The following is a 115343-nucleotide window of genomic DNA, read 5'->3' as shown; positions in this document are numbered from 1 at the left end:
TGCCGGCGGTGAAACGCAGGCGATCGCCATCGCGGCCGACAAACCGAGATTGCAGGAGATTCATGGTGCCGATGAAGCTCGCCACAAACTTCGTGGCGGGCCGGTCGTAAAGGGTGGCCGGCGGCGCGATCTGCTCGATGCGGCCCTTGTTCATGACGACGATGCGGTCGGAGATCGACAAGGCTTCGGTCTGGTCGTGTGTGACCATGACGAAGGTGGTGCCGAGCCGCGACTGCAGCCGCTTCAGTTCGACCTGCATCTGTTCGCGCAAATGCGCATCGAGCGCCGACAGCGGCTCGTCGAGCAGCAGCACGCGTGGTTCGCAGACGATGGCACGCGCCAGCGCGACACGCTGGCGCTGGCCGCCCGACAGTTCGGAGACGCGGGCGCCAAGCTTGTCGGCAAGACCGACCATATCGAGGGCTTCGCCGGTGCGCTTTGCCTGCTCGGCGCCAGACAGTTTGCGCAGCGACGGGCCGAAGCCGACATTTTCGGCAACATTCATGTGCGGAAACAGCGCGTAATCCTGGAAAACGGTGTTGACCGGCCGGTCGAAGGGGCGAAGGACGGTGATGTCGCGGCCGTCGAGCAACACCTTGCCGCTCGACGGGCTCTCGAAGCCGGCGATGACGCGCAGGCTGGTGGTCTTGCCGCAACCCGACGGCCCGAGCAGCGTGATGAACTCGCCGCTGATAATGTCAAGATCGACGGCGTCGAGCCCGACGATGCCGCCAGGAAAAATCTTCGAGACCGCCTGCAGCCGGACGAGTGGATCAGGCGCCATCGCGAACCTCGGAGGGCTTCGTGGTGTTGACCCAGAGGATCTGGCAGCGCTCGGCGCCCGGATTGCGGAAGGCATGCAAAAGCGTGCTCTTGAACGCAAAACTGTCGCCAGCCTTCAGCACGTATTTTGTCGAATCTACCACCAGTTCGACCTCCCCGGTCAGCACGAAGCCGAATTCATGGCCGGCATGCGCATAGGCCTCGGCCGTGCCGCCGCTGGCTTCCACCGTCACCAGCATGCCGGTCAGCGTCGCGCCCGGCGGTGACAGCAGCGCCTTGGCAATGCCTTCCGATTTGACCGGGATTTGCCGCCGCTTGTCGGCGCGCACGCAATAGAGATCGTTGGCCGCATCGTTGCCGTCGGCAATCAGCGCCGACGGCTCGATGTCGAGGGCAGCGGCGAGCGGCCAGATCACCTTGACGCGCAGCGAGGACATGCCGCGCTCGATCTGGCTCAGTGCCCCGATCGACACGCCGGCCTTTGCCGCAAGATCGGCCAGCGACAGGTTGCGCTCGAGACGCAGCGCCCGCACGCGCCGGCCGACCCGCACATCGGCATCGTCCTTCGGCTTCCCAGCCGGTTCGTCCAGCATGTCCATCCATTCGTCCTCGTCTTGTTCCCTTCTCCCCTTGTGGGGTGAGAAGCGGTCCGCGCAGCGGACGAAAGGCCAATTGCTTGGCTTTTCGAGCTTCGAACGCCCTGGCCCTGCGAAGGGCCGGGCGTGGTTAGTCGATCCACCCTGCCGGGTCCCCGCTGCTTCGCAGCGTCCCGGCGTTCGCCGGCCTTTCATCGTGCCACTGGCACGATGAATTCGCTTACGCGAACCGGCTGCTCACCCCAGAAAGAGAGAAGGGAAGAACCTCAACTCACCCGCCTGCCTTGACCTTTTCGAACATCTTGGCGAGGTCGTCATTCTGTTTCATCGGGCCGGTGAAGATGGTGGTCTTCAGCATCACCTCCGGGTCGGACGGCAGCTGCAATTTCTCCAGCTCCTCCTTCGGCACCGCCGTGAAGGCCGAACTGGTCGAGCTGCCATAGCCGTAGGCCTCGATCAGGTATTTGCCGGAATCCGTCTCCAGCCGGCTGTTGATGAAGTCATAGGCAAGATCGACGTTCTTGGCGTCCTTGAGCATGACGAAGCCGCAGGCCCAGGTCAGCATGCCCTCCTTCGGCTTCATGAACTCGACCGGCACGCCCTGCTTCTTAAGCGAGGTGGCGGACGCGTTCCAGGTCATGGCGGCGACCAGCTGGCCGCTGGCCAGCGCCTGTTCGACAGAGGTCATGTCGGTGGTGTAGTTGGAGAGCAGCGGGCGCTGCTCGCGCAGCTTCTCGGCGACCTTGTCCATTTGCTCCGGCGTCATGTCGAACGGATTGACGCCGGCGAGCAGCGCCGCCACGACAGGCGTGTCATGCACGGCGTCGATCGTCGCCATGCGGCCGGAATACTGCTTGTCCCACAGCAGGTTCCAGCTGGCTTCCGGGTTCTTCACCAGATCGGTGCGGTAGAGGATCGAGGTGTTGCCCCAGTCCCACGGCACCATCCAGACCTTGCCGTCACCGGCCTGCAGGTCGGGCAGATTCCTGAACACCGGGAAAATCGAGTCCCAGTTCTTGATGCGCTTGGTGTCGATCGGCTGCAGCAGGCCTTCCTTGTTCCAGCGCGCCACCTTGTCATAGCAGGGATGCGCGATGTCGGGGCGGAAGCCGGCCTTGACCTTGGTGAAGGCGTCGTCGTCGTCACCGAAGATGGAGGCCTCGACGCCATCGGGATGCGCGGCGAGGAAGCTCTTGTTGAAATCGGGCAGTTCATAGCCCGACCAGGTGAAATATTGCAGCTTGTCGCCGGCGAAAGCGACGGTCGACGACAGCGCCAGCGCGAACGCCGTCAATCCAGCGCAAACAGTCTTTGCAGAGATCGATTTCAGGTCGAATGCCATTGCAGTTCTCCTCTCTTGGTTTGTTTTGGTTGTGATGGATCCGCGGACTTTGGCGCCGTGGCGGACAGGCCGCGATGGCGCAGGATTTCAGCTACTGCAGCGATGACGAAGGACACCGCCAGGATCGACGTGCCCAGAGCCATGACCGTCGGCAACGACTTTGGAAAACGCAGCTGGCTCCAGATGTAGAGCGGCAGCGTCGGCTCGATGCCGGCCAGGAAGAAGACGACGATGAATTCGTCGAAGGAGATCAGGAAGGCCAGCATGAAAGCCGAGACGATGGCCGGAAGACTGAGCGGCAGCATGACCCGCCGGAAGGTCGTCCAGTCGGAGGCACCGAGATCGAGCGCCGCCTCGCGAATGGTTTTCGGGATGGCGGCGAAGCGGCTGCGCATGATCACCACCGTCGTCGGCAGCGCGACCAATATGTGGCCGAGAACGATGGCGATGCGCGATGGACCAAGACCGATGAGATTGATGAGGATCAGCAGCGATATGCCGACGATGACGCCCGGGATCAGGATCGGGAGCCTAGCGATGGCGCTGATGGTGGCGGCCAGCGGCGAGCGGCCATAGAGGTCCATATAGGACACGGTGATGCCGCAAAGCGTTGCGCCAGTGGCGGCAATGACACCGATGACGAGGCTGTTCAAGAGCGCACCGGTCAGCGCCGAATTGCCGAACAAAGTCGCATACCATTGCAAGGTAAAGCCTTGCAGCGGAAACGCTGCCTGGATCGAGTTGTTGAAGGAAAACAGCGGGATCAGCAGCACCGGCAGATAGAGAAAGACCAGATAGGCGACGACGTAGACGCCGAGCCAGCGGCCGCTGTCCTGAGTGCGCGTGCTCATGTGCGGCTGCCAAATCTGCGGTCGGCGAAGCGCGCGACCAGCACCACGCAGAGGATGACCAGCATGACGGCGACGGAGAGTGCTGCGCCAAACGGCCAGTCATTGGCCTTGCCGAATTGCGCCTGGATCAGCGTCCCGATCATCGTGCTCGCCGGGCCGCCGACGAGCGCCGGCGTGACATAGTCGCCGACCGTCGGCACGAAGACGACGAGGGCGGCCGCCAGCACGCCCGGCATCGAATTGGGCAGCACGACACGGCGGAAGGAGGTGAATGGCCGCGCGCCGAGATCGGAAGCGGCCTCGATCAGCGATTTCGGGATCGTGTCCAGCGCCACATAGATCGGCAGGATGGCAAACGGCGCATAGGCGTGCGCCAGCGTGACGACGACGGCGGCCGGCGTGTTGAGAAAGGCCAATGTCGGCTCGGACCAGATGCCGCTTTCGATCAGCGCCGAGTTCAAAACGCCATTGTAGGCGAGCACGATCTTCCAGGCGAAGACGCGCAGGAGATAGCTGGTCCAGAATGGCAGCGTCACCAGGAACAGTAGCAGGCCGCGCCGCCGGCCGGCGTGGAAGGCAAGATAGTAGGCGATGGGATAGGCAGTGACGACCGTGGCCAGCGTGACCAGAGCGGCAATGATCAGCGAGCGTAGCGTCACCGTCCAGTACAGCGGATCGGACACCACGGTGACAAAATTCGCCACGGTGAAGCCGGCGCCGAGAAGCGAACCGTCATTGCCGCGGAAGGCGAGAAAAAGCACCAGGCCGAGAGCAAACAGGATCAGCAGGAAGGTGACCAGCGCGCCCGGCAGCAGCATTGCGAACCGGAAGCCCTGAGATGACCGGGCCTCTGGCGCTGATGTTGCAACTAGGGTCGACATCGACCTGCCTGTTGGAAAATTTGAAATTGTCCTAGACTTTTTCATATTCATGAAACTGTCAAGCACAATCCCCTAACGGAATCCCATGGAGATGAATCGCCTTGTCAGCGCTCCAACGCATCGAGCAGACGATACCAAGCGATAGTCGCGGCGACGCCGATCTGGCGGAAGGCGTGAAACGGGATCGGCCGGATCGGCGAGACCGGGAAAGGCAATTGCCTGGCGTCACCACTTTGGAGATAGCCAGCGATGCGCTCGCCAAGCGCGGTCATCAGGCCGACACCACGACCCTGGCAACCGACCACGGCCAGCAGGCCCTGCTCGGGCTCGTGGATGTGCGGCAGGTGGTCCGGCGTCATCGCCACCCGGCCGAACCAGCGCTTCTCGATGGCGACACCAGCCAGCGAGGGATAGAGCCGTACCAGCGCCCGCTCGAGATGCGCCCAGTCATTGGCGCTCGTCGGCAGCGCCATGCGACCCCGTCCGCCAAGCACCAGCCGGCCGTCGGCGCTCTTGCGGTAGTAGACGAGGATGCGCCGGGAGTCCGACACCGCCTGCCCTTCCGGCAGGATCGTGGCCACCAGATCGGGCGACAGCGGCGCTGTGGCGATCTGAAAGGAATGCAGCGGCACGATCGTCTGGGCGAGACCGGGGATCAGACCGTCCGTATAGGCGTTTGTCGCCAGCACGACCGCCTTCGCCTGCAATTCCAGGCCATTTTCGGTCAAAATACGCCAATCACCGGCGGCTTTGGCGAGCCGCACGACCCTTTGGCGCTCGGCTATCTTCACTCCAGCCGCGGTCGCGACCCGTGCAAGTTCCGACGTATAGGCGAGCGGGTCGATGACTCCAGCGCGGCGGTCGAGCCAGCCGCCGAGATAACCCCGCGCACCGGTCCTGGCTGTGATCTCCGCCGCGCTCAGAAGCTGGACATCGGCGCCGCGCGCGTGCCATTGCCGGTCGCGGTTCGCCGCCGACCTCAGCGCAACCTCGGTGTGCGCCGCCTGGATCCAGCCATTGCGAACGAACGGCACCGCCAGCTTCTCGTCGCGGATCAGTTCGAACACCGCATCGGCGGTCGACGCCGCGAAATTGACAAGCGCCTCGCCGCGCTCCGGGCCAAAATGCTCAAGCAGCCATTCCGGATCGTATTTCAGGCCGGGAATGACCTGGCCGCCATTCAAGCCTGATGCGCCCTGGCCGATCTCGCCGGCGTCCAGCACCCGCACCGACAGGCCAAGCCGGGCGGCATGCAAGGCGGTCGACAAGCCCATGATGCCTCCGCCGACGATGGTGAGATCGACACGCTCGCCATTGGGAAGCGATTGAAACGTGGAAGCTGCCGGCGGCCTTCGCCAGATCGGATCGGAGAATGCTGTCGCCAAGGGTCACCTGAAATGCGCTGCGATTGGTGAAAATCCTAGTCAGAATTTCACAGTTTTGAAAGAGCACCTTGGGCGTTCGTCTGTGGACTGCCGCCGAGCCGATCGGAGACCCAAAGTTCCGATCGCCTGCGACGGGATAGACCTTTGATGGGAATCCGGTGAAAGTGCCGCGCCGATCCGGCCAGACCACATTCTCGATCACTCAGAGGACAGAGCGCTATGACGAACCCGACCCACCTGCCCAGCGAGGGCCTTTTTGTCGGTCGCGCCAGAAGCAGCGATGCCGCATACCCGCTGCTCGTCACGGTCCGCGACGGCACGGTCTTCGACATCACGTCGCGTGCGGCACCGACTGTGCGTGACATCTGCGAGATGCCGGATCCTGTTGGCCATGTGGTATCGGCCGAGGGCAGACCGATCGGATCGCTCGATGACATCGCCGCCAACAGTTTTGAAACCGGGCGCGATCCCGCAAAACCCTACCTGCTCTCCCCGGTCGACCTGCAGGCGGTCAAGGCATCGGGCGTCACCTTCGTCGTCAGCCTGCTGGAACGGGTGATCGAGGAACAGGCGCGCGGTTCGGCTGAAAAAGCCGATGCCATCCGCGCCGACATTGCAGGACTGATCGGCCACGATCTGTCAAAGCTGAAGCCCGGTTCGCCCGAAGCGATGGAGATCAAGGCCAAGCTGATTTCGCGCGGCGCCTGGTCGCAATATCTGGAAGTGGGCATCGGCCCGGATGCCGAGATCTTCACCAAGTGCCAGCCGATGGCCTCGGTGGGCTTCGGCGCCGATGTCGGGCTGCACCCGGTGTCGACCTGGAACAATCCGGAACCCGAGATCGCCATGATCGCCGCCTCCAGCGGCAGGATCGTCGGCGCCACCATCGGCAACGACGTCAATCTGCGCGATGTCGAAGGGCGATCGGCGCTGCTGCTCGGCAAGGCCAAGGACAACAATGCCTCGGCCTCACTCGGCCCCTTCATCCGCCTGTTCGATGACAAATTCTCCATCGATGACGTCAAGCGCGCCGTCGTGCGTCTGAAAGTCGAGGGCGAGGACGGGTTCTCGTTGGAGGGCGCAAGCTCGATGGCCGAGATCAGCCGCTCGCCGGAGGAACTGGTCGCCGCGGCCATGGGGCCGCACCACCAGTATCCGGACGGGCTGGCGCTCTATCTCGGCACCATGTTCGTTCCGTCCAAGGACCGCGGCGAGAAGGGCAAGGGGTTTACCCACAAGGTCGGCGACATCGTCACCATCTCGTCGGAGAAATTCGGTGCGCTGGTCAACCGGGTGCGGCTCTCGCCAGATTGTCCGCACTGGACCTACGGCGCCAGCCATCTGATGCGGGAACTGGCCAGAGCCGATCTGATCTAGCAACTGGTATCGTCGACGCCCAGCCAGGGTTGCTCCGGACCTGGTCCCGTGGGCGTAGGATGGTCGCCGGCGTGACACTTGTCGGCGCAGGCCACGTTCGCGCGACCCGAAACGATCACACCAATTATCCGACAGTCGGAAAATCACCTCGACTGATGCAATCTGATGGGACGGCTGATGACGATCCGTCAGGCGCCCACTACACCTGCAGATGGAGGCTTGCCATCCGTCGAAAAAGGGGATGCTCTGACGCATTCAACCGGCGCTGGCAAAAGACGCGGAACAAGGGACGGATTTTGAACTGACCATCTACAAACGGGAGGAAATCAAATGCTGACACGGCTAAGACTCGTTCTATACGGCCTGTTGGTGGCGCTGATGGTGATACCAGCAGCGGCACAGGCCAAGACGTTCTACTGGATTTCGCATGGCGGTCCGGCCGATCCGGTCTGGACCTACTTCCTGGCCGGGGCCAAGCAGTGGGCCAAGGACACCGGAAACACGGTCAACACCTCGTTCCACAACGGCGATGTCGCCTCGCAGCAGGAAGCGGTTCGCGCCGCCCTCTCCGCCAAGGCCGATGGCATCGTCACGACGAGCCCTGATCCGGGCAGCCTGATCGAGATCGTCAAGGAAGCGCGTGCGGCGAAAGTGCCGATCATCAATTTCAACACGCCTGATCCGAAAGCCGACTTCAACGCCTATGTCGGCGGCGACAACGTCACCTTCGGCAAGCACTGGGCGCAGTATCTGGTCGACAAAGGCCTGGTGAAGAAAGGCGACTTCGTCTGGATGCCGGTCGAAATCCCCGGCGCCACCTATGGCGTGCAGGAAGAAGAAGGCATCAAGAGCGTCTTCGAGCCGCTCGGCATCACCTATGAAATCACGGAAGCCACGCTTGATCAGGCTGAAGTGATCAACCGCATGGTCGACTACCTCACCGCCAACAAGGCCAAGGTCAAGGCGATCATCGGCCTGGGCGATCTCGTCACCGGCTCGATCAAGCGGGTGTTCGACCAGGTCGGCATCAAGCCGGGCGAAATCCCGGTCGTCGGCTGGGGCAACTCGCTCGACACCACCCAGGAAGTGCTGAACGGCTACGTCAATGCCGGCCAGTGGCAGGACCCGCAGGCGACCAGCTATGTCGCGCTTTCGCTGGCCAATATGGCCGCCGGCGGCATTCCTCCGGGCTTCAACGTCATCACCGGCGCGCTCTACGAAAAAGACACCGCGCAGATCTACGACGACATCCTGTCCGGCAAGTAACATCCAACCTCGACAGTCGCGGCCGCCCAACGGTCGCGACTGGCTCTCCATTTCGCCGAGCCCTTTGCACGCGATGTGCAACGCTCAGCCTTCCACTCATGTCGCGGATTGCCTGTGGAAAATCATTCGCTCGTCCAACGCCTGATCGCACGGCCGGAATTCGGCCCTTTCGTGCTGCTCGTCGTCGAGATCGCCGTTTTCTGGAGTTTCAACCACGACTTCCTGTCGCCGCAGAACATTTCCAACACGCTGGCCTTCACGGTCGAGCTCGGCCTGATCGCGCTGGCGATGACGCTGTTGATGACATCGGGCGAGTTCGACCTCTCGGTCGGCTCCCTGTTCGGCTTCTCGCCGGTCTTGATGTGGACCCTGTTCAACAGTGGCCTGACCTCGCTCGAGGTCGGCTTTGTCGCCGCACTGCTGGTCGCCGCCTTCATCGGGCTGGTCAATGGCTGGTTCGTGACGCAGCTCAAGATCCCATCCTTCTTGGTGACGCTCGGCATGCTGCTGGTGGTGCGCGGTACCGCTCTTTTCGTCACCGATGGTTTTCCCCAGCGCACCTGGAGCGCGGAAGGCAGCTGGCTGGCGGAAGTGCTGGTCGGCGATTTCTTCATCGGCCCGTTCCGCATCTACATGTCGCTGTTCTGGTTCATCGCCGCGGCGATCGCGCTCGGCTATGTGCTGACGCAAAGCCGCACCGGCAACTGGATCCAGGCGGCCGGCGGCAACCCGAGCGCCGCAAGGGCGCGCGGCGTCAATGTCAGCGGCGTCAAGATCGGCCTGTTCGTGCTGTCGTCGGTCATGGCCTCGCTTGCCGGCGTCATCTCTTCGCTGCGCACTTCCGCCGCCAACCCCAACAGCGGTACCGGCTATGAGTTGGAAGTCATCGCCATGGTGGTTATCGGCGGTACCGCCCTGACCGGCGGGCGCGGCACGATCATCGGCACCGTGCTCGGCATCCTGATCCTGCGCGTGATGCGCAACGGCATCGTGCTGATCGGCGTGCCCGGTCTTGCCTACAACATCTTCATCGGGGCCATCATCCTCGGCATGATGGCCCTGCATTCATGGCTGGAACGCCGGCATCAGGCGGGGACTTGAATCATGGCCGAGCCACTGATCCGCATGACGAACATCCGCAAGTCCTACGGCCGCGTGCAGGCGCTGGAGGATGCCAATTTCCATGTCAATGAACGGGAGATCGTCGGCTTGCTCGGCGACAATGGCGCCGGCAAGTCGACACTGATCAAGGTGCTTTCGGGTGCCGTTCCGCTGACCAGCGGCGATATCTTCATCCGCGGCAAGAAGGTGAGCCTGCGCAGCACCAGCGACGCCATCGCCCACGGCATCGAGACGATCTACCAGGACTCGGCGCTGGTCACGCAACTGTCGATCGCCCGCAATCTGTTCCTCGGACGCGAGCCGATCAAGCCGCCGCGCTTCCTCAACCGGATGGACCAGGACGCCATGAACACGGTTGCCCGCGACTTGCTCAAGCAGGTCGGCATCACCAAGAACATCCCGCCGACGACGCCGATCGGCTCGCTCTCCGGCGGCGAGCGCCAGGCGGTGGCGATCGCGCGCGCCATGCATTTCGACAGCGACCTGATCATCCTCGACGAGCCGACCAACAATCTGGGCGTCGCCGAAACACAGGGCGTGCTGAGTTTCGTGCGCAACGCCCGCGATTCCGGCCATTCCTGCATTTTCATCGCCCACAACATCCACCATGTCTTCCAGGTGGTCGACCGCATCGTCGTCATGCGCCGGGGCAAGGTGGTCGCCGACGACATCGACCCGAAGAAGACCAGCGTGGCAGAGGTCGAACGGATCATCACCGGCATGTCGGACAAGGAAATCCGCGATGCTATCGCCGATGGCAAGCCGTCGCACTGACTTTCGGGTGATTGGCGCCAATCACCCGTAGCCTCAGATCGCATCGCTTGTCTGGCGCGGCATCGCAGGGCGTATAGGGTAGCGGCATGAAAAGCCCCGCAGTGCGGGCTGTGGGTAGCGGCATGAAAGCCACCGTCTCGGACATCGCCCGCAATTGCGGGCTGTCGACCGCAACGGTCGACAGGGTGCTGAATAACCGGCCGGGTGCGAGTGCGGCCAACCGCCAGCGCGTCATGGAGGCGGCCAAGCAACTCGGCTATCTGCCGGTCGCCGATCAGGTGACGCTGCCCTCACGGCCCGCCCATCTCGAATTCCTGCTGCCGATCGGCAGCAATGCCTTCATGCGCGATCTTGCGGGGCATATCGAGGACTACGCCGCGCGTCTGCCGCTTGTCGCCTCGTGCCGGATCCACAGCCTCGCCGGCATCTCGCCGAACGCACTGCAGAGCGCTGTCGAAAACCTGTCGCTCAGGGCCAATGGCGTCGGCGTGATCGCCGTCGATCATCCGCGCACGCGCAACATCCTGCGTGACATCGTCGAAGCCGGCATGCGGCTGGTGACGCTGGTATCCGATGTTCCGGCGGCACCGCGCGCGGCCTATGTCGGCATTGACAACCGGGTGGCGGGACGAACGGCGGCGCTGCTGATGGGACGCTTCCTTGGCGGCCGCACCGGCCATCTGGCGATGGTCGTCGGCTCACGTTCCTATCGCGGCCACGAGGAACGCGAAATGGGTTTCCGCTCGGTGCTCAATGAGGAGTTTCCCAATCTGACCGTCAGCAGCGCCGTCGAGATCAACGACGAGCCCGATGCCAGCTACACCGAGACCATGAAGGCGCTGCACGACGAGCCGGAACTGCTCGGCATCTATTGCGTCGGAGCTGGACATTCGGGCGTTGCAAAGGCGATCCGGGAGGCCAGACCGAACCGCAAGCCGGTGTTCATCTGCCACGACTTGACCAAGGATACGCGCGGTCATCTTGTCGACGACCTGCTCGATGTCGTCATCGATCAGAATGCCAGGCTGATCGCGGAACAGTCGGTGATTCGTCTGCTCGGCTCGATTGCCTCCTCGGCACCCTATCTGACGCGCAAGTTCATCGAACCGCGCTTGATCTTCAGGGAAAACGTCCCGGTGCAGTGAAGCAGGCGGTCTGGCAAAATGCCTGTTGCCGGATTTGTATGATAATTGGCACGGCAAATCTGCACAGCAGCTATGCAAGTTTCTTTGTTGCCGAATCGTTGGGCAACTCGTAGGTTCTGGTTGTCGGCCATCTACTCCTCCCAGATGCGATGCCGACGCTGAATGGGGTGCACCTCCTCCCGCGCCACATTCGAAAATCGAGCCCGCTGCCACCTCCTCCCGGCAGCGGGCTTTTTTCGTTCAGCCCGTCGGAATTCCCATACCGCCAGGGTCAAAAGCGTAGGCGGCCCGTCATAGAACCCGCCAACAAACGTGACGGATATCAAATTGCGGCAGTGCCCCGGAACGAAACGATCAGCCCTTCGGCCATGCGCACGAACTGCGTGCTCGGACCTTCGGTACCCACGGTCTGCACGCTGACACGCGCGCCCTCCAACAGCAGCGACAACGTATCGGCGAGCAGTTCGGCCTGACCAATGCCGGCATCCCGACATAGCGTCACAAGGCGCGCGCGCTGGGCTTCCTTGAGCTCCTTGATCACCAGCCTGGCCGGATGATCCGGCTCGGTCAGCTCAGCGGCGGCGTTAGCCATGTCGCAGCCGCGGCCGTCAGCATTGAGCATGGCAGCCGCCTTGCGAACCCAGGCATGCAACTGGGCAAGCTTGTCACCAGGAAATTCGGCCTCGAATGCATCCCACATAGCGCCGGCCTTGGCCGCATTGGCGCGCAAGCATTCGACGATCAGTTCGTCCTTGGATTCGAAGTGACGATAGAGCGTCATCTTGTTCGTGCCGGCAGCTTCGGTGATGGCGTCGACGCCGACGCCCTTGATGCCATGCTTGTGGAACATGTCGCGTGCCGTCTCCAGGATCCGATCCCGGGGACGAGAGCGCTCCACGATGCCGTCTGTCATCATGATCTCCTTTCGTTTCCAAAAAACCCTCGGCCACCTCTTGACTAGGGTGTTACCGGTCTGTAACTTCCAGAATGTTACTTACTGGTAACACCTATATCGTCCACCGTCAATAACAAGGCCGTGAACTGGCCTTGCCGACGAGAGGGACAAGAAACTGCCAATCATGCGGCCTCGGCCGGTGAAGAGATGAAAACGGTTCGCGAGCACGGGCTGCGAATCGACAGACAAGGAGCCGGCCATGCCACAGCGCCGCGATCTTACCATAGATGAGGCCGTCCGGGATCCGATGATCCGGTTGGTCATGAAAGCCGATGGCGTCGACCCGCGCGCCTTCGAGACGATGCTGCGCTCTCTCGCCGATGCGCAGCGCGGCGAGGTGCCGTTGCTGCGTTCGCGGGACGACCTCGGTGACAAGCGCGGCCAGAGGCTGTCCAGAGTTGCCAGCGCCTTCGGGCGGGCAACAGCAGCCGGAGAGGCGTGCGTGTCGTGGTAAACTTTTTCATTCACCGTCCGATCTTCGCCTCGGCGATCGCCATCATCATGGTGCTCGCGGGGTCGATTTGTTATTTCCTGCTGCCCGTCTCGCAGTTTCCCGACATCACACCGCCGCAGGTCGTGGTCAGCGCCCATTATCCGGGCGCCAGCGCGCAAGTGGTGGCAGACACGGTGACGACGCCGCTGGAGCAGCAGATCAACGGCGTGCAGGGCATGACCTACATGTCGTCGACGAGTTCCAATGACGGCTCCTCGACCATCACCATCACCTTCGATGTCGGCTATTCGCTGAGCACCGCCGCCGTCGACGTGCAGAACCGCGTCTCGCAAGCCGCCTCGTCGCTGCCGGCGATCGTCAATCAGGGCGGCGTGACGATCAAGAAGCAGAACCCGAACTTCGTCCTCATCGTCAACCTGACCTCCCCCGACAGTTCGGTCGATCCGGTGGCGTTGAGCAACCTTGCCTATCTGCAGGTGGTCGATCCGCTGAAGCGGTTGCCAGGTGTCGGCGACGTGCAGATCTTCGGCGAGCGGCGCTATTCGATGCGCGTCTGGCTCGATCCCGACAAGCTCGCCAATCTCGGCATCACTGCGGTTGACGTGCAAAACGCCATCGCCGAACAGAACGTCCAGGTGGCGGCCGGCAAGATCGGCCAGTCGCCGGCACCCGCCGGCACCGCCTTCGAGATGCAGGTCAACGCCGTCGGCCGGTTGAGCGATCCCAAGGAATTCGGCGACATCGTCGTGCGCGCCAACACCAATGCCGGCTCGCTGGTCAGGCTGCGGGACGTCGCCCGCATCGAGCTTGGCGCGCTGCAATATTCGTCGTCGGCTTTCTTCGGCAAGGACCCGACCGTGGTGCTTGCCGTCTACCAGATGCCCGGCTCCAACGCGCTCGATCTGCAGCAGCGCGTCAAGGACAAGATGCAGGAGCTGTCGGGACGCTTCCCGAAGGGCGTGTCCTATGCGATGCACTACGACACCACCCGCTTCGTCTCGGCGTCGATGCATGACGTGCTGATCACGCTCGGCGAAGCGCTGGTGCTGGTCGTCGCCGTGGTGTTCCTCTTCCTGCAGAGCTGGCGCACGACGATCATCCCGACCATCGCCATTCCGGTGTCGCTGGTGGCGACGCTGGTCGTCATGGAGATGCTCGGCTTCTCGCTCAACATGCTCTCCCTGCTCGGCATGGTGCTGGCGATCGGCCTGGTCGTCGACGACGCCATCGTCGTGGTCGAGAATGTCGAACGACAGTTGGAGGCCGGGCTCAAACCGCTTGCAGCGACCAAGGCCGCAATGACCGAGGTCACCGGACCGATCATCGCCACCACCGCCGTGCTGATGGCGGTGTTCGTGCCGGTCGCCTTCATTCCCGGCGTCTCCGGCAAGCTCTACAACCAGTTCGCGCTGACGGTGGCTATCTCCGTCGGCATCTCCGCCTTCAACTCGCTGACGCTGAGCCCCGCGCTCAGCGCTGCCTTCCTGCGGCATCGCGGCGAGACGCAGTTCGCCCCGTTCCGCTGGTTCAACACCGGCTTCGACAGGCTGTCGCATGCCTATGCCAATGGCGTGCGCATCCTCATCCGCTTGCGCTGGATCATGCTCGGCCTGTTCGCGGCCGGACTGGTCGCCACCTACTTCGTCTGGCAGCGCCTGCCCTCGACCTTCCTTCCGGTCGAGGACCAGGGCTATTTCTTCGTCGTCATCCAGTTGCCCGACGGCGCGTCGCTGGAACGCACCGACGCGGTGGCGCAGAAGGCGCGCGACATCCTGCAGGCGACACCCGGCGTCGACATCGTCGGCTCGATCAGCGGCCTGAACTTCCTGACCAGTGCCGCGCAGTCGAATTCGGCGGTCGAATTCGCCATCCTGAAGCCCTGGGAGGAACGCGGTCCCGACCAGAGCGCGTCGAAGCTCGTCGCCGACGTGCGCGGCAAGCTGATGCAGATTCCGGAAGCCTTCGCGCTGAGCTTCGATCCGCCGTCGATCCCTGGTATCGGCACCACGGGCGGCTTCGAATTCGTCGTCGAGGATCTCACCGGCCGTGGCAGTTCAGCCCTCAACGATGCGACGCAAGCCGTGATCGCCGAGGCGCGCAAACAGCCGGAGATCAACCCGCAACAGCTGTTCTCGCCGTTCTCGACCTCGACGCCGCAGTTCAACTACGACCTCGACCGCAGCAAGGCCAAACTGCTCGGCCTCAGCCTGCCTGACGTGTTCAACACACTGCAGATCTATCTCGGCTCGCTTTACGTGAACGACTTCAACCTGTTTGGCCGCACCTTCCGGGTGACCATCCAGGCCGACAAGGATGCACGTGCGGGTGCCGCCGACATTTCGCGGCTCTATGTGCGCAATGCCTCCGGCGGCATGGTGCCGCTCTCGACGCTGGGCAAACTCGTGCCCTTCGTCGGCCCGGAAACCGTGCCGCATTACAACAACAATGCCTCGGCCTCGATCAATGGCGGTGCCGCACCCGGCTTCTCCTCGGGCCAGGCGGTTGCCGCAATGGAACGGGCCGCCGCCACCGCGCTGCCAAGGGATTTCGGTTTCGAATGGACCGGCATCACCTTCCAGGAGCTCAAGGCAGGATCGATCGCGTCCGTCGTCTTCGGCCTCGCCATCGTCTTCGTCTTCCTGATCCTGGCGATGCAGTATGAGAGCTGGGCGATGCCGTTCATGGTGCTGTTGGCGGTGCCACTGGCCCTGTTCGGCGCCTTCGTAGCCTTGTTGCTGCGTGGCATGCAGATCGACGTCTACTCGCAGATCGGCTTCGTCATGCTGATCGGCCTGGCGGCGAAGAATGCGATCCTGATCGTCGAATTCGCAAGGCGACGGCGCGAGGAAGGCCTCAGCATCGTCGATGCGGCGATGGAGGCGGCACGGCTCAGGCTGCGGCCGATCCTGATGACGGCCTTCGCCTTCATCCTCGGCGTGCTGCCGCTGATGTTTGCGACTGGCGCCGGTGCGGCAAGCCGGCAGTCGATCGGCACCACCGTGTTCGGCGGCATGGTCGCGGCGACCATCCTGTCGCTGGTGTTCGTACCGGTGTTCTACGCGGTCATCGAACAGCTGCGTGAACGCCGCGGCAATGACGAGCCCGCCTCTCAAGACAATGAACCAACTGCTGAGCACGCCTTGCCGCCCCTGGCGGAAGCGGCCGAATAAGATTGGAGACTGATCATGCGTAAATGGAAAATTGCGTTGGGTACGGCTGTCGCGCTCGGAGCGATCTCGGTGGCCAGCGTCCACCTGCTCGACATGGGCAATCTCAGCCTCAATGCCGGCACGGCCGCGGCGACGCCTGCACCGGCGGCATTCGTCATGCCGGTGCCGGTGGTCAGTGTCGTCAGGAAGACGATCCCGATCTACCTGGACTATGCCGCGCGCACGGAACCGATCCGCAGCATCACCTTGCAGGCCAGGATTCCTGGCTATCTGCAAGAGCAGACCGCCGACGACGGCGTCGACGTCCGGCAAGGCGATCTTCTCTACAAGATCTCGCCTGACGACTTCCAGGCAGCGCTCGACCAGGCCAAGGCGCAGGTGCAGCGCGATACGGCAACGCTCGATTATGCGCGCTCCAATCTCGGCCGGGGCACCGAGCTTGCCAAGAGCGGCTACCTCGCCAAGGACGGCTTCGACCAGCGCACCAGCACCTTGCGCGAAGCGCAGGCGTCACTGGCGCTGAACCAGGCGGCGGTCCGCACGGCAGAGCTCAATCTGAGTTACGCTGAAATCCGAGCACCGTTTGGCGGGCGCCTCGGCCGCAACCAGGCTTCGGTCGGAACGCTGGTCAGCGTTGCCGGCACCGTGCTCAACACGCTGGTGCAGCTCGACCCGATCTACGTCACCTTCAACCCGAGCGAGACGGATCTGGCCGAGATCGAGCAGGCCCGCGCCAACGGCCCGATCGAAGTGGAGGTCCTGCTCCCCGGCCAGACCGAGGCCAGCCAAAAGGGCGAGCTTACCTTCATCGACAATTCGGTCGACCGCTCGACCGGCACGATCACGGCGCGCGCGACGATCGGCAATGGCAAGTTCACGCTGCTGCCGGGCCAATATGTTCGTGTCCGGCTGCACGTGAGAGAGCAGGCCGACGCGCTGATGGTACCGCAGACGGCGCTGGGCTCGAGCCAGCTCGGCAAATATCTCTATGTCGTCGGCAAGGGCAACACCGTCGACCAGCGGCTGGTTTCGCTCGGACCGACGAGCGGCGATCAGGTCGCCATCCTCAGCGGCGTCGCCGAGGGCGACCAGGTGATCACGGGCAATCTGCAGAAGATCGGACCCGGAGCGCCTGTATCGCCAATCCCGGAAAAGCCGGCCACCTGAACACCCCCGTCAGGATCCGGCTTCAGCGCGGCGCCCCGGCCTTCCCACAGGCCGCGGGCGCCGCTTTCATGAGCAGATCCACCAGACCGGCCACATCGGCGCGGTCGGCCTTGGCCGGCGGCATGAACGCGCAATAGGGGTGCCCGAGGCGGACCGAGACGGAGGAGAGCGCGATCAAGCGGCCGGCCTCCAGATCGGCGCCCGCCATGACCCGCTGGCCAAGGGCGATGCCCAGACCCAGCCTTGCCGAGGCGATCGCCAGGCTGGACAGGCCGACGCGCCGCCCGTGCGACGGATCGGGCGAGCGGCTGCCGCCGGAGGCCGCGAACCAGTCCGCCCAGGTCGGGTGCGAGGCATAGTTCGGCCCCCAATTGGTGTGGATGAACAGGCTCTCATGCAGATCCGTCAGACTGGGATCGCCATCGCCATCGCCGTGCCGGTGCCAGAATTCCGGTGCACAGACCGGCAGGACGTCGTCATGGACGAGACGAACAAGTTTCAGCCCGGGATAGTGATAGTCGCCATAGCTGACGCGCAGATCGATGTTCTGGCGCATTAGATCGACCGGATCGTCCTCGACGCGGACATCGATCGCCATCTGCGGGAAGGCATCAAGAAGCGTGGCCAGCCTCGGCGCCAGCCACAGTTCGGCCAGCGAGAATGGCACGCTGACGACCAGACGCGTCCGCACGCCGCCCTCCAGCATGCGCTGGCCTATGGCCGCGATGTCTCCCAAAGCCTTCGCCGTCTGCGGATAGATGGCGTGGCCCGCATCGGTGAGCGCGATGCGATTGCCGCTGCGCACGAACAATTGCTTGCCGAACCAGTTCTCAAGATTGCGTATCTGCTGGCTGACCGCTGCAGAGGACACGCCGAGTTCAGAGGCGGCCAAGGTGAAGCTGCCGGCACGGGCCGCGACTTCAAAAGCCTTGATCGCATTCAGCGGCGGCAACCGTTCCACAGCAGGCTCCATAAGTTTTTCTTGCCCAGTCCTAATTATTTTCTCTGTTGAGAGAAAGATTTTTTTGCCGTCTTCTTGCTCCGAACCTAGGAGCCTGTGACCATGAAAGACATCCTCGATCTCGACCGCTATCCGCTCGACCGCGAAGGCAGCGCTAAATGGCAGCGCCTCGTCGAACAATCCATTGCCGCGCTCGAAGCCGACGGCATGTTCAATCTCGAAGGGTTTTTGCGGCCCGGCATGGCAGAAAAAGCCGTGCGCGAAATCCAGCCGGTGATGGCCGCGCGATCGCATGTGCACAAGCGCATGCACAACATCTACTTCAAGCCCGATATTCCCGAGCTAGGGCCTGACCATCCGGCGCTGCGCGAGGTTGAGACCATAAGCCATACCGTCTGTGCCGACCAGATTCCGGGCAGTGTCGTGCTCGCCATCTACGAATACGAACCACTGCTGCGTTTCCTGGCGGCAACGATGGGCAAGGCCAGATTGCATGTCATGCAGGATCCCCTGGCCCGAACCAATGTCATGGCCTACCGCGCCGGCGAGGCGCTGAACTGGCATTTCGACCGTTCCGAATTCACGACGACGCTGCTGCTGCAGGCGGCGGAGCGTGGCGGCGACCTCGAATACCGCACCGATCTGCGCTCGGACGACAACCCCAACTATGACGGCGTCGCCAGCTTGCTCGAAGGGCGCGACCCCGACGCAAAGATCCTGCGCATGAAGCCCGGCACGCTGAACGTCTTCCGCGGCAAGAACACCGCGCATCGCGTCACCACCGTCGAAGGCGAGCGCGAGCGCATGATCGCGGTGTTTTCCTACTACGAAAAGCCCGGCGTGATGTTCAGCCCCGAGGAGCGGGTCGGCTTCTACGGCCGTGCCGCCTGAAAGACCGCTTGGAAATTCTACTCTGGCGCCATCTAGCGGCGTTTTCCGCGCTTCCGGTGCTCACGTACCCAAAAGTACGCTCCGCTTCGGTTCTCGAAACCACCACCATATGACTCGCCAGAGCGAATTTCGAAACGGCCTCTGCAGCGTCGCCAATCAGTCCAGAAATAACCTCTTGTTAGATTGTCGACAATCTGCTTGTCTTGAATTCGGTTTCCCTGGGAGTGGCCGAATGGCGAAAGCGGATTTCAGTCCGATCGCGGACACGACGCGACGCGCCGAGATCGTCGCGCTGTTGCGGCGCGCGATCCTGACCGGCCAGCTCGCGCCCGGCCAGAAGCTCAACGAACTCCGTATCTCCGAACAGATGCGCGTCAGCCGCGCGCCGCTGCGCGAGGCGATGCGCGAGTTGGTCCAGGAAGGCATCCTGACCAGCATCCCCTATGCCGGCACCTTTGTCATCGAGGTCACAGCCAAGGACATCGACGATGCCTATTCGTTCAACAAGGTGATGGACGAGCTGGCCATCGAGCGGGCGTGGCCGCTACGCGACCAGCGCTTCTTCGACGAGATCGACCGGCGCCACGAAGCCGTGAAGCAGGCGACCCGCGCGTTGGATACGACGCGCCAAATCGAAACCGCGCTGCAACTGCATGGCCTGATCTACGAATGGGCCGACAATTCGGTGCTGCTGGAAACCTGGCAGCGGCTGACCAGCCGGCTGCAGATGTATTTCGCGCTCCACCAGCATGCCCGCAATGAGCCGGTGCCCGCCGAAGACGTTCACGAAACCTATGTGCGGTTGCTGAAGGGCAAGGACATGCGTGCAGCCCAGCGCCATGCCAAGGAGCACATCGATCTCGATTTCGAGGAGTTGCTTGCCTACGCGCGCGGCCTCGAACAACGCCCGTCGAGGGGCGCCTGACCCGTTCCCAACATCACAGACACCGGACAAGACACGTGCAGATCGAGACCATCAAGGCCTACCATGTCGTGCAGCCCTTCGTGGACGGGCCATACCGCATGTCGAAAGGGCGCGAGGCCGACGCTTTCGACGCGGTGATCGTGTCCATGACATCAAACAGCGGCATCACCGGCTGGGGCGAGATGGCGCCGCTCGGCAATTTCTACTCGGCGGCTTTCCCCGCCGGCACCCGCGCCGGCGTGGTCGAGATCGCGCCGCATCTGATCGGCCACGATCCACGCGGACTGGCCAGCATCGGGCGGCTGATGGACACGGTGTTCAAGGGCCATCCCTACATCAAGTCGGCGCTCGATATGGCCTGCTGGGATCTGGCGGCACGAGCCGCCGACGTGCCGCTGGTCACGCTGCTCGGCGGCAAGGAAAGCGACACCGCGGAACTCTACAAGGTCGTCACGCACGGCAGCGTCGACGCCATGGCCGCGCTGGCCAAGCGCATCGTCAAGGACGGCTTCCGCCGGCTGCAGGTCAAGGTGGGCGGCAACGTCCATGACGACATCGAACGCGTCACCGCGGTCGCCGCCTCGGTGCCGAAAGGCACGGTCATCTTCTGCGACGCCAATGCCGGCTGGACGCCCTACCAGGCGCGCCAGTTCGCCGACGCCACGCGCACCATCGACTACACGTTCGAGCAGCCCTGCACCACGATCGACGAGAACATGTCGGTGCGCCGCATGCTGGACAAGCCGATGGTGCTCGACGAATCCGTCACCTCGCTCGAGGCGATGCTGGAAATCCATCGCCTCGGCGCGGCCGACGGACTGACCCTGAAGATCTCGCGCGTTGGCGGCGTGACCAAGACGCGCCAGATCCGCGACGTCGCCGTCGACCTCGGCTTCATGATCACGGTCGAGGACACGGGCGGTGCCGAGATCGACACGGCGGCGATGGCGCATCTGTCGTTGTCGACGCCGGAGGAGCGCCGGCTGCATGCGATCGCCTTCCATGAATGGGTGACGGTGCGCACGGCGTCGAACATGCCACCGGTCACCGGCAGCCGCATGGGCATTCCAGACGGGCCGGGTCTCGGTATCGACGTCGTTCCCGATCTGCTCGGCGCGCCGTTCTTCGAGGTCGGCCGCTGAGATGAAAATCCGCAGCATCAAAGCCACGCCGATCAATTTGCGCCTCGAAGCGCCCTACGCCTGGGTGTTCGGCGAACTCGACGGATTTTCGCCGACCATCGTCGAAGTCGAGACCGAGGATGGCCTGGTCGGCCTCGGCGAAGCGCCGACGCCGGCGGCGGCCGCGATCATCAACGATGTCCTGGCGCCACGGCTGGTCGGGCGCGATGCCTTCGACATCGCCGGCGCCGAGCATGTCTGCCTGCCCTTTTGGACCGGCGTGCAGTCGATCAACGACCGCACCCGCATCATGGCTTTCGGCGCCATCGAAATGGCCTTGTGGGATCTGCGCGGCAAGGCGTGGAACCAGCCGCTCTACCAGTTGCTTGGCGGCGCCGTGCGCAAGGATATCCCGTTCACCGACTATTTTTCGCTGCGCGGCGACGGACCAAAGGTGAAGGGCGAGAGGACGCCCGAGGAAGTCGCCGACTATTGCGTCGAATTGCACGAGACGCATGGAACGACCTTCTTCGAAGGCAAGTTCTCCACCGATGATCCGAAAATCTCGTTAAAAATGGTCGAGTTGATCCGCCGCAAGCTCGGCGACGATGCCATGATCCGCATCGATTCCAACCAGGCCTATTCACTCAGCACCGCGCGGCGACTGACACGCCCGCTGGAAGAATTGGGCGTGCGCAACTGGGAGGATCCCGTGGCGACCATCGAGGAGATGCGCGAATTGCGGCGCCATTGCTCGATCCCGTTCTCGACCCACAACATCGACATTGCGCGCGCCATGGAAACCAAGGTTCCGGACGCCTTCGTCGGCAACCCGACGACGCATGGCGGCATTGGCCGGCTGTTGCGCTTCGTCGGCGCCTGCGAGCACGCCGGCATCGATTTCTGGTGCTACAGCGGCGACAGCGGCATCGGAAGCGCGGCCTATCTGCATCTGTGCGCGGCACTTGGCTGGATCAGGGAGCCAAACCAGTCGCTGTTTCGCATGCTGCCGATGGATGTCACCGAGGAAGGACCGTTTTCGCCGAAGAACAATGTCGTGCGCGTTCCGGAAGGTCCCGGTCTCGGCGTCACCTTGTCGCGCGAAAACCTCGCTGCCTGTCACAGAGACTTTACCGAGAAGGGACCGTGCAACAAGTATCATGACCCGGCAAAGCCCGGAACCTATCGCCGTTTGCCGCTAAACTAGATGACGGCAAGCGGCCAAGACAAGTGGCCAAGAAACGAGAAGCCGGCCGCCGCGACTTCGGTCGGGAAGGTTGGACAAAGACGGTGGAAGCAGTGCAGCCAGGAAGCCGGCGCGTCCACGCCACGACTGGATGGGCCGGACAAAACCGCATGCTAAAGTTCCGGTCGACAGACCTCTCTGGCGGCCGAAAATGGAGCAATCCACGAAATTTCGTCAACCATAAGAAATAGGGGAAAGGGTAAAAACCCATGAGCAAGAACTACAGCATTCTCGACCTGATCCGGCGCAATCGCACGCCGCTTGAAAATCACCTGATCGATGGCCTCGTCGACGGCCGTGTCAGCCGCCGCGACTTCGTCCGTCACGGCAGCCTGCTCGGCCTGTCGCTGCCGCTGCTGGGCCGCATCGGCATGGCCGCCGGCATCGGCGGCATGCCGTCGCTGGCGCGCGCCCAGGGCGCACCCGGCGCCACCATCCGCGTCGCCAGCAGCGTGCCGGCCGCAGCCATCGACCCGGTCACCATTGCCGACGCCGGCGGCCTGCTGGTCATGCAGCAGGTTGCCGAATTCCTTTGCATCGACGGCCCCGACCTCGTTCTGCAGCCGGCCTTGGCCGAAAGCTGGAAGCCGAACGACAATGGCACGGTGTGGACCTTCAAGCTGCGCAAGGGCGTAAAATTCCACAGCGGCGGCGAGATGAAAGCCGACGACGTCGTGGCCAGCATCGACCGCCTCGCCGATCCGGCAAACTCGTCCAATGCGCTGTCGGTGTTCACCGGCATCCTGCAAAAGGGCGCCTCAAAGAAGGTCGACGACTACACGGTGGAATTCCACCTCGATGCGCCGAACGGCAACTTCCCCTACATGCTGTCGTCCGACAACTACAACGCCGTCATCATCCCGGCGAGCTACAAGGGCGACTACGAAAAGAGCTTCGACGGCACCGGGCCGTTCAAAATAGAGAAATACACGGCAAAGGTCGGTGCGTCCTTCGTCCGCAACGAGGACTATTGGGGGCCGAAGGCATTGCCCGAGCGCACCGAATTCACCTTCTTCACCGACATGCAGCCGCAGATCCTGGCGTTGCAGGGCGGACAGGTCGACATCATCAACCAGATGCCGGTGCTGGCCGGTGTCGCTCTGCTCAACGATCCGAACGTCGACATCATCAGCCTGAAGTCGTCGGCCCATCAGCAACTGCACATGCGCTGCGACGAGGGCCCGTTGAAGGATGCGCGCGTGCGCCGTGCCATTGCGCTCTGCCTCGATCGCGACAAGCTGGCCGCCGGCCTGATGAAGGGACGCTCCGCTCTGGGCAATGACAGCCCGTTCGCCGCCGTCTATCCTTCGACCGATACGAGCGTGCCGCAGCGCAAGCAGGATATCGCCCAGGCCAAGCAGCTCATGGAAGCAGCCGGGCTTGGCCAGGGCTTCAAGATAACGCTGACCACCGAGCGCTATCTGGAAATTCCCGAATACGCCCAGCTCATCCAAAACTGGGTCAAGGAGATCGGTGTCCAACTCGACCTCAACATCCTCGACCAGAGCGGCTATTACGGAGACGCGGTGTTCGGCAAATCGAACTGGCTGGATTCGGTGATGGGCATCACCGACTACGGCCACCGCGGCGTGCCGAACGTCTATCTCGCGGCGCCGCTGAAGAGCGAAGGCACCTGGAATGCTGCGCATTTCAAGAACAAGGACTATGACGCGCTGGCGACCAGCTACATCGCAGCCCTCGACCTCGAGGCGCAGAAGGCCGACGCCGGCAAGATCCAGAAGCTGCTGCTCGAGGAAACGCCTGTCATATTCGGCTATTTCTACGACTATCTGACGGCGACGGCGAAGGGCGTGGCCGGCGTACAGCCGACCGCCATGTCGCAGCTGTTCCTCGACAAGGCATCGAAGGCCTGAACGGACAGAGAAAGCCAATCCTCTAACAGCCAGCTCCCGCATGGGGCTGGCTCCACAAGGAGTCCTAGCCATTCTCTCCTTCCTTGTCCGGCGTGTCTCGCTGTCGCTGGTGACGCTGTTCCTGCTGAGCATCATGGTGTTCCTGGGCGGCCAGGTGCTGCCCGGCAATGTCGGGCGCGCCATATTGGGTCCGTTCGCCGACCAGCGCGCGGTCGATGCGCTCAATCACACGCTCGGCGTCGACCGCCCGCTGCTGACCCAGTACTGGGGCTGGATCTCCAACTTCGTCCAGGGCGACATGGGCACGTCCTACATCTTCCGCTCGCCGGTCGCGCCCTTCGTCATCGATGCGCTGGGCAATTCGATGAAGCTGGCGGCGGTCGCCTTCGTGCTGGTGGTGCCGATCGGCATCCTCGGCGGCGTCGTTGCCGCACTCAATCTCAACCGCCCGCTCGACCGCATCATCAGCCTCGGCGGTCTGTCGGTGACGGTGCTGCCGGAATTCGTCACAGGCATCATCCTGATCCTGATCTTCGGTGTGTGGCTGCGCTGGCTGCCGATATCGGCCGCTTGGCCGCGCAATGCCGGCTTCTTCACCCAGCTCTACTACCTGATCCTGCCTTCACTGCCGCTGTTCCTGGTGCTGTTCGGCTATATCGCTCGCATGGCGCGCTCCGGCATGATCGAAGCGCTCGATTCCGACTACACGCGAACGGCCGTGCTGAAGGGCCTGCCCTGGCGCACGGTGATCTGGCGGCATGTGCTGCGCAATGCGCTGCTGCCGACCATCACCGTTATCGCGACACAGACCGGCTATCTCATCGGCGGCTTGGTCGTCATCGAAACGCTGTTTCGCTACCAGGGCATCGGCTCGCTGATCTTCACTGCCGCGCGCGGCAAGGATTTCCCGATGCTGGAATCCGGCATTCTCACCATCGGCATCGTCTATGCCGTGGCCACCCTTGTCGCCGACTTCCTCTATTCCGTGCTCAATCCGCGCATCCGGCTGGGGTCCGATCAATGAGCGCCGTCCAGACCAGCTCCCCCACACCCGACGACATGCGCCGGCGCGGCCCGCTGGCCGAGGTCTTTTTCTCGCTGCTGCGCTCGCGAACGTTCCTTGTCGGTTTCGCCATCGTGCTGTTCTGGGTTGCCTGCGCGCTGTTCGGCGAGCATTTCGCGCCCTACGATCCGCTCGCCGACGACATCATCAATGCGCTGGCGCCGCCTTCGTCCGAACACTGGTTCGGTACCGACCAGATCGGCCGCGACGTCTTCTCGCGCGTCATCGTCGGTTCGCGCGACATCCTGACCGTCGCACCGCTGGCAACCTTGCTGGCGACGGTGGCCGGCACGGCGCTCGGCCTCGTCACCGGCTATTTTCGCGGCCTCGTCGACGATGTCGTCAGCCGTATCCTCGAAGCCTTCATGGCGATCCCGGTGGTCATCGTCGCGTTGCTGGCGATCGTTGCGCTCGGCACCTCCAAGACGACGGTCATCGTCGTCATTGGCCTCAGCTTCGCACCGATCATCGCGCGCACCGTGCGCTCGGCGGTTCTGGCCGAGCGCGAACTCGACTATGTCGCCGCCGCACAGCTCAGGCACGAAAGCGCTTTGCATACGATGTTCGTCGAGATCCTGCCCAACGTCATCCCGCCGATCCTGGTCGAAACCACCGTGCGGCTTGGCTATGCCATCTTCGCCGTCGCCACGCTCTCCTTCATGGGTTTTGGCATCCAGCCGCCCTCGCCCGACTGGGGGCTCTCGATCTCCAACAATTACGGCATGATCGGCGGCGGCTTCTGGTGGACGGTGCTGTTCGACGCGCTGGCCATTGCTTCACTGGTGATCGGCGTCAATCTGGCGGCCGACGGCGTTCACGGAGCGCTCAATGACTAACTCCGCCATGGCCCGGAACGCTGGGGCCAAAAACGCTCTTGAACTCACCGATCTGTCAGTTGCCTACCGCGTCGCCGGCCGTAATCGCGCCGTGCTGCGCAACCTCAGCCTCACCATCGGCCAGGGCGAAGCCTATGGGCTGGTCGGCGAATCCGGCTGCGGCAAATCCACCGTAGCACTCACCGTCGTGCGCTATCTGCCGAGAAACGGCTCGATCACCGGCGGCGCCATCTCGCTCGACGGCCAGGATGTGATGAAGCTGGACGCCGAAGCACTCAGGCGGGCGCGGGCCGAAAGCGTCTCCATGGTGTATCAGGATCCGGGCAAGGCGCTGAACCCTTCGATCCGCGTCGGCCGTCAGCTGACCGAGATTTTTGAACTCGGCGGCGTCTCGGGACAAGCGGCCACCGACCGGGCGATTGCGATGCTGAACCGCGTGCGCATCTCCGATCCGACAAGCGTCATGCAGCGCTATCCGCACCAGCTTTCCGGCGGCATGCAGCAGCGCGTGGCGATCGCCATGGCGCTGGCCAATGATCCGTCGATGCTGATCCTCGACGAGCCGACCACCGGCCTCGATGCGACGGTGGAAGCCGAAGTGCTCGACCTGATCGCGCAGCTGCGGCAGGAACTGTCGGCCTCGATCCTGTTCATCAGCCACAATCTCGCCGTCGTCTCCAACATGTGCGACCGGGTCGGCGTGCTCTATGCCGGCATGCTGGTCGAGGAAGGGCCGACGGAGGCCGTGTTCAACGATCCGCGCCATCCCTACACGGTCGCCCTGCTGCGCTGCCTGCCGCGCGGTGGCCAACGCAAGGACCAGGGCCGCCTAGATACCATCCCGGGCTTCCTGCCCGGCATTGGGGCCGACATCAAAGGCTGCGCCTTCGCCGACCGCTGCGCGCTCGCCGACGACCGCTGCCGCAGCGAATTGCCGCCGCTCTACGATCTGGGCGACGAGCGGGGGCATAGGCTTTCGCGCTGCTTCCATCATGACAAGGCGCAGGCGTTGCCGCGCGCAACGCCGAGAGATGTTGCGCCGGCACCAAAGGCGGCAGCCGCACCGGTGCTACGGGTCGCCGGGCTGAACAAGACCTATGCCAGCCATGGCCACGCGCTGCGCGCCGTCAAGGACGTGTCACTCGATCTGCGGCCCGGCGAGACGCTCGGGCTGGTCGGCGAATCCGGCAGCGGCAAGACGACCTTCGCCAGGCTGCTGCTCGGCCTGGTGCCGCCGGACGCGGGCGGCACCATCGAGCTCGAGGGCAAGGCCCTGGCGCCCAGGCTGGAGAACCGCAGCGACGACCAGATCAAGGCGATGCAGATCGTCTTCCAGAACCCTGACTCCGCACTCAACCGCTCGCATTCGATCCGCCACCTGATCGGCCGCGCGCTGAAGCGGCTGGCCGGCCTCTCCGGCAAGGCGCTGGAGGCGCGCCTCAACGATCTCGTCCGCTCGGTGCGGCTCACCGACCGCCATCTCGCCGTCAAGCCGCGCCAGCTCTCCGGCGGCCTGAAGCAGCGCGTCGCCATCGCGCGCGCCTTCGCCGGCGACCCGCGCATCGTGGTCTGCGACGAGCCGACCTCGGCGCTCGACGTCTCGGTGCAGGCGGCGATCCTCAATCTGCTCGCCGACCTGCAGTCGAAGGAAGACGTCAGCTACATCTTCATCTCGCATGACCTTGCCGTGGTGCGTTACCTCTCCGACAAGATCGCCGTGCTTTATCTTGGCCGCATCATGGAGCTCGGACCGTCCGAAGACGTCTTTTCCGGGCCGCATCATCCCTACACCGAAGCGCTGCTGTCGGCGGTGCCCAAACTCGACCAGACCGAGACGGCACGCATTCGTCTCGACGGCGAGATCCCCAGCGCCACCAGCCCGCCGTCAGGCTGCGTGTTCCACACCCGCTGCCCGCGCAAGATCGGTCCGATCTGCGAAGAGCAGGAGCCGCCGCTCAGCGAGGGCCAGCCTGGACACTCGATCCGCTGCCACATTCCCTACACCGAACTGGCAAGGCTGCAGAGGGCGGTCGCAACCGAGCCGGCATAGCGGGCGTCACCTTCGCTCGTGTGGCTTGGCCGGTCAGATATGGCCAGCCATGCTGAGAGACCGGTCACCTTCCGAAAAGCCCTGCCCTTCGACCCAGTCTCTGGCCAGCGTGCGCAGCCCAGTCAGCGCGACATCCAGGACATCCGAAGAGACGGGGTTCGAGGGATAGGCGAGGTAGATCGGCCGCTGGAACACCGGTGCGTTGTCGATGCGCCGCATCTCGCCGCGCTCGATATGGCCGCTGACGGCGCTGAGCGGCAGATAGGCGGCGGCCTGCTGCGACAGCACATGCTGCAGGCCGATGAAGACCAGCCCGGCCGATATGGCGGGCTTGACCATGCCGGCAAAGGCGCGGTCGTGCTCGATGCGAAATTCCAGTCCCCAGTCCATCAGGATGTAATTTTCGGTCCAAGGCTTGGTCTGCGCGGCATGCTGGACGAGCACGACCTGATCGACGGCCAGCGTTTCGTAGACGATGCCGGGATGCGGTCGCGGCAGATAGAGGATGCAGATGTCGAGCAGGCCTTCCGCCAGCTGGTCAATCGCCAGATCCGGGAAACTGCCTTCGAGCCGCAGCGCCACGTTCGGCCGCCTGGCGCGCATCCAGGAGACCCATGGCGAGGTGATGCGGTCCCACAGATAGGCAGGGGCGGTGAGCCGCAGCAAGGTCTCGTAGCCATCGGGAACGGCGATGTCCTGTCTGGATTGCTCCCAGGTGCGGGTGATCGACGAGGCATGCGGCAGGAACTGCCGGCCGGCCGGCGTCAGCGTGACGCCATCGCGGTCGCGCACGAAAAGCCGGCGGCCCAACTGCTCCTCCAGCCCCCTGATCCGCGCGCTGACGGTGGACTGGGCGAGGTTGAGCCGGCCAGCCGCGACGGTGAAGCTGCCATGGGTGGCGACTTCGAGAAAGCTGCGCAGATTTTCAGTGTCCATGCCCACCTCTTGCATCGAGAATTTCGATGACCCCTATCAAAAAATATCGCTTTCCGGCGGCAGTCAACGATGAACTAGATGACCGACCCCCAAGACAAGCGAGGAATCCAGCCATGCCCAAGCATTTCCGGATCATCGACAACGCTCGCAGAACGCTCACCGCAATCGAAAATTCCGCTGTGGACGAATTGCTGGCCGGCAGGTTGGGCCGGCGCGACTTCCTGCGCCATGGCAGCGTGCTTGGTCTTTCCTTGCCCTTTCTGGGCAGCCTTGTCGCGGCCGCCGGCCTCGGCACGCAGCAGGCTCGCGCCGAGGGCAAGCCGGGCGGCACGGTGCGCGCCGGCGTGGCGACGCCGGGCGGCGCCATCGATCCCGTCACCTACTATGACAGCGGCAGCTACCAGCTGGTTTTCCAGACCGCCGAGTTTCTCTGCGTCACGCAGCCGGACCTCACCTTGAAGCCGGTGCTGGCGGAGAGCTGGGCGCCGAACGAAGACGGCAGCGTGTGGACCTTCAAGCTGCGCAAAGGCGTGAAATTCCACAATGGCGAGGACTTCAAGGCCGACGACGTCGTCGCCACCTTCGACCGGCTGGCCGATCCCAACGGGGCCTCGAACGCGCTTTCGGTGTTCAAGGGATTGCTGTCGAAGGGCGGCACGCAGAAGGTCGACGATCACACTGTCGCCTTCCACCTCGATGCGCCGAATGGCAGCTTTCCCTATTCGGTGTCGATCGACAATTACAACGCCGTCATCCTGCCGGCGAGCTACAAGGGCGACTACGAAAAGACTTTTGAAGGCACCGGGCCATTCCGGCTGGAGACCTACACGCCAAAGGTCGGTGCGACTTTCATCCGCAATCCCGACTATTGGGGTGAGAAGGCGCTGCCCGACCGGCTCGAATTCAAGTTCTACGGTGACGTGCAGCCGCGTATCCTGGCGCTGCAGGCCGGCGAGGTCGACATTCTCGACGCGGTTCCGCTCGATGTCAGCCAGGTGGTGCTGAACAGTCCTGATATCACCGTCTTGCGCGTCGCTTCGACCGCGCACCGCCAGCTTCACATGCGCTGCGACACCGGCCCCTTCGTCGACAAGCGTGTGCGCCAGGCGCTGGCGCTGTGCATCGACCGCTCCAAGCTGGTCGACGGCCTGTGCCGCGGCATGGCGGCGACCGGCAATGACAGCCCGTTCGCGCCTGCCTTCCCTGCGACCGACAAGACGGTGCCGCAGCGCGTCCAGGACATCGCCAAGGCCAAGCAGTTGCTGGAGGCGGCGGGCCTCGCCAGCGGCTTCGATATCACGCTGACGACGCTGCGCTATTCGGATATTCCCGGCTACGCGCAATTGTTCCAGAATTTCGCCAAGGAAATCGGTGCGCGCATCTCGCTCAACATCGAGGACCAGGACAAATATTACGGCAAGGCGGTGTTCGGCCAGTCGGACTGGCTGGACAGCCCACTCGGTATCACCGATTACGCGCATCGCAGCGTGCCGAACGTCTTCCTCAAGAGCCCGCTGGTCAGCGACGGCCCTTGGAACGCGGCGCATTTCAAGAGTTCGGCCTATGACGGGATGGTTACCAGCTATCTCAAGGCGCTCGATGTCGGCGCGCAGCGCAGTGCCGCCTCCGACATCCAGAAACTGCTGCTCGACGAAACGCCTGTCATCTTCAGCTATTTCCCCGATCTGCTGGTGCCGGTGCGCAAGAATGTCAGCGGACTGCCGCCGATCGCCGCCGGGCTGCTGCTCGATCGCGTGTCATTGAGCTGATCGTGCCCCAGCGCCCGATCACGAAAGAAAAGAACCGGGAGACTACCATTCGCAAGCCCCATCTGCGCGGCCGTGGGCCGCATTTTCCCTTGCTCGACACCATCGTGCAGTACGAATTCGAGCCGGGCTACATTGCCTTCACCATGCCCACGCAGAAGCGCCTGCGTGTGCAGGTCGGGTCAATGACCGTGGCCGATACGACCAACGCCTTGGTGCTCTACGAATCCGATCACCTGCCGGTCTACTATTTCCCGATCGGCGACGTTCGCGAGGAGTTCCTGCTGCCGAGCAAGACCACGACAGAGGATCCATTCAAGGGCACAGCCACCCACTATTCGCTCAACACCGGCATCACGCTGGTCGAGGACGCGGCCTGGCGCTATCTCGATCCGGTGAAGGGCTGTCCGCCAATATCGGACTACATGTCGTTCACCTGGAGCAAGATGGGCCACTGGTTCGAGGAGGACGAGGAGATTTTCGTCCACGCCCGCGATCCGTTCCGCCGCGTCGACTGCCTGCCGTCGTCGCGGCGCGTACAGGTCATCCTCGACGGCGAACAGGTCGCCGATTCACGCCGCGGCGTGTTCCTGTTCGAGACCGGCCATCCGGTGCGCCACTATCTGCCGATCGCCGACACGCGGCTCGATATGTTCGCACCCAGCCGCTACATTTCGCGCTGCCCCTACAAAGGCATCTCCAACTACTATCATGTGACGACCAAGGCCAAGCGCCACGAGAACCTGGTCTGGTATTATCCCGAGCCGGTGCACGAGGCGGAGCGCATCAAGGGGCTGGTCTGTTTCCACCACGAACTGGTCGACAAGATCCTGGTCGATGGCGTCGAAATCCCGAAGGAAGCCACGGCCGCGTCGAGCGGTTATTTCTGAGCATTGACGCCCCTTGAGCCGCGTTCACGTGGGCGCTTGATCGAAGCACGGCTCAGCGCATACGCTCCCTAAGACAGGGGGGGCACTCTATGGATCTTTTCAAGCTGGACGGCGATGTCGCGCTGGTTACCGGCGCCGGCAGCGGCATCGGCCAGGCAATCGCGATCGGGCTGGCCGAGGCAGGCGCCGACGTCGCCTGTTTCGGCCATGCATCGAAGGGTGGGCTGGACGAAACGGCTCACCGGATCACGGCGCTCGGCCGCAAGGCGCTGGTGCTGACCGGCACGGTGACGTCTGAGAGCGATCTCGCGGCGGCAATCGATCGCGTCGAGAGCGAACTCGGTGCGCTGACCGTCGCCGTCAACAATGCCGGCATTGCCGGCTCTGAGCCCGCCGAGACGATGCCGCTGGAAACATGGCAGACGGTGCACGAGGTCAATGTCGCCGGCGTTTTCCTGTCCTGCCAGGCCGAAGCGCGCAAGATGCTGGCGCGGCGCAAGGGCTCGATCATCAACGTCGCCTCGATGTCCGGCACCATCGTCAACCGGGGCCTGACGCAGGCGCACTACAACTCTTCGAAGGCCGCCGTCATCCACATGTCGAAGAGCCTCGCCATGGAGTGGGCCGACCGCGGCCTGCGCGTCAATGTCGTCAGCCCGGGCTACACGCTGACGCCGATGAACAAGCGGCCGGAGGTGGCCGAAGAGGTGAAGATCTTCAAGCGCGACACGCCGATGGGGCGGATGGCGGCGCCGGAGGAGATGGTCGGACCGACAGTGTTCCTGGCCAGCCGCGCCGCGAGCTTCGTCACCGGCCTCGACCTGATTGTCGATGGCGGCTACGTCTGCTGGTAAGGGGTTCGACTTCGTCTGCGGTCTGAATTTATACGTCCCACGAGGCGTTAGCCCGTTGCGCGACATGAACCTTGGTATATATAATTTCATCCTATGAAACGGCCTTGGCTAGATGGGGCTTGCCCGGGTCGACAGCCGAGAACATGGGACCTTGATGGCTCGCACCTTGCAGGGCGCCGCAAGACCGGCAATCGATCCGCGGATGACCGCTCCCGCAGCGATGCGTCGGCAGCCATGATGCCAACACTGCAGTCCTATCCCATCATCACTAGAATTGAGCACCATCTTGCCTGCGCTGGCCAAAGCGGGGCAACAATTTGGCGCCCACGGCCTTGCGCAAAGACCAGCCTTTCCAACACAATCAAGAAAAGCCGCAAGAAGGGAACGAACGATAATTTTCACAGCTTGAAGGAGAACAAGCATGTCACTTCGCAGTGTGATTTCGAACTTAACAATGGGAGCCTTCGCACTCGCCGCGGCGAGTGCACTGATGCCTTCCGCCCAAGCCGCCGCACCCGAATCCAATGACCCGATCAAGATCGCGCTGTTCGACTGGACCAGCGTCAATCTGAACGCCAAGATCCTCGGCGGTATCCTGGAAAAGCTCGGCTATACCGTCGAATATCCGACAGCCGACTACCTCTCCAGCCTGACCACAGGTCTCACCAATGGCGACCTCGATGTCGGTCTGGAATTCTGGGACACGACCGCCGGCGAGGCCATGAAGGCCTCCGACGCCACCGGCCAGACCGAGCGGCTGGGCAAGCTTGGACCGAAGGCCAAGGAAGAATGGTGGTTTCCCGAATACATGAAGGAAAAATGCCCCGGCCTGCCCAACTGGGAAGCGCTGAAGGATCCGAAATGCGCCGAAGCCTTCTCGACGGCGGAGACCGCGCCGAAGGGGCGCTATCTCGGCGGTCCGGTGACATGGGAAGGCTTTGACGACGAGCGCGTCGAGGCGCTGAAACTGCCCTTCACCGTTATCCATGCCGGCACCGACGCGGCGATGTTCGCCGAACTGGACTCGGCCTATCAGCGCAAGGCGCCGATCATGCTGTGGATCTATTCGCCACACTGGGCGCCGGCCAAGTACAAGGGCGAGTGGGTTGAATTCCCCGAATACACGCCCGAGTGCTATAACGACCCGAAATGGGGCACCAATCCCGACGCCAAATATGATTGCGGCAAGCCGCATGGCGAGATCTGGAAATACTCCTGGTCCGGCATGAAGGACAAATGGCCGGTCGCCTACAAGGTGGCCAAGGCCTACACGGTCGACACCGACGAACTCAACAAGATGAGCGGCGAGATCGATCTCGGCGGCAAGACGCCGGAAGACGTTGCCGCAGCCTGGATCGCCGCCCACGAGGCCGACTGGAAAGCCTGGGCGCAGTGATCGTTCCGACTGGAAAAATGGGACCCGGCTGCTGACCAGCCGGGCCTCACTGTTAATGTTCCAGAAGGACGTTTGAATGACGGACAAGACTGAACAGGGGTCCATTGGGGCGGGCACGCCACACGATGTCCGTCCGGTAAAGCTTGCCTGCCGTAATGTCTGGAAGCTGTTCGGATCGAATGCCGCCAGTTTCATCCGCGAACGCGACGGCAAGGCCAGCATGGCCGACATCACTGCTGCCGGGCTGGTCGGCGCGGTGCGCGCGGTCGGTCTCGAAATCCGCCAGGGCGAGATTTTTATCATCATGGGCCTGTCGGGCTCCGGCAAATCGACGCTGGTGCGCTGCATGTCCAGACTGGTCGAACCGACCCACGGCAAGGTCGAATTCGAAGGCAATGACCTCCTGAAAATCTCCGATGCGGCACTCATCGAATTGCGGCGGCACCGCATGGGCATGGTGTTCCAGAATTTTGCGCTCTTGCCGCATCTCAACGTGCTGGAGAACATCGCCTTCCCGCTCAGCATCCAGGGGCAGGACCGGCCGACGCGCGAAGCGCGGGCGCGCGAGGTCATCGAGCTTGTCGGCTTGAGGGGGCGCGAGCATTTCTATCCTCGCGAGCTGTCCGGCGGTCAGCAGCAGCGCGTCGGCATCGCCCGCAGCCTGGCGACCAAACCGGAAATCTGGTTCCTCGACGAGCCGTTCTCGGCGCTCGATCCGCTGATCCGCCGCGAAATGCAGGACGAGCTGATGCGGCTGCAGACCATGCTGCACAAGACCATCGTCTTCATCACCCATGATTTCGACGAGGCTATCCGGCTGGCCGACCGCATTGCCATCATGAAGGATGGCGAGGTCATCCAGATCGGCACGCCGGAGGAGCTTGTGGTCAATCCGGCGACCGACTATGTCGCCGAGTTCACCCGCGACGTCGACCGCGCCAAGGTGATCTCGGCACGCAGCCTGATGCGCGCCTGCGACGGCTCGGAGCATGGCGGCACGGTTGCGCTGGAAGCCAAGATATCGAGCTTTTCCGCCAGCATCGTTTCGGCCAACAAGCCGTTCGCGGTGGTCAACGGCACCGGCAGGCCGATCGGCGAGGTGACACCGCAAGCGGTGATCGATCTGCTGGCCGGCATTGATCGTTCAAGGGCCGGCGCATGACAGTGACGGCAAGCGCCAGCGAGGCAAGGTCACGGCCGGTTCAGGTCTGGCTGCTGGTCTGGGCGGCAGCGCTTGCCGCCGTGCTTGTCGTCTTCCTGCTGCAGGACCGCCTGCCCTGGGCCGTCAACTATCCGGCAAGCGCCGTCGTACCGGTCGCCGACTGGGTCAGCGCGCTGATGCGCTGGATCAAGTCGAACCTATCCTGGCTAACGCGCTCGATCACCGCGGTACTCGGCGTGCCGCTCGACTTCGCGCTCAATCTGCTGGCCAAGAATTTCAAGATCGGCCACGGCGCTGACGCCTATGTCCTGCCACGCCTATCCTGGGTCGGCGTCTGCGCCGCCGCCTTCCTTGCCGGACATGCCGTTGGCGGCAGAAAGCTCAGCCTGCTGGTCGGCGGCTGTTTCCTCTACATCGCCCTGTTCGGCCAATGGACCAGCGCCATGCTGACGCTGGCGCTGATCTCCATCGCGGTGCCGTTCTGCATCGTCACCGGGCTGTTCGCCGGCATCTGGGCGTGGCGCAAGCCATGGGCCGAAAGGCTCATCGTCTCCCCTGCCCTTGACCTGATGCAGACGATCCCGACCTTCGCCTACCTGATCCCAATGCTGCTGCTGTTCGGCAACAGCCCGGTGTCGGCGATGATTGCGACCGCCATCTTCGCCACGCCGCCGATGGTGCGGGCGACGATGCTGGGCCTGTCGCGTGTGCCGTCCGAGATCGACGATTTCAGCGAGATGGCCGGCTGCACGGCGCGGCAGAAACTGTGGCGAGTGCTTTTGCCCTCGGCGCGGCCGACACTGATGGTCGGCGTCAACCAGGTCATCATGCTGGCGCTGAACATGGTCATCATCGCCTCGATGATCGGTGCCGGTGGCCTCGGCTACGATGTGCTTCTGGCACTGCGCGCGCTGAAGGTCGGCGAAGCGATGGAAGCCGGCCTCGCCATCGTGGCACTGGCCATCGCGCTCGACCGACTGAGCCAGGCCATCGCACACAGCCAAGCCAAGGGCCATGTCCATCAGGAAATGAGCCCGAGCCTCTGGCGGCGCTACCCCAACCTGACGCTGGCCATAGCTATTCTCGTCGTGACGACGCTGCTCGGCCTGTTCGTTCCCGCCTTCGCAACGGTGCCGAAAGCGATCACCTTCACCACCGCACCGCTGTGGAAGGCGGCGGTGAATTGGGTGACGATCAACTTCTTCGACACGATCGAAGCGTTCCGCGTGGCGCTGATCCTGAACGTGCTGAACCCGCTGCGCGCCTTTTGCGAAGGCTTTCCATGGCTGGGCGCGGTGTTCCTGCTCGGCCTTGCCGGCTATCAGCTCAGCGGCCTGCGGCTGGCCGTCCTTGTCGCGGCGCTGACCGCTTTCTGCGCCATCACCGGCCTGTGGGAAAAGACCATGGCGACCGTCTATCTCTGCGGTATCTCCGCCTTCATTGCTTGCCTGATCGGCATCCCCATCGGGCTGATGGCTTCGCGTAGCGACCGCTTCGAGAAGATCGTCACGCCGGTCATCGACACGCTGCAGGTGCTGCCATCCTTCTGCTTCATCATTCCGGTGGTGATGCTGTTTCGGGTCGGCGATGTCACAGCGATGATCGCAACGATCGCCTTCGCCGTGGTGCCGGCGATCCGCTACACCAATCACGGCATCAGGCAGGTGCCGCCGGCGCTGATCGAGGCGGCCAAGGTTTCGGGCTGCACGCCGCGCCAGACCTTCTTTCGCGTTCAATTGCCGCTGTCGCTGCCGGAAATCATGCTTGGCGTCAACCAGACGATCCTGATGGCGCTGGCGATGATCATCATCTGCGCCATGGTCGGCACGCGCGATCTTGGCCAGGAAGTGTTCATCGCGCTGTCCAAGGCCGATTCCGGCCGCGGCATCGTCGCGGGCCTGGCAATCGCCTTTATCGGCATCGTCACCGACCGGCTGTTCAGCGCCTGGACGGCGAAGGCCAGGGCAAGGCTGGGATAGCCAGGCGCGCCGCCCCTATTCCGCCGCGACGCCCTTCACCTCGAGATAGCTTTCCATCGAATCGTCCAGCGCCTGCAGCCACGGCGTGTGATGCAGCGGCGCCATGGTGCCGGTCATCAGCGAGCGGTAGGCGTGGTCGCGGAAGCCCATGATGTTCTCCGCCTTGTGATGCTCCCACTCCATGAAGGTCTGGTTGACCGCTTCGACGTCGAAGCCGGGATAGTCGGTCTGGTCCATCAATTCCTTGGTGTAGTCGCCCTGGAACCAGATCATCTGTTCGGCGTCTTCAAGCGTCTCCTCGCGTGCGCGCCATTTCGCGCCGTGCGCGGCCATCGCCTCGGCCGAGGGCAGCTTGATGCGGCCCATGATGACGTCGCGCGCGAACCAGGCCTGCGCGTCGAACATGTTGAAGGTGTAGAACTGGTCCTGCATGCCGATATAGGAGAGCTGCGGGTTCTTCTCCCAGACGACGCCTTCATAGAGGTCGAGCGGCCACATGCGGTTGGCGGTCTTGAGCTTCAGATCGTCGGTCAGGAAGGGGAAGGAATGCAGATAGCCGGTGCACAGGATGATGGCGTCGACATCCTTGGTGGTACCGTCCTTGAAGTGGGCTGTCTTGCCGACGACCTTCTGCAGCAGCGGCACCTCTTTCCAATTCTCAGGCCATTTGAAGCCCATCGGCTTCGAGCGGTAGCTGGAGGTGATCGATTTGGCGCCGTATTTGTAGCACTGCGAGCCGATATCCTCGGCCGAATAGGAGCGGCCGATGATCAGGATGTCCTTGCCTTTGAACTCCATCGCGTCGCGGAAATCATGGCTGTGCAGGATGCGGCCGTTAAAGGTCGAGAAGCCCTCGAAATAGGGCACGTTGGGCACCGAGAAATGGCCGGAAGCGACAACGACGTTGTCGAACTCTTCCGAATAGGTGACATCGTTGGTGCGGTCATGCGCGGTGACAGTGAATCTCTTTGTCGCGTCCGAGAAGGTGACCATCCGCACCGGGCTGTTGAACCGCACCCATTCGCGCAGGCCTGATTTTTCGACGCGGCCCTTGATGTAATCCCACAGCACGGCGCGCGGTGGATAGGAGCCGATCGGCCGGCCAAAATGCTCCTCGAAGGTGTAGTCGGCGAATTCCAGGCATTCCTTCGGTCCGTTCGACCAGAGGTAGCGGTACATCGAGCCGTGCACCGGATCGCCATGCTCGTCGAGGCCAGTGCGCCATGTGTAGTTCCACAGGCCGCCCCAGTCCGACTGCTTTTCGAAGCAGACGATTTCGGGAATGTCGGCGCCCTTGTCAGCCGCCGACTTGAAAGCCCTGAGCTGTGCCAGGCCGGACGGGCCGGCTCCGATGACGGCAACGCGACTTTTCATGGCAGGCCTCCCGATCTGAATTCGACTTTGTGTTGACGCAATCCCGGACGGAAAACCGTTTCACACTTTTCCTGGAATTGCTCTTACGAAACAAATTTCACTCACAGGACAGTGAATTGGCCCTTTCCTGCTGTCAACAGTCCGGTGCTGAAACTGGGTTCCGCGCAGTGGATTTCCTGAGAAAAACCGCACGCGGCCAAACGCCGGATCGTGCGCATGCGCTTTCAGGCGACTTGCCGTCGCAGTTGCGCTCCTGTATCGGCACCTGACATGTTCACCTAGAGTGAAATAAATCCGCAGGAGTGCCGGGGGCGACATGGCGAAGAAGGTTTCCGATTCCAAGGCTGGTCTCGCCGGTGCAACGGCCAAGCCGCTGCCAAAGGTCTCGGCCGACGGCAAGACCATCCGCGCGCCGCTGACGCAGAACCCGCATGCCATTCGCGACACCCGCGAAAAAGTGCTGGAGGTGGCGATCGGCCGCGAGGTGCGGGCCTTCCGCAAGAAGCTCGGCATCACCGTTGCCGACCTGGCGGTCGCCACCGACATTTCGCTGGGCATGCTGTCGAAGATCGAGAACGGCATCACCTCGCCATCGCTGACCACCTTGCAGGCGCTGTCGCGGGCGCTGGGCGTTCCGGTCACCGCCTTCTTCCGCCGCTTTGAGGAAGAGCGCAGCGCCGTCTTCGTCAAGGCCGGCCAAGGCCTCGATGTCGAGCGCCGCGGCACGCGCGCCGGCCACCAGTACAATCTGCTTGGCCATATCGGCTCCAACACCAGCGGCGTCGTCGTCGAGCCCTATCTGATCACGCTGACCGAGGATTCCGATGTGTTTCCGACCTTCCAGCATGAGGGCATGGAGTTCCTCTACATGCTCGAAGGCGAGGTCGTTTACCGGCACGGCAGCAACCTCTACCCGATGAAGCCCGGCGACAGCCTGTTCTTCGATGCCGACGCGCCGCACGGGCCGGAACAGTTGACGAAGCTGCCGATGCGATATTTGTCGATCATCTGCTATCCGCAGAGCGCGGGTTAGTCGGACGCCGCAGCCCCCTCACCCGGATTGCCAAGACCGAATTGCGAAGTGCAATTCGGGGCAATCCGACCTCTCCCCGAGGGGAGGGGAGCTGGCGTTGGCGATCTCTTCTCCCCTCGGGGAGAAGGTGGCCGCGCAGCGGCCGGATGAGGGGGTCTTCAGTCCGGCCCAAACCCCGGTGATGTCGCGCTCCCATCATCCAACTTCGACAGCCACTCGACCAACGCTGGGCGATAGCGTGTCAGACCCTTGTAGTTGGCGAGTTCGTCGGGCAGGTCGCGGATGACGCGGTGCAGGCGCCGGGCCCATTTCGGCTGCGTCACCAGCTCGTCCATCTTGATCAGATAGCAGCGGATCGGAAAGACGATGCCGTTGGAGCGCGGCAGCCGCCAGAAGCTCTGCAGCTCGACCCGCAGATGCACCTTGTCCCCGACATTCTCCGGCGTCACCGTCGCCCGGTCCGGTCCCCATTTGTGGTAGTTTTCCGGGCTGGTGTCGAGGCGCGGATTGATCGTCATCGTCCAGTTCAGGCGCCGCGCCGGCTTGCCTTGCTGGATGTTGGTGAGGAATTTCAGCGCCCTGACGAAAATCCCCTTCTCATGCGCCAGCGGCACCGGCGCGTGCCATTCGAAGAAGTTCATGCCGATGTCGAAGTCGAGCGACCAGTCGGCCTGGGTGGTGACCATGCCGGCATCCATCCATAGATTGCCGTCGCGCTGGTCCAGGATGCAGAAATCGCCCTGGCTCTGCCGGGTGATGTATTCCATGGGCCCATAGGGCAGCGTCGAGGTGTCGCCGAAGGTAAAGGTGTCGTCGATGCCGAGCGGGCGATTGATCCAGCGCCAGCGATCGCCGTCGCGGGTCAGCGTGAAATGCTCGGGATAACCCAGCGCCTGCTGCTCCATCAGCAGTTCGAGCAGGTCCCAGCCGGCCAGCGTCATATGCGGCAGCGACTGGCAGCGCAGCGGATCCTCGGCCAGCACCAGCGCCCGGTCCTGCATCTCGGCGACATAATGCTCGTCGACGTCGATCAGGTTTTCCAGCACGCTACCCTTCGGTCCGACGACATGCGGCTCGATGTTGACCGCATACATGTAGGCGTCTTCGTGGAACGGGAACGGAAAGCGCCTTATGTGCTCCGGGCTGTTCCTGAAGGTGAAGTCGTCGCGGAACGTTTCCTTGCGAAAGGTGATGCCCATGATTTTCTCCTAGCGCTCTAGGACCAGCGACCGGCCTTCGAAGCGCGACACGCACGGCATGATCTTCTTGCCCGAACGGTGCTCTTCCTCACTCAGCCAGTGGTCGTTGTGGATGAACTTGCCGTCGCAAGAGATGACGTTGGTTTCGCACTGGCCGCAGACGCCGCCGCGGCAGAGATAGGGCGGATCGACGCCGGCCGCCTCGATTGCCTCCAGCAGGCTCTGCTGCTCATCGACCCTGATCGACTTGCCGCTGACGGCGAGCGTCACGTCGAACGGCAATCCGGGCTGGGGTGCCGCGAAATGCTCGAAATGCACGGTTTCCGCTGGCCAGCCAAGGCTGGCCGCGCGATCGCGCACCCAGTTGATCATACCCGCCGGGCCGCAGACATAGAGATGCGTGCCGAGCGGCTGCGTCGACAGCAACCGGTCGAGTTCGATGCGCTCGTCAAGGTCGTCATGATAGAGCCTGACCCGACGGTCGTAACGCTCGCGCAGCACATCGGCATAGGTGCCGAGCGATGCGGTGCGGCAGGTGTAGTGCAGTTCGAAATTGCCGCCTTCCGCCGCCAGTTGCGCGGTCTGCGCCATGAACGGCGTGATGCCGATGCCGCCGGCCAGCATCAGATGCTTCCTGGCGCGCAGGTCGAGCGAGAACAGATTGACGGGATAGCTGACCACCATCTCCATGCCGGGCTTGACGTTCCGGTGCATGAACAGCGAGCCGCCACGGCCGAGATCGTCGCGGCGCACCGAGATCGTGTATTCGCGCGTGTCGAGCGGCGAGCCCATCAGCGAATAGGGATTGAGCCGGGTCCGCTCACCATCGCGCATTTCAACGACAACGTGCGCGCCGCCGGAAAAGGTCGGCAAAAGCTCGCCGTCGCGCCGGCGGAAATGGAAGCGGGTGACGAGGTCGTTGACCGGGACGACATCGCTGACGACTACATCGAGTTTTGTTGTTCCGGTGCTCATCGGAAAATCTCCTCCATCGGAGGAATTTCCGAGCGATCTTCCGCATTGATGCAGACGCCCTGGAAGGCGGCGATGCGCCTGGAATAGTGGTCGCGCACCAGAAGCAGCAGGCCGCAATGCGCGCAGGTCGCCGGCTGCGTCGTCACATTCTCGGTGATGCCCTTGCAGTGCACGCATTGCATGCGCCGCGCCAGCGAGCCGCGATGCTCGGTCTGGATCGAGATGTGGTCGATGCCGGCTTCTAGCGCCACCTGCGTCGCCTGGCCGATCAGGCCTTCAGTGCCCGAGAGATAGAGGCGCAGGCCCATATGCGCGTTGGCGAGAGTCTGCCTGAGCCGTGGCAGCAGGCTGGCAAAGGACGGCGCCTGGTGAAACTGCGCCGGCTTCAGCGCTTCGAGCGCGGCGATGTACTTACCGCCCGACCCTGGAATGAAGACGATTTCGGCATCGTCGAAGAAGTCGGCCGGCGCGCTCTCGGCCATCTCCGCTATCGCCAGCGCTCCTTCTGCATCCGCGATAAAAAGATGGTGCTTGCCGGGCTGCGGAGACAGGGTTCCGTAAACGGGCCGGCTGATGATGCTTTTGACTGCCATCTAACTCTTCGTGCCTCGAACCTCTCGCCGTCGACTATGCCTCAACCTTTCGCCGTGCGCTTGGTCTTCTTGGGATCGTCGAATGGCAATGGCTGGGCGGTGGCCTTGATGGCGCCGCTCTTGTTGCGGATTTCGAGCTTGGTGTCCTTGACCGCGCAGTCGACGTCGAGGCGGGCGATGCCCATCGATTTCTCGACCAGTGGCGAATACATGGCGCAGGTCACCACGCCCACCTTTTTGCCGTCGCGGTAGACCGGCGCTCCCTCATCGGCCGGCTCCTTGCCCTCGAGCAGAACACCATAGATCTTGAAGCGTTCCTTGCCTTTCAGGCGGTAATGCTCCTCGGCACCCCGGAAACCCGTCTTGCCGGGGCTGACGGTGAAGTCGAGGCCGAGTTCCCACAGCGTGTCGCCGGGGCCTTCATTCTCGAACGGATATTTCTGCGAATTGTCGTAGGGGTAGAAAAGCAGATAACTTTCGACGCGCAGCATGTCGAGCGTGGTGAAGCGGCACGGAATGATGCCGGCGCTCTTGCCCTCGTCGAGGATCCTGTCCCAGATCGTGCCGGCATCCTGGCCGCGGCAGAAGATCTCGTAGCCGCGCTCGCCGGTATAGCCGGTGCGTGAGACCATCACGGGCAAGCCGAACAGCTGCGTCTGCATGTGATGGAAATAGTTGAGGTCGCGAATGCCCGGCACGTGCTTGGCCAGATAGTCGACAGCTGTCGGCCCCTGCAGCGACAGATCGTGCAGATTGTCGTCGAAGCGCAGCGACACGTCGCGCCCTACCGAAGCACGCTGCAACTCCTCATGGCCGGTGCCCGAACCATGCACGACCATCCAGGCGTTCGGCCCGGTGCGGTAGAGGATGCAATCATCGGTGAATTTTCCCGCCTCGTTCAGCATGCAGGCATAGGCCGACTTGCCAGGGTAGATCTTTTCGACGTCGCGGGTGGTGGCGAGATCGATGAGATGTGAGGCATGCGGCCCGGTGATGTGGACTTTCTTGAGGCCAGAGACGTCCATCAGGCCCGCCTTGGTGCGGATGGCGATGTACTCCTCGTCGGCATCCTTGTCGTAGGTCCAGGCGGTTCCCATGCCGCTCCAGTCTTCGAGCTTCGAACCGAGGGCTCGGTGGCGATCCGCCAGGGTCGAAAATCTCCAGGATGCCGTCATCCGCTCGTCCTCCGTTTCGATAATGCTCTGCTGTTCCCTGCCCCCTGCGCAGCGGCGGGAGCTTTGGCCGAATATTGATCGCAAACGCCAGGGCGCCGCAATACCCATAAGCAATTAATTTCATTGTCAGGCAAAATCCGCTGCGCCAAGCAAACAGTTAATCTCGCGTAAATGGCGCTTGACAATTGCGGGATTCAGACGGAACTTATGAAAAAAATTTCACTCTCTTGAAAGAGGGCAACGTGAGGCCGATTCGGGGCCTGGCGTTGGAAAAAGGGGAAAACCGATGTCAGACATGCAGCAGCGCATCGAAGCGCTGTACCGTTCCGACGTGCGCGGATCCGCGCTCCTGATCGTCTGCCTGTGGGCGACGATCCTCTTCGTCCTCCTGATGACATGGCCCTACATCCCGCACGGCGGCATCAAGGCCGTGGTCGCGATCGCCGCCGCCGCCGTCCTGATCTTCAACACGGCCGCCATCCTGGCGATGGTCAAGCACTACAAGGAAGACAAGGAATTCATCTACGGGCTCGACATCAAGAACGCCGACGCATTCCGCAACCGCAAGTCCTGAGGGGTAGAAGAGATGTCCCGCTATACGCCACCGGAGCAGAACAAGGCCGGGCAGGTTTTCGACATCGCCGTCGTCGTCGTCGCCATTTTCGTGGCGCTGTGGCTGCCGCTCAAGCTGGGCCTCGCCGGTGCGGCGAAATCCATCGACGCGCTCGATGCCAAGACGTGGGAAGCGCTTGGCCAGAATCCGACCATGGCCTCGATCTGGGAAAAGCTCGGCTACACGCCCGAGACTGCGCACGACATCATCCAGAACCGCTTCCACTATGTCATCGACTGGCCGACGCTGATCATCATGGCGGCGGTGCTGATCGGTTATTTCGTCTTCCTGTTTCGCGCATCGGACCGCGAATATCGCGACGTCATCAACGAAAAATTCGACGACAAGTAAAAGTTTCGACGACAAGCAATCGGGGACGCGATCATGTGGGTGGCACTCTCTTACGCATGCTGGGGCATCTCGATCGTGCTCGCTTTGTGGATGCTCTACGACTGGTTCAAGGTCGACACGACCTTCTCCGAAGAGGTGCTGACCTCGTCGCGCGAAGGCGAGCTGGAAGCCACTTCCGAAAAACACCGGATCTGAGTGAGGATGAACAATGACGATCGCGGTTGAACCGGCAGTGCAAGGCGACAGGGTTTCCCTGCTCCGCGTCCTCGGCCCGGCCCATGTCTGGGCGCTCGGCGTCGGCATCGTTCTGGTCGGCGAATTCACCGGCTGGAATTTCTCGGCGGACAAGGGTGGTGCGCTTGCCGCGCTGATCGTCTGCTGGGTCGTCGGACTGCTCTACACCTCGGTCGCGATGATCGATTCCGAGGTGACATCGACCGTCGCCGCCGCCGGCGGCCAGTATGCGCAGGCAAAGCACATCGTCGGACCACTGATGGCGTTCAACGTCGCGCTGTTCCTGGTCTTTGCCTACACCATGCTCGAAGTGTCCGACGCCATCCTGCTCGGCGACACCATCGTCGCCAAGGCGGGGGTCGAAGGGCTCACCCACAATTCCTTCATCGCCGCCACCATCGTCGTGCTGGCGTGGCTGAACTATCGCGGCGTGCTGATGACGCTCAACGTCAACTTCGTCATCACCGCAATCGCCTATATCTCGATCGTCATCCTGTTCTTTTCGGTCAGCCCGTGGACGCAAGGCGCGGTGCTGAAGCTGAACGAACTGGTCACGCCCGGCAATGCGCTCCCCTATGGCTGGATCGGCGTCATCGCCGCCTTCCAGTTCGGCATCTGGTACTATCTCGGCATCGAGGGCACCACCCAGGCCGCCGAGGAAGTGCGCTCGCCGGCGCGTTCGCTGCCCTACGGCACCATGGCCGGCATGATCACGCTTCTGATCGCAGCCGCCATGACCTGGTATGTCTGCGCCTCGATGATGCCGTGGGAGTATCTGGGCATCACCTATTATCCGCTGTGGGACGCGGGCAAGCTGACCGGCAGCCCGTTGCTCGAGAACCTGCTGTTCGTCGCCACGCTGCTTGCCGCACTGGCATCGGCCAATGGCTGCATCAACGATGCGGCGCGCGCCTGGTTCTCGCTCGGCCGTGACCGTTATCTGCCGACATGGTTCTCGGCCGTGCATCCGAAATATCGCACCCCCTATCGCTCGATCCTGTTCCTGCTGCCGATCGCGCTGGCCTTCGCCTTCATCGCCGACCTCAACCAGGCGATCACCTTCTCGATCCTGTCGGGGGTGCTGCAATACACGTTCATGAGCATCAACATCATCATGTTCCGCAAGAAGTGGCCGCTGGGCTCGATCCGCCGCGGCTACACGCACCCCTTCCATCCGATCCCGGCCATCGTGCTGTTTTGCCTGTGCGTGGTGACGTTCTTCGCCATCTTCCTCGGCTTCGGCTCGCAGCTGATCGCCATGGTCGCCTTCTACTTCCTGATCTCGCTGTGGTTCCATTTCTATCGCTACAAATTCGTGCGGCGCGGCGATCAGTTCACCATGCCGTGGCCGAAGCCGCAGGGTTATTGATGGGAGTAGGCCCGTCCGTATCCCGGGCGGGCCTGGCGTGAGAAAATGTCCGAGGTGATATCAGCACTGCTGGCCGGGGCCATTGTCCTGGCTGTCGTTCTCCACCTTGCCTGGCAGGCGCGTGCCAGCCGCAGCAGGGCATCGATGGCGCTCGCCGTCGAGCAAGGCCGCATCCGCACAGTCATCGCCGACGCCGCCAATGTTTCGGACGGCACCGCCGGCGTCGTCACCTGGGAAGGGTCCTGGAACAGCAAACGTGTCCAGGTACGCACCATCGTCGATACGCTGGCGACGCGGAAACTGCCGGCGCGCTGGCTCAGTGTTTCGATCATCGAAGAGGTCGCGGTGCCGGCGACGTTCGACATGATGATGCGGCCGGGCTCGCCGACGACTTTCTCCAATTTCGATCACCTTGAGCATACGCTGCCAAAGGCTCCGGGATTTCCAGCCGAGGCGGTGCTGCGCACCGACCGCAGGGCGGCGCGCTTTCCGCAAGGCCTCATCGCCAGCCATATCGGGATCTTTTCCGAAGGGCGCGCCAAGGAACTGCTGATCATGCCCAAGGGTATACGCATCGTCTGGCTGCTGGCGGAGGCCGAGCGGGCGCGCTATGGCGTGTTCAGGCAGGCCGAATTCGGCGACGCCACGCTCGATCCCGCGCTGATCGAAAGGCTGCTGGTGTCGGCGTCGGCGCTGCGCGACGCGATCAACAAAAGCGAACGGCAGGCCGCATGACCAGTTCCGCCACTGCACCCACCAGTCCCTATCTGGTTCTCGGCGCCGCAATCGTGCTGCCGGCAAGCGGGCACGTCATTCTGGGCGTGCCGGTGCGAGGCCTCCAGTTCCTCTTCTTCATGGTGATCCTGGCATGGGTGACGGCCAAGATCGCGCCGCCGGATGCCAGTTTCATCGGCCGTCATGCCGGCGGGTTTCTCATCTATGCCTTGTCGATCCTCGACGCCTACAAGATTGCGCGCATTCGCACCGCCAAATGGGTTCACAATGCCGGGCGAGACGGCGACAGTGCGCAGAGCGGCATTGGGCCGCATACGTAACTAGAGGAATATTTTTTTCATATGATTGAATTTATGGGACTCATTCGATACATCATCTCTTAGCTGCAAACGATCTCTCCGCTACAGACACTGGGAGGCTGACATGTGTGGAATTGTCGGACTGTTTTTGAAGGACAAGTCGCTGGAACCCCAGCTGGGTGCGATGCTGTCGCAGATGCTGATCTCGCTTAGTGATCGTGGTCCCGACAGCGCCGGCATCGCCATCTATGGCGCGCCCTCCAAAAACGAGGCCAAGATCACCATCCAGTCGGCAAGGCCCGACCGCGATTTCCGCGGCCTCGAAGCCGAACTCGCCAAGGCTATCGGCACACCGGTGACGATCGCCGTGAAATCCACCCATGCGGTCGTCAGGACCACGCCCGCCAAGATCGATGAAGCGCGCGAGACCATCCAGACGCTGCGTCCCGACATCCGCATCATGGGCGCCGGTGACGTGGTCGAGATTTACAAGGAAGTCGGACTGCCCGAGGCGGTCGTCGATCGCTTCGACGTCCGCAAGATGACCGGCACGCATGGCATCGGCCACACCCGCATGGCGACCGAATCGGCAGTGACGACGATGGGCGCGCATCCGTTCTCGACCGGCGCCGACCAGTGCCTGGTGCACAATGGCTCGCTGTCCAACCACAACAATGTCCGCCGCGAGCTGATCCGCGAAGGCATGACCTTCGAGACCGAGAACGACACTGAAGTGGCCGCCGCCTATCTCTCGTCGCAGATGGCGCATGGCAAGAATCTCGGCGAGGCGCTGGAAGGCACGCTCTCCGATCTCGATGGCTTCTTCACCTTCGTCGTCGGCACCAAGAACGGTTTTGGCGTGGTGCGCGACCCGATCGCCTGCAAGCCCGCCGTCATGGCCGAAACCGACCAGTATGTCGCCTTCGGCTCGGAGTATCGCGCGCTGACCAAGCTGCCTGGCATAGACAATGCGAGGGTCTGGGAACCCGAACCCGCAACCGTCTATTTCTGGGAGCATTGAATTCATGCCGGCAACCACGCTTTCAAAGACTGCTGCGCACGACCCTCGGGTCTTCGATCTCGACCAGCTGTCACTGCGCGAGCTCAACCAGGCGCTGCACAATCTGGCTCCCGGCTCGAACGAAACGGCATGGGAAGTGCTGAACCCGAAAGGCAGTCATTCGGTCGCCGTCGGCGTCGACCAGCCTGTTGCCATCGATGTGCGCGGCAGCGTCGGCTATTACTGCGGCGGCATGAATTCCGGCAGCACCATTACCGTGCATGGCTCGGCAGGCCCCGGCGTCGGCGAGAACATGATGTCGGGCTCGATCATCATCAAAGGCGACGCCAGCCAGTATGCCGGCGCCACCGGCAAGGGCGGCCTGCTGGTCATCGAAGGCAACGCCTCGTCGCGCTGCGGCATCTCGATGAAGGGCATCGACATCGTCGTGCACGGCAATATCGGCCACATGTCGGCCTTCATGGCGCAGTCCGGCAATCTGGTGGTGCTGGGCGATGCCGGCGACGCGCTGGGCGATTCCATCTACGAGGCGCGTCTGTTCGTGCGCGGCAAGGTGGACAGCCTCGGCGCCGACTGCATCGCCAAGGAGATGCGGCCCGAGCATCTGGAGTTGCTGCAAGGCCTGCTCGACCGCGCCGGCGTCACCGGCGTCAAGCCGTCGGAGTTCAAGCGCTATGGCTCGGCGCGCACCCTCTACAATTTCAATATCGACAACGCCGACGCGTATTGAGGCAGCATGACCTATCGCAACCCGCCGACGACGCCGCGCAAATCCGCGACCTTCGACGACTACACGCTTTCCGAAATCCGCCGTGCCGCAGCGACCGGCATCTATGACATCCGTGGCGCTGGCGCCAAGCGAAAGCTGCCGCATTTCGACGACCTGTTGTTCCTCGGCGCCTCGATATCGCGGTACCCGCTCGAAGGCTATCGCGAGCGCTGCGACACCAGCGTGGTGCTGGGCTCTCGCCATGCCAAGAAGCCGATCGAGCTGAAGATACCGATCACCATCGCCGGCATGAGCTTCGGCTCACTGTCAGGCCCCGCCAAGGAAGCGCTCGGCCGCGGTGCGACCCTGTCGGGCACCTCGACCACGACGGGCGACGGCGGCATGACCGAGGAAGAGCGCGGCCATTCCAAGCAGCTGGTCTATCAATATCTGCCGTCGCGCTACGGCATGAACCCGCGCGATTTGCGCCGGGCCGATGCGATCGAAGTCGTCGTCGGCCAGGGCGCCAAACCAGGTGGCGGCGGCATGCTGCTTGGCCAGAAGATCTCCGACCGTGTCGCCGAAATGCGCACGCTGCCGAAAGGCATCGACCAGCGCTCGGCCTCGCGTCATCCGGACTGGACCGGACCCGACGATCTCGAGATCAAGATCCTCGAACTGCGCGAAATTACCGACTGGGAAAAGCCGATCTACGTCAAGGTCGGCGGCGCGCGTCCCTATTATGACACGGCCCTTGCCGTGAAGGCCGGCGCCGATGTCGTCGTCGTCGACGGCATGCAGGGCGGCACCGCGGCGACCCAGGAAGTGTTCATCGAAAACGTCGGCATGCCGACGCTTGCCTGCATCAGGCCGGCGGTGCAGGCGCTGCAGGACCTCGGCATGCACCGCAAGGTGCAGCTGATCGTCTCCGGCGGCATCCGCAACGGCGCCGATGTCGCCAAGGCGCTGGCGCTCGGTGTCGACGCGGTCTCGATCGGCACGGCTGCCCTTGTCGCGCTCGGCGACAACGACCCGCGCTGGGAGGCGGACTACAACGAACTCGGCACCACGGCCGGCGCCTATGACGACTGGCACGAGGGCCGCGACCCCGCGGGTATCACCACGCAGGACCCCGAATTGATGAAGCGGGTCGACCCGGTGGCCGCCGGACGCCGGCTGGCGAACTATCTCAAGGTGATGACGCTTGAGGCGCAAACGATCGCCCGCGCGTGCGGCAAGAACAGCCTGCACAATCTCGAACCCGAGGATCTCGTCGCGCTGACGATCGAGGCAGCCGCCATGGCCGGCGTACCGCTGGCCGGCACCAACTGGATACCGGGGAAGAACGGCTTCTGATCAACGAAGGGCCGAAACCACACGCTCTGGGGCCACAATCCACAAAAAAATGGGGAACTTCCGTGACAGTTGATCTTGCAGAATTCGCAAGGGCGAAAAACGTCAAATATTTCATGATTTCCTACACTGACCTGTTCAGTGGTCAGCGTGCCAAGCTGGTGCCGGCGCAGGCCATCGCCGACATGCAGAAGGACGGCGCCGGCTTTGCCGGGTTCGCCACCTGGCTGGACCTGACGCCGGCACATCCCGACATGCTGGCGGTGCCGGATCCGGCTTCGGTGATCCAGCTGCCGTGGAAGCCTGAGGTTGCCTGGGTCGCCGCCAACTGCATCATGGACGACAAGGAGGTCGACCAGGCGCCGCGCAACACGCTGAAGCGGCTGATAGCGGAGGCCGCCAGCGACGGCATGCATGTCAAGACCGGCGTCGAGGCTGAGTTTTTCCTGATCTCGCCCGACGGCAAGACGATCTCCGACGAATACGACACGGCCTCAAAGCCCTGCTACGACCAGCAGGCGGTGATGCGGCGCTACGACGTCATCGCCGAGATCTGCGACCACATGCTGGCACTCGGCTGGGGCGCCTACCAGAACGACCACGAGGACGCCAACGGCCAGTTCGAGATGAACTGGGCCTTCGACGACGCGCTGGCGACCGCCGACAAGCACTCCTTCTTCAAGTTCATGGTCAAGTCGATCGCGGAGAAGCACGGCCTGCGCGCCACCTTCATGCCCAAGCCCTTCCAGGGCCTGACCGGCAATGGCTGCCATGCCCATATCTCGGTCTGGGACAAGGCCGGCAAGACCAACGTCTTCGCCGACAATGCGATGGAGCTTGGCCTGTCGGCCAAGGGCCGGAATTTTCTCGGCGGCATCATGAAGCATGCCTCCGCACTGGCCGCGATCACCAACCCGACGGTCAACTCCTACAAGCGCATCAACGCGCCGCGCACCATTTCGGGCGCGACCTGGGCGCCGAACACGGTGACCTGGACCGGCAACAACCGCACCCACATGGTGCGCGTGCCCGGCCCCGGCCGCTTCGAACTGCGCCTGCCGGATGGTGCCGCCAACCCCTATCTCCTGCAGGCGGTCATCATTGCCGCCGGCCTCGACGGCATCCGCTCGAAGGCGGACCCCGGCAAGCGCTATGACATCGACATGTACCAGCATGGCCATACGGTGAAGGGCGCGCCGAAGCTGCCGCTCAACCTGCTCGACGCCCTGCGCGAGTTCGACAAGGACAAATCGCTCAAGGCGGCGCTGGGTGAGGAATTCTCGTCGGCCTACCTAAAGCTGAAGCACCAGGAATGGAATTCCTATGCCTCGCACTTCACGCAATGGGAGCGCGACCACACGCTGGACATTTAGTCGACCCAGCGGTGCGAGCGACCTCGGAATGAACTGATGAAATATTCTATCCTCTCGCTCGCCCGCGCCGCCCTGTCCGGCCACAAGAACTGGCAACGCACCTGGCGCGATGCCACGCCGAAGGACCGCTACGACGTGGTGATCATCGGCGGCGGCGGCCACGGGCTGGCCACCGCCTGGTTCCTGGCCAGCGAGTACGGCATCAAGAATGTTGCCGTGCTCGAAAAGGGCTGGATCGGCTCCGGCAATGCCGGCCGCAACACCACCATCATCCGCTCCAATTACGGCTTGCCCGGCAACACCGGCTTCTACGAATTGTCGATGAAGCTGTGGGAGCGGATGGAGCAGGACCTCAACTACAACACGATGGTCAGCCAGCGCGGCGTCATCAACCTCTACCACTCCGACGCACAGCGCGACGCCTATGCGCGGCGCGGCAACACCATGCGCATCAATGGCATCGACGCGGAACTGCTCGACCTCGCCGCGGTCAGAAAGATGATCCCGTTCCTGAACTTCGACAATGCGCGCTTTCCCGTGCAAGGCGGGCTGTTGCAGCGGCGCGGCGGCACGGCGCGTCACGATGCGGTGGTCTGGGGCTACGCCCATGCGGCAAGCGCGCTCGGTGTCGACATCATCCAGAACTGCGAAGTCACCGGTTTTGTCAGAGACGCCAATGGCAAGGTGACCGGCGTCGAGACGTCGCGCGGCAAGATCGGCGCCGGCAAGGTCGGCATGGCTGTCGCCGGCAGTTCGTCACGCGTCGCGGCGATGGCCGGCCTGCGCCTGCCGATCGAAAGCCATGTGCTGCAGGCCTTCGTCTCCGAGGCGATCAAGCCGCTCATTCCTGGTGTCATGACCTTCGGCGCCGGCCATTTCTATGTCAGCCAGTCCGACAAGGGCGGGCTGGTCTTCGGCGGCGATATAGACGGCTACAATTCCTACGCCCAGCGCGGCAACATGCCCGTGATGGAGGACGTCTGCGAAGGCGGCATGGCGCTGATGCCGATGATCGGCCGAGTGCGCCTGCTGCGCCAGTGGGGCGGGATCATGGACATGTCGATGGACGGCTCGCCGATCATCGACAAGACGCCGGTCGACGGGCTCTATCTCAACGCCGGTTGGTGCTATGGCGGCTTCAAGGCGACACCAGGCTCGGGCTTTGTCTTTGCCCACCTCCTGGCGCGCGACGAATCCCACAAGGAGGCGGCACGGTTCCGCCTCGACCGGTTCCGGACTGGCGCCATGATCGACGAAAAGGGCCAGGGCGCCCAACCGAACCTGCATTGAAGGCGGTTTAGAAGAAAATGCGGATTGTCTGTCCTTTCTGCGGCGAACGGGAACTCGGCGAGTTCACCTATCTCGGCGACGCCAAGCCTGTGCGGCCCGAAGCCGGCGCCTCGGAAGACGAGGTCTTCGACTATGTCTATCTGCGCGACAATGTCGCCGGCGCGACCAGCGAATACTGGTACCATGGCGGTGGTTGCCGGGCCTGGCTGAAGGTCACCCGCAACACGCTGACGCACGAGATTTCTTCTGTCGAACCGGCGGCGGGCGCCGGCGCTGCGAAGGTTGACGCGTGATGGCCGGCGCGCAGACACACCGGCTCGGTAATGGCGGCCTTGTCGACCGCTCGGCACCACTGAACTTCCGTTTCGACGGCAAGGCTTTCTCCGGTTTCCAGGGCGACACGCTCGCATCGGCGCTGATCGCCAACGGCGTCAAGCTGGTCGGCCGCTCGTTCAAATACCACCGCCCGCGCGGCATTCTGACATCCGGCTCGGAAGAACCCAACGCGCTGGTCGAGTTGCGCACCGGCGCACGGCGCGAGCCGAACACCAAGGCGACGACGGCCGAACTCTATGACGGGCTCGAGGCCGCCAGCCAGAACCGCTGGCCGTCGCTGCGCCATGACGTGATGTCGGTCAACCAGCTGTTCGCGCCGATCTTCGTTGCCGGCTTCTACTACAAGACCTTCATGTGGCCGGCGAAATTCTGGGAAGCGATCTACGAGCCGGCGATCCGCCGTGCCGCCGGCCTTGGCCGTGCCGCCGGCCTTGCCGATCCCGACCACTACGACAAGGCATGGGCACATTGCGATGTGCTGATCGCCGGCTCCGGCCCGGCCGGGCTGGCGGCAGCGCTTGCCGCCGGCCGCGCAGGCGCCCGCGTCATCCTGTGCGAGGAAGATTTCACGCTCGGCGGCCGTCTGCTGTCGGACGGCGGCACCATAGACGGCCTGCCGGCTGCCGCATGGCTTTCGAAGACGTTGGACGAGCTCGCGGCAATGCCTGATGTCCGCATCATGACCCGCACGACGCTGTTCGGCGTCTATGATGGCGGCACCTATGGCGCGATCGAGCGGGTCAACGACCACCTGCCCTCACCGCCCGAGCACCAGGTGCGCCAGCGCCTGTGGCGGATCGTGGCCAAGCGCTGCGTCGTCGCGGCCGGCGCCATCGAACGGCCGATCGTTTTCGCCGGCAACGACACGCCCGGTGTGATGATGGCGTCCGCCATGCGCACCTATGTCGCGCGCTACGCCGCAACGCCGGCCAAACGCATCGCGCTGTTCACCAATAACGAGGATGGCTGGCGCACGGTCGAGACGGCACTCGGTGCCGGCCTGCAGATCGCGGCGGTCATCGATGCACGGCCCGAAGTATCGCCGGCGCATCGTTCGCTGGCCTCCAAGGGCGGCTTCCCGGTGCTGCACGGTTCCGTCAGCGGCGTCGATGGCGGCAAGGATGGCGTCAGGAAAATCGCGGTCTCGCTCACCGGCGGCGCGCGTGCCGAGGTCGAAGCCGACGGCCTCGCCGTCTCCGGCGGCTGGAACCCGGCGGTCGGGCTGACCTCGTATCATCGCGGCCGACCGAAATGGCGTGACGACATTGCCGCCTTCGTGCCCGATGGCGCGCCTCCCGGCATGGTCGCCGCAGGCGCCGCCAATGGCGATTTCGGCCTCGGCGCCTGCCTGAGCCAGGGATTTGCCGCCGGCGCGGCAGCGGCGCATGACACGGGACATAGCGGCGCAGTCGGTACCGCGCCTGCCGCCGACGACGAGGCTTTTTCGCTGACGCCGCTCTGGCATGCCGCCGGCAAGGGCAAGGCTTTTGTCGACTACCAGCATGACGTGACAGCATCAGACATCGAACTCGCCCAGCGCGAGGGCTTTGAATCGGTCGAGCACCTGAAGCGCTACACGACGCTCGGTATGGCCACCGACCAGGGCAAGACCTCGAATGTCGCCGGCCTCGCCATCATGGCTGCGGTCAGCGGCCGTTCGATCCCCGAGACCGGCACGACGATCTATCGGCCTCCTTACGTGCCGGTCGCCATCGGCGCCTTCGCCGGCCATCACCGCGACGAGACTTTCCATGCGACTCGGCTGACGCCGTCGCATCACTGGGCCGTGGAGCAGGGTGCTGTCTTCGTCGACACCGGCCTGTGGAAGCGGGCGCAATGGTACCCGCGCGCCGGCGAGAAGGACTGGCTGGAATCGGTGACCCGCGAGGTCAAGGCGGTGCGCGGCGGCGTCGGTTTCTGCGATGTCTCGACGCTGGGCAAGATCGACGTGCACGGCCCCGATGCCGGCGCCTTCCTCGACCGCGTCTACATCAACACCTTTTCCAGTCTTGCGGTGGGCAAAGCCCGCTACGGGCTGATGCTGCGCGAGGACGGCATCGTCTATGACGACGGCACCACGTCGCGTCTGGCCGAGGACCACTATTTCCTGACCACCACCACGGCCAAGGCCGGACTGGTGATGCAGCATCTCGAATTCTGCCGGCAGGTGCTGTTCCCGGAACTCGACGTGCAGTTGACCTCGGTGTCCGACCAATGGGCGCAGTTCTCGATTGCCGGACCGAAGACGCGGGACCTGCTCAGGGAAATTGTCGACCCCGCCGAAGACCTTTCCAATGAAGGTTTTCCGTTCATGGGCGCACGCGAAGTGACATTGCGCGGCGGCCTCAAGGCGCGGCTGTTCCGCATCTCGTTCTCAGGCGAGATGGCGTTCGAGATTTCGGTACCGGCGCGCTTTGGCGATGCCATGGCGCGCAATCTGATGCTGGCCGGAGCGCCATTCGGCGTGACGCCCTACGGCACCGAGGCGCTCGGCGTCATGCGCGTCGAAAAGGGCCACATCGCCGGACCGGAACTGAGCGGCACGACGACGGCGGCCGATCTCGGCCTCGGCAAGATGATGTCGACCAAGAAGGATTATATCGGCCGCGTCATGGCCGGACGTGAGGCGCTGGTGGCGCCGGATCGCCAGATCGTTGTCGGCATCAAACCGGTCAACAAGGCACGCCGGCTGCGCTCCGGCGCACACATCATCCCGAAGGGGCAGACGCCCGGCCCCGGCAACGACCAGGGCTATGTCACCTCGGTCTGCTTCTCGCCGACACTGGATCAGTGGATCGGGCTCGCGCTTGTCGAACGCGGCCGCGAGCGCATCGGCGAGATCGTCCATGCGCATGATCCATTGCGCGGCGAAGACTACGATGTCGAACTCTGCAATCCCGTCTTCTACGACCCGGATGGAGGGCGCCAGCGTGGTTGATTTTTCCTGGACTCCTCGCAGTCCGCTAGAAAAGGCGCTTGTCACCGGTGCGCATGGTGCACGCGGTATCGAGGCCGGCGTCTCGCTGACCGAGATCCGCAACTTCGATCTCGTCCAGGTGATGGCGCGGCGCGGTAAGGCGGCCGATCTGGCGAAAGCGGCCAAGGCCCGCTTCGGCGTTGCGCCACCGGATGCGCCGACGGCAATCGGCGCGGCGGATGCGACGCTGATCTGGTCGGGAGCGGATCAGTTTTTCGTGCTGTCGAAGGGCGGCAAGCACGCGATGGACACGCTGGCGCCTGCATTGTCCGGGTCTGCCTCGTTGTCGGATCAATCACATGCACGCGCGTTGATCAGCGTCTCCGGAATCCAGGCGCGCGCCATGCTCGCCAAGCTGTCGTCGATCGACCTGCATGCTGCCTCGTTTCCGATTGGTGCCGCCGCTGCGACGTTGATGGATCACACCAGCGTCACGCTCTGGCGCGGCGGCGATCGGCCGGACGGGCAAGTAGTGTTCAACATTCTGGTGTTTGCGACGTTTGCCGAGAGCCTTTGGCATACGATGCTTGATGCGGGTGCCGAATATGGAATTGAGATCGGGCATTCCGAGGAATTGGCATAGCGTCGCGTGCCTTCCCTTCTCCCCTTGCGGGAGAAGGTGGCCTCGCGAAGCGAGGTCGGATGAGGGGTGTTCCAGCTTGGCAAGGACGGTACTCCGTCACGCACCCCTCAACCGTCTCGGCGCTGCGCGCCGATCCACCTTCTCCCACAGGGGGAGAAGGGAAGTAGGGCCTTCGCCTTGCCAAACGCACGCGCACTGCTATTCTTGCAGCTAAAATAATTTCACACACAGGCAAACTTGTTTCTCGAACCGCAAGGCTGAGATGAGCCAGTCGCCCTACCCCGCAATTGCTGCCGGACCGCCCCGGCCGAGCCTCATCCTGAGGCCCGGCCAGATCGCGCTGCCGCCGGGCATGGAGCGTTATACGATCCAGGGCAATGGCGCGGTGCTCATCGATATCGAGGCCGGCGACACGATCACCGTGCGCAATGTCGAGGGTGGCCAGGCCTGCGAGCTGCTGGCCTGGGACAAGACAGGCGCGACCGATCCCGGCATTTTTGGGGAAGCATCGAACAGCAACGCTGCCGGCATCAAGGCGCTGCTCATAGAGAGTGACGACAGCCTCGCATCCCTACGGAGCGGGCTCGCGCGCCGGCAAGTGCAGCTTGACCATGCCAAGGCGGTGCGCGTTTTCGGCGCAGCGACGCCGGCTGGTACCGAGCAGGCTTTCACTGTCGCACGCGACGGCGCGATGCTGATTGCGGCCCCCGGAGGTCCGATGCTGGTCGATGGCCACGATACAGCGACGCCGCTGACCGCCATCGTCCGCCGCGCCACGATCCGTCCGGCGGCGAAATCGCTGTTGGCCGACCCGCTGGCCGACCCGGTGCTCGATTTGCGCGTCCATTCGGCGACGGCGGAGGCCTATTTCGTTAGGGCGGGCGACTATCTGCAGATCATCGATGTCGACGGGCGCCAGTGCACCGATTTCCAGTGCTTTTCGGCGCGTAAGCTGGACAAGGGCCTGGATCATCCACTCGACGTGACGACGACGCGCACGCTGATGGGTGCGAGCTACCCGATGCCCGGCCTGCATTCCAAATACTATGACCAGGACATGGAGCCGCTGGTCGAGGTGGTGCAGGACACATGCGGCCGGCACGACGCCTTCGCGCTCGCCTGCGCGGCCAAATATTACGACGACATCGGCTATCCCGGCCACATCAACTGCTCGGAGAACTTCAACCGTGCGCTGGCGGACAAGGGCGTCACGCCGCGCGCGGGCTGGATGGCGATCAACTTCTTCTTCAACACGGCGATCGACGCGCATGGCGTCATGGTGTCCGATGAGCCATGGTCGCGGCCGGGCGACTATGTGCTGCTCAGGGCGCTCACCGACATCGTCTGCGTTTCCTCCGCCTGCCCCGACGACACGACGCCGGCCAATGGCTGGAACCCGACCGACATCCATGTGCGGACCTATTCCGGCCAGCACAAATTCTCGCGAGCGATCGCTAGACGCATGACGCCCGATTCGGAACCGAAAATGACCCGCGAGACAGCTTTTCATTCGAGCTTTGCCAAGCACACCCGTAACTTCGTCGAGTATAAGGGCTATTGGCTCGCCAATTCCTTCGCCAAGGACGGGCCGATCGCCGAATACTGGGCCTGCCGGCAGGAGGCGGTGATCATGGATCTGTCGCCGCTGCGCAAGTTCGAGGTCACCGGCCCGGATTCCGAGGCGCTGCTGCAATACACGCTGACCCGCGACGTCAAGAAGCTTGGCGTCGGCCAGGTGGTCTACTCGGCCATGTGCTACGAGCACGGCGGCATGATCGATGACGGCACGCTGCTGCGGCTCGGCAGGGACAATTTCCGCTGGGTCGGCGGCGACGATCTGTCCGGCGAGTGGCTGCGCGAAACGGCGGCGAAACTCGGCCTCAACGTGCTGGTGCGTTCCTCCACCGACCAGATGCACAATGTCGCCGTGCAGGGTCCGAAGAGCCGCGACATCCTCAGAGATGTGATCTGGACCTCGCCGCTACAGCCGTCGATCGACGAACTCGAATGGTTCCGCTTCGCCGTCGCCCGCATCGGTGGCGGCAACGGCATCCCGGTCGTCGTCTCGCGCACCGGCTACACCGGCGAGCTCGGCTACGAGATCTGGTGCCATCCGCGCGACGCCGAAAAAGTCTTCGACGCCATCTGGGAGGCCGGCCAGCCGCATGGGCTGAAGCCGATGGGGCTGCAGGCGCTGGACATGGTGCGCATCGAGGCCGGGCTGATCTTTGCCGGCTATGAATTCTCCGACCAGACCGATCCGTTCGAGGCCGGCATCGGCTTCACCGTGCCGCTGAAGAGCAAGACCGACGATTTCATCGGCCGCGAGGCGCTGATCCGCCGCAAGGAGCACCCGCAGACGAAGCTGGTCGGCCTCGACATCGAAGCCAATGTCGACGTCGGCCATGGCGATTGCGTGCATGTCGGCCGCGCCCAGATCGGCGTCGTCACGTCGGGCATGCGCTCGCCCGCGCTGAACAAAACCATTGCCCTGGCCAGGCTCGACGTCACCCATTCGGCCATTGGCACCGAGGTCGAGATCGGCAAACTCGACGGCCATGCCAAGCGGCTGCCGGCGCGCGTCGTCGCCTTCGCCCACTACGATCCGCAAAAGACCAAACCACGTTCCTGACTGCCCTCCTCTCCCAAGACAGTGAGGCCGTGCTGGCAGTCCGTGATAGGAATTTTTTCTTGACCTGCTGAGGGCAGCTATGCTACATATTCGTCCGTGGTGCCGACTTGCGCCGCGACCCGCCTCCGGCGGGTTTTTCGTTTCCAGACCCCTGATCCTTTTCCGAACAATCCCGCCCGCGGCAGTGTGAAGCTGACATGTTTCGCAAGCGTGATGTGCACGGCGCGACAAATCGCTTGACGTGAAAGCGCGCCGGATCAATCTTCACTGTTAAGAAAAAAATACGACTGAGTGGAAACACCGGCAGTCGACAAATGCATGCGTCGATGGTGAAGCCTCGCGAAGCCGCGGCCGTCACGAACGGGGAACATCAAAATGGGGAACAAAGACATATGAGCACGATAGTAACTGCCCTGGAGCCGCTTGCCGAAGGCAAGTTGCACCGAAATATCGACTGGCGCGGCGCCTTCTGGGTGGCGAGCGGCGTGCCTGCCCTCGTCCTGTTCTCGATCGGCGGCATTGCCGGCACGACCGGCACGCTGGCCTTCGCGATCTGGATCTTCTCCATGATCATGGGCTTCCTGCAATCCTTCACCTATGCCGAAATCGCCGGCCTGTTTCCAAACAAGTCGGGCGGCGCGTCGATCTACGGCGCCACCGCCTGGCTGCGCTATTCCAAGTTCATCGCGCCGCTGTCGGTCTGGTGCAACTGGTTCGCCTGGTCGCCGGTGCTGTCGCTCGGCTGCTCGATCGCCGCCGCTTACATTCTCAACGCGCTGGCGCCGGTGCCGCTGTTCACTGACGCCTCGCCGGATGTCGTCGCCTATATCGCGGCGCATGCCGGGACGAGTGCCGCCGACGCCATCACAGCGGTGACCGCCGCGGCGACGCCGGCAATCCGCAACTGGACGCTTTACAGCCACACGCTGGGACCGGTCTCCTTCACCTTCAACGCGACCTTCTTCATCGGCGCGGTGCTGATGCTGATCATCTTCGCCATCCAGCATCGCGGCATCCTCGGCACGGCCAATGTGCAGAAATATATCGGCCTGCTGGTCATCATCCCGATGCTGATCGTCGGCGTGGTGCCGATCGTCACCGGCCAGATCAACTGGGCGAATTTTTCGCCGCTGGTGCCGCTGGCCGCCGCCTATGTGCCCGAGCCCGGTGCCTGGAACATCGCCGGCTGGACGCTGGTGCTTGGCGGCATGTTCATCGCCGCCTGGTCGACCTACGGTTTCGAGACCGCCGTCTGCTATACTTCGGAGTTCAAGAACCCCGGCACCGACACGTTCAAGGCCATCTTCTATTCCGGCCTTTTGTGCATGCTGCTGTTCATCCTGGTGCCGTTCACCTTCCAGGGCGTGCTTGGCCTCAACGGCATGCTGGCGACTCCGATCGTCGACGGCTCCGGTGTCGCCGACGCGCTGGCCGGCATGGTCGGCGGCGGGGCGCTGATCCACAGCCTCTTGGTGATGCTGATGATCCTGGCGCTGGTGCTGTGCATCATGACGGCCATGGCCGGCTCTTCGCGTACGCTCTACCAGGGCTCGGTCGATGGCTGGCTGCCGCGCTATCTCAGCCATGTCAACGAACATGGCGCACCGACACGGGCAATGTGGACCGATCTCGTCTTCAACCTTATCGTGCTGGCCATCGCCTCGGCCGACGCGACGAGCTTCTTCTTCATCCTCGCCGTGTCGAACTGCGGCTACATCATCTTCAATTTCCTCAACCTCAACGCCGGCTGGATCCACCGCATTGACAACGGCCATATCGCACGGCCCTGGAAGGCGCCGAGCTGGCTGCTTGGGCTCGGGGCGATCTTTGCCTATGTCAACGCGATCTTCATGGGCGCGGGCGCCAAGGTGTGGAATCCGATGGCGCTGTGGGCTGGCCTGATCACCGCGGCCTTGATCATCCCGGTGTTCTGCTTCCGCCACTACATCCAGGACAAGGGCAAGTTCCCCGACCACATGCTGGCTGATCTCGGCATGACGGGGGCCGACCTCTCGGTCAAGAAGGCGGGCATGCTGCCCTATCTGACGCTGGTCGCCGGCGTGGTGGTGATGCTGCTCGCCAACTGGTTCTTCGTCATCTGACCTCATAAAAATGTAAAGGATCGGGCGCGCTTCGGCGCGCCCGATCCTTTTTCGACTGGCGTGATCGATCTATTCGGCGGCCAGGGCCAGTTGCGGCTTTTCGGCTTCTTGGCTGAGTTCCAGATCGTCCGTCCGCCCCTCCGCCCCGCGCTTCTTCGGCTCCCGGCCGAAGAACAGGGCGTAACCGGCCGGCAGGACCAGGATGGTCAGCACCGTGGCAACCAAGATGCCGCCCATCATGGCGTAGGCGAGCGGTCCCCAGAAGACGCCGCGCGAGATCGGGATCAGCGCGAGCACCGCCGTCAGCGCCGTCAGCGTGATCGGCCGGAAACGGCGCACGGCCGAACCGATGATCGCCTCGTAGCGGTCCATGCCCGCAGCGATGTCCTGGTCGATCTGGTCGACCAGGATGATCGAGTTGCGCATGATGATGCCGAGCAGCGCGATGACGCCGAGAATGGCGACGAAGCCGAACGGCGCGCCGCTGATCAAGAGTGCCGCGGCAGCACCGATAATGCCAAGCGGACCGGTCGCCAGCACCAGCATCGCCTTGCCGAAGTTCTGCAGTTGGATCATCAGGAGCACGACGATGACGGCCAGCATGATCGGCGCCTTGGCGGCGATGGAAGCCTGGCTTTCCGCCGAATCCTCCGCACCGCCCTGGATCTCGATCTTGTAACCGGGCGCCAATCCGTCACGCAGGCCCTGCATATCCTTGTACAGTTTGGTGACGACGTCATTGGACTGCACGCCGTCAGGCAGCGTCGCACGCACACTGATGGTCGGCAGACGGTCGCGGCGCCACTCGATGCCTTGCTCCAGCACCGGCACCACCTTGGCCACCTGCGACAGCGGCACGAAGCCGCCGAAGTCGGTCGGGATATAGACCGAGTCGACCGAGGACAGCAGGCTGCGGCTGGCATCCGGCTCGCGGGCGACGATGGACACCGTCTCCTCGCCGTCGCGGAAGTCGTCGAGCGGCGCGCCGGACATCGTCGCCTGCAGCATCTGGCGGATGCGCTGCGAGGTGACGCCGAGCGCGCGGGCACGATCCTGGTCGATGACCAGCTTCATCGCCGGAACCGGCTCCAGCCAGTCATCATGCACGGCGCCAAGCAGCGGATCCTCACGGAACTTCGCCTTCACCTGGTCGGCGATGCGGCGCACCTCCTGGCGATCCGGCCCCATGACGCGCATCTGCACCGGCCAGCCGGTCGGCGGGCCGAGGAACAGACGATCGACCTTGGCGCGGATGGACGGGAAGTCTTGCGCCAGGACGGTGCGCAACTTGACGATCAGACGTTCGCGAGCCGGTTCGTCATTGGCCATGACGAGCAGCTGGGCAAAGTTGGGGTTGCTCAGCTGCTGGTCGAGCGGCAGGAAGAAGCGCGGCGCGCCCTCGCCGATATAGGTGGCGATGAAACGCTTGTCCTTGTCGTCCATCATCCTGGTCTCGAGCGCCTTGGCCTGCGCCTCGACTTCCTTGACGCTGGTGCCTTCCGGCAGCCAGAGGTCGACGAGGATTTCCGGCCGCGACGATTGCGGGAAGAAGTTCTGCGGAATGAACTGGAAAGCCCACAGGCTGGTGCCGAAGGTGACCAGCGTCATCACCAGGACGATGATGCGATGGCGCACGGCCCAGCTGACGGTAGCACGAAGCCGGCGGTAGAAACGCGTGTCGAAGACATCGTGATGGCTGCCGGCATGCTTGCGCTGCTTGAGGATCATGTTGCCGAGCCATGGCGTGAAATAGACCGCGACGAACCAGGAGACGATCAGCGCGATGCCAACGACATAGAACAGGGTGCGGACATATTCGCCGGCGGTCGAGGCCGCGAAGCCGACCGGAATGAAGCCAGCCGTGGTGATCAGCGTGCCGGTCAGCATCGGGAAGGCGGTCGAGGAATAGGCGAAGCTCGCCGCCTCGACCTTGACCATCCCCTCCTCCAGCTTGCGCTCCATCATCTCGACGACGATCATCGCGTCGTCGACCAGGAGGCCGAGCGCGATGATCAGCGCGCCGAGCGAGATGCGCTGCAGGTCGATGCCGAGCTCGTACATGATGGCGAAAGTCGCAGCCAGCACCAGCGGGATGGCGATGGCGATGACCAGGCCGGAACGCCAACCGATCGACAGGAACGAGACGACGAGCACGATCAGCAACGCTTCGCCAAGCGCATGCATGAACTCCGCCACCGCATCGGTGACGACGCCCGGCTGGTCGGAGATCTGGTCGACCGAAACGCCGTAGGGCAGCGCCTCCTCGAAGCGCTTGTAGGTGGCCTCGACATCCTTGCCGACGTCGGTAACCTTGAAGCCCTTGGCCATGACGACGCCCAACTGCACGCTGTCGTGACCGTTGAAGCGGTATTTGCGCTGGAACGGATCTTCCAGCCCCGCGGTCACGGTGGCGATGTCGCCCAGCCTTGTGACCTGACCGCCGGCACGCAGGCGCAGGTTCCTGATATCCTCGACCTTGCCGACGTCGCCCTCGACGGAAATGCGCACCGAGTTGGTGCCGGTATCGACGGAGCCGGCCGGGTCGACATTGTTCTGTCCCTTGATCGCATTCTGCAGATCGGTCAGCGTCAGGCCGCGTTCCGCGAGCGCCTTGGACGAAACGTCGACATAGAGCTTTTCCGGCTGGTCGCCGATGATGACGGCCTTCTCGACGCCGGGCGTCGTCAAAAGCATGTCGCGCGCCTGGATAGCGAACTTCTTCAGCTCGGGATAGCTGAAGCCATCGCCGCTGATCGAATGCAGGGTGATGAAGGTGTCGCCGAATTCGTCGTTGAAATACGGGCCGAGCAGGCCCTGCGGCAGGTCGCCCTGGATATCACCGACCTTCTTGCGCACCTGGTAGAAGGCGTCGGTCACCTCGGCGGTGTTGGTGTCGCCCTTGATCTGCACCGTGATGATGGCGCTGCCGGCGCGGGTGAAGGAGCGCACGAAATCGAGATGCGGCGTTTCCTGCAGCTTGCGTTCGATCTTGTTGACGACCTGGTCTTCCATCTCCTTGATCGAGGAGCCCGGCCAGATTGCCTGAACGACCATGACCCGGAAGGTGAAATCGGGATCTTCCTTCTGGCCCATGCGCATCAGGCCGAGCGCGCCGGAAATGATGATCAGGCCGAACAGGAACCGCGCAATGGCGGGATGGCCGATTGCCCAGCGCGACAGGTTGAAGGGCCGCTTCTCTTCCGTGGAATTGGTCATCGATGCTGGTCCATCTATCTAGCGCAAACAAAATCGAGGGTTCGTAGTGGCTTCCGGGCGGCAAGGCTCTCCGAGCGGAGAAGCACTCATCGCGGTGGGACGCGAAATCGATGTGGGGGTTACATCAATCGAGCGTCTCGGTCGGGCGCCTGCCGCCCGGAAACCAGCGACTGCGGGAACGCGCAGCCGGTTGTCTGTCGTCAGCGCACCTGCTTGGCGTCGCCGTCTGCCGCGGATGCCGATTGCAGCGCCGTATCGCCGGCGAGCTTCACTTTCAGGTTTTCGGTCATGAATTGCGTTCCGGCGGCGACCACGACATCGCCGGGTTTCAAACCCTCTGCGACACGCACGCCATCGGCGGCGAACTCGGCAACCTTGATCGGACGGGCATGAACGGTGTCGGCGCCACGATCGACGGTCCAGACGATCGATTGGGTACCTTGCTCGGCCAGTGCGCTCAGCGGGATCGAGACCAGCTGCCGCTCATTGGCCGTCGAGGCTTCGATGCTGGCGGTCATGCCGAGCAGCACACGCGGATCGTTGGGCAGGCTGACACGGACGGCAAAGGTGCGTGACTGCGGATCGGCGCTGCCGGCGACTTCGCGGACCTTTCCATCGAGCGCCAGCGCATCGTCGGACCAGAAGCCCGCCTTGACGGCTTTGCCCGGCTTGAATTCGGCGATTTCCATTTCCGGGACGGCGATCAGCACTTCCTTTTCGCCGTCGACGGCGACAGTGACAACCGGCGTGCCGGAACCGACCACCTGGCCGACGTCGGCGCTGACCGTGGTCACGATGCCATCCCTGTCGGCCTTGAGATCGGTATAACCGACCTGATTCTTCGCCTGAGCAAGTGTCGAGAGGGCGGAATCACGGGTGGCGACGGCTTGGTCATACGTCAAGGTCGCCTGTTCGAGCTGCGATTTCGGGGCAAAATTCTTGGCAAAAAGCTGCTCTGCACGCTTGCGGGCAAGCTCCACGGTCTCGACCTGCCGCTCGGCGGCATCGAGCGCTGCCTGCGCGCTCTTGACCGAAAGATCGTAGTCAATGGGATCGATGCGGGCCAGCACATCGCCCGAGGCCACATGCTGGCCGATATCGACGAGGCGCTCGGTGATCTTGCCATTGACGCGGAACGCCAGAGCGCTCTCGGTGCGGGCCCGCACCGAGCCGGAATAGGAGAGCATGCGGGTGTCATGCGCCTTCGCGATCTCGACAACCTTGACCGGACGGATGATATCCTTGACTTCGGCTTTTTCCTGGCTGCAGCCGGCAAGCCCGAGAGTGGCGGTGACAAGCAGCACCGGGCCTACAGCCGGCAGCCTGCTGATGATTGAACTGAACGAAGACACGCGCGTACTCCCGAAATGGAGATGAATCATTGAACCGGCGCCCGGTGGGCGGAGGCTACTTCAAGGCCTTGATTGCATAGTCGATAAGGTCGTCAGGCATTGCCCGGTTGGTCTTGGCAAGGCACTGCGCCACCATCTGCGGATGACACAGGATGACGGTCGCGGCGCCGAAACAGCGAGACGCGATCACCGGATCCTGTTTTCTGAACTCACCGGCCTCGATGCCATCACGAATGATTTCCGCAAACAGGTCGTGAATGCTGTCGACATGCTTGTCGATCACACCCCAGTCCCGTTCGAGGGCGACGATGACCATCTCGTGGACCTTCTGGTCGTCGAGCATGACCTCCATCGTCATCTTGTATTGCGCATGCACGTAACGCCGGAGGCGCTCCTCGGCGCTGATCGGCAGGCGCGAGATCTCGTAGGCCATCTTGTAGCTGGCACCGAGCATCCGGCCGCAGACGGCTTGGTGGATTTCGACCTTGGAGGCGAAGAAACGGTAGATATTGGCCGGCGACATGCCGAGTTCACGCGCGATGTCGGCGACATTGGTCTTGCCGTAGCCATAGTGCCGGAACAGGCGCTCGGCGCAATCGAGAATGCGCGTTACATTTTCTTGTCGGGCGGCTTCGGCGACTATGGTGGCGGCTTCGGACATGATCCTCTATCGATTTACGAGTGACGAATTTCGATTTTCGTCACCCGTAAATTGAAAAGAGCGACCTGTCAATGCGGATTCAATATACACGTACGAATGGTGACAGATGGTGACAGGGACGGGCGGAGGTCGTCACGCACTTCGTCTTCCTAGAGCGGAGCGACGCGGCGCAGAACTGGGATGACGAATTCGCGGAGGCTTTTTGCTAGCTAATCGCAAAAGTCGTAACTGGAGGAGAGCAGCGACGGGGCCTAAGTCCCCCTCGCCATTTCCCGCAGCCGGAATTTCTGGATCTTGCCGGTCGAGGTCTTCGGGATTTCGGCGAAGATCACCGCCTTCGGCACTTTGAACCGGGCAAGCAGCGCGCGACAGTGCTCGATGATCTCGGCCTCGGTCGCCGCCTTGCCGGGCTTCAGCTCGACATAGGCAACAGGCACCTCGCCCCATTTGTCGTCGGGCCTGGCGACGACGCCGCAAGAGGCAACCGACGGGTGCTTGTAGAGCGCGTCCTCGACCTCGATAGAGGAAATGTTCTCGCCACCGGAGATGATGATGTCCTTGGAGCGGTCCTTGAGCTGGATATAGCCGTCGGGGTGCATGACGCCAAGATCGCCGGAATGGAACCAGCCGCCGGCAAACGCTTCGTCGCTCGCCTTGCGGTTCTTCAGATAACCTTTCATGACGATGTTGCCGCGGAACATGACCTCGCCGATGGTCTCACCATCGGCCGGTGTCGTCCGCATCGTTTCGGGATCCATGACAGTCAGGCCTTCGAGCGCTGCATAGCGCACGCCCTGCCGCGCCTTCCTGGCGCTGCGCTCGCCCTTTTCGAGATCGTCCCACGCGCCATGCCATTCGTTGACGACCGCCGGGCCGTAGGTCTCGGTCAGGCCGTAGAGATGGGTCACTGCAAATCCGGCATCCGCCATCCCGGATAGCACCGCTTCCGGCGGGGGTGCTGCGGCCGTATTGAAAGTGACCGTCTGTGGAAATGCGCGCTTGTCCTCGTCCCTGGCATTGATCAGCACCGACATGACGACCGGCGCGCCGCACAGATGGGTGACGCCGTGATCGGCGATGGCGTCATAGATCGGCTTCGGCCGCACCCAGCGCAGGCAGATATGGGTGCCGGCCTGGACGGCGAGCGTCCAGGGAAAGCACCAGCCATTGCAGTGGAACATCGGCAGCGTCCAGAGATAGACGGCGTGCTTGGCCATGCCCGCATGAATGGTGTTGGTGTAGGCCATCAGCGCGGCACCGCGATGGTGGTAGACGACGCCCTTCGGATTGCCTGTTGTTCCGGAAGTGTAGTTCAGCGAGATGGCGTCCCACTCATCATCGGGCATCGACCAGGCGAAATCCTCGTCGCCGCCAGCGACGAAGTCCTCATAGTCGAGCGAGCCAATCCGCTCGCCTTTCGGATACGGCGCGTCGGCGGCGTATTCCGGATCGTCATAGTCGATGACCAGCGGCTTCACCTTGGCCAGTTCCAGGGCCTGCTTGACGACGCCCGCAAATTCGCGGTCGACGATCAGCACCTTGGTCTCGGCATGATCGAGCTGGAAGGCGACGACCGCGGCATCGAGGCGGGTGTTGAGCGAATGCAGCACCGCCTTGGTCATCGGCACACCGAAATGCGCCTCCAGCATCGGCGGCGTGTTGGACAGCATGACGGTGATGGTGTCGCCCTTGCCGATGCCGCGCCTGTCGAGCGCCGAGGCAAGCTTCAGCGACCGTTGCCAGAAGGTGCGATAGTCGATGCGCTGGCGGCCATGGATGATGGCGATATGGTCGGGATAGGTCTTGGCCGCGCGCTCCAGATAGGTGAGCGGTGTCAGCGGCTGATGGTTGGCCGCGTTCTTGTCGAGATCCTGTTCGTAAGGATTGCCCATCCCATGCTCCCCGCGTTTTCTTTCAGACGTTCTAATCACAGGTTCGGGCCGCGTCACCATCAACGATGCCACGATAGAGCCCATTTGGCACAATGATGATCCAGATTCTCTGGACGCAGGGGGATCGCACACCCTTCCCCAGTTTGACTTTTGTCGAGAGCCGTGAATAATGTCAGCCGAGGAGACGGCATGGCGATCCGACCGGCAGAACAACTCATCCACAAGGCCGCCTGGCTCTACTATGCCCATGGCCTGCGGCAGGATCAGGTGGCGAGCCAGCTTAACATTTCCCGTGCCTCAGTCGCCATGTATCTGCGCAAGGCGCGCGAAACCGGCATCGTCAACATCTCGACCTCGACCCAGCTTTTCACCGACGACGTTCTGGCGCGCAAGCTCGAGGATGCGTTGAGCCTCGACGCCGTCTGGATCGCACCGGAGAATGATCATATTGCCGACCCGTCGACGGAAATCGCCGTGCTGGCGGCGAGCGTCTTTCTCGAACTGGTCAAGAAGGGCGACCGCATCGGCGTCGCCTGGGGCCGCACCGTCTACATGATCGCCGACGTCATGTCCTATGCCGATCTGCAGGATGTCACGGTGGTGCAGCTCTGCGGCAATCTCGGCGCGCCTTATTCCTATCGCCCCGACCAATGCACCATGGAAATCGCGCGGCGGCTCAACGCCAAGGGGCTCAATTTCTACGCGCCGCTGGTGCTGTCTACGGAAGAACTCGCGCGTGCGCTGCGTGCCGAGCCAGTGATCCGGGAACAATTGTCGGGTGTCAGCGAATGCGATCTGGCGCTGTACTCGGTCGGCGCGGTCGACGCCGACAGCCATCTGGTCAAATGCGGCGCGCTGACGCCAAGTGAAATGGCGGATTTGCGCAGCCAAGGTGCTGCCGGCGTGATCGCCGGGCAGATCATAGACGCCGAGGGCAAGGTGCTCGACTGCAGTTATAACAGGCGGGTGATCTCCGCCGAGCTTGCCTCGCTGCGCGCCATCGCCAGGCGGTTGGTGGTGGTGCAGGAGGACAGCAAGTTCGAACCGCTGCTCGCGGCGATCGCCGGCGGCCTTTGCACGCATCTGGTGGTCGGCGCGCGCATGGCGCAGCGGCTCCTGGATCATGCGGCTGCCACGACAGAAAAGGCCTCCTAGGAAATCCCCTCTCCGTCGCTGGCGCATTGTCATCAAAGCGTCGCGGCATTCCTGTTTCACCATCAAAGACAGCAACCGGACGAAGCGAACATGAAGAATTTGTGGAATGACGAAGCAGCCGAAAAACTCGTCGCCGACTACGCGAAAAAAGGTGTCGGCCGCGACCTGGCACTGCGCGTCTACACGACCCGGCTGCTCGGGGGCGAACCACGGCTGGTGCTGCATGGCGGCGGCAACACCTCGTGCAAGACGACGGCAACCGACCTCGTCGGTGACCAGTGGGACGTGCTGTGCGTCAAGGGCAGCGGCTGGGACATGGGCGTCATCGAGCCGCAGGGCCTGCCGGCGGTCAAGCTCAAGCCGCTGCTCAAGGCGCGCGCGCTGAACAGGCTGGCCGACGAGGACATGGTTGCCCTGCAACGCGTCAACCTCATCGATCCGTCCTCGCCCAACCCGTCGGTCGAGACGCTGCTGCATGCCTTCCTGCCGCACAAATTCGTCGACCACACGCACTCGACCGCCATCCTGGCCATCGTCGACCAGGAGGACTCCAAGCCGCTGGTGAAGACGGTTTTCGGCAGCAAGATGGGTTACGTGCCCTACATCATGCCCGGCTTCGATCTCGCCAAGGCGGCGGCCGACATCTTCGATGCCGACCCTGATGTCGAAGGGTTGATCCTCGACAAGCATGGCATCTTCACCTTCGGCGACGACGCCAAACAGGCCTACGACCGGATGATCCACTATGTGAACGTCGCCGAGGACTTCATTGCCGCAAGCGGCAAGCCGAAGGCGGCAAAGGCAGCCTTGCCGGCGAAGCTCGCGACACCGGCGTCCATCGCGCCGATGCTGCGTGGCGCGGTGGCGGTGTCGCGCGGCGAAGGCCGCTTCGACCGCATGATCTCTGACTTCCGCACTTCGAATGCCATCGTCGATTTCATCAATTCCTCCGAGATTGCCGACCTTGCCGGGCGTGGCGTGTCGACGCCCGATCTGTCGATCCGTATCAAGACCGGGCCGATGGCGCTGCCGGCGCCGGATGCCGACAAGGCGGGCGACTACAAGGCGGTGATCAAGAGCCATGTCGACGCCTTCGCCAAGGACTACCGCGCCTATTTCGAGACCAATGATGCGCTCGACGACGTCAAGCGCACCATGCTCGACCAGATGCCGCGGCTGACCCTGGTGCCGGGCCTTGGCATGTTCGGCCACGGCCGCACGCTGAAGGACGCGAGGATCGCGTCTGATGTCGGCGAGATGTGGATCGAGGCGGTGCGCGGCGCCGAGGCGGTCGGCCGTTTCCATCCGCTCTCCAAGGCCGATCTGTTCCCGCTCGAATACTGGTCGCTGGAGCAGGCCAAGCTCGCTTCCAACAAGCCGAAGCCGCTGACCGGCCAGGTGGTGCTGATCACCGGCGGCGCTGGTGCGATCGGCGCGGCGACGGCAAAACTGTTCGCCGACAATGGCGCCCATGCCGTCGTCGTCGATCTCGATGCCGAAAAGGCCACTGACGCCGCGAAGAGGGCCGGCAACAATTCGATCGGCGTCGCCGCCGACATCACCGACCCGGCCCAGGTGCGCGCCGCCTTCGACAAAGCGGTCGCCGTGTTCGGCGGTGTCGACATCCTGGTGTCCAATGCAGGGGCGGCGTGGGAAGGCCGCATCGGCGAGCTCGACGATGCACTTTTGCGCAGGAGTTTCGAGCTCAACTTCTTCGCCCACCAGTCGGTGGCGCAGAATGCCGTGCGCATCATGCTCGAACAGGGCACCGGCGGTGTGCTTTTGTTCAACACCTCCAAGCAGGCGGTCAATCCGGGGCCGAAGTTCGGCGCCTATGGCGTGCCGAAGGCAGCGACGCTGTTCCTGTCCAGGCAATACGCGCTCGATTATGGCGCGCACGGCATCCGTTCGAACGCCGTCAACGCCGACCGCATCCGCTCAGGGCTTCTGACCGACGCCATGATCGCCAGCCGTTCGGGCGCACGCGGCGTGTCGGAAAAGGACTACATGTCCGGCAATCTGCTCGGCCAGGAAGTGACGGCGCAGGACGTGGCGCAGGCCTTCCTGCATCACGCGCTGGCCGACCGCACCACCGCCGACGTAACGACGGTCGATGGCGGCAATATCGCGGCGGCTATGCGGTAGCTTGTTGCCACACCGCTGCCGCGAGACAGCGGGTGGGGCAGGCCCGCGCCTAACAAAGATTGTTAATTCTTGTTAGACATGGTATGAGGCCTGGAATGAAAACCGAGCCTATGCGTACCCTGACGATATCCCTCACCGCGCAGCAGGCCGCTCGCCTGCAAAGCGCCATCGAAGGCGGGGGATATGCTTCCAATAGCGAGATTGTTCGCGATGCCCTTCGTTTATGGGAGCAGCGCGAGGAATTGCGAACCCTGGAACTCGAGCACTTGAAACGGGCTTATGCCGACGGCATGGCCAGCGGCAAGCCAATGGAAATCGAACCCGCTAAATTCCTACGCGGTTTGAAGGCAGAACGTCGCATTCGTGGCTAGATACCGGTTCACACCAGGCGCCTCGCAGGATTTGCGAGACATTTGGCACACCATCGCTGCCGACAATGAAAAGGCAGCGGACAAGTTGCTGATGCGCATTTTTGACAAGGTGGAATTGGCGGCTCAGCACTCCAGGATGGGCGCAGCCCGGCCCGATTTGAGCGCAACTGCCCGTGTGCTTATCGAAGGCCGTTACATCGTCATTTACGAACCGCAGTCGGATGGCGTCCTGGTCGTGGCGATTGTCCACGGGATGCGCGATCCGGAACACTGGCTGTAAGCCCGCGGACGCTGAGAATTTGCGGCAGAGAAGGAGCGGCGCGAGTGCCACTCCTTCTTGTCAGAAGCCAAAATTACTTGGCGTTCGGGTTCGGCATCCAGGCCGGCATCGCGACATCGGCATGGGCGAACTGCGGCAGCTTGGCCGACAGGTCTTCCATGTTCTTGATGTCCTTGTCGATGAGGTCCTTCTGGGTGATCAGCGTCGGCGGCACGACGACGTTGTGGCCGGGGTCTTCACCGGCCAGCAACTGCGCCAGGGCACGCACCGAGACCTGGCCGACGACGGCCGGGTTGGTCGCGGCGGTCGCGGCCCAGGCGCTGTCGGGCTCGCGCATCGCGGCGATATCGGACGTCGAGATATCGGCCGAATAGATCTTGATGCCCTTGTTCAAGCCCGCTTCGTCGACGGCGATCTTCACGCCCTTGGCGAATTCGTCATAGGGAGCGAACATCACCTTGATGTCGGGATGCGCCGTCAGCACCGAACGCGCCTGGTTGGCGACGGAGTTGGCGATCGGATTGTCGAGCGTACCGAACATCGCGACTTCCTTGATGCCGGCATACTTCTTCTTCACGTCGACCCAGGTCTCGTTGCGGCGGTCGAGCGGCGCGATGCCGGCGACATAGACATAGCCGGCGTCCCAGCTCTCGCCATTGTCCTTGACCGCCTGCTCGAGCGCGAGGCGGGCCAGGTCGCGATCGGACTGTTCGATCTGCGGGATCTTGGGGTTTTCGACATTGACGTCGAAAGCCACCACCTTGATGCCGGCGTCGACCGCGCGCTGGGCGGCGTCCTTCATCGATTCCGTCAGGCCGTGCTGGATAATGATGCCCTGCACGCCGAGAGCGATGGCCTGGTCGACCATGTCGGACTGAAGCGCAGCATCCTGGCGGCTGTCGAGCACGCGCAGATCGATGCCGAGCTCCTTCGACTGCGCCTCGACGCCCGAGAGATAGGCCTGGAAGAAGTCGCCGGTCGAGAGATAGCGCACCAGCGCGATCTTGACGCCGGGCTTGTCGAAAGGCGCCGGCTTGTCCGCGGCCAGCGCCGGGAACTGCATCAGCATGGTTGCGCCGGCCAATCCGAGCGCCACCTTCCCCAGAAGTCTTCTTGTAATGCTCACTTTGTTTTCCTCCACTCTTGTTGAACCCAAAATCCTGTTCCGGTCGAAAGTTACCTCCTGCCCCTGCCCGAAAGCGCAAAGGTGAAGACAAGGGCGACGACCAGAACGACGCCCTTGACGAAATCCTGCGTGTAATAGGGCGCGTTCATCATCGTCAGGCCTTGCAGCAAGATGCCGACGAACAGCGCACCGATGGCGGTGCCAAAGGCGTTCGGCTTGGCAGCACCTAGCACCGCGTAGCCGATCAGCGCCGCGGCGACCGCATCGAGCAGCAGATTATTACCCGAGGCGATGTCGCCGCGTCCAAGCCGGGCAGCCAGCAAAATGCCGCCGATCGAGGCAAAAACACCTGAAATAACGTAGGCCCAGATCTTGTATGCCTTGACAGGAGCACCGGCGAGTTCGGCGGCGCGTTCATTGCTGCCGACGGCATACATCATGCGACCGAAGCGGGTGTATTCGAGGAAGAACCAGATCAGCACGGCGAGCACGAGCAAGACCACCACCGACACCGGAATGAGGTTCGGGATAAAGAAGTCGAAGCGGTGGCGGCCGAGCGCCAGGAAGGCGTCGGAGAATTTGCCGTTGGCGACCGAACCGTCGGGCATGGTCATGCCGGTGGCGATCGAGCGGCCTTCGGTCGGAATGCGCTGCAGGCCGACGAGCAGGAACATCATGCCGAGCGTCGCCAGCAGATCGGGCACGCGCATGTAGACGATCAGCCAGCCGTTGATCAGGCCGACAATGGCGCCGATGAGCAGGCAGACGACGACCGCGACAAGGGCGTTCTGCTCCAGCACCACCATCACATAGGCGGCCGCCATCATGGCTGACGTGGCGACCGAGCCGATCGAGAGATCAAAGCCGCCGACGACCAGCGTGGCGGTGACGCCGAGCGCCAGCACGCCGGTGATGGCGACCGACTGGAAGATGAAGACCGCACTTTGCGGCGAAACGAAACCGTCGGCGGCGATCGAGAAATAGGCGACGAGCCCGAACAGGAGCACGATGAAGCCGTAGCGGATGGCGTGGTCACGCAATGTCATTCGGCGCTCCCGCGCGCTGCCGTCTTTAGCCAACCCGAACCCATGCTCTCTCCATTCCAATTCCTATCGCCGCGCTCAGGCGGCGCTGTGCAACGGCCCGCCGGCGACCTCGGCCAGCAGGCGGTCGAGATCAACATCGGCATTGCGGTGCTCGCCGACGATGGTCTGCTCCGACATGACCAGTATGCGATCGGCGGTCTCCAGCGCCTCGTCGAGCTCGGTGACGAACAAAAGCGTGGCGCGTCCGTTGGCACTGGCCCTGAGCTTGGCGGCAATGTCGCGCCGGGCCGAGATATCGACGCCCTGAAACGGCTCATCCAGAATGAACAGCCTTGCCTCCTGCGCCATCCAGCGGGCGACCATCACCTTCTGCTGGTTGCCGCCGGACAGCTCCGACATCTCGTCCTTCTCGGAACGGCAGACGATGCCCAGTTCCTCGATCTGCCGGCGCGCGGTGGCGCGTTCGAGACGGCGCTTGAGAACAGCGAACCGTGACATGCGCTTGTGAAACGGCAGGCTGATATTTTCCTGGATGTTGAAGCCGCCAACGATGCCGTTCTCGCCGCGGTCCTTGGCGACGAGGAACACGCCGGCGGCGATCGCCTCGCCGGCTGTTTCAGGCGCATAAGGCCTGCCGTTCAGCGTCATTGTGCCGGCGAGCGGCCGGCGCACGCCAAACAGCGTCTCGGCAAGCGCCGTCTTGCCGACGCCGACGAGGCCGGTGATGGCAACGACCTCGCCGTCGCCGACCGTCAGCGAGATCGGCCGGGCGCCTGGCGCAATGCGTAGACCCTCGATCGTCAGGACTGCCTTGGCCGAATTTCTGACGACGATCTGGTCGAGATGGATCTTGCGGCCGAGCATGGCGTTGACCGCGCCTTCATAATCGAGCGGCTTCCTATCGAAGATCCCCGAGATGATCCCGTCTCGCATTGAGACGATGCGATCGGCCAACCGCCTGATGTCCGACATGCGATGCGAGATGTAGAGGATCGCCACGCCCTGCTCGCGTAGCCTGTCGATCAGTGCAAACAGCCGATCAGCCTCGGCGCTGGAGAGCGATGACGTCGGCTCGTCGAGGATCAGCACTTTCGGCTTGTGCGCCAGCGCGCGGGCAATCGCCACCATCTGGCGATCGGCCAGCGAAAGATCGCTCACCCGCGCCTTCAAATCGATGGTCAGCCCCATGCGGTCAGCGACCGCCTTGGCCTCTCGCCGCACGCGCATTGGATTGAACAGGGTCGGCGCACCGCTGCCGCTCAGCCGGTCCAGCGTCAGGTTGGTGGCGACGTCGAGATCGGCGACGACACCGTCATTGATGTTCTGGTGCACGGTGACGACGCCGGCGCGGATCGCTTCAGCCGGGGTTTTCGGCGCGAAATCCTGGTCGGCAAGAGCCATCGTCCCACCGCCGCGTTCGTAGACACCGGAAATGATCTTGACGAGGGTGGATTTGCCGGCGCCATTGGCGCCCATCAGCACGGTGACTTCACCGGCATGCAGTTCCAGCGAGACGCCGCCAAGCACCTCGTTATGGCCAAAGGATTTCCTCAGTCCCTCTACGCGGAACACGGCATTGCCGACCATGCGTTCCTCCCTGACATGACGCTATGGGCTGCATAGGCAATTGTCAACACGATTGACAATTGCCAGATCGCTTCCTAGCTTGGCCCGGCCGCCATGCCTCAATTATGTTCGGAGCGCATATGCGGGAGGATGACCATGACTGAAAAATTGCCGTTCGAAGCCCTGTCGGTCGAAACCCTGGCTGCCCGCCTTGGCGGCAACGACGCGCTGTGCGCGAAAATCGGCAAGGACACCGGCGCCTGGAAGGTCCGCGAGGTCGGCGACGGCAATCTCAACCTGGTGTTCATCGTCGAGGGCGTCAGCGGTGCCGCAGTGGTCAAGCAGGCCTTGCCCTATGTTCGCCTGGTCGGCGACAGCTGGCCGCTGCCCTTGAAACGCTCCTTCTTCGAGTATCACGCGCTGACAAGGCAAGAGGCACGCGCGCCGGGCTCGGTGCCGGCGATCCATTATTTCGATGAAGGTCAGGCGCTGATCATCATGGAATATCTTGCGCCGCCGCATATCATCCTGCGCCGTGCGCTGATCGACGGCCGGCAATTGCCTGGTATCGCCCGGGATATCGGCCTGTTCATGGCCCGGACGCTGTTTCGCGGCTCCGACCTGCATATGGCTGCCAAGGACCGCAAGGCCGATCTGGCGCTGTTCGCCGACAATGTCGAGCTTTGCGACATCACCGAGAGCCTGGTGTTTTCCGACCCCTATTTCGACGCCAAGCTGAACCGGCACACCTCGCCGCAGCTCGACGGCCTCGTCGCGGAACTGCGCGCCGACCGCGACCTCAAGGTCGAGGCGCAGCGGCTCAAGCACATCTTCGCCGCCAATGCCGAAACGCTGCTGCATGGCGACCTGCATTCCGGCTCGATCATGGTCACCGATACGGAGACGCGGATGATCGATCCGGAGTTCGCCTTCTACGGCCCGATGGCCTTCGATGTCGGCATGCTGCTTGCCAATTTCTGGATGTCCTTCTTCTCGCAGCGCGGCCACGAGCAGGAGGGAAAGCGCGACGCCATGCGCGCCTATCTGCTCGGGGTGACGACCGAGACCTGGGCGGTGTTCCGCGCCGAATTCTCGCATCTATGGCGAACCGAACGCACCGGCATGCTCTACCAGAGGAGCCTGTTCGAGGATCAGGGCGACATCCTTGCCTCAGAGCAGGCGCTCGACCATGTGCTGCACCAGATGTGGACCGACCTGCTCGGCTTTGCCGGCATCGAGGTTCACCGGCGCATCCTCGGCCTCGCCCACAATGCCGATTTCGAGACCATTGCCGACGAGGATCTGCGCGCCAGTTGTGAAGCAAAGGCGCTGAAATTCGGTCGCCATCTCGCCGTCAACCGGCGCCAGATCCACAGCATCGACGAGGTCAACAAACTGGCCACGCTGATCGAACAGGAGAACAGCATTTGAACGTCGGCGACCGCCACTATCGCACCATCTGGCTGAGCGACGACGGCCGTTCGGTCGATATCATCGACCAGCGCTGGCTGCCGCATGATTTCCGCATCGAGACCATCGGCACGGTTGCCGGCATCGCCACCGCCATCCGCGACATGTGGGTGCGGGGCGCGCCGCTGATCGGCGTCACCGCTGCCTATGGCGTCGCCATGCAGATGGCCGACGATGCGTCGGATGCAGCGCTCGATGCGGTCTGGGAAACACTGCACGAGACGCGCCCCACCGCGATCAATCTGCGTTGGGCGCTCGACGAAATGCGGCGCTTCCTGCGGCCCCTGCCAACGGAACAACGCGCTGAAGCCGCCTATCGGCGCGCTGGCGAGATCGCCGACGAGGATGTCGGCCTCAACCGCGCCATCGGCGAGAACGGTCTTGCCATCATCAAGGCGATCGCGGCGCGAAAGCAGAAGGGCGAGCCGGTCAACATCCTGACCCATTGCAATGCCGGCTGGCTGGCGACAGTCGATTACGGCACGGCGACCGCGCCGATCTACCTGGCGACGGAGGCCGGCATTCCGGTCCACGTCTATGTCGACGAGACACGGCCGCGCAACCAGGGCGCCCAGCTGACCGCCTGGGAGATGGCCGGCCACGGCGTGCCGCACACGCTGATCGTCGACAATGCCGGCGGCCATCTGATGCAGCGCGGCGCGATCGACATGGTCATCGTCGGCACCGACCGCACCACCGCCGACGGCGACGTCTGCAACAAGATCGGCACCTACCTGAAGGCGCTCGCCGCCGCCGACAATGACGTGCCGTTCTATGTTGCGCTGCCGTCGCCGACCATCGACTGGACTGTGCATGACGGACTGGCCGAGATCCCGATCGAGCAGCGCTCGGCCGACGAGGTCTCGCTGGTCTGGGGCAAGACCGCTGCCGGCGAGATTGCCCAGGTGCGCATTTCGCCCGAGACGACGCCTGCGGCCAACCCGGCCTTCGATGTGACGCCGGCGCGGCTGGTGACCGGCCTGATCACCGAACGCGGCGTTGCCAAAGCATCGCGCGAGGGCCTGAAGGCGATGTTTCCCGAGCGAGCGTAGCCGCTCGCTTCTAGAGCAGCTCACCGTTTCACGGAAACGGCTAGCCGCTCCAACTCCTCGTTTTGACGCAACTCCCAAGGGAAAGCGCTGCGCGCTTTTCCCGGGAAAACCGTTTCACACTTTTCCTGGAATTGCTCAGTACAGAGGCTCGGCCATGTGCTTCGGCGTCGGCCATGTCTCGGTAATGCCCGGCTGCACCGGCCGCTCCAGATAGGTCGATAAAACCACATAGCTGCGCGTCGAGGTGACCCCCGGCGTTTCGTACAGGCGCGCCAAAAGACCTTCGAGGGCTCTGGTGTCTTCCGTGCGGACCTTCAGCAGCATGCAGGTATCGCCGGCGACGGTATGGATCTCCTCGACCTCGGGATAGTGCGAGACCGCCATCAGTTCCGGCGTCTTTCCCCAGCCCCTGGTGTCGATATGGACAAAGGCAAGCAAAGGCTTTTTCACTGCCCGGGGATCGATGATGGCGACCGTGTTGCGGATAGCGCCGCTGCGCCGGAGCCGTTTGACCCGCTCATGCGCTGCCGGCGGCGACAAGCCGACGCGATCGCCGAGTTCGGCGTAGCTGATCGTGGCATCATCGACCAGGACACCTAATATTCTTCGGTCTATCGCGTCGAGATCGCGGGCCGCTGGCCTGTTCTGCAGAATGCCATCTGTTTCTTCATCCATGGCGAAATTCCTGGTTCTCCGCTGAATAGAATACGGCCATTATGCTGATATGTCGAACATTGATCAAGTTGCGCAGACGAATGCCCGAGCCCCGATCCCGGCGCTTGCCTATCTGCTGACGGGCTGCATCGCCGTCATCGGCTCGAACTCGCTCGTGCTGGGTCCGATTGCACCGGCTGTCGCCTCGTCGTTCGGAACCAGCGTACAGGCCGTGATGATTGCGGCGGCCGCGTTCGGCCTCGGCACCTCCGCAAGCGCCCTGTTCCTCGCCCGCTACATCGACCGGCTCGGCGCACGCCGGATGCTGCAGGGCGCACTGTCGCTGCTGGCACTGGCGTTGGTGGCGAGTGCCGCCGCACCCACGGTGATCATGCTGGTCTCCGCACAGCTGCTGGCCGGCATCGCTGCCGGCATCGCCATGCCGGCGATCTATGCCAGCGCCGCGGCCATCGCCCCACCGGGCAGAGAGAGCGGCACGATCGGCGTCGTGCTGACCGGATGGACGCTCAGCATGGTCGCCGGCGTTTCGCTTTCGGCCGTGCTTGCCGATCTTGTGCATTGGCGCGCCGTTTTCGCAGCCGTCGCGGTGCTTGCGGCGCTTGCATGGATGGGGCTGACAGTGACGTCGCTTAGCGACATCAGGAAGGCCGGACCGGCGCCAGCCCCGCTGGAAGCGCTTGGCATTCCCGGAATCCTGCCGCTGCTGGTCGCGTGCGCGGCCTTCATGACTTCGTTCTACGGCGTCTATGGCTATCTCGGCGACCATCTTCATGTCGGGCTTGGACAGCCGGTGAGCGCCAATGGCCTGGCGGCGCTTGCCTACGGCATAGGCTTCGGCACGGCTGCTCTGCTCGACGGCGTCATCGACAGACTGGGTGCGCGGCGCGTCATGCCGTTTGCCTATCTTCTGGTCGCCGTCGTCTACGTCGCGATGGCCATGACGAGCGGCAGTTTCGGGCTGACCTTGACCATGGTGGCGATCTGGGGACTGGCCAATCATTTCGGCCTGAATGTCCTGGTGATGCGCCTGTCTGCACTCGATCCGTCGCGGCGCGGCGCGATCATGGGCCTGAACAGCGCGGTGACTTACCTCGCGGTCTTCGTCGGCACAACCAGCTTCGGGCCGCTCTACTCCAGCTTTGGTTTTGCCATTTGCGCAATGGTCGCGGCATTGCTGATGCTGATTGCCGCTTGGGCGGCGGCGTGGCGCACGAGGTAGTCGAACGTGCTTGGCCCAACCTTCTCCTGGTTGACAGCAGCACCCTCCCCTTCCATAAAAACGGCGTTAATGTTCTCAGGGCGGGGTGAAAGTCCCCACCGGCGGTAAGGGTTTCGGCCCAAGCCCGCGAGCGCTTTCCGGTCCACGTATCAACGTGGGGGGAAAGGTCAGCAGATCCGGTGTGATTCCGGAGCCGACGGTTACAGTCCGGATGGAAGAGAACGAAACGGAAGCCGGCCCGCTCTCGCGGGCCTAATCCGTGTCGTGCGTCCTGATTCTGGTTCGAAACGGAAGGATGGACCCATGAATCAGCATTCCCATAAAGACTATGAAACTGTTCGCATCGCCGTCATTCGCGCGCGCTGGCATGCCGACATCGTCGACCAATGCGTGCAGGCCTTCGAGGCGGAACTGGGCGACATCGGAGGCGAGCGCTTCACTGTTGACGTCTTCGATGTGCCGGGCGCCTATGAAATTCCCCTGCACGCCAAGACCTTGGCCGGGACCGGTCGCTATGCCGTGATCCTCGGCGCCGCCTTTGTCGTCAATGGCGGCATCTACCGGCATGAGTTCGTCGCAAGTGCTGTCATCGACGGCATGATGAACGTGCAGCTGTCGACCGGGGTTCCGGTACTGTCGGCGGTGCTCACCCCGCACAACTACCACGACAGCGCCGACCACCACCGCTTCTTCTTCGAGCACTTCACGGTCAAGGGCAAGGAAGCGGCGAACGCCTGCGTGCAACTCCTGGCGGCGCGGGAGTTGATCGCGGCTTAAGTCACCAAAACGGCCGGATTTCAACCCTGCAACAAGAATTGCGATCGAGAAGAGCTCTGAAGGTTGCGGTTCCGTTGAAATCCCGCCAGAAGCATCAAGGGCCGACCGGCAACCGGCCGGCCCGCGACGTTGCGCTTGAAACCAGATACGGGAGACTATTGGGTGGCTCGCATAACACTGAGACAATTGCTCGACCACGCTGCCGAATACGGCTACGGCGTGCCCGCTTTCAACATGAACAACATGGAACAGGGCCTCGCCATCATGGAGGCCGCCGAGGAGACCAAATCGCCGGTCATCCTGCAGGCCAGCCGCGGCGCGCGCGCCTATGCCAATGACGTGGTGCTGGCCAAGCTGATCGACGCGCTGGTCGAAATCCATCCCGACATTCCGGTCTGCATGCATCTCGACCATGGCAACAACGAAGCCACCTGCGTGACGGCTATCCAGTACGGCTTCACCTCGGTCATGATGGACGGGTCGCTGAAGGAAGACGGCAAGACGCCGGCCGACTACGCCTACAATTCCGGCATCACCAAGCGTGTCGTCGACATGGCGCATTGGGGCGGCGTGTCCGTCGAAGGCGAGATCGGCGTGCTCGGCTCGCTGGAGAGCGGCGGCGGCGAACAGGAAGACGGCCACGGCGTCGAAGGCGCCATCAGCCACGACCAGCTTTTGACCGATCCCGAACAGGCGGTCGAATTCGTCAAGGACACCCATGTCGATGCGCTGGCGGTTGCCATGGGCACCAGCCATGGCGCCTACAAATTCTCGCGCAAGCCGGACGGCGCAGTGCTGGCCATGAACGTCATCGAGGAGATCCACCGCCGGCTGCCGAACATGCATCTGGTCATGCACGGCTCATCCTCGGTGCCTGAGGACCTGCAGGAGATTATCAACAAATATGGCGGCCAGATGAAGCCGACCTGGGGCGTGCCGGTCGAGGAGATCCAGCGCGGCATCAAGCACGGTGTGCGCAAGATCAACATCGACACCGACAACCGCATGGCGCTGACCGGCGCGATCCGCAAGGTGCTGACCGAGAATCCGAGCGAGTTCGATCCGCGCAAATACCTGACGCCGGCCATGGCGGCCATGCGCAAGCTCTGCAAGGAGCGTTTTGAACAGTTCGGCACCGCCGGCAACGCGCAGAAGATCAAGCCGCTGCCGGTTGCCGAGATGGCCAAGCGCTACAAGTCAGGCAGCCTCGATCCGAAGTTCGGCTGAACTGAACGCCTGAGGGCAGGAGCGCGACGGCGCCCTGCCCTTTTGTCAGATCCTACTGAAGCGTCCGCGCTGGCGGCTGGCCGGCGTGGTCGCGGGCGATGCCGGCATCGGCATCTTCTGCTCCAAACGCACGATCGAGGCCCGTCGCCACCACCGAGACCCTGAAGCGGCCTTCCATGCCCTTGTCGAAGATGGCGCCAACGATGATATCGGCATCCTCGTAGACCTCTTCGCGGATGCGGGTGGCGGCCTCGTCGACCTCGAACAGGGTCATGTCCCTGCCGCCCGATATCGACACCAGCACGCCCTTGGCCCCTTTCATCGACACTTCGTCGAGCAACGGGTTGGCGATCGCGGCTTCCGCCGCCTTCATCGCCCGACCTTCACCGGACGCCTCGCCGGTGCCCATCATGGCGCGGCCCATGTCGCGCATCACCGATTTCACATCGGCGAAGTCGAGATTGATCAGGCCTTCCTTGACGATGAGGTCGGTAATGCAGCTGACGCCGGCATAGAGCACCCGGTCGGCGATGACGAACGCGTCGGCGAAGGTGGTCTTGGCATCGGCGATCCTGAACAGGTTCTGGTTCGGGATGACGATCACCGTGTCGGCGCTCTCGCGCAGCCGCTCGATGCCCTCATCGGCCATCTGCATGCGGCGCCGGCCTTCAAAGGCGAAAGGCTTGGTGACGACGCCGACAGTCAGGATACCGGCCTTGCGCGCCGCCTGGGCGATGATTGGAGCTGCACCGGTTCCCGTGCCGCCGCCCATTCCGGCGGTGACGAAACACATATGCGTGCCGGCCAGATGGTCCATGATCTCGTCGAGCGATTCCTCGGCCGCGGCGCGGCCGATCTCGGGAAGCGATCCGGCGCCCAATCCTTCGGTGACATGCGCGCCAAGCTGGATCAGCCGCGTTGCCTTGGACATGGTCAGCGCCTGGGCGTCGGTGTTGGCGGCGATGAATTCGGTGCCCTGAAGCTGCTCGGCGATCATGTTGTTGACGGCATTGCCGCCGCCGCCGCCAACGCCGATAACGGTGATCTTGGGTCTCATCTCGGAGATTTCGGGCTTCTTGAACTCGGCCATGCCTGTTTCTCCTTAGTCAATTGCGCGCGCTTCACGACCCACCCGCAGACTGCCTTGGGCATATTGCAATCGAGCGGCATGACGCGAATCAGTCCGTTGCGATGGGTACCCCAAAAAGCCAGACAGCGGCCAGAGGTGCAAGTGCATGCGAGGTCAAGATTTGTGATGACCGTTTTGCACAGCGTGGCAGAGACGCCGCATGCCTGACAATCAAGCGTCAGCTTGGTGCGACGCGTCGGCTTGCCGCGCAACGATCGAAGCGTCTATCATGTACTTGATAATTCGCTGACTTCGGCGTTCTCGCCGGACTCGGCACGCAGAATCCCCAGCGGCGAAACCAGCCGGCCGTACAGATTTCTGAACCGATGAAGCAGCGCCCCGCCAATGGCCGACAAAACACAATTCGGGTTGACCGCCGTTGACACCGTTCCCTTGCATGAAAAAGTCTATCTGGAACTTGTGCGGGCGCTGATGTCCGGCCAGTTCACGCCGGGCCAGAAGCTGACGTCGCGAAAACTCGCAAGGGAACTCGGCACCAGCGACATGCCGGTGCGCAGCGCCTTCATGCGGCTGCAGGCGCTGCGGGCGCTCAGCCCGATGCCGAACGGCAGCGTCGAGGTGCCGGCGATATCGGCCGAACGGTTTTCGCAGTTGACTGCGGTGCGGACGATCCTCGAAGGCTCGGCGACCGAACTGGCGACAGAACGCATCAACGGAAACAATCTGCGCACGATCCGACGCCACGCCACCGACCTGACATTGGCGGCCCGCAAAGGCGATATCGACGACTATCTGCGCAAGAACCACGACTTCAAATTCTCGATCTACCGCCATTGCGGCAACGAGCAGATGATATTCCTGATCGAAACCGTATGGATGCAGGTCGGCCCTTTCCTCAGGAACCTTGCCATGGGTTTCGAGGATAACCTCGCCTCCATCCTCGACATCGATTTTCACGAGGAAGTCGTCGCGGCGATCGAGGCCCAGGATGGGGAGCGCGCCCGCGCGGCCATCGTGCGCGACATCGACGAAGGGGCCTCGCACATACTGCAGCAGGCGAGATTTCCGAAGGCGAGAAACTGATGCGCGTCGCGTTTGTGCGATTTGGGCAACGCCCCTTGGCTTTCCGCCCTCTTCCCTTTATGTTGCGATCGCAGATCGCGCAATTGGTTTTGTAATGCCTCCCGACATCCCAGCTAGTGACTTGAAAAAATAAGGAAAAGCACTTGGCGACAGCCAAGTCTGGTTTCCTAAAACTCACGAGCTATTTTTACCAGGGACGTGCGGCCGGTCAGGCTGCGGCACCTTCAAAAACCAGAGGTTATAAATTGGGCGATGCAATTGCGGACGTTTTGAACTGGCTTGAAAGTAGGACCGACATCCAGAGCCTGAGGGCGGCGGTGTGCGACCTCAACGGCATCATGCGTGGCAAGCGCATTCCCGTCGAGCAGGCAAGGAAGGCGCTGGAAGGCAAGCTGCGCATGCCTTTTTCGCTGATCGGACTGGATGTCTGGGGCGAAGACATCGAAGGCAATAGCCTGGTTTTCTCGACCGGCGATGCCGATGGACTGTGCCAGTGGACAGGACGCGGCATTCTGCCGGTGGCCTGGACGGCGCATCCAACGGCACTTGTCCCGCTCTGGCTTGCCGACGAAAGCGGCGCGCCCTATCTCGGCGACCCGCGACGGGCGCTGGCCCGCATCCTGGATCGCTACAAGGCCTTGGGCCTGACCCCGGTCGCGGCAACGGAACTCGAATTTTATCTCGTCGATCCGCAATCGCAGCGGCCGGTCGGACCTGTCTCGCCGGTGACCGGACGCCGTCTCGATTCCGACGCGGCGCTGTCGATCGACGAGATCGACGATTTCGAATCCTTCATCCATGACGTCTATGAGGCTTGCCGGACGCAAGGCATTCCCGTCGACACCGCCATCGCCGAGAACGGCGTCGGTCAGTTCGAGATCAATCTGAACCATGTCGCGGACGCCTTGCGGGCGGCTGACGATGCGGTGCTGTTCAAGCGCACGGTGAAAGGCATTGCCCGCAAGCACGGCTTTGCCGCCTGCTTCATGGCCAAGCCCTATGGCGACCGCGCCGGCAATGGCTTCCACGTCCATTTCAGCCTGGTCGACGGTGAAGGGCGCAACGTCTTCGACGACGGCACCGACCAGGGCTCAGAGACCATGCGCCATGCGGTCGGAGGCCTGCTCGCGGCAATGGCCGAAAGCACGCTGGTGTTCGCACCACACTTCAATTCGTACCGCAGGCTGCGCCCAAGATCCTATGCGCCAACCGCGGTCGCCTGGGGCTATGAGAACCGCATGGTCGCGATCCGCATTCCGGGCGGGCCGACCGCTGCGCGCCGTATCGAGCATCGCGTTTCGGGAGCCGACGCCAATCCCTATCTGGTGCTTGCGGCCATATTGGGCGCCGCGCTGACGGGCATTGAAAAACAAATATCGCCAGGTGATCCGATCAGCACTGACGGCCAGGGACTTCCGCCGGCAAAGCTGCCGCCGGACTGGGCGTCCGCGATTGCCGCCTTCGAGGGCGGGACGCATGTGGCGGAGATATTCCCCGCAATCCTGCGCGACTCCTTCGTGGCCTGCAAACGCCAGGAGCTGAACACGTTCGCGCTCAATGTCAGCGATTTCGAGATCGAGACATACCTCGAAAGTGTCTAGATCGGCCTAGGCCAGTACGGCCACGCTGGCGCGCATCGGTCGGTCATGTCGTGGCGGCCGCGATACGGTCGGCAACCCTCGGGCTTCCTGCGCACCGAAACCCAATCGCGTCAGGCAGGCGCGCGCCAGGGCCGCATTGCTGTCGATGACGAGCGATCCATTCACGTCCTTGAGGCTGGCCGCCACCACCGACAGTTCGGTGCAGCCGAGCAGGGCGGCATCGGCGCCGGCCGCTTGCGCGATATCCAGCGCGCGCTCGGTTTCGACAGCCGCATCCGCGATCGAACCAGCCTTGACGAGGCTGATCGCGCTGTCGACGCACGCCTGGAACTCGGTGTTCGCGGGAAGGCAGAACTCAAATCCTGCTGCCGACATCCTGTCTTGATAGAAGCCGGAGACCAGCGTGCCCTGGGTGGCGAGAACAGCAACCCGGCCCCGCTCCAGGCTACGACGCGTCTCCGCCACCACGGCGTCGCCGATATGGATGATTTCCGCGCGCGAATTCGCCGCCAGTTGTTCGTACCAATGATGGGCGGTGTTGCATGGCATCGCGATGCAGGCGACGCCGAGCGTATTGAGCGTCGAGACCGCGGCTTTCAAGGGCGCAAGCGGGCCGTCATGACCGGCAAGGATGGCTTCGGTCCTGTCGGGCAGCTGCGGCACGCTGAGGATCACGGCAGGGACATGTTGGTTGTCTCTGAACGCCTGGGTCATCCGGGTCAGCTTGAAGTAGAAGTCAGCCGATGCAAGCGGCCCGAGGCCGCCGATGATGCCGAGTTGGGGACGGATGCTGTCGTCGATCATCTGGCAGGCTCGGCTTCGAGCTGTTCCGAGACGGTTTCAGGCTGTGCCGCCTCCCTGTGGCTGGGAGCGATCATTGCCGTGCTCGCCGCGACCGTGCAGACGCTGGCCAGCGTCATGAACGTGTCGACGGCCGCATCCACCGCGACGAACAGGGCGAACGCCGCCTCGAAGGGAAGCTTCAGGTAGCCGCACACGATGGACATCTGCGACAGGATGAGCAGGCTGCCCATGCCGCCGGTGGTGAGCGCGAGAAGCGCTGAGAGGATGCCGACGAGCAAGAGGTCCGGGACGGCAAGCGGATGGCCGTAGAGCTGAGCGATGAAAAGCGCACCCGAGGTATAGAGCAGCGCCGGGCCAGTGCGCAGCAGTGCCGCCTGCAGCGGCACCAGCAGTTCGACGACCACCAGGTTGAATCGCAGGCGCTCGCCCAACAGGTTGATGACCCATGGAAGCGAGGCGACCGAGGAGCGTGTGGTGATGGCCACCATGAGAAGCGGCTGGCAGGTCTTGATCGTCGTCCAGTAGCTCCGTCGCGACCGGATGGCGATAATTGCAAAGGCCCCGGCAACGAATATAAGGCAGGAAAGACCCATCACCAGCAGGTAGCCGCCCATCAGCGTGAGCGGCTTGGTTCCGGTCGACGCCGTCTGGTCCGCGATCAGGATGAAGGTTGCAAAAGGCAACCCCCAGATGAACCAATTGGTGAGGACCGTGCAGGCCCGGTAGACCGCATTGAGCGCTTGGGTCAGGCTCATCGACGAGGGCTGGGGAATCCTCCCCATGGCGAGACCGAAAAGCAGGCAGAACAGCAAAACCTGAATGGTCTGGCCCGAGGCCAGTGCATTGAAGACGTTGTTCGGCACCAGGTCGAGCAGGATCGAGTGCCCGCCATTGGGATCCCCATTGGAGGGCGGCGGCTGGAACGGGAAGGCGAGATCGGTGGATACGCTGCCTTGCGAATTGATGAACTCGCCAAGCTCGATTCGCGACTGTGGGTTTTCGATCTGACCCGGTTGCAGGATCAGCGACAATGTGCCACTCACCAGCACGCTCAGAAACGATACGACCAGCACGGCCATACCCACCTTGCCGAGGTAGCGGACCGATTTCGGGTCCTGGACCATCGCCGTGATGGAGAAGATGACCGACGAGACCAAATAGGGCAGGACGACCATCTTGAGGAAATTCAGGTAGAGCTGTGCGACAGGGCTGATCGCATGGGCAAAATCTGGATAGTAGAGGCCGCACAGTATCCCTGCAGCAATCATCGCAATCGTCGTCACCGGAGATCGCAAGATACGCCTTGCCGCGAGGCGCCAGTCGAAAGGCAGGGGTCCGGCTACGTCGGAGATGGCCATCGTCAGGCTTTGCTCCCCATGCGATAGCGGGCGATGATCTCGTCCGTGTTGAGAACCTGCTGCCCCCGCGCGAGATCGAGATAGAGATCGACGAAGGCCGCGAGATGCGGATTGTCCGGCCGCACGCCGACTGCGATCGTGTCGACCTTGTCCGTCAGCGTGATCGAGCGCGCGACGACCGTCATCGACGGATCGTCGACCATCAGCTTCTTGATCTCGAAATCATCGCGATAGGCCATGTCGATCGTCCCGTTTCGGATCGCATCGATGATCAGATCCCAGCTTGCCAGGCGGTGGATTTGCGCATGCGGGAAAGTCGTGGCGGCATAGGTGGCGAATGAAGAGCCCTCGATGACGCCAAGATCGCCCGAGAAATCACGGACGATCTGTTCGGGCGGTTTGCCTTGCGCGATACGCGCCAGGTTGAGGCGATTGGCGATCAGCCCTTGCCGCAGCATGGCGTAGGGGCGTGAATAGATGATCGACCGGCCGCGCTGAAGCGTCCGGCTGAGCTTGCCAATCGCCATGTCGGCCTGTCCGGAACTGACCTGTCTGACGATATCGTCGAACGTTGCGGCGGATCGGTCGAACACCGGCTCGACGCCAAGCGCCGCGGCAATGCCGTGGGCCAGTTCCATGTCTATGCCATCGTCCCCCGAGCCGCCGGCCGGGAAGAACGGATTGGAAGCGAAGGCCGGCATTGCGATGCGCAATGCATCTCCGCTCGCGATAGGTTGAGGGGCGTTCTCCGCCTGCTGTCCCGGAGTGCTGGCTGCCCGGGCTTGCGAGATCAGCAACCCGCCGCTCCCGGCCGCAAGCAGTGTACGACGTGTAACCGGCATGCGCGTTCTCAATTAACCCGGGAAAGCCAGCAACATGCACAACCGACGTTAAACAAACGTATATATTACACTGTGTCTTTTTATGTATTGGATAAGCAGCTTAGCGCTAAAAAGTATGAGCATCGCCTAATATACAAGGAATGGCGGAAGGATCGCGTTACTTCCCGCCGGGCGATCAGCTGGCCCTTAGGCGATCATCTGGATTGTCAAAACGTCTCAATCCAGGGTCGTAACTCAAGCTCCGAGCTCCAGGCGCTGCGATGCTGGCGATGGGTTGTGAGATAGGCCTCGGCTATGGCATCCGGCGACAGGCGGCGGTCCGGCCGTTCGGGTTCGGCCACCTGTCCGGGCGGCTCGATCTGGCCGTCGATGATGAAATGGGCGACGTGGATGTTCTGCGGAGCGAGTTCGCGGGCCATGGACTGCGCCAGGCCGCGCAGGCCGAATTTCGGCATGGCAAAGCCGGCCGAACCGGAAAACCCCTTCACACTGGCGGTGGCGCCGGTGAACAGGATCGATCCGGAACCCCGCCCCAGCAGCCGGCGCGCCGCCTGCTGGCCGACCAGGAAGCCGCCATAGGCGCCGACCAGCAATGCCTGTTTGACCGCTTCGGCATCGAGTTCGGCGACCGGGCCGCGGGTGCGCGCGCTGGCGTTGAACACTGCAAGTGCCAGCGAGCCGGCCTTGTCGGCGGTGTCGAACAGTCTGGCAACGGATGCAACGTCGGCGACATCCGTCTCGACGGCCAGCGCGCCGGTCTCGTCGACCAGCGCGCTTAGCTTCTCGACGTTGCGGGCGGCCAGAACCACGCGAAAGCCTTCCCGGGTGAGAAGGCGCGCAAGCGAGGCGCTCAGACCGGCGCCTGCGCCTGCAATAACGGCCACATCGGATGTCATGATTTTTCTCTCCTTGCGGATTTCGGCGGAAGCGTTCGCCAGATCAGGCAAGGTCGCGCCTTCAGGGCTGACAGGCAAGAGGTGGCATCTCGGCGGCTGTTGAGCCAGACGGGCTGCAGAACCGACGTTGCGCGGTCCGGCATCGCCTGTCGCGCCACGAAGGCGCTCGGCCTTCACCACCGGGACCGCCACTTCGACAGTGGCAAGGCTTGGACCTTGCCCGCCAACCGGGTTCACCCGACCGACATTTCGCCGGTAGAATCGTTAGGTTTCGTAAAGCTGTCGGCGATCTCATCAATGGGGACTGGAGCATGGTCCTGAAAAGTGAGAAATGGTTTTCGGAAAAGATCATGCTCAACAAGGAAACGACTATGGAACCAATCTGGGCCGTCGGCCTGATGACCGGCACCGTCCTTGACGGCAACATCGATGTCGCGCTGATCAAGACCGATGGCGAGCGCATCGAGGATTTCGGCACCTATCGGCTGATGCCCTATCCCGCGTCGATCCGCTCCCTGCTGGAAGAGACGCTGACGCAGGCTCGGGCCTGGAATTTTGTCGGGCCGGAGCCGGCGATCTTTCGTACCGCCGAGGAAGCCCTAACGCGCGCGCAGTCGGCGGCCGTCAAGGAGTTGGTCGAAGGCTATGGCATGACGATGGCCGATATCGGCATCGTCGGTTTTCACGGCCAGACCGTTTTGCATCGCGCGCCGCAGGTTGGACGGCTGGGCCAGACCCGGCAGCTCGGCGACGGTGAACTGATGCATGCCATATTGGGCACCAAGGTCGCATACGACTTCCGCTCGGCCGACATACGCGCCGGCGGGCAAGGCGCGCCGCTGGCCGCAGTCTATCACACCGCGCTGATGCGCAGCGCCGGCGCCAACGGCGAGGTCGCCGTACTCAATCTCGGCGGCGTCGCCAACATCACCTGGTGGGACGGCGCCGACAATGTCGTCGCCTTCGACACCGGACCGGCTAACGCGCCGCTGAACGATTTCATCAAGTCGAAAGGGCTCGGCGAAATGGACCGCGACGGCGCGCTTGGCCGTGCAGGTAAGGTGGATGAGGCCCGGCTGGCCAAGCTGCTGCAGCACTCTTATCTGAGCAAAGCCTACCCGAAATCGCTGGACCGTTTCGATTTCGGTGCCGCGATGGCGGACGGCCTGGATGCCGAGGATGGTGCCGCCTTGCTCACCGCATTCACCGCCGGCGCCGTCGGCAAGGCACTCGACCTCTTACCAAGCCGGCCTAAAAAGCTGGTGGTCAGCGGCGGTGGTCGCCATAACCCGACCATGATGGCAATGCTGGCCAGCCGCGCTGGAGTCGAGGTGGTGCTGGCGGAAAGCCTCGGTTGGAGCGGCGATGCGGTCGAGGCGGAGTGCTTTGCCTTTCTCGCGGTTCGCGTGCTGCGCGGCCTGCCGATCAGTTTTCCGAGCACGACCGGCGCACCGCAGCCGATGCGCGGCGGAAAGTTGGCCGGCTGATCAGTCGCCAACCAGCTTCTTCTGCAGGAAGATGCGGCTGCGGCCGACCGGGAAATCGGCGAGCGCGCCAAAAGGCTGATAACCTTGGCGCTGATAGACCTTTGCGGCCTTCGGATTGAAGGTGTCGATCCAAGCGTGTTGACAGCCGCGCGCAACGGCTTCCCGTTCGGCCGCGTCCAGCATCTGGCCTGCCATGTGCTGACCGCGCAGCCGCTCATCGACCCAGAGCCATTGCACGTAAAGCCAGCCCCAGGCGGTGTAGCCCGAAATGCCGGCGACGACCGCGCCCTCCTCGTCGCGCACGAACACCGCAAGCGCCTTCCTTTCGGAAGCGCCGACATCGCCGTCGTTGAACGCTGTCAGCCTTTCGCCGAGAAAGGCGAGTTCTTCCGGCAAGGGATTTGCCGTCGTTTCCAGTGTCGTGTTCATCGCTTTTCCGAGACAGGTTGTGGATCCGGATCACCGCCATTGCGAAATTCGGACGCGGCAATGCCGTAGCGCTTGAGCTTGTCGTAGAACGTCTTGCGCGGCACGCCGAGCGCGTCGATGGCGCCGCGCACGTCGCCGCCATGGTCGCGCAGCGCGTCGCGGATGAGCTGCGCTTCGTATTGGCCGACCCGTTCGGGCAATGCTGCCGCAGGTTCCGGCGCGTGCGCGGAGACCGCCCTCACCTCATCGTCCGGGCCGAGGCCAAGTGCGACGCGATCGGCGAAATGGGCGAGCTCACGCACATTGCCCGGCCAGTCATGCGACTGGAGATGAACGCTGACGGCTGCATTCACCTTAGCGACCGGCCGGCCAAACCGTTCGGCCGCCTTGCCGAGGAAATGCCCGAACAGCATCGGGATATCGCCGCGGCGTTCGCGCAGCGGCGGAATGCGCAGCGTCACCACGTTGAGGCGAAAATACAGATCTTCGCGAAAATCGCCGCGCTGGTCCTGAAGGCCGAGATCGACCTTGGTCGCGGCAACGACCCTGAGGTCGATGCGCCTGATGTCGTTCGAGCCAAGCGGGGTGAGGCTGCGCGTTTCTAGCACCCGCAGCAGCTTGACCTGAAGCGCCGGGGGCATGGATTCGATCTCGTCGAGAAACAGCGTGCCGCCGCTCGAATGCTCGATGCTGCCGATCCGCCGCCGCTGCGCGCCGGTGAACGCGCCCGCCTCGTGGCCGAACAGTTCGCTTTCGATGACGGTCTCCGGCAGGGCGCCGCAATTCAGCGCCACGAAGGGTTTTGCGCGCCGCCGCCCCCATCTGTGCAGGAGGTCCGCCACCACTTCCTTGCCGGTCCCGGTCTCTCCCTCGACCAGCACATCGACATCCATGTCGGCGATCTGGCGCAAGGTCTCGCGCAACCGTTTGATGGCGGGCGCCTCGCCGATCAGAGGCAGGCCGTCGGCGGCCAGTGCCGCGGCTTCGCGCAGCCGCCGGTTCTCCATCACCAGCCGCCGCTTTTCCGATGCCCGTTTCAGCGCCTCGACAAGACGGTCTCCGGCATAGGGTTTCGGGATGAAATCGTAGACGCCGTCCTTGAGCGCGGCCACTGCGAGATCGACGTCGCCATGCCCGGTGACCAGGATCACCGGTATATCCGGATCGATCGCCTTGATGCGATCGAACAGCTGCAAGCCATTCATGCCCGGCATGCGGATGTCGCTGACGACCACGCCTTCAAAGGTCCTGTCGACGACGGCAAGCGCTGCCTCGGCGGCGTCGCGCGCGACCACGGTGAAGCCGGCGAGCTCGAGCAATTGCGTTGTGGCGTGCAGCAGGTCCGCATCGTCGTCGACGAGCGCCACCAGCCCCGATCCCTCAATCATTCAATTCGCCTCAAGTCGATGGTGAAGGATGCGCCGGTGCCGTTGCCGGGATCGAGTTGCAAGGTGCCGCCCAACTCCTGGGCAATCTCCTGCGAGATCACCAGCCCGAGACCGAGCCCCTTCTCTTTGGTGGTCTGGAACGGCATGAACAGATTGCCGGCTGCTTCCGGGCCGAGGCCGGGACCATTGTCACGCACCGAAATCAGCACCCTGTCGTCTCGCTCCGCAAGGTCTATCTCGATGCGGGGATCGGGTTGGTCCTTCATCGCATCCAGCGCATTCTGCAACAGATTGACGAGGATCTGCTCCAGCCGGATGCGGCTCGCCATGACCGCCGGCGAGGCGCTGCCGCGCGGCTTGACGATGGTCACGCCGGAATCGCGGATGCGCCCGGACAGCAGCGACAGCGCGCCGTCGATCGCCTCGCGCACCGGCAGCGGCGACGCGGCGACGCCCGGCCGGCGGGCGAAGGTGCGCAAGGTGCCCGTGATCGCGCCGATGCGCTCGGTCATCGACACGATCGACGTCAGATTGCCGCTCGCCGGTCCGGTCTTGCCGGTTTCGAGAAAACGGCCGGCATTCTCGGCATAGGTGCGGATGGCGGCGACCGGCTGGTTGATCTCGTGCGCGACGCCGGCGGCGATCTGGCCGAGGATGGAAAGGCGGTTGGCCTGGGCGAGATCGTCGCGCAGCCGGCGGACCTTGGCCTCGGCGTTCTCGCGCTCGGCGATTTCGCCGGCAAGTGCGGTGTTGGAGCGCGTCAGCTCGGCCGTTCGCGTGCTGACCCGGCTCTCCAGCTCGGCATTCATCCGCGCTAGCGCCTCCTGCCGCAGCCGGCGCGTGCGCCGGCGCCGGGTGAGCACATAGGCAAGCAAGCCTGTCAGCAGCAGCCCGAGCAGCGTGGTCAGGCGCGCCGTGTTGGCGGCGGACGAGAGGGCAGCGTCGGCAGGCGTCAGCAGCCAGAGACGCCAGCCTGGGACTGCACCGGGCAAATCCTGCACCACCTCGACGAACTGGCGTGGCCTTCCCGCGTTGTCGATCGTCGCCAGGCCGTCGCCGGCGCCGCGCCATATCGGCAGCGGTTCGAAGCCGGCATCGGCCAGTTGAAGCTGGTCATGGGCGGCGGCGGCGTCTTCGGCGGAGAGTGGCGCCAGCGCACGGAACCGCCAGTCGGGCTGGCTGGTGGCCAGCACCACACCGCGTTCATCGGTGACGAAAACCAGAAAGCCGCTGGAGCGCCAATTGGCTTCGACGCCGTCGAGTTCGACTTTCAGCACCGCAACGCCAAGCGGCTTGCCGCCATCGTCGACGCGGCTCGCGAGGTAAAGACCCGGTCTGCCGCTGATCGTGCCGAGGCCATATTGGCTGGCCGCGCCCTTCGCCATCGCCTCCTGGAAATAGTGACGGAAATTATAATCGATGCCGACAAAGCTGGTCGGCTCGCCGGCATTGCTGGCTGATATGGCGATGCCCGCTGTGTCTATGACATAGATGGCGGATGCCGAGGCATCGCCGGCAATCGCTTTGAGCTTGTCGTTGAGGGCCGCTTCTTGCATCTTTCCGGCCCGGCGCAGCGCGCCGCGCACAGCATCGTCGCGGGCCAGCACCAGGGGAACCAGGCGCTGCTTTTCGATTTCGCCGGTCAACGTTCCCGCCGCCAGCGGCAGTGCGGCAAGCGCTGTGTCGCGCAGATTGTCGGCAGCCTGGCCGGAGGCGATGCGCCCGGCGATGGCGATCGCGCCGGCCAGGAAGGCAAAGGCGACGACCACGGCAAGCCAGCGCCCATCGCGCAGCCGCGCCACCGCTTCGCGCAACATTTCACGGCCGGCTGATCCAGGGGATTCGCTATCGGTACCTGCTTCCAGCGTCTGCCCTCTCCTTTTCTTCGCGGCTTTCCGATCAGTGTAATGCGAAAATCCGCCCAGGCAAACGTTGCTTGTGCGGAAATCCGCACAGACATTCGCCGCATGGCTTCGAGCAAAGGCGGAATTGCCGGGATTCCGGCCTTTCCGCGAATTGGCACAGCGCTTGCAAAAGTCCTTGGCAGCGGCGCGCGACCGGAACGCCGCGATGGGAGAAGTCACGCAGGGCGGTGCATTCCGCCCTATCCGGCCAGGGAGAGTTCGATGCACATCGCAGACCATTCAGGCGCGGTTTCCGCGCAGCGCAAGCCTTTCTATGCCCAGCTCTACGTGCAGGTGCTCGTCGCGATCACCGTCGGCATCCTGCTCGGCCATTTCTATCCGTCTGTCGGCGAGAGCATGAAGCCGCTCGGCGACGCCTTCATCAAGCTGGTCAAGATGATCATCGCCCCGGTCATCTTCCTGACCGTGACGACAGGCATTGCCGGCATGAGCGACCTGCAGAAGGTCGGGCGCGTCGCCGGCAAGGCGATGCTCTACTTCCTCACTTTCTCGACGCTGGCGCTGATCATCGGCCTTGTGGTCGCCAATGTCGTGCAGCCGGGCGCCGGCTTCAACATCGACCCGGCGACGCTCGACGCCTCGACCGTCAATACCTACGCCGCCAAGGCGCACGACCAGTCGGTCACCGGCTTCCTGATGAACATCATCCCGTCGACCATCGTCGGCGCCTTCGCCGACGGCGACATCCTGCAGGTGCTGTTCTTCTCGGTGCTGTTCGGCATTGCGCTGGCGCTGGTCGGCGACAAGGGCACGCCCGTCCTCAATTTCCTGCAGGCGCTGACGACACCGATCTTCAAGCTGGTCAGCGTACTGATGAAGGCAGCCCCCATCGGCGCCTTTGGCGCCATGGCCTTCACCATCGGCAAATACGGCATTGGCGCGGTCATCAATCTCGCCATGCTGGTCGGCACCTTCTACGTGACTTCGTTTCTGTTCGTGTTCGTCGTGCTGGGTGCTGTCTGCCGCTACAACGGCTTCTCCATCCTGTCGCTGATCCGCTACATCAAGGAAGAGTTGCTTTTGGTGCTGGGCACCTCCTCGTCGGAAGCCGCGCTGCCCTCGCTGATGGAAAAGATGGAGAAGGCCGGCGCCAAGCGCTCGGTGGTCGGTCTGGTCATCCCGACCGGCTATTCCTTCAACCTCGACGGCACCAACATCTACATGACGCTGGCGGCGCTGTTCATCGCGCAGGCAACCAACATCCATCTGTCGATCGGCGACCAGATCCTGCTGCTGCTGGTTGCCATGCTCTCGTCCAAGGGTGCCGCCGGCATCACCGGAGCCGGCTTCATCACCCTTGCCGCCACGCTGTCGGTGGTTCCAGCGGTGCCGGTGGCCGGCATGGCGCTGATCCTCGGCGTCGACCGCTTCATGTCGGAGTGCCGGGCACTGACCAACTTTGTCGGCAATGCCGTCGCCACGCTGGTGGTGGCGCGCTGGGAAGGCGAACTCGACGAAGCCAAGCTGGCCAGGGCACTGGCGGGCACGGCGGATGACAGCCTGCCGGCGGACGTCGTTCCCGCCGAGTAATCACGCGCGGTCAATACGTAAAAGGCCGGAGGCGAGCTGCCTCCGGCCTTTGTCATGCAGGTCGCAACGTCAGACGGTGCCGGTCTTGCTCAGCAGCGTGTCCGGAAATGTGCTTGGGCCGACCGGCATACGGGCGGCAATCGTGCCGACGTCATCGAACAGGACGAGGCTGGCGGCGCCGACCAGCCCGGCATGGCGGCCGAGCTGGGCTGGAACAACCGGCACGTCGCGATAGGCGCGCATGGCCCGCTGCCTGATCGTCGCCTCGATGGTCGGCAGCATCAGGTCGAGCCCATTGGCAATGCCGCCGCCGACGACCAGCACATCGGGCGAATAGAGATGCAGGAGGTTGGTGAAGCCAACGCCCAGCCAGAGCGGTAGCGAGCCGAGCACGCTCATCGCCATCATCTGGTTCCATTCGAAGGCGTGCTGCCCCATCAACAGCTGGATGCCGATCGGGACGGTGCGCATGGACGTCGATTTCGTCAGCGTCAGCGCAAAGAGAAATTGTTCCAGCACAACAGGAAGGTGTAGACCGACGTCGCCACGATCAAGGGGTTAGGCTGCAGAAGCTTGCTGTTCGGCCCTCGGCTACGCGCCTGCTTGCCAAAAGTCGCCATGCCGCCCATACACGGCTTGGGCGATCGCACGCCGCATTCGCGTCTCACCTGCCAGGGATACTGTCCAATGTCCGTGACGCCGTGGTCAAAGCCGTGACGGTTTCTTCCATGCCATCTCTCGCCAGCCTGGGCTGGACGGATTTTTTCGCTGATCAGCTCGAGCCCGGCGACGCCGATCTCGTCCCGACGCGGATCGCCACCGTCCACCGCGATCGCCTGACCGGCCTGTCCCAGGCAGGGCCGGTCGATCTGACGCTGCCGGCGCAGGCGAACACCGGTGACTATGCCGTCGGCGATTGGGTGCTGGTCGATGGGCATGAACACCTTGTGCAGCGCCGCCTGTCCCGAAAGACGGTGCTGGAGCGCCGCACCCAGGGCGGCAGGGTGCCGCAGCTTGCCGCGGCCAATGTCGACACGCTGTTCATCGTCACCTCGTGCAATGCCGACTTCAACCCAGCCCGGCTCGAGCGCTATCTGGCGCTGGCCAACGAGGCCGGAACGACGCCGGTGATCCTGCTGACCAAGGCCGATACCGCTGAAGACGCCGAGGCGTATGCAAGGCAGGCTGCCGCGTTGCAGCGTGGATTGCCGGTCGTGATGCTGAACCCCCGCACATCGGATGCGGCAGCCGTCCTGACTGCATGGTGCGGTGCCGGCCAGACGGTGGCGCTGATCGGCTCCTCCGGCGTCGGCAAATCGACGCTGGTCAACACGCTGGCCGGATCGGCGCAGCAATCGCCGCAACAGACCGGAGGCATTCGCGAGCACGATGCCAAGGGACGCCACACCACGACGTCGCGATCGCTGCATTCCATTGCCGGCGGCGGCTGGGTGATCGACACGCCGGGCATGCGGACTTTGCAGGTCAGCGATGTCGGCTACGGCATCGACACGCTGTTTGCCGAAATCACCGAGCTCGCGCCGCTGTGCAAATTCCGCGACTGCACGCATGTGCACGAGCCGGGCTGCGCCGTACAGGCGGCCCTGAAGGCAGGAACCCTCGATCCGGAGCGCCTCGCTCGCTGGCGAAAACTGTCCGACGAGAACCAGAACAACACGCCGGTTCAGAGCGGCCCCCGCGGGTCCAAATCCCCGGGCGGTCGCGGCAAGAGGCGCTGAACGACCGGGCGCTGATCGAATTCAGAGCCGCGCCGTGCGAAAAACCCGATCCCAGAATGCGGACGTCACGCCAAAATTGGCGTTTTCGTCGATATGATGATGGACGGCATGGCGGCGCTTGAGCGTGTAGAGATAGCTCGGATGGGTGGGATGCCAATGATGGATCATGTGATGGATGCTGATGTACCAGAGGTACCCCAGCATCAGCCCGCAGCTTACCGCGCTCGCGGTGGCAAAATCCGAGACCATCCAAACGGGCAAAAACGCCACCAGCGCATGCACGCCGAGGCTGAGCCAGGTCGGCGTGCCTACCGAACTGCGTTCCTCGACATGGTGACGATCGTGCAGGTCCTTGATGTAAGGAATATGGTGAAGAACGGTCCTGTGCAGCACATACTCGATCAGCGTCCAGAGGCCTAGACAGGCGAGGACCGTGCCGATCCAGCCTGGCGCACTCTCTTCGCCGGCCTCGAGAAGCCCGGCCACTGCCAGCACGGCGATCACCAGCGGATACACCACGAAGTCGCTGTAGTAGCCAATAAGACCGAGTTGCATCGTCACCTAGCCTTCGAGCCGCCAAATAAGCGATGGTATCAGATTGCCGGACTCGCGCGTGAGGAGCAATGCAGATGTACCTGACATAGCGTCGCAACCCCTTGGCGCAAGGCTTGCGTCAACCAGTCAAGGACATCGGCAGGCCGCCGGCTTCGCGAACGGACGAGTAAAATGGCAAAGCGCAGTGCGGGATTGCTGATCTATCGCCGCGGAGACGGCGATCTCAAGGTGCTTCTGGTTCACCCCGGCGGACCCTTCTGGGCGAAGAAGGACGATGGTGCCTGGTCGATACCGAAAGGCCTCGTTGGCGAGAACGAGAACGAGTTGACGGCAGCGCAACGCGAGACCGGGGAAGAACTCGGCGTCAAGTTCGATGGCCCGTTCACGCGGCTTGGTGACTATAGGCAACCAGGCGGAAAGATCGTCACGGCCTGGTCTGTCGAGGCAACCATCGACATCGATGTAGCCGCCATCAGGAGCAACACCTTCACCATGGAATGGCCGCCAAGGTCGGGATCCCTGAAGGCGTTCCCGGAGGTCGACAGAGCGGGCTGGTTCACCTTGCCCGAGGCCGAGGTGAAAATCCTCAGGGGACAACGTCCGATGCTGTTGGATTTTGCCAGGCAGCAAGGCGCCGGATGATCCGCAGCCCTCAGTAGGGCAGCCCGACATAGTTCTCGGCGAGTGCGGTCGATGCGGCACGCGACTGCACGAGATAGTCGAGCTCGGCCTCCTGGATGCGCTGGCCGAAGTCGCCGGTGTCGGGAAAACGGTGCAGCATCGTCGTCATCCACCAGGAAAAGCGAACCGCCTTCCAGACTCGCGCCAGCGCCTTGCCGGAATAGGCGTCGATGCCGGCCATGGTTTTGTCGCGGTAGAGGTCGCGCAAACCCGAGAAGAGATAGCGCACGTCGCTGGCGGCGAGGTTGAGGCCCTTGGCGCCGGTGGGCGGCACGATATGGGCGGCATCGCCGACCAGCAACAACCTGCCGAAACGCATCGGCTCGGCAACGAAGGAGCGCAGCGGCGCGATCGATTTCTCGAAGGATGGCCCGGTGACGACATTTGCGGCTGTCTGCTCCGGCAAGCGGCGGCGCAATTCGTCCCAGAAGCGGTCGTCGGACCATGCCTCGACACGATCGTCTTGCGGGCATTGCACATAGTAGCGGCTCCGGTGCGTCGAGCGCATCGAGCACAGCGCAAAACCCCTTTCATGATTGGCATAGACCAGTTCGTGATCGGCCGGCGGCACTTCGGCCAGCACGCCGAGCCAGCCGAACGGATACTGCCGCTCGAAGATTTTTAGCGCACGCTCGGGCACCGATTTGCGGCTGACGCCGTGATAGCCGTCGCAGCCGGCAATGAAGTCGCAATCGATCCGATGCGTGACCCCATCCCCGCCATAGGTGACGAAAGGTGCGGCGCCGTCGAAATCGTGCAGAGCGACATTTGCCGCCTCGTAGATCGTGGTCAGCCCTGCGGCGTCGCGCTTGTCCATCAAATCGTGCGTCACCTCGGTCTGGCCATAGACGGTGACATGCCTGCCGCCGGTCAGTGCCTTGAGGTCGATGCGGTGCAGGCGTCCGTCGAAGGCGAGCGAGATGCCGGAATGCGGCAGCCCTTCGGCATGCAGCCTTGCCGCCGCGCCGGCCTGTTCCAGCAGTTCGACCGTGCCCTGTTCGAGCACCCCCGCCCGCACGCGGCCAAGAACGTGCTCGCGGCTCGCACGTTCCAGAATGACCGTCTCGACACCGATGCCGGCCAGCAATTGCCCAAGCAGCAGGCCGGACGGTCCGGACCCGACGATGACGATTTGCGTGCGCATCAGTGGCCGAGACTTTCGACCTGTGCGGCCAGTTCGGCGGCAAGGCGCAGCGACGCGGCCGTTGCGACGACCATCTGCGGCAGTAATAGCCACTCCAGCGTCCAGGCCGCGCCCGACCGCTCCTGCTCATGCACGAGCGCGTGATGCATGCCGGCAAGCTGCGTGGCGTTGAAGCGGGCAAGCGCCACCAGCGCCTCGGCCTTCACCGGGTTCTGCTTGTGCGGCATCGCCGACGAGCCGCCGCCACCGGAAAGCTCGATCTCGGTCCCATCTTGCGCCATCAGCGCGATGTCCTGGCCGAACTTGCCGAGACTGCCTGAAACCAGCGACATCAGGCTGGCAAAATCGGCGAGCGGCTCACGCTGGTTCTGCCATTGCGGGGCGTCGCCAAGGCGGAGTTTTGCGGCAAGGGCTGCGCGCACTGCCGGCCCCTTGTCATCGAGCTTTTCCAACGTGCCGGCGGCACCGCCGAACTGCACCACCAGCAGGTGCCTCGACTGTTCCGACAGCCTCTCCTGATGCCGTTGCAGCGGCGCCCGCCACGCTGCCACACGATCTCGTACTTTGATCGGAATCGCCTTCTGCATGCGCGTCATGCCAGTCAGCGCCCTGCTTCCAAAGCGCTCTTCGAGCGAGACGAGGCGCATGACTGTTTCGGTCAACAACAAATCGACATGTTCGACAACGGATTTGAGCCGAACCATCAGGCCGGTGTCGACGACATCCTGGCTGGTCGCGCCGAAATGCACTTTCTGGCCATATGGTTCGCCAACCGCTGCCCTGATCTGGCGCACGAGTTCCGGCACGATGACGCCATCCCTGGCGATGGCGGCCCGCAGCAAGGCGGTGTCGGGCCGGAATGTGGCAAGTGTGGCCACGATCGCTGCGGCATCATCCTTGGTGATGATCCCGTTTTCGGCCTCGGCTTGCGCCAGCGCCCGTTCGAATGCGAGCATCGCGTCGATTTCCGCCTCGACGGAAAAGTGCCTCGCCGCTTCTTCGTCGCCGAGAAGAGCGGAGAGCAGTGGGTGGTCGAAGGGCGATACGGTCATGTCCTGCTCCTCCTGACCATCAGCTGTCGAAGAAGACCGTTTCCTTCTCCCCCTGGAGATGGACGTCGAAGACGTAGGTGTCGCCCTGGCGCTCGGCGATCAGCGTCGGCACGCGAACGCGGTGCTCGATGCGCGCCAGGATCGCATCCCCGGCATTGGCCTTTTCCTCATCGGAAAAATACAGCCTTGTGTGCAGGCCGAGATTGATGCCGCGCGCGACGATCCAGAGTGTGATGTGCGGGGCCATGAGGCTTCCATCCCTGAACGGCACGCGACCTGGTTTGATCGTCTCGAACGCGCACAGGCCGGTGTCCATGTCGGTCGGGCAACGGCCCCAGCCGAAGAAATTCGGATCGGCAGTGCCGCGCAATTCGGCTGATGAATTGTAGAGCCCGTCCGCATCCGCCTGCCAGATTTCGATCAGCGCGTCCTTGAGCGGCGTGCCGGTGCCGTCGAGCACCCGGATGCGCAGGCCGATGCGCTCGCCCTTGGTCCTGTCATTGACCATGGTGGCGCCGAGGTCGGTCGGATAGACGCCGCCGATGCCGCAGAAATTGGGTGTCAGCCCGATATGGACATAAGGTCCGGCGGTCTGCGAAGGGCTCTCCTTGAGCCGGTCGAGCGACTGGGCCATCAATTGCCCTCCAGCCTGTTTTCGAACAGCGACGCGCGCCGGCCGCGCAGCACGATGTCGAACTTGTAGGCGCGCGCGTCAAACGGGATCGTCGCCTGCATGTCGAGCGTGGCGATGAGCGTTTCGATGGCTGACTTGTCGGGGATGCCGCGCACGATCGGGCATTGCCAGATCAGCGGGTCGCCCTCGAAATACATCTGCGTGATCAGCCGCTGCGCAAAGCCGTGGCCAAAGACCGAGAAATGGATATGCGAGGGCCGCCAGTCGTTCGGCCCGTTCGGCCAGGGATAGGGGCCGGGCTTGACGGTGCGAAAGGCATAGAAGCCATCATCGCCTGATATAGCGCGGCCGCAGCCGCCGAAATTCAAATCGAGCGGCGCCAGATAGCCGTCCTTCTTGTGGCGATAACGGCCACCGGCATTGGCCTGCCAGAATTCGAGCAGCGCGCCGGGCACGCCAACGCCGCGTTCGTCGAGCACCCGGCCGTAGACGATGATGCGTTCGCCGAGCGCGCTCTCGCCGGGTCTGGCGAAATTGTGGATCAGGTCGGCGTCGAGTTCGCCGAGCATGGCGTGACCGAAGACCGGGCCTGCAATCTCCGACAGCGTGTTGTCGAACGACAGCGGCGCCTTCTGCGGCGAACGCAGCACGGAGGTCTTGTAATTCGGCGTCAGCGCTGGCGGATGCCAGGGCCGGTCGCGCTGGAAGAAGGCGCCGGTCTCGGGTCTCCGGTTCGAGCCGGATCTAGCGGGCATTCTGGCTTCCGTCCATTTCCGAAAACACGTCCTTGGCTATTCTGAAGGCGCGGTTGGCGGCCGGCACGCCGGCATAGATGGCGACATGCAGGAACGCCTCGCAGATATCGTCGCGCGAAGCACCGGTGTTGACGGTGGCGCGCACATGCATGGCAACCTCCTCATCATGGCCGAGTGCCGCCAGCAGCGCCAGCGTGACGATCGAACGTTCGCGCTTGGTGAAGCCCGGCCGCGCCCACACGGTTCCCCAGGCCGCCTCGGTGATCAACTCCTGGAAAGGCTGGTCGAAATCGGTCGCCGCGACCTCGGCTCGGTCGACATGCCGGTCGCCGAGCACGGAGCGCCGCACCGCGAGGCCGGTGCGATATCTGGCTGCGTTGCCGGGGACTTCATCCATGGGTTTCTGCTCCAGGGGCAAGCGATGCGATAAAATCACGGATCAGGGCGATCAACGCTTCAGGCTGTTCAACGCACGGAATGTGTCCGGCGTCGCGGATCATCTCGAAGCGCGCGCCGGGGATCAACTCGGCAAGCGAGCGGACGAGATCGGGAGGCGTCGAGCCATCCTGATCGCCGGCGATGCAAAGCGTCGGCACCGCGATGCGGCGCGCGCTGTCGGTGAAATCCGCATCGCGAACGGCCGCGCAAGTCCCGATGTAACCTGCGAGCGCTTGCCTCGTCATCATGTTCCAATAACCGTCCAGCTCGGCCAGACGCGTTGCGTGGAAGGCGGGCGTGAACCACACTTTGAGCACGCCATCCGCAATGGCCTGGATACCCTTGCTTTCGACCGTCGCGATGCGTGTGTTCCAGCTCTCTATCGTGCCGATCTTGTGGGCCGTGTCACACAGGATCATGGCCTCTACGATATCGGGGCGCCTGCGACAGAAGCCTTGGGCGATCAGGCCACCGACCGACAGTCCGCACAGCACGACCTTGCTCAACCCGAAATGATCGATGAGCGCCGAGAGGTCGTCGACATGATCGTCGATCGATCTGATGTCGCCGATATCGGACAGTCCATGACCGCGCTTGTCGTAGACCAGCAGCGGCATTTCACCACCAAGCGCCGAGACAATTTCGTCCCAGATCCGGAAGTCGGTGCCGAGCGAATTGATGAATATGATAGGGCGCGCATTGCCGGCCGCATTGATGTGGCGATGGTGCAGCGTGATGCCGCCGATGGTGACGAATGGCACGGTTTCGGTCCTCCGCCCCCACATTGCACAAGGCGTTTGGTTCAGTAAAATGATATTTTACGCCGTTTCATTAACTCAGGGGTTATCAAATCCATGTCCGAGAGCCGCATCCGGTTCCGTCACCTGCAGGCATTCCTGGAAGTTGCGCGACAAGGAAGCGTGGCGCGGGCGGCTGACTTGCTGCATGTCAGCCCACCGGCAGTGACCAAGACATTGCGCGAGTTGGAAGAGGCGCTGGGTGTGGCGGTGGTCGAGCGCGACGGCCGCGGCATCCGACTGACGCGCATCGGCGAAATCTTCCTTCGCCATGCCGGCACGGCGATCACGGCGCTCAAGCAAGGCGTCGATTCCGTTCGCCAGGACGGAGCGGTCAACCGGCACCCGATCCGCATCGGCGCGCTGCCGACGGTGTCGGCGCGGGTGATGCCGCTCGCCATGAGCCTGTTCCTCAAGGAGGGTACCGGTGCGGCGATCAAGATCGTTACCGGCGAGAATGCGATGCTGCTCGAACAGTTGCGCACCGGCACGCTAGATCTCGTCGTCGGACGGCTGGCGGCGCCGGAAAACATGACCGGCTTCTTCTTCGAGCACCTCTATTCCGAACCGGTGCTGTTCGTGGTGCGAGCCGGACATCCGCTGCTTGACCCGGGACAGGATGTGTTCGCACGGCTCGATGAGTTCCCGATGCTGATGCCGACGCGGGAATCGGTCATCCGTCCGTTTGTCGACCGCCTGTTCATCACCAACGGCATGACCGCGCCGGCAACCGAGATCGAAACCGTCTCGGACTCCTTCGGCCGCGCCTTCCTGCGGCAGAGCAATGCCGTCTGGATCATTTCGGCTGGCGTCGTTGCCAACGAACTCGGCAGCGGCGCCTTCGTCGCCTTGCCGGTCAACACCGAGGAAACCAAGGGACCGGTCGGCTTGACGATGCGGACCGACATGGCGCCCTCACCAGCCTTCTCCATCCTGCTGCAGACCATCCGCGAAGCGGCAAGGCAAGGCAGCTGATGCGGCTCAGACTGGCGATCAGATCGCCTGCGAAGGCGTGAAGCGAACGCTTGCGGATCGCATCTGTCCGGGTGCCAGTACGATGCAGCCAGGGTCGATGCCCGCGTCCCTGCGATTGAAGGCATCGGTGATGTTGCTGACCGGTTCGGCGCAAAAGAACGGCTCGCCGGGCGGCGTGTAGAGGACAAGGAAATCGAGTGGCGCCTCGGCCTCGATGTCCAGTTGCCGTCCATGCTCCGGCCAGGATATCCGGGCGCGGCGAGCCCATCCGGTGAAGACCGTGTCGAAGTCCGTCTCCGACACGTCGAAGCCCGTGGTCGGGTTGGAGCCAGCGGGTGGTAGGACGTGCCGGGTGGGCAAGATTTCCGCATCGGTCTCCCACATGCCGGACACTGGCGCCTGGACATGTGTCCATGATGTCGACGGGAAATAGGGATGGAGGCCGAAGCCCGCCGGCATCGGCATGTCCGAGAGGTTGCACAGCGAAAGGGCAATGATCAGCCCGCCATCGACCAGCGAGATCTTTTGCCTTGCCTCATAGCTCCACGGCCAGGAATCGGCGGCATGGCGATAGGACAGGACGGTGGCGCTGGCTTCGTGCCGCACCACGGTCCATGGCCGACGCCAGCCATGGCCATGCTCATGATGCGGATCGTCCGGGCTGGTCGGCAGTTCGACGGTGCGGCCCGCGAATTCGAAGCGGCCACCCCTTATGCGATTGGAATAGGGAACCAGCGGGAAGCAGGCCATGGCGCCGGCATCGCGGCTGTTGATTGCCGCCGGATCCGCAGGGCGCAGCCAGTCCACGACGGATCCGTTTTGCCGCCAGCGATACGAGGCCAGGGCGCCGCCAGCGGCCGGGGCTATCTCTACAGTCGCAATGCCCTCGCTGATCGAGACCAGCTCTTGATGCCGCTCGGCAACGGCAGCGGAATTCTTTGTCACCGGCACTCCCCCATCGCTTGACTCCCATCATAATGCCGATAAGACATATCATATGAATAGTATGAAGAATAAGAAATCTTTCAGCACGGCGCGCACGTCAAGGGTTGCGGTGGCGGTCTCCAGCGGCTCGACGGCGTTGCATGCGACTGTCGTCGAACAGATCGGATTGCGCATCGTGCAAGGCGATTTCTTGCCCGGCGAGGCACTGCCCAATGCCGACGATTCCAGCGAGATGCTGGGGGTCAGCCGCACGGTGCTACGCGAGGCGATCAAGGTGCTGGCCGGCAAGGGACTGGTCGAATCGCGGCCGAAGACCGGCACAAGGGTGCGTCCCCGTACCGACTGGAATTTCCTCGATCCGGATGTCCTGTCATGGCGCTACGCCAGCGGCGTCAGTGCCGATGATGTCCGGGCACTGTTCGAATTGCGGCGAGCCATCGAGCCGATGTCGGCCGCACTCGCGGCCCAACGCGCCACGCCGGCGCAGATTGCCGAGATCAATGCCGCGCTGGCCGAGATGGAAGCAGTGGTCGACGACGGCGATCGCTTCGCCAAGCCCGACCTTTTGTTCCATCAGACCATCCTGCGCATGACCGGCAACGAGCTGATCGGTTCGCTAGCGGCACTGGTCGAAACCGCACTGGTGATGAGCTTTCGCCTCTCCAACGACAATCCTGAAGGGCAGCGCCATTCTTTGCCGCTGCATCGGGAAGTGGCGGAGAAGATTGCATCCGGCGACGCGGCCGGCGCGCAAAAAGCGCTGCTGGTGCTCATCGACAATGCCGAGGAAGACGTGCGCCGCAGCGTCGAGAACCGCAACAGGCGCCGCCAGGATCGGGAACAGACATCGTGACCGACACCAAACGCAAACTGCGGTCCGAGGCCTGGTTCGGCGGCGAAGGCAAGAACGCCTTCATGCACCGCAGCTGGATGAAGAACCAGGGCATCCCCGCCGACGCTTTCGACGGCCGGCCGGTGATCGGCATCTGCAATACGTGGTCGGAACTGACCCCGTGCAATGCCCATCTGCGCGCGCTGGCCGATCACGTCAAACGCGGCGTCTATGAAGCCGGCGGCCTGCCGCTCGAATTCCCGGTGATGTCGCTGGGCGAGAGCAACATGCGCCCGACCGCCATGCTGTTTCGCAATCTGGTCAGCATGGATGTCGAAGAGTCCATCCGCGGCAATCCGATCGACGGTGTCATCCTGCTGGTCGGTTGCGACAAGACCACGCCGGCGCTGCTGATGGGGGCTGCGTCGTGCAACCTGCCGACCATCGCCGTTTCCGGTGGGCCGATGCTCAACGGCAAGTTCCGCGGACAGGATATCGGCTCGGGAACGCATGTCTGGAAATTCGCCGAGGAAGTGAAGGCCGGCCGCATGCCGGTCGCCGACTTCCTCGCCGCGGAGCAGGGTCAGAGCCGATCGGCGGGCAGTTGCATGACGATGGGAACGGCCTCGACCATGGCCAGCATGGTCGAAGCACTCGGCATCGGCATGCCGGACAATGCCGCGATCCCGGCGGTGGATTCGCGCCGTGGAGTGCTCGCCCAGATGGCCGGACGACAGATCGTCGATCTGGTTCGCAGGGACGTGACGATCGCGCAGATCCTTACCAGGCAAGCGTTCGAGAACGCCATTCGCGTCAACGGCGCCATCGGTGGCTCGACCAACGCGGTGCTGCATCTGGTCGCCATCGCCAACCGGGTCGGGGTCGACCTCAGCCTCGACGACTGGGACCGCCTTGGCCGCGACGTTCCAACCATTGTCGATTTGATGCCGTCGGGCCGGTTCCTGATGGAAGATTTCTACTACGCCGGGGGGCTAGCTGCGGTCATGGCGTCGCTTGATGAAGCGGGGCTTCTTCATCGCGACGCCATGACCGTCAGCGCCAAGACCATAGGCGAATTGATCGACGGCGCGCCCAACTACAACAGTGAGGTGATCCGGCCGCTGAGCCAGCCGCTGACCAAAGAGGGCGGCATCTCGATCCTGCGCGGCAATCTGGCGCCTGACGGGGCGGTCATCAAGCCGTCGGCGGCAACGCCCGAACTGATGCAGCATCGCGGCAAGGCGGTGGTGTTCGAAAACATCGAGCACTACTACGCCCGCATCGACGATCCGCAGCTGGACATCGACGCCTCCTCGGTGATGGTGCTCAAGAACTGCGGGCCGCGCGGTTATCCCGGAATGGCCGAGGTCGGCAACATGCCGCTGCCGGCCAAACTGCTCAAGCAAGGCGTCTCCGACATGGTGCGCATTTCGGACGCGCGCATGAGCGGCACCGCCTACGGCACCGTGGTTCTGCATGTGGCACCGGAAGCAGCCGCGGGTGGCGCACTGGCGCTGGTGCGCGACGGTGACCTCATCGAGCTCGACGTCGCCGGCCGTCGGCTGGAGCTTTTGGTATCGGATGAGGAGCTCGCAATCCGCCGGCGTGACTGGAAGCCCCCGGCGCCGCCGGAAGGCGGCTATCAGAGCCTTTATGTCGAGCGTGTTCTGCAGGCCGACAAGGGCTGCGATTTCGACTTTCTCGTCGGCAGGCGCGATGCCGGCATTCCTAGGCATTCGCACTAGAGGGGCGCGCCATGACGGATGAAATCGGCTACGCGATCTATCCAAGCCTCAAGGGCCGCAGCGTGTTCATCACCGGTGGCGGCAGCGGCATCGGCGAAAGCCTGGTGCGCCATTTCTGCGCGCAAGGCAGCCGCGTCGCCTTCGTCGATATGGCCGAGGAGCCTTCACGGCGTCTGGTCGATGCGATTGCGACCGAGGGACATGCCGCGCCGCTGTTCATTCCCTGCGACCTGCGCAACGTCGAAGAGTTGCAGGCGGCAACCGTCCAGGCGATGCAGCACAACGGCCCGATCCAGGCGCTGTGCAACAATGCCGGCAATGACGACCGTCACCAGACCAAGGATGTGACGGTTGCCTATTGGGACGACCGCATGGCGGTCAATCTGCGCCACCAGTTCTTCGCGGCGCAGGCGGTGCGTCCGCAGATGAGCACGCTGGGCGGCGGCTCGATCATCAATTTCGGCTCCATCACCTGGATGGTCGGCGATCCGGATTGCCCGGCCTATGTCACCGCGAAAGCCGCTGTTTACGGCATGACGCGGGCGCTGGCCCGCGAACTCGGCCCCGAACGCATCCGCGTCAACTGCATGGTGCCGGGCTGGGTGATGACCGAGCGCCAGATGCGCCTGTGGCTGAACCCGGCCGGCGAACGCCAGATCGCGGAAAGGCAGTGCCTGCCCGACCGGCTGCAACCCTCCGATATCGCGCGCATGGCGCTGTTCCTCGCAGCCGACGACAGCCGCATGTGCACGAGCCAGCAGTTCATCGTCGATGCGGGCTGGGTGTGACCCGTACGGCTCCAAGGGAAGAAGGTTAGTATTCATGCGTCTTGTTCAGTTCAGAATGGCCGACGGCAGCAGACGGGTCGGCCGCGTCTCCGACGACGGCAATCACCTGCACCCGCTCGATAAGACCGGCAGCGTGCTGGAGCTCGCTGAAGCGGCGATCGCCCAAGGCATGTCGATCGCAGCGCTGGTCGAGAAGCGGACCGGCACAGCGAAAATCGACTACGACCAACTGTTGCGCGATGGCCAGGTGCTCGCTCCGGTGGACCATCCGGAACCGGCGCGCTTCCTGGTCACCGGGACCGGTCTGACCCACACCGGAAGCGCCGCCGCGCGCAACCAGATGCATGTTCTGACCCATGGCGAAGGTGCCGACGAATCCGATTCCTTGAAAATCTTCCGCATGGGGCTGGAGGGCGGAAAGCCTGGCGCTGGCAAGATCGGCATCCAGCCGGAGTGGTTCTTCAAGGGCGTCGGCACATGTGTGGTGCCGCCCGGCGCGCCGCTACCGATGCCGGCCTTCGCGCGCGCCGGCGCCGAAGAAGCTGAGATCGTCGGCCTCTATCTCAACGGGCCGGACGGCCGCCCCTACCGCATCGGCTATGCGCTCGGAAACGAATATTCCGACCACGTGACGGAGGGCGAGAACTACCTTTATCTCGCCCATTCAAAGCTGCGCTCCTGCTCGATCGGTCCGGAACTGCTGATCGGCGACCTGCCCGAAGAAGTGCGCGGCCATTCGCGCATCCTGCGCGACGGCACTGTCTTCTGGGAGCAGGAGTTCCTGTCGGGCGAAGCGCACATGTCGCACTCGATCGCTAATCTCGAACACTTCCATTTCCGCTACCCGATGCACCGTAGGGCGGGCGACCTGCACGCCTATTTCTTCGGCGCGGCGGTGATGAGCTACGCCTCCGGCGTCAAGACGGCTTCCGGCGACGAGTATGAAATCCAGGCACAGATATTCGGCAAGCCACTGCGCAACCGGATGGTGTCGGTGCCGGACGAGGGACTGGTCGCTGTTACCCAGCTGTGACGGCGCAGGCCCGAAAATTACGGTCCACCAGAACGACAATGGGAGATTAAAAATGGGACTGAAGAAAGCGTTTCTAAGACTAGCGACAATCGGGCTCGGCATCGGCCTGATGACATCGGCGGCGCTTGCCGCAAACCTGCGGGTACTGGCCTGGGACGGCTACGCCGATGCCGACTGGGTCAAGGACTTCACTGCCGCGACCGGCATCGGCGTCGATGTCGTCTTCATCGGCAGCGATGATGAGATCTGGGCCAAGATCAAGGGCAGCGAAGGCCAGGACTTCGACGTCTTCGCCGTCAACACCGCCCAGTTGCAGCGCTACATCAAGGCCGACCTGGTGTCGCCGATCGACGTCACCAAGCTCGCCAACCAAAAGGAAGTGCTGCCGCGCTTCCGCGACCTGACGGCGGTGAGCGGCGTGACCAAGGACGGCAAGGTCTACGGCATTCCGTTCTGTTTCGACTCTATCGGCCTGATCTACGACACCGACAAGGTCAAGCCGGCGCCGACCTCGATGTCGGTTCTGTGGGACCCGGCCTACAAGGGCAAGGTTCTGGCGTATGACAATGGCGAGCACAATTTCTCGTTCACCGCGCTGACGCTCGGTTACAAGGATCCGTTCAACCTCAACGAAGAGCAGATGGCGGCGGTCAAGGCCAAGCTGATCGAGCTCAAGCGCAACGTGCTGAGCTTCTACACCACCGCCGACGAGGCGCAGCAGATCTACCAGAACAATGATGTGGCCCTGATCTGGGCCAATTACGGCCAGCAGCAGGTCAAGGCGCTGCAGAAGATCGGCGCCCATGTCGCCTACGTCAATCCGAGCGAGGGCGCGCTCGCCTGGCTCGACAACTGGGTCATTTCCAAGGGCGTTCGCGACAATGCGGCAGCCGAGAAATGGATCGACTTCATGCTGACCAAGAAGGTCAGCGGCGAGCTTTCCGAGCGCACCGGCTTCGGCAACACGGTGACGGAAACCGGCAGCGCCGGCGGCAACGACAAGCTGGTCTGGCTCAACAATGTCGAGGACCCGCTCAAGCGTTCGGACATGTGGAACGAGGTCAAGGCGACGCCCTGATCTTGTCGTTCCTTACTTCGAAGGACCCGGCGGTCCGGAGGTTCCGGACCGCCGAAGCGTATGCGAGAGTATTTCATGAACCAGAACACCGACCTCTTGACGCTGCGGTCCGTCTCGAAATCCTACGGCACGGTCCCCGTGCTGCACGACATCGACCTGTCGATCCGGGACGGTGAGTTCCTCACCGTTCTTGGACCATCCGGCTCCGGCAAGACCACGGTGCTGCGGCTGATCGGCGGGCTGGAGCCGCTGACGTCGGGCGAGATCCGCCTCGATGGTCAGGACATCAGCCGCATGCCGATCAACCGGCGGCCGTTCAACACCGTGTTTCAGGACTATGCGCTGTTCCCGCACCTGACCGTTTCCGGCAATGTCGGCTATGGGCTTTCGGTCCGCCATATCCAGCGCACGGAGATTGCGCGCCGTGTCGCGGAGGCTCTGGAGTTGGTCCAGCTCGGACGTTTCGCCGACCGCTTTCCCGCGCAGCTCTCCGGTGGCCAACGCCAGCGCGTCGCGCTTGCCCGTGCGCTGATCTGCCAGCCGCGCCTGATCCTGCTCGACGAGCCGCTGGCGGCGCTCGACCTCGAACTGCGCCGGCAGATGCAGGTCTTCCTGAAATCCATCCAGCGCGAAATCAAGACCACTTTCCTGTTCGTCACCCATGACCAGGAGGAAGCCATCGGCATGGCCGATCGGATCTGTGTCATGGAGGCCGGCCATATTCGCCAGCTCGGCACGCCGCACGACCTTTACTACAGACCGAACTGCGAGTTCGTCGCGCGTTTCTTCGGCGAGAACAATCTGGTGGCCGGAAAACTTGGGGCTGTCCAAGGCGAGCTGCGATCGATCGAGACAGCGCTCGGGCGCTTGGTCTGCTCGATCAGCAACCAGCCGCATTTGAAAGCCGCAGCGGAAGGCGCCAGCGCCTTCGCCGCGTTCCGTCCAGAAGCCTTGCACCTTGCGGATGCAAAGGACACCGGCAACCTTTTTTCCGGCACCATCTCCGACATGGCGTTTGCCGGCTCGTCGACGGTCGCCACCATCACGGCCGGCATCGACAATCCTTTACAACGCCTGCGGCTGCGCGTGCCGAGCCGGGTCGACGGCAGCGCGCTCAAATCCGGCGAGACTGTATCGCTTTCGTTTGCGCCGCATGAAGGCCATCTGGTGCTGGCATGAGCGAAGCCGGATCGAGACAGCCTGCGGAAAGACGGCTGTCGCTGCTGGTGACAGTGCTGGCGTTTGCCTTGCCGGTGGTCTTCGTCCTGGTGCCGCTGGCGATCTTCCTCGGCTACAGCTTCTTCAGCGTCGACCAGGGCACAATCGTCTACGGTTTGTCATTGGGCAACTATGTCAGGTTCTTCACCGATCCGGTCTTTCTCCCGGTGTTCTGGACCACCATCGTGCTGTGCGTCTCGGTGGCCATCATCTGCATCCTGCTTGCCTATCCCGCCGCCTATTTCCTGACGACGCTGAAAGGCCGCTGGCGCTATGCCCTGCTGATGTTGCTGCTGGTGCCGCTGCTGATGAGCTACGTCATCAAGATCTATGCGATCCGCAGCATCCTCGGCCTCAACGGCTTCCTCAACAAGGCACTGGTGGCGCTCGGGATCCTGCAGGAACCGTCGACGCTTTTTGTGTTCAACATGAACGCCATCCTGCTGACGCTCACCCTGCTCTTGATCCCCTTCGCCATCCTGCCGATCTTCCTGTCGCTGGAGCGGATTCCGCAGGTGCTGCTGCGCGCCTCCGACGATCTCGGCGCGAGCGGTTTGCAGACCTTCCTGCGCATCACCTTGCCGCTCAGCCTGCCCGGCGTCGCTTCGGCGGCGAGCTTCGTCTTCGTGCTGGCGATCGGCGATTTCCTGACGCCGCAGATGGTCGGCGGGATCAGCGGCTTCACCTTCGGCCGCATCCTCTACAGCCAGTTCGGCACGGCCTATAACTGGCCGTTCGGCGCGGCGCTGTCGGTGGCGCTGGCCGTCGTGGTGATCGCCGCAATCCTCGTCGGCGAACGCTTTGGCCGCAACCGGGGGACTTCGGTATGAGCGCCCTGCCCCGACTGTCCACGATCTTTCTGGCCGCGATCACGACGCTGGTTGCGGTCCTGCTCTACAGCCCGCTGTTCGTGCCGATCGTGTCGTCGTTCTTCACCATTTCGCATGGCTCTGTCGACTGGTCGTCGCCGACCCTGTCGACCTATGTGGCGCTGGCTGAAAACCACGACATATTGGTCGCCTTGCGCACCACGCTGATCGTCGGCGTCTGCACCGTCATCCTGTCGGTGGTCAGCGGAACGCTGCTGGCGCTCTATTATCATGGGCGCCGTTCCGGACGCTCGCTGCTGCAGTTCATCATCTTCCTGCCGTTCCTGATGCCGCCGATCATCAGCGGCCTGGCGCTGCTGATCTTCTTTCGCGAAATCGGTCTCGAACGCTCGCTGCTGACGGTCGTCATCGGCCATACGGTTTTCGTGCTGGCGATCGTCTACCGCACGGTGCTGATGCGCCTGCAGTCGATGAGCCGCACGCTGGTCGAAGCGTCCTACGATCTCGGCGCCACGGGCTGGCAAACGTTCTGGCGCATCATCCTGCCGAACCTGTCGAGCGCCATGGTCGGCGGCGCCATCCTGGCCTTCGCGCTGTCGTTCGACGAGACGATGATCACCATCCTGGTCACCGGCACGCAAAGCACCCTGCCGGTCAGGCTGTGGGCGATGATGCGGCTTGGCTTCTCACCCGACATCAATGCGCTGGTGGCACTGATCCTGATGTTCACCGTGCTGCTTTGCGTGCTTGCCGCCCGCTTCCTCATCCCGCGGCAAGTCGCGACGGAACGAAGCTGAGTCGCCGGACAAAGAGCTGCAACGAAGCAGCCATAGTCGTCGTCCGGCATCGACGCTGGCGCAATCGATGCCGGACAAAACAGAATGACGCCTACTGAAG

The 115343-nt window shown here is 63.3% G+C and carries 102 protein-coding genes, 1 pseudogene and 1 riboswitch (2 of these 104 only partly in view); of the genes and pseudogenes, 63 read left to right on the top strand and 40 right to left on the bottom strand.

Features of this window, described 5'->3' with window-relative positions:
• From LB558_RS04995 to LB558_RS04970, 6 genes are all read right to left on the bottom strand, one after another.
• Window positions 1-784 carry the 5' portion of an ABC transporter ATP-binding protein gene (locus LB558_RS04995; RefSeq protein ID WP_224696502.1) on the bottom strand. It extends 302 nt beyond the left edge of the window, so only the first 784 of its 1086 coding nucleotides appear in the window; it begins with the start codon at window positions 782-784; its stop codon lies beyond the left edge, outside the window.
• Window positions 774-1382 (bottom strand): cupin domain-containing protein, encoded by a 609-nt coding sequence (locus LB558_RS04990; RefSeq protein ID WP_224696501.1) that lies wholly within the window; start codon window positions 1380-1382, stop codon window positions 774-776. The genes LB558_RS04995 and LB558_RS04990 overlap by 11 nt, the downstream gene beginning before the upstream one ends.
• A 268-nt stretch (window positions 1383-1650) precedes the next feature.
• Window positions 1651-2721, bottom strand: coding sequence for an ABC transporter substrate-binding protein (locus tag LB558_RS04985; RefSeq protein WP_224696500.1), 1071 nt, complete (start codon window positions 2719-2721; stop codon window positions 1651-1653).
• Complete coding sequence (locus LB558_RS04980; RefSeq protein ID WP_224696499.1) at window positions 2706-3572, bottom strand: ABC transporter permease; 867 nt, start codon at window positions 3570-3572, stop codon at window positions 2706-2708. The genes LB558_RS04985 and LB558_RS04980 overlap by 16 nt, the downstream gene beginning before the upstream one ends.
• On the bottom strand, window positions 3569-4453 hold the full coding sequence (locus LB558_RS04975) for an ABC transporter permease (protein ID WP_224696498.1): 885 nt from the start codon (window positions 4451-4453) through the stop codon (window positions 3569-3571). The genes LB558_RS04980 and LB558_RS04975 overlap by 4 nt, the downstream gene beginning before the upstream one ends.
• 104 nt (window positions 4454-4557) lie before the next feature.
• Window positions 4558-5838: an NAD(P)/FAD-dependent oxidoreductase gene (locus LB558_RS04970; protein ID WP_224696497.1), complete on the bottom strand. Its 1281-nt coding sequence runs from the start codon at window positions 5836-5838 to the stop codon at window positions 4558-4560.
• Between the two features lie 219 nt (window positions 5839-6057).
• Between LB558_RS04970 and LB558_RS04965 the strand changes: the two genes are divergently transcribed.
• From LB558_RS04965 to LB558_RS04945, 5 genes are all read left to right on the top strand, one after another.
• Entirely contained in the window at window positions 6058-7215 is a 1158-nt protein-coding gene (locus LB558_RS04965; RefSeq protein ID WP_224696496.1) for a fumarylacetoacetate hydrolase family protein, read from the top strand.
• A gap of 330 nt (window positions 7216-7545) precedes the next feature.
• Window positions 7546-8481: a substrate-binding domain-containing protein gene (locus LB558_RS04960; RefSeq protein ID WP_023808703.1), complete on the top strand. Its 936-nt coding sequence runs from the start codon at window positions 7546-7548 to the stop codon at window positions 8479-8481.
• Between the two features lie 114 nt (window positions 8482-8595).
• Window positions 8596-9582, top strand: a complete 987-nt coding sequence (locus LB558_RS04955; RefSeq protein ID WP_127261641.1) for an ABC transporter permease — start codon at window positions 8596-8598, stop codon at window positions 9580-9582.
• A 3-nt stretch (window positions 9583-9585) separates the two neighbouring features.
• Complete coding sequence (locus LB558_RS04950; RefSeq protein ID WP_224696495.1) at window positions 9586-10377, top strand: ATP-binding cassette domain-containing protein; 792 nt, start codon at window positions 9586-9588, stop codon at window positions 10375-10377.
• A 122-nt stretch (window positions 10378-10499) separates the two neighbouring features.
• Entirely contained in the window at window positions 10500-11522 is a 1023-nt protein-coding gene (locus tag LB558_RS04945; protein ID WP_318011615.1) for a LacI family DNA-binding transcriptional regulator, read from the top strand.
• Between the two features lie 322 nt (window positions 11523-11844).
• Here LB558_RS04945 and LB558_RS04940 read toward each other — a convergent pair whose 3' ends face one another.
• The gene (locus LB558_RS04940; protein ID WP_224696493.1) at window positions 11845-12435 is read right to left on the bottom strand and encodes a TetR/AcrR family transcriptional regulator; all 591 of its coding nucleotides are present in this window, start codon (window positions 12433-12435) and stop codon (window positions 11845-11847) included.
• A 241-nt stretch (window positions 12436-12676) separates the two neighbouring features.
• Between LB558_RS04940 and LB558_RS04935 the strand changes: the two genes are divergently transcribed.
• From LB558_RS04935 to LB558_RS04925, 3 genes are read left to right on the top strand one after another with little or no spacing between them, the layout of a single operon-like run.
• Window positions 12677-12931 (top strand): hypothetical protein, encoded by a 255-nt coding sequence (locus LB558_RS04935; protein WP_224696492.1) that lies wholly within the window; start codon window positions 12677-12679, stop codon window positions 12929-12931.
• Entirely contained in the window at window positions 12925-16101 is a 3177-nt protein-coding gene (locus LB558_RS04930) for an efflux RND transporter permease subunit (RefSeq protein ID WP_224696491.1), read from the top strand. The genes LB558_RS04935 and LB558_RS04930 overlap by 7 nt, the downstream gene beginning before the upstream one ends.
• 15 nt (window positions 16102-16116) lie before the next feature.
• Window positions 16117-17268 carry an efflux RND transporter periplasmic adaptor subunit gene (locus tag LB558_RS04925; protein ID WP_224696490.1) on the top strand — a complete coding sequence of 384 codons (1152 nt, stop codon included), beginning with the start codon at window positions 16117-16119 and terminating at the stop codon, window positions 17266-17268.
• 22 nt (window positions 17269-17290) lie between these two features.
• On the opposite strand, the gene LB558_RS04920 is transcribed toward LB558_RS04925, so the two are convergent.
• Window positions 17291-18229: a LysR substrate-binding domain-containing protein gene (locus LB558_RS04920; RefSeq protein WP_224696489.1), complete on the bottom strand. Its 939-nt coding sequence runs from the start codon at window positions 18227-18229 to the stop codon at window positions 17291-17293.
• A gap of 102 nt (window positions 18230-18331) precedes the next feature.
• Between LB558_RS04920 and LB558_RS04915 the strand changes: the two genes are divergently transcribed.
• From LB558_RS04915 to LB558_RS04880, 8 genes are all read left to right on the top strand, one after another.
• Window positions 18332-19120 carry a 2OG-Fe(II) oxygenase gene (locus LB558_RS04915; protein ID WP_224696488.1) on the top strand — a complete coding sequence of 263 codons (789 nt, stop codon included), beginning with the start codon at window positions 18332-18334 and terminating at the stop codon, window positions 19118-19120.
• Between the two features lie 232 nt (window positions 19121-19352).
• Window positions 19353-20045: a GntR family transcriptional regulator gene (locus LB558_RS04910; protein ID WP_224696487.1), complete on the top strand. Its 693-nt coding sequence runs from the start codon at window positions 19353-19355 to the stop codon at window positions 20043-20045.
• 35 nt (window positions 20046-20080) lie between these two features.
• The gene (locus tag LB558_RS04905) at window positions 20081-21187 is read left to right on the top strand and encodes a mandelate racemase/muconate lactonizing enzyme family protein (protein ID WP_224696486.1); all 1107 of its coding nucleotides are present in this window, start codon (window positions 20081-20083) and stop codon (window positions 21185-21187) included.
• A gap of 1 nt (window position 21188) precedes the next feature.
• Entirely contained in the window at window positions 21189-22373 is a 1185-nt protein-coding gene (locus tag LB558_RS04900) for a mandelate racemase/muconate lactonizing enzyme family protein (protein WP_224696485.1), read from the top strand.
• Window positions 22374-22621: 248 nt separating this feature from the next.
• Complete coding sequence (locus LB558_RS04895) at window positions 22622-24286, top strand: ABC transporter substrate-binding protein (RefSeq protein ID WP_224696484.1); 1665 nt, start codon at window positions 22622-22624, stop codon at window positions 24284-24286.
• Window positions 24287-24326: 40 nt separating this feature from the next.
• Entirely contained in the window at window positions 24327-25310 is a 984-nt protein-coding gene (locus LB558_RS04890; RefSeq protein WP_224696483.1) for an ABC transporter permease, read from the top strand.
• Window positions 25307-26185 (top strand): ABC transporter permease, encoded by an 879-nt coding sequence (locus tag LB558_RS04885; RefSeq protein WP_224696482.1) that lies wholly within the window; start codon window positions 25307-25309, stop codon window positions 26183-26185. Before LB558_RS04890 ends, LB558_RS04885 begins: the two co-directional genes overlap by 4 nt.
• The gene (locus tag LB558_RS04880) at window positions 26178-28235 is read left to right on the top strand and encodes a dipeptide ABC transporter ATP-binding protein (protein ID WP_412033434.1); all 2058 of its coding nucleotides are present in this window, start codon (window positions 26178-26180) and stop codon (window positions 28233-28235) included. The genes LB558_RS04885 and LB558_RS04880 overlap by 8 nt, the downstream gene beginning before the upstream one ends.
• A 33-nt stretch (window positions 28236-28268) precedes the next feature.
• On the opposite strand, the gene LB558_RS04875 is transcribed toward LB558_RS04880, so the two are convergent.
• Entirely contained in the window at window positions 28269-29171 is a 903-nt protein-coding gene (locus tag LB558_RS04875) for a LysR family transcriptional regulator (protein ID WP_224696481.1), read from the bottom strand.
• Window positions 29172-29284: 113 nt separating this feature from the next.
• On the opposite strand from LB558_RS04875, the gene LB558_RS04870 reads away from it, so the two are divergent.
• The 6 genes from LB558_RS04870 to LB558_RS04845 all read left to right on the top strand — a co-directional run bounded on the left by LB558_RS04870 (window position 29285) and on the right by LB558_RS04845 (window position 37218).
• Window positions 29285-30940, top strand: coding sequence for an ABC transporter substrate-binding protein (locus tag LB558_RS04870; RefSeq protein ID WP_224696480.1), 1656 nt, complete (start codon window positions 29285-29287; stop codon window positions 30938-30940).
• A gap of 89 nt (window positions 30941-31029) precedes the next feature.
• Window positions 31030-31827 carry a DUF427 domain-containing protein gene (locus tag LB558_RS04865; RefSeq protein WP_412033440.1) on the top strand — a complete coding sequence of 266 codons (798 nt, stop codon included), beginning with the start codon at window positions 31030-31032 and terminating at the stop codon, window positions 31825-31827.
• A gap of 89 nt (window positions 31828-31916) precedes the next feature.
• On the top strand, window positions 31917-32681 hold the full coding sequence (locus LB558_RS04860; protein WP_224696478.1) for an SDR family oxidoreductase: 765 nt from the start codon (window positions 31917-31919) through the stop codon (window positions 32679-32681).
• A 421-nt stretch (window positions 32682-33102) separates the two neighbouring features.
• The gene (locus LB558_RS04855) at window positions 33103-34077 is read left to right on the top strand and encodes an ABC transporter substrate-binding protein (protein ID WP_224696477.1); all 975 of its coding nucleotides are present in this window, start codon (window positions 33103-33105) and stop codon (window positions 34075-34077) included.
• Between the two features lie 76 nt (window positions 34078-34153).
• Window positions 34154-35239: a quaternary amine ABC transporter ATP-binding protein gene (locus LB558_RS04850; RefSeq protein ID WP_224696476.1), complete on the top strand. Its 1086-nt coding sequence runs from the start codon at window positions 34154-34156 to the stop codon at window positions 35237-35239.
• Window positions 35236-37218, top strand: a complete 1983-nt coding sequence (locus tag LB558_RS04845) for an ABC transporter permease (RefSeq protein ID WP_224696475.1) — start codon at window positions 35236-35238, stop codon at window positions 37216-37218. Before LB558_RS04850 ends, LB558_RS04845 begins: the two co-directional genes overlap by 4 nt.
• Window positions 37219-37233: 15 nt before the next feature.
• On the opposite strand, the gene LB558_RS04840 is transcribed toward LB558_RS04845, so the two are convergent.
• Window positions 37234-38592, bottom strand: coding sequence for an NAD(P)-binding domain-containing protein (locus LB558_RS04840; RefSeq protein WP_224696474.1), 1359 nt, complete (start codon window positions 38590-38592; stop codon window positions 37234-37236).
• A 316-nt stretch (window positions 38593-38908) separates the two neighbouring features.
• On the opposite strand from LB558_RS04840, the gene LB558_RS04835 reads away from it, so the two are divergent.
• Window positions 38909-39625, top strand: coding sequence for a helix-turn-helix domain-containing protein (locus tag LB558_RS04835; RefSeq protein ID WP_224696473.1), 717 nt, complete (start codon window positions 38909-38911; stop codon window positions 39623-39625).
• Between the two features lie 158 nt (window positions 39626-39783).
• Here the strand turns inward: LB558_RS04835 and LB558_RS04830 are convergent, their stop codons facing one another.
• From LB558_RS04830 to LB558_RS04815, 4 genes are read right to left on the bottom strand one after another with little or no spacing between them, the layout of a single operon-like run.
• A complete protein-coding gene (locus LB558_RS04830; RefSeq protein WP_224696472.1) occupies window positions 39784-40824 on the bottom strand; it encodes a heme-dependent oxidative N-demethylase family protein in 1041 nt (346 codons plus the stop codon).
• Window positions 40825-40833: 9 nt separating this feature from the next.
• The gene (locus LB558_RS04825; RefSeq protein ID WP_224696471.1) at window positions 40834-41799 is read right to left on the bottom strand and encodes a PDR/VanB family oxidoreductase; all 966 of its coding nucleotides are present in this window, start codon (window positions 41797-41799) and stop codon (window positions 40834-40836) included.
• Window positions 41796-42392, bottom strand: coding sequence for a dimethylamine monooxygenase subunit DmmA family protein (locus tag LB558_RS04820; RefSeq protein ID WP_224696470.1), 597 nt, complete (start codon window positions 42390-42392; stop codon window positions 41796-41798). The genes LB558_RS04825 and LB558_RS04820 overlap by 4 nt, the downstream gene beginning before the upstream one ends.
• A 41-nt stretch (window positions 42393-42433) precedes the next feature.
• On the bottom strand, window positions 42434-43567 hold the full coding sequence (locus LB558_RS04815; protein ID WP_224696469.1) for an aminomethyltransferase family protein: 1134 nt from the start codon (window positions 43565-43567) through the stop codon (window positions 42434-42436).
• 286 nt (window positions 43568-43853) lie between these two features.
• Between LB558_RS04815 and LB558_RS04810 the strand changes: the two genes are divergently transcribed.
• The 16 genes from LB558_RS04810 to LB558_RS04735 all read left to right on the top strand — a co-directional run bounded on the left by LB558_RS04810 (window position 43854) and on the right by LB558_RS04735 (window position 61544).
• Complete coding sequence (locus tag LB558_RS04810; RefSeq protein ID WP_056581339.1) at window positions 43854-44141, top strand: hypothetical protein; 288 nt, start codon at window positions 43854-43856, stop codon at window positions 44139-44141.
• A 12-nt stretch (window positions 44142-44153) separates the two neighbouring features.
• Window positions 44154-44531 carry a hypothetical protein gene (locus tag LB558_RS04805; RefSeq protein WP_224696468.1) on the top strand — a complete coding sequence of 126 codons (378 nt, stop codon included), beginning with the start codon at window positions 44154-44156 and terminating at the stop codon, window positions 44529-44531.
• A 33-nt stretch (window positions 44532-44564) separates the two neighbouring features.
• Window positions 44565-44726, top strand: coding sequence for a hypothetical protein (locus LB558_RS04800; protein ID WP_013532900.1), 162 nt, complete (start codon window positions 44565-44567; stop codon window positions 44724-44726).
• Between the two features lie 13 nt (window positions 44727-44739).
• Window positions 44740-46134, top strand: a complete 1395-nt coding sequence (locus LB558_RS04795; protein ID WP_127255245.1) for an APC family permease — start codon at window positions 44740-44742, stop codon at window positions 46132-46134.
• A gap of 45 nt (window positions 46135-46179) precedes the next feature.
• Window positions 46180-46869: a hypothetical protein gene (locus tag LB558_RS04790; protein ID WP_224696467.1), complete on the top strand. Its 690-nt coding sequence runs from the start codon at window positions 46180-46182 to the stop codon at window positions 46867-46869.
• Window positions 46866-47189, top strand: coding sequence for a hypothetical protein (locus LB558_RS04785; protein ID WP_224696466.1), 324 nt, complete (start codon window positions 46866-46868; stop codon window positions 47187-47189). The genes LB558_RS04790 and LB558_RS04785 overlap by 4 nt, the downstream gene beginning before the upstream one ends.
• Before the next feature lie 103 nt (window positions 47190-47292).
• Window positions 47293-48189, top strand: coding sequence for a class II glutamine amidotransferase (locus tag LB558_RS04780; protein WP_224696465.1), 897 nt, complete (start codon window positions 47293-47295; stop codon window positions 48187-48189).
• 4 nt (window positions 48190-48193) lie between these two features.
• Window positions 48194-48919 (top strand): GXGXG domain-containing protein, encoded by a 726-nt coding sequence (locus tag LB558_RS04775; RefSeq protein WP_224696464.1) that lies wholly within the window; start codon window positions 48194-48196, stop codon window positions 48917-48919.
• Between the two features lie 6 nt (window positions 48920-48925).
• Complete coding sequence (locus LB558_RS04770; protein ID WP_224696463.1) at window positions 48926-50254, top strand: FMN-binding glutamate synthase family protein; 1329 nt, start codon at window positions 48926-48928, stop codon at window positions 50252-50254.
• Between the two features lie 62 nt (window positions 50255-50316).
• Window positions 50317-51624, top strand: a complete 1308-nt coding sequence (glnT, locus tag LB558_RS04765; protein WP_224696462.1) for a type III glutamate--ammonia ligase — start codon at window positions 50317-50319, stop codon at window positions 51622-51624.
• Between the two features lie 36 nt (window positions 51625-51660).
• A complete protein-coding gene (locus LB558_RS04760) occupies window positions 51661-52914 on the top strand; it encodes a sarcosine oxidase subunit beta family protein (protein ID WP_224696461.1) in 1254 nt (417 codons plus the stop codon).
• A 17-nt stretch (window positions 52915-52931) separates the two neighbouring features.
• Complete coding sequence (locus LB558_RS04755) at window positions 52932-53207, top strand: sarcosine oxidase subunit delta (protein ID WP_224696460.1); 276 nt, start codon at window positions 52932-52934, stop codon at window positions 53205-53207.
• The gene (locus tag LB558_RS04750; RefSeq protein ID WP_224696459.1) at window positions 53207-56188 is read left to right on the top strand and encodes a sarcosine oxidase subunit alpha; all 2982 of its coding nucleotides are present in this window, start codon (window positions 53207-53209) and stop codon (window positions 56186-56188) included. Before LB558_RS04755 ends, LB558_RS04750 begins: the two co-directional genes overlap by 1 nt.
• On the top strand, window positions 56181-56810 hold the full coding sequence (locus LB558_RS04745) for a sarcosine oxidase subunit gamma (RefSeq protein WP_224696458.1): 630 nt from the start codon (window positions 56181-56183) through the stop codon (window positions 56808-56810). The genes LB558_RS04750 and LB558_RS04745 overlap by 8 nt, the downstream gene beginning before the upstream one ends.
• Before the next feature lie 262 nt (window positions 56811-57072).
• A complete protein-coding gene (locus tag LB558_RS04740) occupies window positions 57073-59442 on the top strand; it encodes a DUF1989 domain-containing protein (protein WP_224696457.1) in 2370 nt (789 codons plus the stop codon).
• Between the two features lie 392 nt (window positions 59443-59834).
• On the top strand, window positions 59835-61544 hold the full coding sequence (locus tag LB558_RS04735) for an APC family permease (RefSeq protein ID WP_224696456.1): 1710 nt from the start codon (window positions 59835-59837) through the stop codon (window positions 61542-61544).
• Between the two features lie 69 nt (window positions 61545-61613).
• Here LB558_RS04735 and LB558_RS04730 read toward each other — a convergent pair whose 3' ends face one another.
• The 4 genes from LB558_RS04730 to LB558_RS04715 form a co-directional block, all read right to left on the bottom strand.
• Window positions 61614-64760, bottom strand: coding sequence for an efflux RND transporter permease subunit (locus LB558_RS04730; RefSeq protein WP_224696455.1), 3147 nt, complete (start codon window positions 64758-64760; stop codon window positions 61614-61616).
• A 200-nt stretch (window positions 64761-64960) separates the two neighbouring features.
• Entirely contained in the window at window positions 64961-66112 is a 1152-nt protein-coding gene (locus LB558_RS04725; protein WP_224696454.1) for an efflux RND transporter periplasmic adaptor subunit, read from the bottom strand.
• Window positions 66113-66167: 55 nt separating this feature from the next.
• Window positions 66168-66773, bottom strand: a complete 606-nt coding sequence (locus LB558_RS04720; RefSeq protein ID WP_023808749.1) for a TetR family transcriptional regulator — start codon at window positions 66771-66773, stop codon at window positions 66168-66170.
• Window positions 66774-67024: 251 nt separating this feature from the next.
• A complete protein-coding gene (locus LB558_RS04715; protein ID WP_224696453.1) occupies window positions 67025-68665 on the bottom strand; it encodes an acyl-CoA synthetase in 1641 nt (546 codons plus the stop codon).
• 189 nt (window positions 68666-68854) lie between these two features.
• On the opposite strand from LB558_RS04715, the gene LB558_RS04710 reads away from it, so the two are divergent.
• The 4 genes from LB558_RS04710 to LB558_RS04695 all read left to right on the top strand — a co-directional run bounded on the left by LB558_RS04710 (window position 68855) and on the right by LB558_RS04695 (window position 72616).
• The gene (locus LB558_RS04710; protein WP_127255213.1) at window positions 68855-69820 is read left to right on the top strand and encodes a sugar-binding transcriptional regulator; all 966 of its coding nucleotides are present in this window, start codon (window positions 68855-68857) and stop codon (window positions 69818-69820) included.
• 90 nt (window positions 69821-69910) lie between these two features.
• Complete coding sequence (locus tag LB558_RS04705; RefSeq protein WP_224696452.1) at window positions 69911-71965, top strand: bifunctional aldolase/short-chain dehydrogenase; 2055 nt, start codon at window positions 69911-69913, stop codon at window positions 71963-71965.
• 110 nt (window positions 71966-72075) lie between these two features.
• Window positions 72076-72336 (top strand): type II toxin-antitoxin system ParD family antitoxin, encoded by a 261-nt coding sequence (locus LB558_RS04700; protein ID WP_412033439.1) that lies wholly within the window; start codon window positions 72076-72078, stop codon window positions 72334-72336.
• A complete protein-coding gene (locus LB558_RS04695; protein ID WP_224696450.1) occupies window positions 72329-72616 on the top strand; it encodes a type II toxin-antitoxin system RelE/ParE family toxin in 288 nt (95 codons plus the stop codon). The genes LB558_RS04700 and LB558_RS04695 overlap by 8 nt, the downstream gene beginning before the upstream one ends.
• 73 nt (window positions 72617-72689) lie before the next feature.
• Here LB558_RS04695 and LB558_RS04690 read toward each other — a convergent pair whose 3' ends face one another.
• From LB558_RS04690 to LB558_RS04680, 3 genes are all read right to left on the bottom strand, one after another.
• The gene (locus LB558_RS04690) at window positions 72690-73742 is read right to left on the bottom strand and encodes a substrate-binding domain-containing protein (protein ID WP_224696449.1); all 1053 of its coding nucleotides are present in this window, start codon (window positions 73740-73742) and stop codon (window positions 72690-72692) included.
• Window positions 73743-73792: 50 nt separating this feature from the next.
• Entirely contained in the window at window positions 73793-74788 is a 996-nt protein-coding gene (locus LB558_RS04685) for an ABC transporter permease (protein ID WP_023808756.1), read from the bottom strand.
• Window positions 74789-74863: 75 nt separating this feature from the next.
• Window positions 74864-76375: a sugar ABC transporter ATP-binding protein gene (locus LB558_RS04680; protein ID WP_224696448.1), complete on the bottom strand. Its 1512-nt coding sequence runs from the start codon at window positions 76373-76375 to the stop codon at window positions 74864-74866.
• A gap of 135 nt (window positions 76376-76510) precedes the next feature.
• Between LB558_RS04680 and mtnK the strand changes: the two genes are divergently transcribed.
• Complete coding sequence (gene mtnK / locus LB558_RS04675; protein WP_224696447.1) at window positions 76511-77785, top strand: S-methyl-5-thioribose kinase; 1275 nt, start codon at window positions 76511-76513, stop codon at window positions 77783-77785.
• Window positions 77782-78876 carry an S-methyl-5-thioribose-1-phosphate isomerase gene (gene mtnA / locus LB558_RS04670; protein WP_224696446.1) on the top strand — a complete coding sequence of 365 codons (1095 nt, stop codon included), beginning with the start codon at window positions 77782-77784 and terminating at the stop codon, window positions 78874-78876. Before mtnK ends, mtnA begins: the two co-directional genes overlap by 4 nt.
• Before the next feature lie 135 nt (window positions 78877-79011).
• On the opposite strand, the gene LB558_RS04665 is transcribed toward mtnA, so the two are convergent.
• A complete protein-coding gene (locus tag LB558_RS04665) occupies window positions 79012-79551 on the bottom strand; it encodes an Lrp/AsnC family transcriptional regulator (RefSeq protein WP_224696445.1) in 540 nt (179 codons plus the stop codon).
• A gap of 49 nt (window positions 79552-79600) precedes the next feature.
• Here LB558_RS04665 and LB558_RS04660 point away from each other — a divergent pair, with 49 nt between their 5' ends.
• The 3 genes from LB558_RS04660 to fba all read left to right on the top strand — a co-directional run bounded on the left by LB558_RS04660 (window position 79601) and on the right by fba (window position 82774).
• Window positions 79601-80770, top strand: a complete 1170-nt coding sequence (locus LB558_RS04660; protein WP_224696444.1) for an MFS transporter — start codon at window positions 79601-79603, stop codon at window positions 80768-80770.
• A gap of 67 nt (window positions 80771-80837) precedes the next feature.
• A riboswitch (FMN riboswitch) is annotated at window positions 80838-80997 on the top strand.
• A gap of 76 nt (window positions 80998-81073) precedes the next feature.
• Window positions 81074-81547, top strand: coding sequence for a 6,7-dimethyl-8-ribityllumazine synthase (locus tag LB558_RS04655; protein WP_224696443.1), 474 nt, complete (start codon window positions 81074-81076; stop codon window positions 81545-81547).
• A 162-nt stretch (window positions 81548-81709) separates the two neighbouring features.
• Window positions 81710-82774, top strand: coding sequence for a class II fructose-bisphosphate aldolase (gene fba / locus LB558_RS04650; RefSeq protein WP_013532928.1), 1065 nt, complete (start codon window positions 81710-81712; stop codon window positions 82772-82774).
• A gap of 52 nt (window positions 82775-82826) precedes the next feature.
• On the opposite strand, the gene ftsZ is transcribed toward fba, so the two are convergent.
• On the bottom strand, window positions 82827-83864 hold the full coding sequence (ftsZ, locus tag LB558_RS04645) for a cell division protein FtsZ (RefSeq protein ID WP_224696442.1): 1038 nt from the start codon (window positions 83862-83864) through the stop codon (window positions 82827-82829).
• 384 nt (window positions 83865-84248) lie between these two features.
• Here ftsZ and LB558_RS04640 point away from each other — a divergent pair, with 384 nt between their 5' ends.
• Together LB558_RS04640 and LB558_RS04635 are read left to right on the top strand one after the other, a co-directional pair.
• Entirely contained in the window at window positions 84249-84947 is a 699-nt protein-coding gene (locus LB558_RS04640; protein ID WP_127255201.1) for a GntR family transcriptional regulator, read from the top strand.
• Between the two features lie 245 nt (window positions 84948-85192).
• A complete protein-coding gene (locus LB558_RS04635; protein ID WP_224696441.1) occupies window positions 85193-86548 on the top strand; it encodes a glutamine synthetase family protein in 1356 nt (451 codons plus the stop codon).
• Window positions 86549-86554: 6 nt separating this feature from the next.
• Here LB558_RS04635 and LB558_RS04630 read toward each other — a convergent pair whose 3' ends face one another.
• The 4 genes from LB558_RS04630 to LB558_RS04615 all read right to left on the bottom strand — a co-directional run bounded on the left by LB558_RS04630 (window position 86555) and on the right by LB558_RS04615 (window position 90448).
• Complete coding sequence (locus LB558_RS04630) at window positions 86555-87352, bottom strand: aspartate/glutamate racemase family protein (protein ID WP_224696440.1); 798 nt, start codon at window positions 87350-87352, stop codon at window positions 86555-86557.
• Window positions 87349-88710 carry a dicarboxylate/amino acid:cation symporter gene (locus LB558_RS04625; RefSeq protein ID WP_224696439.1) on the bottom strand — a complete coding sequence of 454 codons (1362 nt, stop codon included), beginning with the start codon at window positions 88708-88710 and terminating at the stop codon, window positions 87349-87351. Before LB558_RS04625 ends, LB558_RS04630 begins: the two co-directional genes overlap by 4 nt.
• Before the next feature lie 2 nt (window positions 88711-88712).
• Window positions 88713-89423: a substrate-binding periplasmic protein gene (locus tag LB558_RS04620; RefSeq protein WP_224696438.1), complete on the bottom strand. Its 711-nt coding sequence runs from the start codon at window positions 89421-89423 to the stop codon at window positions 88713-88715.
• Window positions 89424-89758: 335 nt separating this feature from the next.
• Window positions 89759-90448 (bottom strand): SDR family NAD(P)-dependent oxidoreductase, encoded by a 690-nt coding sequence (locus LB558_RS04615; RefSeq protein WP_224696437.1) that lies wholly within the window; start codon window positions 90446-90448, stop codon window positions 89759-89761.
• 371 nt (window positions 90449-90819) lie between these two features.
• Between LB558_RS04615 and LB558_RS04610 the strand changes: the two genes are divergently transcribed.
• A complete protein-coding gene (locus tag LB558_RS04610) occupies window positions 90820-91935 on the top strand; it encodes an anhydro-N-acetylmuramic acid kinase (RefSeq protein ID WP_224696744.1) in 1116 nt (371 codons plus the stop codon).
• Here the strand turns inward: LB558_RS04610 and LB558_RS04605 are convergent, their stop codons facing one another.
• From LB558_RS04605 to LB558_RS04595, 3 genes are read right to left on the bottom strand one after another with little or no spacing between them, the layout of a single operon-like run.
• Window positions 91936-92364 (bottom strand): GNAT family N-acetyltransferase, encoded by a 429-nt coding sequence (locus LB558_RS04605; RefSeq protein ID WP_224696436.1) that lies wholly within the window; start codon window positions 92362-92364, stop codon window positions 91936-91938.
• A complete protein-coding gene (locus LB558_RS04600) occupies window positions 92361-93752 on the bottom strand; it encodes a sigma-54-dependent transcriptional regulator (RefSeq protein WP_224696435.1) in 1392 nt (463 codons plus the stop codon). The genes LB558_RS04605 and LB558_RS04600 overlap by 4 nt, the downstream gene beginning before the upstream one ends.
• A complete protein-coding gene (locus LB558_RS04595; protein WP_224696434.1) occupies window positions 93749-95569 on the bottom strand; it encodes a sensor histidine kinase in 1821 nt (606 codons plus the stop codon). The genes LB558_RS04600 and LB558_RS04595 overlap by 4 nt, the downstream gene beginning before the upstream one ends.
• 309 nt (window positions 95570-95878) lie before the next feature.
• Between LB558_RS04595 and LB558_RS04590 the strand changes: the two genes are divergently transcribed.
• Window positions 95879-97207, top strand: a complete 1329-nt coding sequence (locus tag LB558_RS04590; RefSeq protein ID WP_224696433.1) for a dicarboxylate/amino acid:cation symporter — start codon at window positions 95879-95881, stop codon at window positions 97205-97207.
• A 69-nt stretch (window positions 97208-97276) separates the two neighbouring features.
• Here LB558_RS04590 and LB558_RS33025 read toward each other — a convergent pair.
• Window positions 97277-97764 (bottom strand): annotated as a pseudogene (locus tag LB558_RS33025) (ROK family protein); the annotation flags it as partial.
• A 171-nt stretch (window positions 97765-97935) separates the two neighbouring features.
• Here LB558_RS33025 and rsgA point away from each other — a divergent pair.
• The gene (gene rsgA, locus LB558_RS04580) at window positions 97936-98946 is read left to right on the top strand and encodes a ribosome small subunit-dependent GTPase A (protein WP_224696432.1); all 1011 of its coding nucleotides are present in this window, start codon (window positions 97936-97938) and stop codon (window positions 98944-98946) included.
• A 21-nt stretch (window positions 98947-98967) separates the two neighbouring features.
• On the opposite strand, the gene LB558_RS04575 is transcribed toward rsgA, so the two are convergent.
• Window positions 98968-99501, bottom strand: a complete 534-nt coding sequence (locus LB558_RS04575; protein WP_224696431.1) for a sterol desaturase family protein — start codon at window positions 99499-99501, stop codon at window positions 98968-98970.
• A 171-nt stretch (window positions 99502-99672) separates the two neighbouring features.
• Here LB558_RS04575 and LB558_RS04570 point away from each other — a divergent pair, with 171 nt between their 5' ends.
• Window positions 99673-100143 carry an NUDIX domain-containing protein gene (locus LB558_RS04570; RefSeq protein WP_224696430.1) on the top strand — a complete coding sequence of 157 codons (471 nt, stop codon included), beginning with the start codon at window positions 99673-99675 and terminating at the stop codon, window positions 100141-100143.
• 10 nt (window positions 100144-100153) lie between these two features.
• Here LB558_RS04570 and pobA read toward each other — a convergent pair whose 3' ends face one another.
• From pobA to pcaD, 6 genes are read right to left on the bottom strand one after another with little or no spacing between them, the layout of a single operon-like run.
• The gene (gene pobA, locus LB558_RS04565; protein WP_224696429.1) at window positions 100154-101326 is read right to left on the bottom strand and encodes a 4-hydroxybenzoate 3-monooxygenase; all 1173 of its coding nucleotides are present in this window, start codon (window positions 101324-101326) and stop codon (window positions 100154-100156) included.
• Window positions 101326-102378 (bottom strand): 3-carboxy-cis,cis-muconate cycloisomerase, encoded by a 1053-nt coding sequence (locus LB558_RS04560; RefSeq protein ID WP_224696428.1) that lies wholly within the window; start codon window positions 102376-102378, stop codon window positions 101326-101328. Before LB558_RS04560 ends, pobA begins: the two co-directional genes overlap by 1 nt.
• Before the next feature lie 19 nt (window positions 102379-102397).
• A complete protein-coding gene (gene pcaG / locus LB558_RS04555) occupies window positions 102398-103012 on the bottom strand; it encodes a protocatechuate 3,4-dioxygenase subunit alpha (protein WP_224696427.1) in 615 nt (204 codons plus the stop codon).
• A complete protein-coding gene (gene pcaH / locus LB558_RS04550) occupies window positions 103012-103767 on the bottom strand; it encodes a protocatechuate 3,4-dioxygenase subunit beta (RefSeq protein ID WP_224696426.1) in 756 nt (251 codons plus the stop codon). Before pcaH ends, pcaG begins: the two co-directional genes overlap by 1 nt.
• Window positions 103757-104164: a 4-carboxymuconolactone decarboxylase gene (gene pcaC / locus LB558_RS04545; protein ID WP_224696425.1), complete on the bottom strand. Its 408-nt coding sequence runs from the start codon at window positions 104162-104164 to the stop codon at window positions 103757-103759. The genes pcaH and pcaC overlap by 11 nt, the downstream gene beginning before the upstream one ends.
• Entirely contained in the window at window positions 104157-104966 is an 810-nt protein-coding gene (gene pcaD / locus LB558_RS04540; RefSeq protein WP_224696424.1) for a 3-oxoadipate enol-lactonase, read from the bottom strand. The genes pcaC and pcaD overlap by 8 nt, the downstream gene beginning before the upstream one ends.
• Window positions 104967-105059: 93 nt before the next feature.
• On the opposite strand from pcaD, the gene pcaQ reads away from it, so the two are divergent.
• Window positions 105060-105977 (top strand): pca operon transcription factor PcaQ, encoded by a 918-nt coding sequence (pcaQ, locus tag LB558_RS04535; protein WP_224696423.1) that lies wholly within the window; start codon window positions 105060-105062, stop codon window positions 105975-105977.
• A gap of 18 nt (window positions 105978-105995) precedes the next feature.
• Here pcaQ and LB558_RS04530 read toward each other — a convergent pair whose 3' ends face one another.
• Window positions 105996-106922, bottom strand: coding sequence for an aldose 1-epimerase (locus LB558_RS04530; RefSeq protein ID WP_224696422.1), 927 nt, complete (start codon window positions 106920-106922; stop codon window positions 105996-105998).
• A 61-nt stretch (window positions 106923-106983) separates the two neighbouring features.
• Between LB558_RS04530 and LB558_RS04525 the strand changes: the two genes are divergently transcribed.
• The 8 genes from LB558_RS04525 (at window position 106984) to LB558_RS04490 (ending at window position 115243) form a co-directional block, all read left to right on the top strand.
• Window positions 106984-107775, top strand: coding sequence for a FadR/GntR family transcriptional regulator (locus LB558_RS04525; RefSeq protein ID WP_224696421.1), 792 nt, complete (start codon window positions 106984-106986; stop codon window positions 107773-107775).
• A complete protein-coding gene (locus tag LB558_RS04520) occupies window positions 107772-109499 on the top strand; it encodes an IlvD/Edd family dehydratase (protein ID WP_224696420.1) in 1728 nt (575 codons plus the stop codon). Before LB558_RS04525 ends, LB558_RS04520 begins: the two co-directional genes overlap by 4 nt.
• 11 nt (window positions 109500-109510) lie before the next feature.
• Entirely contained in the window at window positions 109511-110287 is a 777-nt protein-coding gene (locus LB558_RS04515) for an SDR family NAD(P)-dependent oxidoreductase (protein ID WP_263494629.1), read from the top strand.
• Window positions 110288-110321: 34 nt separating this feature from the next.
• Window positions 110322-111320, top strand: a complete 999-nt coding sequence (gene araD1, locus LB558_RS04510; protein ID WP_224696419.1) for an AraD1 family protein — start codon at window positions 110322-110324, stop codon at window positions 111318-111320.
• Window positions 111321-111372: 52 nt separating this feature from the next.
• A complete protein-coding gene (locus LB558_RS04505; RefSeq protein ID WP_224696418.1) occupies window positions 111373-112398 on the top strand; it encodes an ABC transporter substrate-binding protein in 1026 nt (341 codons plus the stop codon).
• Between the two features lie 75 nt (window positions 112399-112473).
• Window positions 112474-113577, top strand: coding sequence for an ABC transporter ATP-binding protein (locus tag LB558_RS04500; RefSeq protein WP_224696417.1), 1104 nt, complete (start codon window positions 112474-112476; stop codon window positions 113575-113577).
• Window positions 113574-114446 (top strand): ABC transporter permease, encoded by an 873-nt coding sequence (locus LB558_RS04495; protein WP_224696416.1) that lies wholly within the window; start codon window positions 113574-113576, stop codon window positions 114444-114446. The genes LB558_RS04500 and LB558_RS04495 overlap by 4 nt, the downstream gene beginning before the upstream one ends.
• Window positions 114443-115243 carry an ABC transporter permease gene (locus LB558_RS04490; protein ID WP_224696415.1) on the top strand — a complete coding sequence of 267 codons (801 nt, stop codon included), beginning with the start codon at window positions 114443-114445 and terminating at the stop codon, window positions 115241-115243. The genes LB558_RS04495 and LB558_RS04490 overlap by 4 nt, the downstream gene beginning before the upstream one ends.
• Window positions 115244-115334: 91 nt before the next feature.
• On the opposite strand, the gene LB558_RS04485 is transcribed toward LB558_RS04490, so the two are convergent.
• Window positions 115335-115343 carry the final stretch of an ABC transporter substrate-binding protein gene (locus tag LB558_RS04485; RefSeq protein WP_224696414.1) on the bottom strand. It continues 1251 nt past the right edge of the window, so the window shows 9 of its 1260 coding nt (coding positions 1252-1260); its start codon lies beyond the right edge, outside the window — the gene reads right to left on this strand; its stop codon occupies window positions 115335-115337.

This window comes from Mesorhizobium sp. CO1-1-8 (genome assembly GCF_020164875.1).
GTDB lineage: Bacteria > Pseudomonadota > Alphaproteobacteria > Rhizobiales > Rhizobiaceae > Mesorhizobium.
The sequence above is the reverse complement of the archived record's forward strand: the minus strand, read 5'-3'. Positions and strand labels throughout refer to the sequence as shown.

What these genes read in the sequence shown, in the direction of transcription:
- LB558_RS04990 (WP_224696501.1), bottom strand. Translation starts at nt 1,382, where the DNA reads ATGGACATGCTGGACGAACCGGCTGGGAAGCCGAAGGACGATGCCGAT.
- LB558_RS04985 (WP_224696500.1), bottom strand. Translation starts at nt 2,721, where the DNA reads ATGGCATTCGACCTGAAATCGATCTCTGCAAAGACTGTTTGCGCTGGA.
- LB558_RS04980 (WP_224696499.1), bottom strand. Translation starts at nt 3,572, where the DNA reads ATGAGCACGCGCACTCAGGACAGCGGCCGCTGGCTCGGCGTCTACGTC.
- LB558_RS04975 (WP_224696498.1), bottom strand. Translation starts at nt 4,453, where the DNA reads ATGTCGACCCTAGTTGCAACATCAGCGCCAGAGGCCCGGTCATCTCAG.
- LB558_RS04965 (WP_224696496.1), top strand. Translation starts at nt 6,058, where the DNA reads ATGACGAACCCGACCCACCTGCCCAGCGAGGGCCTTTTTGTCGGTCGC.
- LB558_RS04960 (WP_023808703.1), top strand. Translation starts at nt 7,546, where the DNA reads ATGCTGACACGGCTAAGACTCGTTCTATACGGCCTGTTGGTGGCGCTG.
- LB558_RS04950 (WP_224696495.1), top strand. Translation starts at nt 9,586, where the DNA reads ATGGCCGAGCCACTGATCCGCATGACGAACATCCGCAAGTCCTACGGC.
- LB558_RS04945 (WP_318011615.1), top strand. Translation starts at nt 10,500, where the DNA reads ATGAAAGCCACCGTCTCGGACATCGCCCGCAATTGCGGGCTGTCGACC.
- LB558_RS04940 (WP_224696493.1), bottom strand. Translation starts at nt 12,435, where the DNA reads ATGACAGACGGCATCGTGGAGCGCTCTCGTCCCCGGGATCGGATCCTG.
- LB558_RS04935 (WP_224696492.1), top strand. Translation starts at nt 12,677, where the DNA reads ATGCCACAGCGCCGCGATCTTACCATAGATGAGGCCGTCCGGGATCCG.
- LB558_RS04925 (WP_224696490.1), top strand. Translation starts at nt 16,117, where the DNA reads ATGCGTAAATGGAAAATTGCGTTGGGTACGGCTGTCGCGCTCGGAGCG.
- LB558_RS04915 (WP_224696488.1), top strand. Translation starts at nt 18,332, where the DNA reads ATGAAAGACATCCTCGATCTCGACCGCTATCCGCTCGACCGCGAAGGC.
- LB558_RS04910 (WP_224696487.1), top strand. Translation starts at nt 19,353, where the DNA reads ATGGCGAAAGCGGATTTCAGTCCGATCGCGGACACGACGCGACGCGCC.
- LB558_RS04900 (WP_224696485.1), top strand. Translation starts at nt 21,189, where the DNA reads ATGAAAATCCGCAGCATCAAAGCCACGCCGATCAATTTGCGCCTCGAA.
- LB558_RS04895 (WP_224696484.1), top strand. Translation starts at nt 22,622, where the DNA reads ATGAGCAAGAACTACAGCATTCTCGACCTGATCCGGCGCAATCGCACG.
- LB558_RS04890 (WP_224696483.1), top strand. Translation starts at nt 24,327, where the DNA reads ATGGGGCTGGCTCCACAAGGAGTCCTAGCCATTCTCTCCTTCCTTGTC.
- LB558_RS04885 (WP_224696482.1), top strand. Translation starts at nt 25,307, where the DNA reads ATGAGCGCCGTCCAGACCAGCTCCCCCACACCCGACGACATGCGCCGG.
- LB558_RS04880 (WP_412033434.1), top strand. Translation starts at nt 26,178, where the DNA reads ATGACTAACTCCGCCATGGCCCGGAACGCTGGGGCCAAAAACGCTCTT.
- LB558_RS04875 (WP_224696481.1), bottom strand. Translation starts at nt 29,171, where the DNA reads ATGGACACTGAAAATCTGCGCAGCTTTCTCGAAGTCGCCACCCATGGC.
- LB558_RS04870 (WP_224696480.1), top strand. Translation starts at nt 29,285, where the DNA reads ATGCCCAAGCATTTCCGGATCATCGACAACGCTCGCAGAACGCTCACC.
- LB558_RS04860 (WP_224696478.1), top strand. Translation starts at nt 31,917, where the DNA reads ATGGATCTTTTCAAGCTGGACGGCGATGTCGCGCTGGTTACCGGCGCC.
- LB558_RS04855 (WP_224696477.1), top strand. Translation starts at nt 33,103, where the DNA reads ATGTCACTTCGCAGTGTGATTTCGAACTTAACAATGGGAGCCTTCGCA.
- LB558_RS04850 (WP_224696476.1), top strand. Translation starts at nt 34,154, where the DNA reads ATGACGGACAAGACTGAACAGGGGTCCATTGGGGCGGGCACGCCACAC.
- LB558_RS04845 (WP_224696475.1), top strand. Translation starts at nt 35,236, where the DNA reads ATGACAGTGACGGCAAGCGCCAGCGAGGCAAGGTCACGGCCGGTTCAG.
- LB558_RS04840 (WP_224696474.1), bottom strand. Translation starts at nt 38,592, where the DNA reads ATGAAAAGTCGCGTTGCCGTCATCGGAGCCGGCCCGTCCGGCCTGGCA.
- LB558_RS04835 (WP_224696473.1), top strand. Translation starts at nt 38,909, where the DNA reads ATGGCGAAGAAGGTTTCCGATTCCAAGGCTGGTCTCGCCGGTGCAACG.
- LB558_RS04830 (WP_224696472.1), bottom strand. Translation starts at nt 40,824, where the DNA reads ATGGGCATCACCTTTCGCAAGGAAACGTTCCGCGACGACTTCACCTTC.
- LB558_RS04825 (WP_224696471.1), bottom strand. Translation starts at nt 41,799, where the DNA reads ATGAGCACCGGAACAACAAAACTCGATGTAGTCGTCAGCGATGTCGTC.
- LB558_RS04820 (WP_224696470.1), bottom strand. Translation starts at nt 42,392, where the DNA reads ATGGCAGTCAAAAGCATCATCAGCCGGCCCGTTTACGGAACCCTGTCT.
- LB558_RS04815 (WP_224696469.1), bottom strand. Translation starts at nt 43,567, where the DNA reads ATGACGGCATCCTGGAGATTTTCGACCCTGGCGGATCGCCACCGAGCC.
- LB558_RS04810 (WP_056581339.1), top strand. Translation starts at nt 43,854, where the DNA reads ATGTCAGACATGCAGCAGCGCATCGAAGCGCTGTACCGTTCCGACGTG.
- LB558_RS04805 (WP_224696468.1), top strand. Translation starts at nt 44,154, where the DNA reads ATGTCCCGCTATACGCCACCGGAGCAGAACAAGGCCGGGCAGGTTTTC.
- LB558_RS04800 (WP_013532900.1), top strand. Translation starts at nt 44,565, where the DNA reads ATGTGGGTGGCACTCTCTTACGCATGCTGGGGCATCTCGATCGTGCTC.
- LB558_RS04795 (WP_127255245.1), top strand. Translation starts at nt 44,740, where the DNA reads ATGACGATCGCGGTTGAACCGGCAGTGCAAGGCGACAGGGTTTCCCTG.
- LB558_RS04790 (WP_224696467.1), top strand. Translation starts at nt 46,180, where the DNA reads ATGTCCGAGGTGATATCAGCACTGCTGGCCGGGGCCATTGTCCTGGCT.
- LB558_RS04785 (WP_224696466.1), top strand. Translation starts at nt 46,866, where the DNA reads ATGACCAGTTCCGCCACTGCACCCACCAGTCCCTATCTGGTTCTCGGC.
- LB558_RS04780 (WP_224696465.1), top strand. Translation starts at nt 47,293, where the DNA reads ATGTGTGGAATTGTCGGACTGTTTTTGAAGGACAAGTCGCTGGAACCC.
- LB558_RS04775 (WP_224696464.1), top strand. Translation starts at nt 48,194, where the DNA reads ATGCCGGCAACCACGCTTTCAAAGACTGCTGCGCACGACCCTCGGGTC.
- LB558_RS04770 (WP_224696463.1), top strand. Translation starts at nt 48,926, where the DNA reads ATGACCTATCGCAACCCGCCGACGACGCCGCGCAAATCCGCGACCTTC.
- LB558_RS04760 (WP_224696461.1), top strand. Translation starts at nt 51,661, where the DNA reads ATGAAATATTCTATCCTCTCGCTCGCCCGCGCCGCCCTGTCCGGCCAC.
- LB558_RS04755 (WP_224696460.1), top strand. Translation starts at nt 52,932, where the DNA reads ATGCGGATTGTCTGTCCTTTCTGCGGCGAACGGGAACTCGGCGAGTTC.
- LB558_RS04750 (WP_224696459.1), top strand. Translation starts at nt 53,207, where the DNA reads ATGGCCGGCGCGCAGACACACCGGCTCGGTAATGGCGGCCTTGTCGAC.
- LB558_RS04740 (WP_224696457.1), top strand. Translation starts at nt 57,073, where the DNA reads ATGAGCCAGTCGCCCTACCCCGCAATTGCTGCCGGACCGCCCCGGCCG.
- LB558_RS04735 (WP_224696456.1), top strand. Translation starts at nt 59,835, where the DNA reads ATGAGCACGATAGTAACTGCCCTGGAGCCGCTTGCCGAAGGCAAGTTG.
- LB558_RS04730 (WP_224696455.1), bottom strand. Translation starts at nt 64,760, where the DNA reads ATGACCAATTCCACGGAAGAGAAGCGGCCCTTCAACCTGTCGCGCTGG.
- LB558_RS04720 (WP_023808749.1), bottom strand. Translation starts at nt 66,773, where the DNA reads ATGTCCGAAGCCGCCACCATAGTCGCCGAAGCCGCCCGACAAGAAAAT.
- LB558_RS04715 (WP_224696453.1), bottom strand. Translation starts at nt 68,665, where the DNA reads ATGGGCAATCCTTACGAACAGGATCTCGACAAGAACGCGGCCAACCAT.
- LB558_RS04710 (WP_127255213.1), top strand. Translation starts at nt 68,855, where the DNA reads ATGGCGATCCGACCGGCAGAACAACTCATCCACAAGGCCGCCTGGCTC.
- LB558_RS04705 (WP_224696452.1), top strand. Translation starts at nt 69,911, where the DNA reads ATGAAGAATTTGTGGAATGACGAAGCAGCCGAAAAACTCGTCGCCGAC.
- LB558_RS04700 (WP_412033439.1), top strand. Translation starts at nt 72,076, where the DNA reads ATGCGTACCCTGACGATATCCCTCACCGCGCAGCAGGCCGCTCGCCTG.
- LB558_RS04685 (WP_023808756.1), bottom strand. Translation starts at nt 74,788, where the DNA reads ATGACATTGCGTGACCACGCCATCCGCTACGGCTTCATCGTGCTCCTG.
- LB558_RS04680 (WP_224696448.1), bottom strand. Translation starts at nt 76,375, where the DNA reads ATGGTCGGCAATGCCGTGTTCCGCGTAGAGGGACTGAGGAAATCCTTT.
- mtnK (WP_224696447.1), top strand. Translation starts at nt 76,511, where the DNA reads ATGACTGAAAAATTGCCGTTCGAAGCCCTGTCGGTCGAAACCCTGGCT.
- LB558_RS04665 (WP_224696445.1), bottom strand. Translation starts at nt 79,551, where the DNA reads ATGGATGAAGAAACAGATGGCATTCTGCAGAACAGGCCAGCGGCCCGC.
- LB558_RS04660 (WP_224696444.1), top strand. Translation starts at nt 79,601, where the DNA reads ATGTCGAACATTGATCAAGTTGCGCAGACGAATGCCCGAGCCCCGATC.
- LB558_RS04655 (WP_224696443.1), top strand. Translation starts at nt 81,074, where the DNA reads ATGAATCAGCATTCCCATAAAGACTATGAAACTGTTCGCATCGCCGTC.
- ftsZ (WP_224696442.1), bottom strand. Translation starts at nt 83,864, where the DNA reads ATGGCCGAGTTCAAGAAGCCCGAAATCTCCGAGATGAGACCCAAGATC.
- LB558_RS04640 (WP_127255201.1), top strand. Translation starts at nt 84,249, where the DNA reads ATGGCCGACAAAACACAATTCGGGTTGACCGCCGTTGACACCGTTCCC.
- LB558_RS04630 (WP_224696440.1), bottom strand. Translation starts at nt 87,352, where the DNA reads ATGATCGACGACAGCATCCGTCCCCAACTCGGCATCATCGGCGGCCTC.
- LB558_RS04625 (WP_224696439.1), bottom strand. Translation starts at nt 88,710, where the DNA reads ATGGCCATCTCCGACGTAGCCGGACCCCTGCCTTTCGACTGGCGCCTC.
- LB558_RS04615 (WP_224696437.1), bottom strand. Translation starts at nt 90,448, where the DNA reads ATGACATCCGATGTGGCCGTTATTGCAGGCGCAGGCGCCGGTCTGAGC.
- LB558_RS04610 (WP_224696744.1), top strand. Translation starts at nt 90,820, where the DNA reads ATGGAACCAATCTGGGCCGTCGGCCTGATGACCGGCACCGTCCTTGAC.
- LB558_RS04605 (WP_224696436.1), bottom strand. Translation starts at nt 92,364, where the DNA reads ATGAACACGACACTGGAAACGACGGCAAATCCCTTGCCGGAAGAACTC.
- LB558_RS04600 (WP_224696435.1), bottom strand. Translation starts at nt 93,752, where the DNA reads ATGATTGAGGGATCGGGGCTGGTGGCGCTCGTCGACGACGATGCGGAC.
- LB558_RS04595 (WP_224696434.1), bottom strand. Translation starts at nt 95,569, where the DNA reads ATGTTGCGCGAAGCGGTGGCGCGGCTGCGCGATGGGCGCTGGCTTGCC.
- LB558_RS04590 (WP_224696433.1), top strand. Translation starts at nt 95,879, where the DNA reads ATGCACATCGCAGACCATTCAGGCGCGGTTTCCGCGCAGCGCAAGCCT.
- rsgA (WP_224696432.1), top strand. Translation starts at nt 97,936, where the DNA reads ATGCCATCTCTCGCCAGCCTGGGCTGGACGGATTTTTTCGCTGATCAG.
- LB558_RS04575 (WP_224696431.1), bottom strand. Translation starts at nt 99,501, where the DNA reads ATGCAACTCGGTCTTATTGGCTACTACAGCGACTTCGTGGTGTATCCG.
- LB558_RS04570 (WP_224696430.1), top strand. Translation starts at nt 99,673, where the DNA reads ATGGCAAAGCGCAGTGCGGGATTGCTGATCTATCGCCGCGGAGACGGC.
- pobA (WP_224696429.1), bottom strand. Translation starts at nt 101,326, where the DNA reads ATGCGCACGCAAATCGTCATCGTCGGGTCCGGACCGTCCGGCCTGCTG.
- LB558_RS04560 (WP_224696428.1), bottom strand. Translation starts at nt 102,378, where the DNA reads ATGACCGTATCGCCCTTCGACCACCCACTGCTCTCCGCTCTTCTCGGC.
- pcaG (WP_224696427.1), bottom strand. Translation starts at nt 103,012, where the DNA reads ATGGCCCAGTCGCTCGACCGGCTCAAGGAGAGCCCTTCGCAGACCGCC.
- pcaH (WP_224696426.1), bottom strand. Translation starts at nt 103,767, where the DNA reads ATGCCCGCTAGATCCGGCTCGAACCGGAGACCCGAGACCGGCGCCTTC.
- pcaC (WP_224696425.1), bottom strand. Translation starts at nt 104,164, where the DNA reads ATGGATGAAGTCCCCGGCAACGCAGCCAGATATCGCACCGGCCTCGCG.
- pcaQ (WP_224696423.1), top strand. Translation starts at nt 105,060, where the DNA reads ATGTCCGAGAGCCGCATCCGGTTCCGTCACCTGCAGGCATTCCTGGAA.
- LB558_RS04525 (WP_224696421.1), top strand. Translation starts at nt 106,984, where the DNA reads ATGAAGAATAAGAAATCTTTCAGCACGGCGCGCACGTCAAGGGTTGCG.
- LB558_RS04515 (WP_263494629.1), top strand. Translation starts at nt 109,511, where the DNA reads ATGACGGATGAAATCGGCTACGCGATCTATCCAAGCCTCAAGGGCCGC.
- araD1 (WP_224696419.1), top strand. Translation starts at nt 110,322, where the DNA reads ATGCGTCTTGTTCAGTTCAGAATGGCCGACGGCAGCAGACGGGTCGGC.
- LB558_RS04505 (WP_224696418.1), top strand. Translation starts at nt 111,373, where the DNA reads ATGGGACTGAAGAAAGCGTTTCTAAGACTAGCGACAATCGGGCTCGGC.
- LB558_RS04500 (WP_224696417.1), top strand. Translation starts at nt 112,474, where the DNA reads ATGAACCAGAACACCGACCTCTTGACGCTGCGGTCCGTCTCGAAATCC.
- LB558_RS04495 (WP_224696416.1), top strand. Translation starts at nt 113,574, where the DNA reads ATGAGCGAAGCCGGATCGAGACAGCCTGCGGAAAGACGGCTGTCGCTG.
- LB558_RS04490 (WP_224696415.1), top strand. Translation starts at nt 114,443, where the DNA reads ATGAGCGCCCTGCCCCGACTGTCCACGATCTTTCTGGCCGCGATCACG.